This window comes from Gordonia asplenii (assembly GCF_012933505.1).
GTDB classification, from domain to species: domain Bacteria; phylum Actinomycetota; class Actinomycetes; order Mycobacteriales; family Mycobacteriaceae; genus Gordonia; species Gordonia asplenii.
In genome coordinates this window covers 1-114,461 of record NZ_JABBNB010000008.1, presented here as the reverse complement: position 1 = coordinate 114,461, position 114,461 = coordinate 1, and the positions used below count along the sequence as shown (strand labels likewise).

Here is a 114,461-nt window from a genome sequence, read left to right as displayed (position 1 = left end):
CGAGTGGTGCTGACCGCATGGTGGGTCCGGGCGGCGAAATCGTGCAGTGGCGGTGCGACGTCGAATCGCGGGATCCGAGCGAACACGGCGTCGACCAGCAGTACCGCGATCACCGCGGACACGCACCCGGCGGCGCCGCCGACCAGCAATCGCCACGGCGCGACCGAGTGTTGGACCAGGGCGACCACCAACTCGAACGACAACAGGATCAGGAAGGAACCCGGCGGTGCCGACTGCACCACCTTCACGACGAACGCCGACATCCCGGCCAGCACACTCATCGTGATGACGAAAATGATGCTCGCCACCGCGTACCCGCGGTCGGCGCTCAAGACGCCGACCGCCAAGCCGAGCAGGGTGGTCAAGAACAAGACCGAGCCGTAGACGAGTACGGTGCGCAGCCGCGCCGTCGGGGTCGCCTCGCCGTAGACGACCGCGAACACCCCGATGAACGCGGCCGTGCCGGCACCGGCCAGTCCCAGCGTCGAGGCGACGATCAACGGCGCCGACGCCGCGACGATGGCTCGAGTCAGACGCGGGACGTCGTCGAGGGTGACAGCGTCCGACCAGCGGAAGTCGCCGGAGAATTCCTCATAGCGTCGGCGGATGAACGCGAGTCGAGACCTCACGTCGGGGCGTCGAAGGTGACCTTTACCCGAACGACACCGTCGTGGCCACGCTTGACGACGCCGGTTCCGGTGCGATCGATGCCGCCGATGGTCACGGTGATGGGCGCCGGCCCCGGGTCGAAGTTGCGCCACCAGTTCTTGCGTTCGGACATCATCACACCGATGACCAGCGTGTCGTCGCCCTTGGCGAGGTAGTTGACCGGCGTGCTGAACGTCTTGCCGGACCGCCTGCCGGTGTAGGTGATGATCGCCATCGACCTCGACAGTTGGCCACCGACGACCGGCGCGTGCAACAGAGGAGTGACGACCTTGTTCGCTGCCCGCAGTACACGCTGAAAGAGATTCACGCGGTTGAAGATACTACGGTTCGCCGGTTCGGTTACTGGGTGTGCGCTGTGGGTCGAACGGGAGAACCGGTCGTCGAAGCGGAATCGGCCGGTCTGCGACATGCGATAGTCGATCGATCCGCAACACCGAGCGATTGGACTCCAAGCATGCACACTCCGTCGCCACTCGTCCGAACCCGACGTCGGGTGACGGTCGCAGCGATCGGTCTGGCAATGGCGATGGTGGCGGTCGGCTGCTCGAATCTGGAGGGTCAGCCGACGTCGTCGCGATCCGTGGTCACTGTCACCACCACGGCTTCTGGCTCCGACGCCGACGCGCACGGATTCGTCGTGTTCGGCGGCGGCGCGAGGTGTTTGGGAACAGACGATGCCATGGTGTACATGCGCACGTCGAAGTCCGCTCTGGTGGTGTGTCAAAGTGAAACCAACCGGCTGTACTACCGCGGCTACCGGATATCCGATGGCGCCACTATCGACCTCTACGAAGTCGAGCGCGATGCCGCTGGATACGTCGCAGTCAACTCCGCGGACAACGCCCGCTACGTCATCGGCTCCCGCGGATTTCAGTTGACCCAGAACGGTTCGGTGATCGCCGACGAGTCGGCCGTCGAGGTGGGTCCGCCGATGAATACGTCCATCGTGCTCGGATCGGCGGATGCGATGGGGTCGACGTCGCGTGGTTACGGCTCGACACAACCAGACGCGATCACGATGGGGTCGTGCGCAAACGCGATCTCACGGATCGTGTGGCACAACTGGGGAGCTCCCGAGTCGTACGGCAGTGGCCTGGGCTGCGTCCAGGTCGGCGAGATGCCACGATATTCCCTGGTCGCATCGAACGTCGGCCCCTGCCACGGAGTACTCGCCTACCGGGCACTCGCGATCGCCGGCGATGTCGCGCGGAACATCTGCGACGACTGACCGGTTGTCGGGCGGCACAGGCGGTCCGTTGCAGCTGCCGGGACTTCGCAATCGCGGCGATGGTTGTCGAGCGCGTTGCGCGGCGTCTGGTGTAGCAGGGCTGCGGGGTGTCGTCCTGCGTAACGATTCGTTGTCACGGGTGGGGTTGGTGGGATTCGGGTCGCGGAATTGGATGCGTCAGTACGTGACGAGTTCCCAGCTATGCGGTTGCGCTCGGCTGGGCGGTCCACCGCTGTGGCGTCGCCGGCAGATTCGACTCCTGGGCTCAGATCCGACACCCCGGGAGTGTCGGATCTGGTCCGCCGAGTCGGATCTACGTCTTCAGCTGCGCGTCGTCGAAAACCGTGGGTCGGGCAACCCGACTCGACCCACCGCCCGCTTTGCCGGTCCGGCCATTTCGGAACCGACGCCGTCGAGCAGGTGAGCCCGACGCGAAACGGTTTACGTGACCGAAATCCTGTTCCCCAGTTGGGTTTTCGGCTCGCCGGCCCCTCGTTACACCGAAGCTCGTTCCTCGCTTCGGCACTCGGGGAGCGGGAGGATGAGTTTCGCCCACGGTCACACGTGCCTCGCTTCGGCACTCGGGGAGCGGGAGGATGAGTTTCGCCCACGGTCACACGTGCCTCGCTTCGGCACTCGGGGAGCGGGAGGGTTGCGTCCCGAAAACCTTTTCCCCAGTTGAGCTTTCGGGTCACCGGCCCCTCTACTTCTCGGCGAGCGGGAAGGCTCACCAGCGGGGCGACCGTGCATGCCCGACCCCTACTCCTCGATCGTCATCTCCGGCGGCGACACTCGCAGGCCGCGGGTCAGAACGAGCAGGTAGACGATGCCGATGGACAGCCAGATGGAACCCAGCGTCAATGCCGCGCTGCCCAGTTTGGTGAGCAGGTACACGTCGACCACCGCGCCGATCGCCGGCAGCACTACGTAGCGCACCGGATTGAGCCGCTCATCGCGGTGCCGCATGAAGTAGCCGATCACCGACACGTTGACCAGCGTGAATGCGACGAACGCCCCGAAGTTGATGAACGACGTCGACGTCGCGACATCGAGGAAGAGTGCTCCGAAACCGATCACACCGCACAGCACGATGTTGAACACCGGTGTCATGAACCGGGCCGACAGTCGCCCGAAGAAGCCCTTGGGCAGCACGCCGTCGCGGCCCATCGCGTACAGCAGCCGCGACACACTCGCCTGCGCAGCGAGTCCGGACGCGAACTGCCCGACGATCAGTCCCGCGATGAACAGCGCCGCGAACAGTGATCCGCCGATCGTCTTGGCGGTGTCGGCGGCCAGCGAGTCGGAGTTCTCGAACGACGACCCCGGCTGCACGAGCGTCAACGCGTAGGCCACCACCACGAATACGCCGCCGCCGATCAGCGAGACCAGCATGATCGCACGCGGGATGTTGCGTTTGGGGTCTTTGGTGTCCTCGGTCAGGGTGCTCACGGCGTCGAATCCGAGGAACGAATAAGCGGCAATCGCTGCGCCCGAGGCGATCGCGGAGAATCCGCCGGTCCCGACGAACGGGTTCATCGACGCCAACGACGATCCACCGTGGTGCGACACCATGAACGTCACCGAGAACACGACGAACAGCGTCAGCACCAGGAACTGCATGGCCATCAGCACGAAGTTGGCCTTGTCGGCGACCTTGAGCCCGATGATGTTGAGCGCCGTGGTGACCACGATGAACGCGACGATCCACACCCAGGTCGGCACCGCCGGGAACTGATGGGTCAGATAGGCGGCGCCGATCAGCCAGATCACCAGCGGGAGGAACAGGTAGTCGAGCAGAATCGTCCAGCCGACGAGGAAGCCGAGCCGTGAGTCGAGAGCCTTGCGAACATAGGTGTACGACGACCCCGCCACCGGAAAGTGCACCGACATCTTCGCGTAGCTGGCCGCGGTGAACAGCATCGCGACCGTGGCCAGCAGGTATGCGCCCGCGCTGGCCCCGCTCGACGCTTCGGCGATCACGCCGAAGATGCCGAGCACGATGATCGGCGTCATGTAGGCGAGTCCGAACAGCTGACCCCGCCAAGCCCGAGAGTGGCTTTGAGATGCTCCGACGTCCCCTGATGATGGGCCTGGCCGGCCTGGGTCTGTTCGCTCATCACTCTTCCCGCGCTGTCGTCGCCGGGGTTGTCGCCGGGCTCGCCGGGTGCCAGTTGTCTTCGCTCATCGAGCCGCCGTAGGCGGGCAGGTCGATCGGATCGTCGTCGGGTCGCAGTTGCTCCCACATCCGGTTGAGCCCGGCGGTTCCGTTGGCGCGGACGTCGGCGACGCGGTCGAAGTCGAGGGTGAGGTACGTGGTCTCGGGTTCGGCATGTGCGACCTGCGCCAGCACCTCCCCCTCGGGTCCCGCGTAGATGCTCTGCCCGCGTCCGAGCGGCCCGGCGGCATTGACACTGAGGTAGTAGACCTGGTTGATGATGGCGTTGGCACGGGCCAGCACGAGTTCCTGCTCACGGTCGGGCGTGGTGGTCTTGACGACGTTCAGCACCGCCTCCGCTCCCATCCACGCGATCTGCCTCGTCGTCTCGGGGAACCAACTGTCGTAGCAGATGTTGACGCCCATCCGCCCGACGTCTGGGACGTCGAAGGTGACGAAACTCGAGCCCGACGCCCAGGGCTCGTGCGGGCGCCACGGAAACACCTTGCGATACGACGCCACCATCTCGCCCGTCGGGTCGAAGACGACGGCCGTGTTGAAGATGCGGTCACCGTCGCGTTCGGTGACCGATCCGGGGACCAGCCAGACGTCGTGCTCGGCGGCAACCGAGCCGAGCGCCCGAACCAACGGACCGTCGAGCGGCTCGGCGATCGCCTCGAGATAGGCGGTGGGATCGGCGGCGGCGTCGACGCCGCCGTGCAGATGGATTTCCGGGAAGACGATCATCTGCGTGTCGGGACGCGCGGTCATGATCGCTCCGACGTCGGCGGCCAGTTCGGCCACCGGGTCGTCGCCCGACGCCGGGCGGGCCTGTACCAATGCGATGCGCCATTGCCTGCTCATGATCGTCACAGTAGATCAATACTGATCATTTTGAACAGTTTTCCGCCGATAAGCTACATCGGTGACCGTCGACCGATTGTCGTCGCCGCTGCTCTCCGGAGCGCGTCGGCTCAGCGCACTCGATACCGTGCGCGTCCGCATCGCGATGGCCGTCGATCTCGGACTGCTCAAACCCGACGAGCGGCTGCCCGACACCAAGTCCGTCGCCGCCGCCCTCGACGTCAGCGAGATCACCGTGCGCCGCGGGCTGGTCTCGCTCACCGACGACGGTGTGCTCACTCGACGCCGCGGCCGCGACGGCGGAACGTACGTGGCGTCGCAGCCGATCCGCGGCGCGGTCGCCGAGATCTCGACGTACGCCGACGCCGCCGACGAGGTGCATCAGCTGATCGATCGTCGACTCGTCATCGAGACCGGGATCGTCGCATTGGCGGCGCGGACGCCGGCCGAAGTCGACCTGCACGTCGTTGAGCGGCTCGTCGACCGGATGGATACCGCCTCGACGTGGGCCGATTTCCATCTCGCCGACGAGGAGTTTCACCTCGCGGTGGCGCGGACCACCGGTATCGCGGGCGCCGTCGATCAGCTGCGGCCCGTTCTTCACGACCTGTACCGGTTCTACCTGCCGTATCCACTCGAATACCTGCGCGGATCGAATCGGGAACACCGATCATTGGTGAACGCGCTGCGCGACCGCGATGCAGCCGCCGCGGTACGTGTGACCCACGACCACGTGCACTGCCTGCACGAAACGATGTTCGTCGGACTGCAGGCACAGTAGAGATCCCAACCGACCGAGATCCCATCCCAACGGCCGGGAACCCAACCGACCGAGAACCCAAAACGACAAGGAGACATTCGATGCAGGCACTGATTCAACACGGTTTCGGCGATCCGGCGACGGTCCTGGGCGTCGAAGAGGTCGCGACGCCGGAGCCCGCCCCCGGCAAAGTGCGCATCCGGACCGTCCTGGCGCCCATTCACAACCACGATCTGTGGACGGTCCGCGGCGAATACGGCTTCAAGCCCGGCCTGCCCGCGGGCGCCGGAACCGAAGCGGTCGGCGTGGTCGACGCCGTGGGCGACGGCGTCGGCACGGTGTCGGTGGGACAGCGCGTCGTCACGCGCGCGGCCTTCGGTACCTGGGCCGAGTACTTCACCTCCCCCGCTAAAGCACTCATCCCCGTACCCGACGACATCGACGACGAGACCGCGGCCCAACTCGTCGCGATGCCCTACAGCGCGGTGTCGCTGCTCGACTACCTCGGCGTCGGCGACGGTGACGCAATCGTGCAGAACACCGCCAACGGAGCCGTCGGTACCATCCTGGCTCAGCTGGCGCCGTCGCGCGGCATCACCGTCGTCGGCCTGGTGCGCCGCCAAGAGTCAGTGGATCAGCTTGCCGCACAAGGTATTTCAAATATCGTCGCGACCGACTCGGACGGGTGGCGGGCGCAGGCACGCGAACTTGGGGGCGAGCGTGGCTTCCGCGCGGCCATCGACTCGATCGGCGGCGAGGCCAGCGGCGACATCGCCACCCTGCTCGCCGACGACGGCACCCTCGTGGTGTTCGGTGCGATGGGGTCGCCGAACATGATCCTGCCGTCGGGACCGCTGATCTTCCGCCAGCTCACCGTGAAGGGCTTCTGGGCCAAGAAGGTCGGCGAGCAGATGGCGCCGGAGAAGTCGGCCGAACTGATGGGCGAGGTGTTCACCGCGGCGATCGACGGCTCGCTGAAGCTGCCCGTCGACTCGGTGCACTCGTTCGCCGACTTCGCCGCCGCGGCTGCGGCGAGCGCGCGTCCGGGCCGAGTGGGCAAGGTGCTGCTGAAGCCCTGACCAGCCCTAATGGTGTGTCGCCGTTACTAGTGCGGGTGTATGGTCGGCTGAGCTGGTTGATCCCGGATCAGAGGAACCCGTACCAATCCAATTAAGAGTTGTATGACGGTTGTGCTCCTCTGCCGGTTGAGCGAGCGGAGCGAGTCTAAACCCCATCCGCCGGGCAATGGCGAAACCCGCAGCGTCACAGTGGTTTCGACTCGGCTTCGCCTCGCTCAACCAACAGGATGCGGCGAAACAGGGTGCGCGCAAAATATCAATACCATTAGCCGCGACGATCCAGTAGTAGGCCGTCGCCGCCGAAACCTGTGACGCCGCAACCCAGGTGGCCGATTGCACTGCCCCGTCACCGACGCCCGGGGAACATGCACTCCGCCGCTCCTGAACACGCAGTCCCCGATCACAGCGACTACTCATCGAGCCCGGCAGGCCGGAAAAACAGGAAAACTGCTGGTCAGCAAGGGCAAGATGCCCTCGGCGACCCACTATTCGGACGATTTTCTCCGAGCCGACGCACACCACGCCAACCAACCACCCCGGCCGCCGCTGAACAGGGCAGTTTCCACTCAACCCCGACCGCACATCAGCCCGGCGACGCCCACCACAGTTTCAACACCTCTGATTCGCATCAGCGAACGGATCCGGCCGGACGGCATGAGACCCGACGACACCGTCGACCCCACCAGTCACAACGAACCGCCGCGGCCGGAGCCGCCGACATCGCACGTTCTGGAGGCGACACCGCCACCAGTAGGGTGTCGCACTTAAAGAGTTGTATGACCGTTGCGTCCCCCTGCCGGTTGAGCGAGCGGAGCGCGTCGAACCCCACCGGCCGGACAAATGACGAAACCCGCAACGCCACAATGGTTTCGACTCGGCTTCGCCTCGCTCAACCACTAGGATGCGGCGACGCAGGATGCGCGCAAGATATCGATACCATTAGCCGCGACACACCATATCCTGATAGTCGCGAACTGAACGGCCTTGGCCCTAATCCGCGATCGGGACGTGCCGATCCAGGAAGTCCACCTGGTCGGCGACGGCGCGCTCGAAGGCGTCGCCGAGGTAGATCTCGAAATGCCCTTCGACATAGGTACAGATCTCGCCGTGCGGCGCTCGGTGGGCGTACTTGAGCGTCGGCCCGGCCGGTGCGACAGAGTCGGTCTGGCAGACCGCGAACAGGATCGGGACGTCGATCTCGCCGGTTCGACGTCCCGGCCGGTAGCGCAGGATGTCGAAGACGACGCGCGCGGCGACCTGATTCACGAACTCGACGCCGGGCGGGACCAGGGCTAGGTAGCCGGGCTCGGCGTCGGACGCGGTCATCAGCGCGGTGGAGTGCGCCGGTCCGGCCGTGGTGATCATATGCGGCGGACGACCGAACATCGTCCCGACGACGTCGCGCAGCCCGGCCAGCGTCACCTTCAGCGACGTGACGGGGTTGAGCACCAGCGTCGACTCGACACCGTCGGTGAACGGGCACTGCGCGATGGCGGCCACCAGTCCAGCCGGGCGTGACGCCGCGGTGATGATGGCGTTGCCGCCGCCGAACGACGTTCCCCAGGCGACGACCCGATCGGCGTCGACCTCGGGCAGCGTCCGCGCGAAGGCGATCGCGGCGAGCCAGTCCGCACGTTGTTTTCGTGACGAAAGCAGTTGGCGCGGTTGCCCTTCCGAATCGCCGAAGTGCCGATAGTCGAAGACCAGGCAGGCATAGCCGGCCTCGGTGAAGCGCTCGGCGTAGTCGGGCAGCCGCATCGCACGAACCGCACCGAGCCCATGGGCCATCACGATCACCGGCGGCCGCGCGGTACCCGGCGTCGGGGGCAGATACAGTGTCGCTGCGCACTTGTCGCCGTCGACGGCAAACGAAACCTCACGCTGATTCGCGGGTGTGGGCACGCAACGACTCCTTTTACGTTTGCCGGGAAACCCCCTCCCCCTTCACCATAACGCGTGGCCGGGGGCTTGCCACAAGGCCCCGACCATGGTGCAGACTCGACTGCTGCGGGCCGGCGAACGACCGACCGGCGAAGTGAGGAAACATGGCAGAAGTGATCGTCGTCGGCGCCGGCCCGACCGGATTGATGCTGGCCGGCGAACTGCGATTACGCGGCGTCGAGGTGGTGATCGTCGAACGCGACGACGAGCCGACGCCGTTCGTCCGGGCGCTCGGCATTCACGTGCGCAGCATCGAGATCATGGACATGCGGGGGCTGCTCGACGAGTTCCTGGCGCAGGGCACGAAGTATCCGCTGCACGGGTTCTTCGCCGGAATCGCCAAGCCGACGCCGGACACACTCGATACGACGCACGGCTATGTGCTTGGCATCCCGCAACCGAGAATCGACCGGATTCTCGCCGACCACGCCGTCGCGGCCGGCGCCGAGCTACGACGTGGCGTGCGGGTCGTCGGCGTCGACTCGGGTGCGCAGCGGGTGACCGCCGAATTGTCCGACGGCACAACACTTTCCGCGCAGTATCTGATCGGGTGCGACGGCGGGCGCAGTACCGTCCGCAAACTGCTCGACGTCGGGTTCCCCGGCGAGGCCTCGACGTCGGACACGTTGATCGCCGAGATCGAGGTGACGATGCCCGACGCCGAGCTGACCGCTCGGGTCGCGGAGATCCGCGCGACGCAGAAGCGGTTCGGGATCGGGCCGTCGGGGACGGGCGCGTACCGGCTGGTGGTACCGGCCGCCGACGTCGTCGACGAACGGTCGGCGCCGACGCTCGACGAGATCAAGGAGCGCCTGATCGCGGTGGCGGGCACCGACTTCGGGGTGCATTCGCCGCGGTGGACGTCGCGGTTCGGCGATGCGACCCGGCTGGCGGACAGCTATCGGCAGGGTCGGATCCTTCTCGCCGGCGATGCCGCGCACATCCACCCGCCGATGGGCGGGCAGGGCCTCAATCTCGGTGTTCAGGACGCGTTCAACCTCGGCTGGAAGGTCGCCGCAGCCGTGCACGGGTGGGCGCCCGACGATCTGCTCGACACCTACCAGGCCGAGCGGCGGCCGGTCGCCGCCGCTGTCCTCGACAACACCCGCGCCCAGGCGGAGTTGATGTCCACCGAGCCGGGACCGCAGGCCTTGCGACGCCTGATCAGCGACCTCATGGACTTCGACGAGGTCACCCGATTCCTCATCGAGAAGATCACCGGGATCTCGGTGCGGTACGACTTCGGCTCCGACGACGACCTGGTTGGCCGTCGGCTGCGCGACGTCGAGGTGGCCGGCCGGCGACTGTTCGAGCGGTTGCGCAGCGGGCAGGGGCTGCTGCTCGACGCCGGGCGGTTGTCGATCGACGGATGGGACGACCGCGTCGACGCCGTCGTGACACCGGCTTCGGGCACGGCGATGCTGGTGCGGCCCGACGGGCACGTCGCCTGGGTCGGCGACGATCAGCCGGGGCTGCGGGCCGCGCTGCGACGGTGGTTCGGAGCGCCACGGGTTATGGCACAGGTACCATAACCCGTATGGCATTGAAGAAGACAACGGTGATGGTCGACGAGAAGGACCTGGAACTGGTCAAGGCCGCAGCCCGGCGCGAAGGGCGACCTGAATCGGAAATATTCAGAGAAGCATTTCATCTCGTCGCTCTCCGCTCACGCCGCTGGGACACCGACCTCGACATCCCGGTGATCGATCTGGGCAGACCGCTGTCCGCGCAAGACATCCACGAAACGGTGGCTGAGCGCGTCAACACCCGCGCCGCCGACGAATGATTCTGATTGGCGATACCTCCGGCCTGATCGCCGCGCTCAATGTGGCGGAGCCGGATCACCTCGGCGCTCGGACCGCGTTGCAGTCCGCGTCACTCACCGTCATCTCGCCCCTGGTGCTCCTCGAGCTCGAACACGTGGTTACCCGAAACTCGAGTCGCCGAGTCGCCGAGTCCATCAATGACTGGCTGCTAGCTCAGGAAGAAACCGATCGCTTCACCATCCCAAGAGTGTCAGCAAACTTGTTGCGAACCGCGCGCCGCGTTCAGCGTGCCTATGCCGCGCTCGAACCGGACCTCACCGACGCGATCAACGTCGCGCTAGCCGAATCCTTTGCGACAGTCGACATCCTCACACTGGATCGGCGAGACTTCCGCGCGATCACACCGCTGGCTCATGGTGCCGCGTTTCGGCTACGACCCGACGACGCGTGAGTCTCCTACTCCGGATTCCACACCGACGTTGGGCCGGACTGGCCCATCCGGTTGCGCCCCAGTCCCTGCAGGAAGTGCGGTCCCTCGATGTCGAGTTCCCGTTCGAACTGCTGTTGCCAGCCGCAATACGGTGTATAGGCGAGCGATTCGTTGGCGAAGCGCGGATCGTCGGAGACTTCGGTGATGCAGAAGTCGGGGATGACGAGGTCGGTGACCGGTCCACTGCGCTCCACCTCGGCGATGACCAGCGGTGCGTCGGAACCGAGGAATTCGTCGATCACCCAGCCGTCGTCGCCGAGCCAGAGCGAATAGCGCCGCTTGGCGACGACATGGTCGCTGCGCCGGATGATCTGACCGGCCACCAGCAGGTCGATCTCGCGTTCCGCCTCGTAGCGGGTGCCGCCCGCCGCCGGCCCCTTCGCGCCCATGGTCGCGAGGTCGGCCGCGTCGCCGATACCGTCGATCAGCGCAGCCGGATCGAGTTCGGCGGGACTCAGGGCCGCGTCGGAGAGCGCGGCCGCCGGCGCTTGGACGCGCACCCGCACGGCATAGCCGTCGGCGGCGAACACATAGGCCTGGACGATCAGCGCGGGCGTCGGATCCTGAACGGCCGACGCCGGGACACCCGCGAGCACGAATTTGCGTTCGAACTCGAAGTCACCCCACTCGGGCTCGTCATCTAGCATCTGTCAAAAGTACCCAAGTGTCGACGCGGTGGCGGACAGGTCGGACGCAACACGCCGAAGATCGCCAAATCCCGCACGGAGATCACCTTGTCTGCCAGGTACCGTTCACGCACCGGGCTAGGTCTTCGCCGTGGGCGAGACGAACGTCGCCAGCGAGTCCGCACGGCCCGCCGACGGTGACCCGGCCGCCGCTGAGACTGCCGCTGATCCACGTCTGAGCCTGCATGTCGCAGGTCAACGCACCGTACGTCGGCGAGGTCACCGTTCCTGGACTGGTGCAGGCATCCCCGGGATTGGGAGTGCTCGCCTGAGCAGTCGGAGCGAGCAGCGAGCTCGCCAGCGCGACACCCGCCATGACGATGACCTTCTTCAGCATCACCACATCGTCGCAGCCCATTCGTGCCGGCGCCGCGCATCTCGGCAGGTTACTCCGATCGGAGGATACGGCCGAGCCGTCACGCCACCGCCGCGCCGTCGCCGCCGGACCGTTTGACCCGGTACATCGCGGCGTCGGCGCACGCGTGCATCTGCTCGAGGTCGAGCGGCCCGGCGTCGACCGGCGAGTAGGCGACCCCGACGCTGGCGGTGACCGACGGGGACGAGCACATCGCGATGAGTCTGCTGACACGATGGCCGACGTCGGCGGCGTCCGCGGTAGCGGGCAGGTGATACAGGGCCGCGAATTCGTCGCCGCCGAAGCGTCCCACCGGCGCCCCCGGCTGCACCGCCGCGAGACTGTCGACGGTCCGGCGCAGTGCCTGGTCACCGACCAGATGACCTGCTTCGTCGTTGAGCTTCTTGAACCCGTCGAGATCGACGATGATCAGTGCGACGACGCCGGTCGGCGGCAGACTCGCCAGGAACTGCTGCGCCGATGCCTCCCATCCGCGACGGTTGACGGCGCCGGTGAGGGCGTCACGCGTCGAGCCGACCGTGGCGCTGCGCAAACCCCGCAGCGTCAACTCCACCGCGAACTGCACGATTGCCGGCGAGACTACGGTGACGAAGAAGACCGGCACGCTGTACACGGCGACCACCAGGAGCGGCTCGGCGTCGAGCGCGACCGTCCACCACACCACGACACCCAGCCACCCCGTGCAGAAGACGCATTGCGCAAGCAACACGCGCCAGCCGAGGATGCCGCCGGTGAACAGGCCGACGACGGTGAGCACCGCGATCACGCCGAATCGCGCCAGCGGAAACGGAACCACCGGCATGATGACGACGTCGGCGGCGTCGCCCATCACGACGAACAGGTATGCCCAGCGCAGGGTCGGCCACCCGTAGCGGATCCAGATGGCTCCCCACACGACGCAACCGATTGCGACCACCCCGACCAGGACGGCCTCGCGCCACACACCGATCCGCGGATACAACAACAGCACCGGTGCCCCGAGACCGATGAGAATGCACACCCAGCCGACGACGCGACTGATCACTCGCAGCGCGCGCGGCTCGATGATCGAGATCTGATGCAGAAAGAACCGATATCGAGTCGTCTCGACGCCGGGAGAGCGCAACGCACGCCAAAAGCGGGTGGCTGCGCGCAGACTCTCGTCGGTCACGGAGCCAACTGTAGTAAGTCCGCCGGCTGGAACGGGGAGGTGCTCCGAGGGTCGGATCAGCCGTGCACGCTGTCTACCTGATCCGGCACGATCGAGCCATCAGCACGGCGCAGCGGCAACTGGGCGCCGTTGGACGCGGTGTAGCCCGACGTCGAACACGGATACCGGGTCGTCTGTTGCTTCTCCGGGTCGATGAACATCGGATTGATCACCCAGTTGCCGTCCCGATTGTCGTAGGCGCGGCACATCAACTCCGTCTTGTTGCGATTGATGACCAGGTGTCCCTTGGTGGCGTCGGAGACGAAGGTGACGTCGGTGGTCGAGTCGCCCGCGGCGAGGATCTGCCGGACGTCGGCCGGAGCCTGCCGCCACGCCGCCGGTCCGGTGATCCCGAAGATCGCTTGATTGGCCCAGCAGCGTTTGCCGTCGACGTAGGTGATCGCGTTCGACGCGCCGCCGCACGCCTGCGGCCGGGCGGTCAGCCGGCCGAGGAGCGTCTCGTAGCGGACTCCGACGGTGTGTGCGGCGTCGATACCCACCTCGGGCGCCCACACGGTGACGATCGGCTCCGGCGACGCCGAGACCACCCACGGCACGATGCCGTTGCCCTTGAGCACTGCGATGAGGTTCTTGATCTGCGGGTACACCCGGATGTAGCCGTCGACCCGGCGTGATCCGACGGTGTCCTGCGCACCGATCGGGGCGCGCAGGTTGTGCACCTTGGCCGCGGCGGCGAACCCCGTCAGCTCGGCGGCGGTGTGCCCGGCGGCGAGAGCACCGCTGAACTCGTAGTCGCCGAGTGTGCGTCGGGCGACATAGCCCGCGAATGCCTTTGCGCCGCTTGATGTCTCGTCGTCGAGGACGGCGAGGATCTCGTCGGCGCACGCCTTGTTCGACGACGTCGGCAGCGGCAGTCCGGGCGGCGTCGACGTTCCGCACGCCTTGCGCAGAGCGTTCGCTGCGGCTGTCGTCATGTATCGGTGAGCGGCCTTCCAGTCGGCGTTGGGCGGCTGCAGGACCTTGTCGTGGCGCAGCATCCAATAGTTGGTGCCGTATCCGATGTCGTTCTTGACCACCGTGTTGTCCCAGTCGAAGAGCGCGACCGGCGCGCGCTTGCCCTTCCAGGTACCCGCGCACGGGCTGTTGGCGTCGATGATCGCTTGCAGCCGTTCACGATTGGTGCCGTACCACGCCAGACCGGCGTCGAGCTTCGGGCAGACCCTGGGGGCGGCAGCGGCGTCGCCCGCACCCGACGTCGAGCCGGCCGCGACCCCCGACGCGGCCAAGGTGATCAGGACGGCGCCGACGAGCGCACGGCCCGGGCGACGCATTCGTACCACGGTGATTTGCTCGTACCACGCGAATTCCCGTGGTACGAGCCAATCACCGTGGTATGGCGCCTACTTCGGTGCGGTCACGGTATGCCCGTGGTGACCGGGATGCGTCTCGTCCCATTCGGCGTTCAGCTCGTCGGCCGACGACAGACCGGCCGGCAGGTTCACGGTCTCGCGCGGACCGGTGTAGATCTTCTTGACCCACAATTCCCAGATCGCCCACAGCACCAGCAGCGTTCCGCCGACGACGAGCGGGGTGTAGTTCACGTATTTCCAGGAGAATCCGTCGAGCCACGGGACACCACCGGTCGAACTCGGCATGAGCGCGATGACCGTGGTGATGCCGATCTCGACGACGGCGAACGGACACAGCCAGCGATAGTGACGGCCGATGCTCCAGGTGCCGACCGCGAAGTCGTCGCCCTTGCGCCAGCGCTGGAAGATCGGGATCGCGAAGGCGAGGTACAGCCCGACCACACCGATCGTCACGACCGCGTTGAACGCGACTGGAACGGGTGCGCCGTTGATGTCGACGCGCACCAGTGCGGGCAGCGTGAGCAGGATCGCCAGCACCGCGACCAGCAGGACGCTGTAGACGGGAACACCCTTGCGAGACAGTCGCGTCCAGAATCGCGCACCGGGAACAGCGCCGTCACGACTGAACGCGAACAGCATGCGGGTCGTCGAGGTCATACAGGCCAGTGCACAGAACAGCTGCCCCACCGTCGAGATGACCAGAACCAGGCCGAACCACGGCTGTCCGAGCGCCTGCTGCAGCACCGCGACCGAGCTGCCGCCGCTCTTGGTCACGCCCTCGGCGTCGGACACCGCGAACAGCATGGCCAACAACAGAACCCAGCCGGCGATGGCCGAGTACATGATCGCCCGCCAGATGCCCTTCGCAGCGGCGTCGGACGCGCCGACCGTCTCCTCGGACATGTGACACGACGCGTCGTAGCCGGTGATCGTGAATTGCGGCAGGATCATCGAGAGCGGAAGCACAATGAAGATGAAGCCCATTCCCGATGTGCTTCCACCGAAGAAGCCAGTGTTGTTGACGCGCTGGAGAAAGACGTCCGACACGGTGCCGTGATGGCCGGGCACAAGGACCAGGATCGCGATGATCGCTGCCACACCAGCGACGTGCCACCACACGGAGATGCTGTTCATGATCGACAGCAGGTGACTGGAGAAGATCGACACGACGGTGACCAGCGCCAGTAGGACGACGAAGATCACGAATACCCGGGTCAGCGAGTATCCGGCCGCCCAACTGTCGCTGTACGCGGAGATGGTCACGTCGACGAAGGTCGCCGCGCCGTAGGCGACGGCCGCGACTATCCCGAGCAGACCGAGGAAGTCGAGCCAGCCGGTGAAGTAGCTCGATCGGATCGACCCCAGCTTCGCCGACCAGTAGTACATCCCGCCCGACGTCGGCATGGCGGACACGAGCTCGCCCATGCAGAGCCCGACCGCGATGATCATCAGACTGACCACCGGCCAACCCCACGAGATCGCCATCGGCCCGCCGTTGTTCCAGCCGATGAAGAAGCTGATGAACGGGCCACTGAGAATGGAAATGACCGAGAACGAGATCGCGAAGTTCGAGAAACCGGAGAAGGATCGTTTGAGCTCGCTCTTATAGCCGAGTTGCGCGAGTTTCGCGTCGTCGGACAGCGCGTCGTCGGTGGTGGACATGAGACTCCTTGAGAAGTGACGTCGGCTCAGCCGAAGAGCGGGGTCAGGTGCTCGTTGAGGAAACGTCCCTGCGGATCGAGGCTGCGACGCAGCTTCCGGAAGTCGTCGGCCCGGGGATAGAGCCGCGTGACGTCCTCGCCGGACAGGAAGTGCATCTTGCCCCAGTGCGGACGCGAGCCGTACGAGCGCAGAATCTCGTCGACGGCGCGCAGGTAGTCCCAGTAGTCCAGGCCCGGCTCCCCCGACACCGACACGGTGACACTGTCCTGTTCGTAGAACGGGCTCATCCAGCCACTGTCACCGGCCGTGAAACGGTACTCGATGGGATAGCGGGCTTCGGGGAAGTCGTTGAGCATCAAGTCGCGGACCGCTCGCACGGCATCTTTGCCGTGGGCCACCGGAACCGCGTATTCGAGTTCGTGGAAGTTGGGCACGTAGGTGATCGGGTAGACGTCGGAGCTGTAGGCGACCTTCTCGAATTCGGTCTCGAACGGTTCCTCGTCGGTGATGTCCATGACCTTCATCTCGCAGACGTCGGTGGTGGCGCCGGTGCTCGACGTCGCGGCGGTGTCGGGCAGGCAGTACAGGTCGCGACTCGCCTCGGTGGGACACCAGAAGAAGCCGAAGTGCCGGTGTTGCTCGGCGAGTTCGTCGTGGCGGTCCATCGCCGACTCGAAGTCTTCGCGCCAGATCTTCTCGTGCAGGTTGTAGGCGTCCATCACAGCCAGGGTGAGCTCGGAGATCACCCCCAGGGTGCCCAGCGAGACGCGCGAGGCTTCCAGCAGGTCGGGGTCGGAGCCGTCGACGGTGAGCACGCCACCGTCGGTCTGTACGAGTCTCATGCCGGTGATCGACGACGCCAGGTTGCCCAGTCGCGCGCCGGTGCCATGGGTTCCGGTGGTGAGCGCGCCCGCGACGGCCTGGGAATCGATGTCGCCCTGGTTGACCATCGACAGACCGTTGCGTTTGAGTACGGCGACCAGTTCGTTGATGGTGGTGCCCGCACCGACGGTCACCCGGCGTCGGTCATGGTCGATGTCGCGGACGCCGCGCAGCTGCGACAGCGTCAGATGCAGACCGTTGGTCAGCGCGACCGGGGTGAACGAATGGCCCGATCCGGCGACGCGGACGTCGAGGCCGCGCGCGGTGGCATCGGCGACGAGTGAGCTCAGTTCGTCGTCGCTGGTAGGGGCGCCGGTCTCCTGCCGGACGCAGGACTGATTGCCCACCCAGTTGCGCCAGTGCGTACGGTCTGCATGAAAGTCGTTGATTTCCATGATGATTCGCCTTCGGTCAGATCGCGGTGTAGCCGTTGTCGACGAACAGGTGGGCACCGTTGACGAAGCTCGCGTCGTCGCTGAGCAAGAACAGCGCCGACGCCGCCACCTCCTCCGGTTCACACATCCGCCCCTGGCCGGCCGCGATAGCGGCCTCGGACACGTCGACGCCGTGCCGGCTGAGCAGGCTCAGTTCGCGGCGCCCGTGGTCGGTGGCGATGAAGCCGGGACAGACCGCGTTGGAGCGGATGTTGCGGTCGCGGAATTCGACGGCGACGGCCCGCGCGAACATGTGGCAGGCGCCTTTGCTGGTGCAGTAGAGGACTTCCATCGGCGTGCCGACGACTCCGGAGATCGATGACGTGGCGACGATGCTTCCGCCGCCCGCCGCGATCATTCCGGGCAGCACCGCCCGGGTCGTCAGGAACATGCCGCGCACATTGACCGCCATGATGCGGTCCCATTCTTCGACGGAGGTCTCCAGGAAGGGAGCCGCCGCGAGGATGCCCGCATGGTTCATCAGGGCGGTGATCGGACCGAACGCCGCCTCGACGGCACCGACCGCGGCATTGACCTGTTCCTCCGACGAAACGTCAGCGGGGACGAACACCGCGTGGTAGCCGTCGGCGCGCAGCTCTTCGGCGACCGCCGCACCGTTGCTCGCCGGGACGTCGAGGATGCCGACCCTGGCTCCTTCCCTGGCGAACAGGCGGCTGGCCGCCAATCCACAGCCCCCTGCACCGCCGGTCACCAATGCCGTTCGTCCGTCGAGTCTGCCCGCCACCGCAATCTCCTCTACCGTGTTGTCGCACCGCCGATCGCCGATCGACCAGGTGTGATGCGCAACACTAGGCTGACGGGCGCACCGCGGTCCATATACCCAAAGGCATAACTTCGGCAGGAGGCACACGTGATCGAATCGGAACTCGACGGAGTCTCCCGAATCGTGTCCGCCGTGGGCACGTGCGAATTCGGTGCTTCCGTCGACGAATTCCTCCGGCACTACGTCGAGTTCGACATGACGTGCATATTCGCCTTTCACCCGTCGTCGACGCCGCTGCTGATTCACGACGGATACAGCGCGAGCGTGTCCCGTAACGCGTTGAGTTCCTATCTCAAGGGCGGATATCTGCTCGACCCGTTCTACGTCGCCTGCACCAGCGACGTCGGCGACGGTCTCTGGCGGATGGCCGACGTCGCGCCCGACGAATTCTTCGTGTCCGATTTCGCGGCGTCGCACGAAGTGCATCCGTGCATCTCCGACGAGTCCGGCACGCTGATCGAAGAGATCGGATACGTCGTGACACTCGCCGACGGTTGGCGCGCAACATATTCGCTGATGCGCAACCGGTGCGGCGAGCAATTCTCCGACGACCAGTTCGCGGGGTTGACCGCGCTCGCGCCGCTGCTCAGTGCCGCGATTCGACGCCACGTCGAGCTCGTATCGGCGACGTCGTCGGAGCGGCGCCCGGGTGAGATCGAGTCGGTGTTGCAGCGGGCCTTCTGCGACCGACTGACCGCCGCACAATTCCGCGTGGTGAATTTGATTCTGCGCGGACACAGCAGTCAGTCGGTCGCGAAAGAATTGCACATCACCGAAGGCACCGCGAAATTACATCGGCACAACGCATATCAGCGGCTCGGTGTCACGAGCCAAGCGGAATTGTTTCGGATGTTCATCGACTATTTGGAAGTCTGACGGTCGCAAGTCTGACGGCGCCCGCACACTCCTTGCCCACAGAGCCTTGTCTCGGATCTCAGACGATCGCACCCGTGTGGTGGGCTTCACACGGCGATCCGGTGAACCTGAGAAAGCGCCGGTCAGACCTGGACCGGGCCGAGAAAGGAGTCGACATGGTCGCCTTAGGACAACAACTGCTTCGAAAGAAGCCAATAATCCTGCAACGAAGGCACCACGAGGGAGAAGAGCTCCCTCGAAGGTTGGGGACGTTTCAGCTGATGATGTTCGGCGTCGGGGCGACCGTCGGCACGGGTATCTTCTTCGTGCTCAACGAGGCGATCCCGGTGGCCGGACCAGCCGTGATCCTCTCGTTCATCCTGGCGGCATTCACCGCGGGGCTCTCCGCGCTGTGTTACTCGGAGTTGGCCGCCGCCATCCCCGTCAGCGGTTCGAGCTACTCCTACACCTACCATTCCCTCGGCGAAGGCGTCGCTGTGATCGTCGGCGGCTGCGTCGTGCTCGAATACGGCATCGCAACCTCCGCGGTCGCGGTCGGCTGGAGCGGCTACTTCAACGAACTACTGCACAACGTCTTCGGTTTCCAGCTTCCGACCGCACTGTCGATCTCGGCGATTCCCGGCTCCGACGGCGCCGCCACCGGGGGCGTCATCAACCTGCCCGCAGTCGTGCTCGTGCTGCTGTGCATGTTGTTGCTGATCCGCGGCGCCTCGGAATCCGCGACCGTCAACGCCATCATGGTGTGCGTCAAGCTCAGTGTCCTGCTGCTGTTCGTGATCATCGGTTTCACCGCCTTCAACGCCGACCACTTCTCACACTTCTTCGCGATGGGCGCGACGGGCGTCAGCACGGCGGCGGGAACGATCTTCTTCTCATTCATCGGCCTCGACGCCGTGTCGACAGCGAGTGAAGAGGCGAAGAACCCCCAGAAGTCCATCCCCCGTGCCATCATCGGCGCCCTCCTGATCGTCACCGCGATCTACATTCTGGTCGCACTCGCCGGTCTGTCCGCGAAACCCGTCTCCTGGTTCTCCTCCCCCGGCGCCGGTGAGGCCGGACTGGCGAAGATCCTCGAGGAGGTCACCGGAACATCGATCTGGGCGACCGTCCTCGCTGCCGGCGCGGTCATCTCGGTGTTCTCCGTGACGCTGGTCATCCTGTACGGCCAGACTCGTATTCTGTTCTCGGTCGCACGCGACGGGCTCATCCCGCACCGCTTCTTGAGCGTCAACCCGAAGACTCTGACGCCGGTCTTCAACACCGTCGTCGTATCGGTCATCGTGGCGATCATCGCCGGTATCGTTCCCGCCGACTACCTGTGGGACAGCGTTTCCTTCGGCACGCTGGTCGCTTTCGCGATGGTCGCGATCTCGGTGATCGTGCTGCGGCGCCGGATGCCCAACCTCGAACGACCGTTCAAGGTTCCGGGGTATCCGGTGGTCCCGATCCTCACCGTCGTCGCATGCATCTACGTGCTGTTCAGCCTGAAGCCGGTCACCTGGGCGATCTGCGGGGTCTGGCTGGCGCTCGTCTTCGCCGGCTATCTGGTGTACGGCCGCAAGCACGCCACACTGAACACCTACACCTCGGATGAGGAGATCGCCGAACCGATCCGCGAGTTGGAGGATCAGTGACCTATCTGGTCGGCTACGGTCCGGGAAACATGGACCGTGGCGCGGTTGACCTGGCGTGTCAGCTCGCCCGCTCCGAACCCCAACCGGTGCAGGTGGTGTCGGTCGTCCCGCAGGGCTGGGCGACCCCGGCCGCCAGCGGCACCGACCGTGAGTACGAAGCCTGGGCAGCGGAGGAGGGCGAGGCCGCCGCGGCCCAAGCGCGCGCCGATCTCGCCACGCATTCGATGGTCGACTCGTCGGCGACGTGGGTGAGCGGTCGTTCGGTGCCACAGGTGCTGATGGACGAGGCAGCGCGGCGAGACGCCTGGATGCTCGTCGTCGGTTCCAGCGACGAGGCCGCGTTCGGCCGGATCCGGCTCAGTTCCAAAACCGATCGTCTGGTGCACTCGTCGGCGATCCCGGTGGCGGTTGCGCCGCGTGGATACCGCACGGCTGCTCCGGTGCGCAGGATCACCGTCGGATTCCGCGACGACGATACGAGCTGGTCGCTGCTCGACCGCGTCGCCGAGATCTGCACGCGCACCTCGGCACAACTGCGGCTCGTCACGTTCCTGGTGACGCCTCCGCGCCGCTCGGTGACCACCGGGGTCAGTCGGGCCGAGACCCAGGTGGTCAAAGTCTGGGCCGATCGCGCCGCCGCCGCACTGGGTCAGGCCCAGGAGCATCTGCGGCAGTCCGGTTTCACCGACGACCGGATGCGGTGTCAGCTGGCCGAAGGGAGCGACTGGAATGTCGCGGTCAAACGCCTGGACTGGTCCGACGGCGACATCCTGGTGGTCGGATCGTCGTCGACTCACCCCGTCGCACGAGTGTTTCTGGGGTCGAGCGCGGCCAAGATCCTGCGCAACGCCCCCATCCCCACCGTGATCATCCCCAGGGGCGCCATCCCCGCGTGAGACGGTCCCGTCGGGGATGACGCAAGCCCGGTCCCGCAGCGCGCGGGACCGGGCTTGCGTCTTGCTTGCGTCCCGGCCAGTTCCGGCTGGTCAGTTCCGGCTGGTCAAACCGCCCAACATCAGGTCGACCAGTTGCTCGGCGATATCGGCGTCGAGAGCCCGACGTCGGGCGAGGATCCGGAAATGCAGCGTCGCGATCATCGCCTCGTAGGCGAGCAGCGCGTCGTCGGCGTCGAGCAGCTCTCCGCGCTCGACCGCCCGCGTGAAGATCCGCTCGGCACGCGCGAATCGGTCACCCCAGAAGGCGTCGCGCAGTTCTTGGGAGGTGTCGTCCTCCGCGGTCGCAGCCAGCACTGCCAGCGCGTATCCCGCGGGGGTACGCAGAAAGTCGGCGACGGCGGCGACGGTCGCGACGAGGTCGCCGCGCAACGACCCGGTGTCAGGCGTCGTCAGGCGCTCGGCGGACAGGGTGAGCAACACCTCGCGCAACAGTGCTTCCTTGGTGCCCCATTTGCGATACACGGTCGCCGCGTTCACGCCGGCGTGAGCGGCGATCTGCCCCACCGTCAGATCGGCCGGTGCCACCTCGCCCAGGAGTGCGGTGGTCGCGTCGATGACCGCCTGAGTCGTTCGGGCGGTGCGGCCGCCGGGGCGGCCTTTCGGGGTGGGTTCGGTCACACGACCCATTCTAAATGCGAGTGACTGTTGCATTAAGGTCGGGTCTGGTGCACTATCAATCGCATGAACTACTCAGAGCAACCCGCATGGCGGGCCATCCAGAACCATCTCCCGTCCGACTACCGCCTCACGCCCGATACCGAGCCCGCCGAGGAGTGGTGGGACCACCTGGGCCACCGCATCCACCTCGACACCTATCGCAACCCCGACGCCGCCGTGAAGGTCATCCTGTTCCACGGCGTCGGCACCAACGGCCGGCAGATGTCGACGATCCTGGGCCACCCCCTCGCCGAGCGCGGCTACGAGACCATCGCCGTCGACATGCCCGGCTACGGCGTGACCGACGTCGCGCCCGGTGCGCTGGTCACCTACGACGACTGGGTGCAGATCGGCTCGGATCTCATCGACGTCGAACTCGCCCGCGACGACCGACCGATCTACCTCTACGGACTGTCCGCGGGCGGCATGGAGACCTACCACGTCGCGTCGGTGAACAAGAAGGTCAAGGGCATCGTCGGGATGACGTTCCTGGATCAGCAGTCCGCCGTCGTGCGCCGCGACACCGCATTCGACCCGGTCAGCGGAACCGTCGGGGCCGTCGCTATGAAAGCTCTGGCAAAGACTCCCGCCCGCAGCATCAGGGTCCCGATGAAGTCGGTCAGCAAGATGCGCACGCTGGTCAACGACCGCGCGGCCAAGAAGGCCTGCTACGACGACGCCACCTCCGCGGGCAACCTCGTCTCGATCGCGTTCCTCGACTCCTACCTCAACTATCGACCGGTCACCGCGCCCGAAGACTTCGACGTCTGCCCGGTCCTGCTCACTCAGCCGGCCGAAGACAAGTGGTCGCCGCTGCGGTTGGCGAAGCCCTTCCTCGACCGCATCACGCGCGTCCCGGTACGCACGGTCCTGCTGGAGAACGCCGGCCACTACCCGCTCGAACAGCCGGGCCTCGATCAGATGGTCGACGCCGTGGATCTGTTCTGCGCACAGAACGGGAGATAGGTACGAAGTCAGCACGCTTCGCTGCCATGGGGGTGGTAGGCGCACGTCAGTGCGCATTGCGAGACTTGCGGGGCGCCCGCAACAGTGCGCCGAAGGCGGTGACGACGATGGGAATCACCACCGCGATCAGGGCGGCGCTGAGACCGTTCATGAATGCGGTTCGAACGGTGGACGTCAGCTCTGCACCGGGCGGGCCCATCCGGGCGGCGACCTCTAGGCCCGCTGCCGCGGAATCGCGGACGGCCTTCGACGCATCTGCCGGGAGCCGGGACAGATCGGGTAGTGACGCCGCATAACGGCTGGAGAAGACGGCGCCCATCAGCGCGATGCCGATCGCCGAGCCCACCTCACGTGTCGTGTCGTTGACCGCTGATGCGATGCCCTGTTGGTCGGACGACAGAGATCCGACAATGGCGGAGGTGCCGGTCGAGCTGGTGATGCCGATACCGATGCCTGCGACGATCAAGCCGACGAGGAAGGGCGGATATCCGGAGTCGGCGTGCAGAGTGGCCACCCAGGCCAAGCCGGCCGCGAGAAGGAGCAGGCCGAGGAACATCGTGACGTTCAAGCCGAGTCGGCTGACGATCGCCGGCGTGGACACGGAGACGGGAAGTACCGCGAGCGCAACCGGGACGAGTGCGATGGCACTGTGCAGCGGGCTGTACTCGAGGATGAGCTGGAGGTACTGCAGCCCCACGAAGAAGAAGCCGAACACAGCCATGAACTGCACGATGACGCTGATGGAGCCGGCACGGAAGCCGGGGAGACCGAACAGTCGTGGGTCGAGGAGGGGCTCGTTGGTACGCAGCCCGTAGGCGGCGTAGGCGGCCAACGACACGACGCAGACGACGAAACTCACGACGACCACGGGTTGGGTCCAGCCTCGGTCGCTGCCTTCGATGATCGCGTAGACCAGTGTGCCGATCCCGACGACGGTGAGAGCGGTGCCGAGGACGTCAACCCGGGGCGGGTGCCGGTCTCTGGTGTTCGGGCTGCACAGTGCCGCCGCCAGCAGTGCGAGGCAGGCGACCGCGGCGCTGGTGTAGAAGATGGACCGCCAGCTCCATGTCTCGAGGAGGGCTCCTGCCGCGATCAGGCCGATGATGGCGCCGGCTGCGGCGAATCCCGACCAGATGGCCACGCCTCGCGCGCGACGGTCGACCGGGAACGTCGCCGTGATCGTCGACAGTGTTCCCGGCATGATCATCGCGGCTCCGAGCCCCATGACGACGCGGGAGGCGATCAAGGCCGACGTGGTGTCGGACATTGCGGCCGCGGTCGCCCCGGCAGCGAAGACCACCGTGCCCGCGATGAGAACTGTTCGTCGACCGATGCGGTCTCCCAGTGCGCCCATCGGCAGTACGAAGGCTGCGAGGGCCACTGTATAACCGTCTGCGATCCAGGTGAGGGCGCTGTTGGATGCGCTGAGCGCGACGGCTAGGTCGGGTAGCGCGAGGTTGACGGCCGACACCGAGGCGACGACCAGAACCAGAGCCAGGCACATGGCGGAGAGGACGCGGCGTTGTTCGCCGGGTGTCGTGGGGCTGTCGGGGGCCGGTTGGTCGGTCATGATCGGGCTCCTGTCGGCTCGGGCAACGGTCAGGCGCCGGCGGCCAGTCGGGTGACGCCCCGCATGACGGTCCGTGTGACGGCGCCCCGAATGCGGTTGGGCAGGGAGGGAGTGGCAATCGCGGTTGCAGTGCCGAGCCGTGGGAACAGGGCGAGGGCGTTCTCGCGTTCGATCCGGCGCCCGAGATCGGCATCGTGTGCGGTATAGGTGTCCAGCCCGGCCGCGAAGTACTGCACCGCCGCTTCCGGCGCGAAGGGCCAGTCGCTGCCGAACAGGACGTGTCCGGGATCGGCGAAGGCGAGCAGACTCGGCAATGCGGCAGAGCTCGCGGAGAGCGCGGTGTCGAAGTAGAAGCTGGAGAAGTCGTCGAGGACGTCGAGGGGGCTGCGGCCCGACTCTCCGGCGATCGCCACGGCCATCCGGTGCGAGGCGTAGGGAACGAATCCGCCGGCGTGGCTGAGAATGAACCGGATGTTCGGGTAGCGGCGCCGAATACCATTGCTGACGAGGAGATATGCGGCGCGAGTGGTGTCGAGGAGGAAGTCGGCCGCGAACGGTGGGATACCTGTGACGGCGGGTGCGGGCAGGTCGGCGGGGTGGATGAACACCGTCGCGCGGCGCTCGTCGAGGACGCTGAACAGTTGTTCCTGACCGGCCTCGCCCAGGTAGGTGCCACGCGCGTTGGCGAGCAGGACGACACCGTCGGCGTGCAGCTCGTCGAGGGCGCGGCGCGCTTCGCTCGCAGCGGCGTCGACGTCGGGCATCGGCAAAGTCGCGAAGAAGCCGAATCGGTCCGGGTGCGCGGCGATCAGGGACGCGGTCTCGTCGTTGAGGTCACGCGCCAGCCTCGACGCCTCGCCGGGATCGGCGAGGAAGCCGGTGCCCGGGGTCGAGACCGACAGGATCGCGGTGGCGATGCCGGCGCGATCCATCACCTCGAGGGAGCCTTCCGGGGACCAGTCGGGCAGCTCGCGCCCGCCCGCTGCGGCGATGCCGTGGGCGGCGAGGCGTTCGCGGTAGGCGGACGGGATCAGGTGGTGGTGTACGTCGATACGGTGCATGACGGTCTCCGGTGAGTTCGGGTCGGACGATGGACGGTGCGGCGCTGCGCATCAGGAGTGGAAGGGCTCGGTGCCGAGCACCAGCCGTAGGCCCGGAATTCCGGAGTGCTGCTGGGCGTAGCGCAACTCGCGGCTGAGGTCGCTGAGCGTGTTTCGGGGCGGCACGGACAGGCTGAGCGTGGAGAGCGTGCCCAGCGCGCGGCCCTGCGCATCGACGTAACCGGCGCCGCTGTCGCCCGGGACGCCGGGCCGGACAGCGGTGACCGTATGAGCCCAGCCGCCGGTTCCCGGGTCGGCGGTCGCTTGAACGAGGCCGATGTGCGGCGACAGCGCGTTCCTACCGCCCCGCAGCGAGGAATCGCCGTACCCGTAGGCCCGATCGCCTGCGCTCACCCGATCGACGTCGAGGTCTACGGGACCGCCCCAATGCGGAAGCGATGGGTTCACGGCGCCGACGACGTTCTTCGGGAGTCGGATCAGGGCGAAGTCGTTGTGGGCGCAGGCGTTGGGGTCCTTCTCCCCCGCTGCTTGCATCGCCGCCCAGCTGTCGTAGGCCAGGGTGCCCGTGGCCTCGGTAGTGCCCCGCGTGCGCAGCGAGCCGCCCGTGCGCAGGTCGACGGGAGTTCCGATGGGGACCGTCGTGGCGGTGCAGCCGTTCGGGAGCTTCTCGGTGCCGACGTGACCGCAGTGTGCGGCCTGGCCGAAGTACACCTCGCCCCGGGCGTCGGTGAAGACGAAGTTGGTGGTGCATTGACTGTCGCCGGTGTACGCCTGCACTCCGGGGTGCAACTGCGCCTGCGCGGCGGGGGCCCACGACACTCCGGAGTCGGCGGCCGCGACGATACTCGGTGCCGCGGTGGTTCGGAGTGCCGTGGTGGTCGAAGGGGGCGTCGCCGACGGCGATGGCGCGGTGCCGGTCGTGCTCGTGGCGCATCCGCCGGTGGCGATCAGCGCCGCGGCGGCCATGACGGCGGCGAGGCCACGAGCCACGCTGCGCCGACGCGCGGGTGCGATCATGTGGTGAACGTCGTTGCGCTGCAAGGGTTCTCCTTGTCGTCTCACCCGATGATCGGGCGCCGGTTGCGGGTCTGGCGGTCGAGCTCGGTCTGCATGGCCGCACGGATCCGTTCCGCGTAGTTCTCAGCGGTCTCGTCGGGCTCGGGCCGCATGGCGGCCAGAAAAGTGGTGCGGAGTTTGGTGGGCAGTGGCACGTACGGGAGCAGCCCGACGGCTCCGATGTTGATCCCCCACGGAATGGAGACGGTGATCGGCAGGCGGTTCAGACGGAACCGCTCACGGGCGCCGGTCGCCTCGGCGAGCGCGGCACCGTCGGCGAAGACGACGACGGATTCCCCACCGCCGCTCGTCACCACCGGCACGACCGGGACTCCGGCATCGATCGCGAGGCGGGCGAAGCCGGCGCGGCCCGCGAACAGCACCGTGTTGCGATCCTTCCAAGCCTTGAAGGCGTCGATGTCTCCACCCGGGAAGACGAGAACGTGCTTACCGTCGGCGAGGGCTTCGTCGGCGGTCGCGCGGCTGGCGGGTCGGGCACCGAACGGTTCGATGAGCCGCCCGACGCCGAGCTGCCACGCCACCTGGTGGGTCAGGGCGATCACGGGCCGCTCGTCGCCGCTGGCGCGGTGCGCGATCCCGAACGCGACGACGTTGAGGTCGAAGACCCCGCCGAAACCGTGATTCGCCACGAAGAGGACCGGCTCGTCGGGGATCGGGGCCGCGACGGTCGTCTCGTGCCGGTTGTACATCGCGACGGCCATCTCGAGGGCGCGTGCGATCCGATCGCTCCAGTCCGTCATCGCCCGATCGCCGCCTTCAGCCGTGGCAGTTGCCTGAGGGGGTTGTGCCGCTCGATCTCGTGGCGCTGATCGGCTGTGAAGGTCTCGCTCAGGCCCGGCGCGGGGTCGTGGTCGCCGTGCTGGTCGAGGACCAGGGCGGAGAAGGGCCAGTCGCTGCCGAAGACGATGTGGTCGCGGCTGGTGGCCGCCAACACGCTGTTCATCGCGGTGGGTGCCGCGCTCAGCGCAGTGTCGTAGTACATGCCGGCCACCTGGGACTGGACGTCGAGCAGGGAGATCTTCGGCAGACCGAGATGACCGAGCGAGGTCTGCGAGGCCACACCGATGCGGTGGGTGAGGAACGGGAGGGTGCCGCCGGCGTGGGAGAGCTGGAACCGGATCTTCGGGTACCGGTTCATCACGTCGGTCATCATCATCATGATGGCTGCGCGGGTGGTGTCGAAGGTGAACTCGGCGAGGAAGTCCGGTACCGGGAGCTTGGGCTTGGCATTGTCCGGGATGGCGGCGGGGTGCACGAAGACGTAGGCGGAGCGCCGGTTGAGCTCTATCATCAGCGGCTCGTACCGCGGGTCGCCCAGGTAGACGCCGCCGTAGGCGCTGAGCAGGGTCACGCCGTCGAGATGCAGCACGTCGAGCGCGTAGGTGAGCTCCGCGATGGACGCGACGACGTTGGGCATCGGCAGTACCGCGAAGCTGCCGAACCGTGTGGGATGACGCTTGATGAGGTTCGCGGCGTAGGTGTTGCAGTACCGCGCCAGGTCCGCTGCCTCCTTGCCCGCGAGGAAGGAGACACCGGGGTCGGACACGGCGAGAACGCGCGCGGAGATGCCGTAATAGTCCTGGAAGCTGAGATCCGCTTCGGGTGACCAGGTGGGGGTCGGGTAACCGCCGATGGTGAAATGCCCGTGCTGGAGCAGTGCCGACCGGTACTCCGGCGGGAGGAAGTGCGCGTGCAGGTCGATCCGGTACTGCCCCTTGGGCGCGGCGTACTGTTTCGCGGGCGCGGCGTTCGCGGTAGTCGTGCCGAGGGTGGCGGCGCCGAGAGTCGCGGCGCCGGCCGCGGTGGCAGCACCGGCGAGGAGGGTACGGCGGTTGATCATCGCGTCAGTCCGTTCTTGAGCGGGGAGGTCGGTGGGAGGGTCGTGGCGACGGCGAGCGGGGCGGCGCCGATCAGCGGGGGTGGTCATCGGGGATCCGGCGCGAAGTCGACGACTGCGGTGCCGATCGTTTCGTCACCCAGCACGATCCGGGCTTCGACGTGGTCGCCGGGACGGACCGCGACCATGGGACCGAGCGCTCCGGAGAGGATGACGTGTCCCGCGCGCAGGGGCTCGCCGAGGTCGCGCGCCGTCTCCGCGAGCCAGAGCACCGCGTTGAGCGGACCGCCCAGACAATCCGTCCCGTAGCCGGTGGACGTGGTCGCGCCGTTGACGGACATGGTCATCGTCACCGACGACGGATTGACTCCGGCGGGTAGGCGGTCGCCGAGAACGTACAGGCCGGCGCTGGCGTTGTCGGCGACGGTGTCGGCGTAGCTGATGTCCCACTGGGAGACTCGGCTGTCGACCACCTCGATGGCAGCGTGGCTGGAGGCTACGGCTCGGCGGACGGTCTCGACTGAGAGGTCTCCGACCAAGTCTTCGCCCAGCACGAAGGCGACCTCCGCCTCGACCTTCGGCTGCAGCACCGCCGTCTGCGGGATCGGCGTGCCGGTGTAGTCCATGTCGGCGAAGAGCACCCCGAAGTCGGGGCGGTCGACGCCGAGCTGCTGCTGGACGACCGGGTTGGTGAGGCCTATCTTGCGTCCGACGACGACTCCGCCGCGGTCGATGCGGTCCTGGGTGAGCAACTGCTGCACCGCGTACGCGGCCGTGACATCGGTGGAACCGATGAGGTCACGGACCGGCGGGCACGGGCTGCGGAAGTCGGTCGCGGTCAGCAGTCGACGCGCAGCCCTGGTGATGGTGTCGACGCTCATGCGGGCCTTCCGGCCTCGGTGGGGGTGGTGGCATCGGTGCGAGTGACGGTGCGGCTGTCGTCACCGGAGGGCGCGACCCGCCGTTGCAGCTGGCGCGTGAGTTCGGCGGCGTCGCGGCTCGCGCCGAAGACGTACTTGTCGGGCCGCAACACCAGGACGGTGCCGGGGCGATGCCCGGCGCGACACAGCCACGCGGTCAGCCGTCCTTCGGTGTCCTCGAGGTCGAGCAGCCCGGCATTGCGCCGACCGTCGCCGATGCGGCCCTGCGGCCGACCGCCGGCACGGTAAACGGTTGCGAAGCTCGCACCGAGGCGCTCCCACGTCGCGGTGTCCGCGCCGAGTGCCTCCCGCGGGTCGGTCTCGAATCCGATGACGGCCCAACCGATCCCGAGGGCGTCGTCGAGCCGGACGCGCTGCCCGTCGTAGCGGCGGACCACGGGCTGCGGCGGCAGCGTGCCCTCGATGCCTCGGATGCGGGCGCGGTCGAGGCCGAGATACTCACCGCGGCGGAATCGTGGTTTGGGCTTCATGCCGGCGCGGCGCACCCAGCCGCCGAGAGCGGGCACGTGCAGCGCCGTGCGGAGCGCGATGTCGCGCGTCTGTGCGAGGCCGGAGTTCTGTACGGAGACGAGCGACTTGTTGAACACGGACAGGTCGATCATCGACTTAGCGTGGTGGCGTCGCTCGGACTCGTAGCTGTCGAGGATCGCGGGGTCCGCCCCATGCTGCAGGACGGCGTGCAGCTTCCACGACAGGTTGTCGGCGTCACGGACTCCGGCGTTCATCCCCTGGCCGATGAACTGCGGAGTCATGTGCGCGGCGTCGCCGGCGAGCAGGATCCGGCCCTCGCGCCAGCGATCGGCGATGACGGCGTTGAAGGTGTAGACGAGACGCCGCTCGACGTTCACCTCGTCGACGTCGACGTAGCGCCCGATCAGGCGGGACACCGTCTCGTCGGACTCGAACTCGTCCTTCTCGTCGTCGTCGGACAGGTTGAACTCGAACCGGTGGTGTCGGCCCGGTTGTGGGCAGCTCACCGTCGGCATGTCGGGGTCGCAGACGAAGTCGAAGTACGGCAGGTGGCGGAACGGGTCGGTGCCCTCCTTGGCGGACAGGTCCACGACCAGCCATCGCTCGGGGAAGCTCTTACCGCTCATGTCGATCCCGAGGCGGGTGCGGATGATGCTGCGGCCACCGTCGGCGCCGACGAGATAGGACGCGCGGACCGTCTCGCGCGTGGACTCGTCGACAGCGTTGTCCTGCTTGCCGTACTGGCTGCCCGTGGCGGCGGCGTGAACGACGGTCACCCCGTCGGCGTCCTGGTGGAAGTCGACGACCTCGCGTCCGCGCCGCACCTCGACGTTCGGATAACGGGTGAGCGTGTCGGCGAGCTTCGTCTCGAGGTAGGGCTGGTAGAAGAAGTTGGTCACCGGCCACCACAGCGGACGCTGCGGCTGGCGGAACTGGACGAGGACCTCGCCGTCGGCGGTGACCCATTGGACGGCGGAGTCGACGTTCATGTCCTCGTGAATGTCGTCGGCGACGCCGGCGGTCTGGAAGACGCGCAGCGCCTCGTCGTCGGTGTAGACGGCGCGGGCATTGCCGTAGAACTGAGGTTCGCGCTCGAGGACGAGCACGGACAGACCCCGTCGACCGAGGAGATGCGCGAGGGTCAGGCCGGTGGGCCCGAGGCCCACGACGGCGACGTCGTAGTCGTTCATTGGTGGATTCCGATCGGTGTGCTGAGGGCGGGGACCGTCGTCTCGGGACGACGCAGGTTTCGGATGGCTTCTCGGACCTGGGCGAGGTTGTCGGTCATGTGAACCGTGTCGTGGCCCCAGATGCTGATGCCCTGGTAGGTGGTGGGCTGCCAGGCGGCCTCGAGCTCCGGGGTGACGACGATCGGGTTCCAGCCGACCTCGAGTTCGAAGCCCGACGGCGTGACGCAATAGAAGGAGAGCTCGCGGTCGTTGGTGTGCTGCCCGACCGTCCACGCCACCCGGAAGCCGAGATCACGAACGCGCTGGTACGCGGCGAGCATGTCGTCGAGGTCGGCGACCTGGATGTTGACGTGCTGTGCCCTGGTGCGGATGGGATCGACCGGCAGATACTGCAGGCCGGCTACCGCGATGGAGTGGTGGCGTTCATTGACCCGGAGGAAACGGATCTTGAGCGTGAGGCCGTTGATGTTCTCGTCGATGAAGTCCGAGAGCCGAGAATCGAACACGGTGCCGTAGTAGCGATGGATGCTCGCGGGGTTGCGCGAGGTGATCGCGACGTGCCCCATGCCGGCGGCGCCGGTCACGTAGCCGGAGGTGAGCATGCGCAGCGGCTTCGCGGTGGATCGTGCGGTGGTGAAGACCTCCTGGGCGATGCCCTTCGGGCCGGGAAAGCGCCACAGTCGTTCGACGCCGCGCAGGGCGGCCTCCTCCGACGTGCCCTCGACGACCGGGACGCCGCGATCGCTGACGCGCCGCAGAATCTCGTCGAAGGTCTCATGGTCGTCGACGTGCCAGCCGATCGCCATCAGATCCTCGGACGGTCCGCGCCGGATGAGGAAGCGGCACTCGTGATCGTCGAGCCGGAAGCGAAGCGTCTGATCGTCGAGCTCATCGACGTGCAGCCCGATGGCGTCGGCGCCGAACCTGTGCCACTCCTGCATCTTCTGGGACTCGACGACGAGGTAACCGAGGTGGACGGCGCCGAAGACGGCTTCGTCCGTGCCGGCATCGGGTGCGGCGGTGATCATTGCGCGCCGCCGAGGAAAGTGCTGGCGAGGTCGTTGAAGAGATCCGCACGTTCCCACTGCACCCAGTGGCCGGTGCGCGCCGCGACGTAGAGGTCGCAGTTCGGCATCGTCTTGGCGAGTGTCGGGCCGCCCGCGGGACGGTTGACCTGGTCGTCGGCGCCCCAGATCACCAGGGTCGGGGCTTGGACGCTCGCCAGGCGGCGGTCGCGGGTGAGGTCCATGCGCAGCACCGTGCGCAGTGCGGTGGGGCCCGACGGCCGACGCAGCGGCGGGTTGGCGACGACGTCGGGCTGGATGCTCGCCTGATAGCGGAGCTCGATGAGCTCGTCGTCGATGGCCGAGGCGTCGTAGACGAGGTATTCCCGGATGAATTCGCTGAGCTTCTGCTTGGTGGGGCCGTCTCCGCCGTAGTAGCCGAGCAGGGAGTTGAGGCCCTTCGTCGGCAACGCGCGGGTGGTGCCGATCCCGCCGGGGCCCATGAGGATCAGCTTGCCGACCCGGTCGGGCCGGTCCATCGCGAGCCGCAGAGCCGCGGCACCGCCGTAGGAGTTGCCGACGAGGTGCGCCCGCTCGACGTCGAGCTCATCGAGTAGACCGCGGACGAACATCGCGAGGTCGCCGAACGGGTCGCTCTGGTCGATGTCTTTGCTCGACCGTCCGTAGCCGGGCATGTCGGGAACGATCACGCGGAACTTCGTTGCGAGGGCATCGATATTGCGCGAGTAGTTGGATGCGCCCGTCGCGCCCGGGCCGCCGCCGTGCAGCAGGACGACGGGGGCTCCCTCGCCTGCCTCGGTGACGAAGATCTGGCGGCGCCCGACCTCGACGGTGTGCTCGGTACGCGGTGGGGCAGTGTTCGCGGTCATCCTTGGGCCTCTCGCTCGAAATATTTTCTGACAACATCATCAGAAAATAACCCGGCGATGTCAAGGGGTTTCTGATAGATTTATTCAAGAACTTCACGGAGGGAGGCCGCCGCCAATGACTACCGAGACCGCCGACGCCCCCGCGCGTCGCCCCGACCCACGTCGGGCCAGGACCCGCAACGCCCTGGTCGGAGCGGCCCGGCGACTTCTGGCGGACGGCAAGTCAGCGGTGAGCGTGCAGGAGATCACCGACGAGGCCGGCGTCGGATTCGGCAGCTTCTACAACCACTTCGACACGAAGGAGGAGCTGTTCGCCGAGGCGGTGGCCAGCGTGCTCGACGATTGGGGCGCATTGCGCGACGAGGTCGTCCGCGGCATCGAGGACCCGGCCGAGGTCTTCGCCGTCAGCTTCCGCATGGTCGGACGGATGCAGCGCCACCTGCCCGAACTCGTGCGCGTGACGCTGCATCGAGGAATGTCTGTGCTGCTCACCGACCGTGGCCTGCGCCCCCGAGCCCTCGCCGACCTCCGCCGCGGGATCGACGCCGGGCGATTCACCGTCCCCGACGTCGAGATGGCGCTGATGATGTCGGGCGGAGCTCTCCTCGGCCTGGTCCAGCTACTCGACGCGTATCCGGAACTCGACGACGCCGAGGTCTCCGACGACTACGCGCGACACGTTCTGCTCATGCTCGGCGTCGAGCAACAGGATGCAGATCGTATCGTCGCGCTACCGCTTCCAACGATCTCGCTGCCGTTCTGATCCGCGAGCGGCCACCGCGCGCTTGGCCGCCTCGCCAAGATGCTCCGCGGCGTCGAAGAACTCGATCGCGTTGGACAACCGGCCCGCGGTGACCACGGAGTCACAGTCCGCTAAACCGCCCATCAGGATCTTCTCGCCGAGCGCAGCTGCGCGTTGAACCAGGCCCGCGTGCCCGCGACAGTCAGCCCCTGCTTCGACACGTCATCGAGCAGGGGCTCCCCAACAGCGGCCGCGGCGCGAAACTCCTCATACGCGTACTCGACGATGCGTCCGTCGTTGCCGGTCCACGCGGCGATCAGTCGTGCGAGTTCGGTCAACCGTTGCTCCCAGACATCGTCGTCGGACTCAGTCCCGCGCACGAGGATCACGTCGATGTCGCTGCCGAGCGTCATTCGCCCGATCGCTGATCTCCTTGGCGGGATTCTCCGCCAGCCGAAGTTACCAAGAGCCCCGCCGGAGTGGATCGACACGATGCCCTGAGCATCGCCGAACTCAACGGACAGGCGTAACTCTCCCGGACTGCCCGATTCCCTCGCAGGAGCCTGTGGCCAGCAGTGGGAGCGCGACGGTGCCGACGACGAACAGACCGAGCAGCACGAGGCCGACGATCCGGGTGACGCGACGGTGTGCGGTGAGCAGCGCACCCGCTGCCAGGGCCACGATCGTGCCGACGACCGCCCACAGGAATCCGAAGCCGTTCGTCGTGATGCGTTCGGGTACGCCGTAGGCCATGCCGCAAACCCGTCGTCCGACCGCGTGGGCGGCCTGCCACGAGACGAGGGCTCCGACGAGGCCGATCACCGGCATCGTCACGAGGACAACTTCCCGCGGAATCCGGCGGACCCGGTCTCCAATCATGTGGACAGACTACGAGGAGCGAGGGTCAGCGGCGTTAAGCGGTGTCCAGCCGGCCCAACTCCTCCGAATAGATCTCGTCCTCCGGTGTTGCCCTGCGGACGCTCCTCCAGCAGGTTCTTGACCATGCACCGCTCGCTGGCCTCCATCAGGTGGGGGCCTGCGCCTGACGGAAGGGTGTCCGTCGCCTCCTCTCGTTCACGAACCTGATCGACACGAAGAGTCCGATGGTGACCACCGCCAGAAGCCCGCTGCCGAGGAAGAGTAGACCTCGCAGATGGTTTGCCGACTCTTGCTGACCGAGCGTGTACTCCCCTCGCCGGGTAGGTCCATTCGCCGCACCATCTACTACCAGGTTTTCGACAGACCTGCCGGTGTGCCAGCACAGATCGTTTTCGGACATCGCGTCGAATCCACACTGCGCCGGGCTCGTGATCAGGCTCGACCCCATCCAGATCGCGAAGATCCCCAGCCCGAAGCAAACGGGCAGGGCGATCAGCACCCTCGCCGAGATAGCGGTCCCGGCGGATCCGGTCCTTGATCGATGTCGGCTCACACGAGAACGATAGAGCGAGAAGCGACCACGGAATCGGCGGGGCCTCAGGCCGCCTGATCGTGAAGCATCACTGCGTGCGTCTCGATCTGTCCGACCCGTCGGCGGCGAGAATCGCGTCGAGACGGCTAGCATTCTGTGGTGAATCGCCGAGCGATCCTTGTCGTGGCCCCTGTCCGTGTCGTACGGCCTGCTGCGGCTTGCACGGGTAGGCGCTCGACATTCCTTTCATGACTACTGCCTCACCGAACGACCGCCCATTGGCGATAGCGTTGGTCGTCGTGCAATGCCCGCTCGTGTTCCTCGGCTACGGTCTCGCGCAGCTTTCGAAACTCGACGACAGTCATTGCAGCTTCCGTCCCGGAGACGGCTACGCCGACTGCGGCGACCCATCATGGCCAGACAGAGCGGCAACGGCCGGCGCGATCGGCGGCGGCGCTCTCCTTGTTCTCACCGCGGTGTCGATCGGCTGGGCCATCGCTCGCGGTCGACGAAGCCTGCCGATCGCAATCTGGTTCCTTGCCGTCCAGGCGCTGCTTCTCTGCGTGACGGTCTGGATGGCTGCTCAGTTTGGACCCGCCTGAACCACGCGTTATGCGGCGCGGCGGCCAGGTGGTCGAGCGAGGGGTGCAGTTGCTCGTCGAATATCCGCGAGGAGTGTCGGCTGCAGCTCCCGAGGCACCGCACCGCGAGCAGATTGAACGCGCTCGCCGACGCTGCTGCCACCCTCTCGGCGATCACCTCGGGTACGGAGAAGCGGGAGGCACGATGACCCATAGCTGGGTCATCGTCGTAGGTCACCGCGCGGCGATTAGATCCCGAACGGGTCACTCTGGGTCATCGGAGTCTCGGCAGAATCCACCCCAGACACCACAAAAGCCACCCGTCACCGGGTGGCTCTCAAAGTGGCCAGGGCCGGGATCGAACCGGCGACTCAGCTTTCAATCCTGCATTCTAGACATATCTCACATCATCTCAATTAGACTGTCCGGCAATGTGTTTCGCACTTGCCCTTGACCTCGTACCGTCCGTATACGTCTCGCTGATTCTCGGGTATTTCCGTTGAGTAAGCGATTGCACCGAGCTATTCTGAGCGGTTCCGAACTCGCAGAGAAAGGGAAGCGTCATGCGCAGCGAGCACCACACGACTGCCGACGAGTTCGACTTGGCGTCGAGCTGGCGTCGGCTGCTCGTATCGTTCGAGCGGGCTGGCACCGCGAAAAGGATCAAGGTGCGCTCACATCGTCATGACCGGCGCATCGCTAAGACGAACGCCGTACGCGACTGGCGTGACGAGTACTGAACCCGCGTGAAGGACTGCTCTCACCAGCCCGCAAAGCTCGACCGAGCTAAGTTCAAGGAGGATGGGGGATGGCTCTTGATGCGTTCGATACTGCGGTGGAGGTCGCGCAGCTCGCGCTACGACGGCAACGCGTGTACCGGCGCGGGTGGATCGGCGACGACGGAACGGTGATCGTGTCCCTGAACACGCCTCTCGCCGACGACGCCGAAGTTTTTTGCGGTCACGGGGTGTCGTACGCGGTCGTCTCACTCAACGGCGACGTCGTCACCCGGCCGATCCACGTGCTGTTCGATCAGATCGCGGGCATGACTGAGGTCGACCGAATCGACGAACCGATGCCGGCCGAGCTGATTCCGCCACGGCTTGATCGGATCCGGACTCGACTCACCCGCACCGTGAGGAGGGCAATCGGATGATGCCCCCTCGGGCGGCACTAAGCCGAATACGCCAGGTGCGAACATTGCGCCGATGCTGGGCTCCACGCTGGCGCTGGGCAATCTGCGATGGCTGACGATAGATGGCCGACTACTGTCTGTCACCGAGGATGATGTCGAGACTGAACAATCAATTCGCCATGTCGAACATGATTGGGATCTTGAACTGTGCCCTGGCGGAGGTGCCGTCCGGCTGACTGACATGACTCGGCCTTACTGGGAAGACGCGGCCCGCCGGGCCGGATACGACCTTGACGATCTACTGAACGCTCGCCGAGATTAGCCGTCGTGCAGTTCGGTCATCGCATTGGCTCCAGGTGGTCGTCGGTGTTGAGTCGGAACCGCTGGTGTGGCGAGTAGCCGTCGCTGCGGAGTCGGTCACCGGCTATCTCGGGCAGCTCCCACAGCCACGCCTGCACGACGTCGCCCGCGGCCAAGAGCGGGTGCACAGCCCCGGTCAAGTGCCTGGTGTATCGCGGAGGTGATTGCCAGCGCCTCGTCGTTGATCCAGGCCTCACGTATCCACGTGCCCGCCGGTCGACGATCCGCACGCCTCACGACGCACTCCAACGAGCCTGCGCGGCCCTCTGATGCTGCCACGACACAGCCGCCGGAGCCGCCCGGCCGCAACAACGCCGATCAGCTCGGCCACGCGTGGCCGTCGATGACTCAGGATGTGTACATGAAGCGGAACGTGATCCACAAGGAGGTGGCGAACGTGATGGACCGAGCGGTCCGTATATCCGCTGAATAAACGTCGGATTGTCACTCCGGTTCGGGTGGAAACACCCTTTGAAGTGGCCAGGGCCGGGATCGAACCGGCGACCTTCCGCTTTTCAGGCGGACGCTCGTACCAACTGAGCTACCTGGCCGCAGCACCGACCAACAAGGGCCGAAACCTAAAATCACCGGCTATTGCCGGTGATTTCAGCGACCTTGACGGGACTTGAACCCGCGACCTCCGCCGTGACAGGGCGGCGCGCTAACCAACTGCGCCACAAGGCCTTGCTGCGTGCCGAACCGCTCGTTTGCGATCCGACCTGCGTACCCCCTACGGGATTCGAACCCGCGCTACCGCCTTGAAAGGGCGGCGTCCTAGGCCGCTAGACGAAGGGGGCCGGTGTTCTCCGTTTGGGAGCTGAATCAGCTTATGACACGAGTATGCGAAAAAACAAATCAGCTGGTCAGCAGCGGTTTTCGGCCATTTCAGCCGACATTGCAACCGAGCGTCGGACGGCCGTCCAGACGCGCCGTGATGAAGCGATCGGCGTCGGCTTCGAACAGCGGAAATGCGCCGCCGTGACTCTGGCCGGCGTAGCGCGTGAAGTGCACGCGGGCCCCCTGTCGGCAGTATTGGGCGGCAAGATTGCGGACGTCGGCGGTGATCATCACGCCGTCACCGATCTGCCCGTTGATCTGCCCGACGCCGAGGAACATCGGGATCCGCGGCAGCCCCAGCGTCCCCATCACGTTGTCGGCGATCAGGTCGCGAACAACCGCCACCTGCAGCAGGCTGGTGTAGGGCGCCTTGACCATCTGCGCGTCCGTGAGGCCCGGGTACTTCGATGCGAACGACGCAATGCACTTGTTACGCACCTGCGCGATCAACGACATTCCCTTCGGCGACAGGAACTTGGAAACGTCGAGGTTGTAGGTCCGGCGATAGGCTTCGACGACGGCGGGAATCACGCCCGCCCAGCTCTGACTACCGCTCACATAGCTCAGGTTGTGCGCCAGATTGACCGGCAGGCCGCCGCCGGCCGCACCTTTGATCGCCAGCTCCGGCGCGTACGTCGGGGCGAACTCGGCAGCGAACTGCGTCGGCACCGACCCACCCGAATATCCGAGGAGCGCAACCGGTGTCGACGCCGGCAGACGCAGGAATGTCTCGGCCGCACGAATGCCGTCGAGCGCCAGCTTTCCCTCCTGCCGGGCGATGGTCCACTGCTCGTGCAGCCCTTCGTAATCCGGCACGACGACGGTGTAGCCGCGTGCGACGTAACTGCCGATGAGCGACTGCTCGACCCGGCTGATCGGCGTCGGCTGGTAGCCCTGCAAAGTGTAAGAAGGATCACATCCGGAGCCGAGAGCGTCGTAGGCCATGTGGTAGGAGATGATCTTCGTCGGGCGGTTGCCGCGCGGCCGCAGCACCGTGGTGACACCCGCGATGGGCTGGCCCAGGTTGCCGACGCTGCGGTACATCAGCTGCGTCGAGTCCACCGGCACGGTCAGTCCCGCGGCGACGAACCGCGATGGCCGCTGCTTCAGGATCTGACCTGCACTCTTATTGCTCAGATTGCCGCTGTAGGTGTAGAAAGGGTCGCTCGACGGCGGTGCTGCCTGCGCGGCCGGTGCGGCGACCACACCCCCGATCACCAACGCGCATGTGAGAAATATCACCGAAACTACTCGACGCACCATCAAACCCTTACCTCCACTGCGAACCATTGCTCCTCAACAGTGACCGACGACTCGCCGGCCCGCTCATCGAATAGCGAATCCCATCGCCACGCGGACCGCAAACCGCCCGGTTTGCAGACCCAGCGCCGCACCGATCCGCCGGTCTCGACGACAATCGGCGCTGGAAGGTTCCCCGTTCACGTTCGGGGTCGGGCATTTCGGCGGATTTCTGGATCAACCGGGAACATCTCAGACGCTTCGATGGAGGAAGAAGCCGTCTACGACCTGCGCTTCAACGTCACGCGATAGGTGTAGTACTCGGGCAGGAAATGACTGACCGCCAGCTCCACGGCGACGCCGCGCGAGTCGGAGTACATGCGGTCCACCCGCAGCACCGGCTGCCCGACGTCGCAGTTCAGTTGCGCGGCAACCTCGTTCGACGCCGCGGTCGCCGTGATCGATTGCGCGCACTCTTCGATGGGGTGCACCAGGTGCGGTTCGAGCAGCCCGATCATGGTGTACGAGCTGACCGCCCCCGTCGCGACTTCGGGGGCGTCGAGCACCAGCCGGGCGATCTCCTCGGGCCACGACACCGTCGTCACGACGAACGGCACACCGTCGTGGAATCGCTGAAATACGATGCGGTACACCACATCTGTGGCCAGCCGCAGTCGGCCGGCGGCGTCTAGGTCGACCCGTCGGGCAGGCGCCGACAGGACCCGCATGTCGGTGTCCGACGACAGATTCATCAGATCTTCGATCGATCCGAGCTGGCGCAGGTAACGGCCGCCGTTCTCGGTGGCGAACGTCCCGCGCCCGGCGACGCGGTAGACTACGCCGTCGGCGACGAGCTCCTGAAACGCGCGCCGCACCGTCTGCCGGCTCAGCCCGTACCGCTGCGACAGTTCCGCCTCGGTCGGCAGTCGCGCGCCGTCGCGGTATTCGCCGTCGGCGATCCGCGCACGCAACTCAGCGGCCAGCGCCTTGTACGCGGGCTCCGCACCGTCGAGCATCTTCATCGCAGGCGATGGTGTCGCGTCGACGACGGCTCAGATGCCGCCGCGCGAGACCAGCTGCGCCGCGATCACGTTGCGCTGAATCTCGTTGGTGCCCTCGCCGACGATCATCAGCGGAGCGTCGCGGAAGTACCGTTCGACGTCGTATTCGGTCGAGTATCCGTAGCCGCCGTGGATGCGCACCGCGTTGAGTGCGACCTCCATCGCCACCTCCGACGCGTACAGCTTGGCCATGCCCGCTTCCATGTCGCAGCGCTCGCCGCTGTCGTACCGCTCCGCGGCGTGCCAGGTGAGCTGGCGGGCCGCGGTCAGCTTGGTGGCCATCTCGGCGAGGTAGTTGCCGATCGACTGATGCTTCCAGATCGGCTGCCCGAAGGACTCCCGCTGCTGAGCGTATTCCAGCGAATCCTCAAGTGCCGCAGTCGCGACGCCGAGCGCGCGGCACGCCACCTGGATGCGGCCGGTCTCCAGTCCCTTCATCATCTGACCGAACCCCTTACCCGCCTCGCCGCCGAGAATCGACGACGCCGGGACGCGATAGCCGTCGAAGGACAGTTCACACGTTTCGACGCCCTTGTAGCCCAACTTCGGCAGGTCACGAGACACGGTCAAGCCGGGTCCGTGTTCGGCGAGCACGATCGAGATGCCCTTGTGACGCGGCGTCGCACTCGGGTCGGTCTTGCACAGCAGCGCGATCAGACCGGAGCGGCGGGCATTGGAGATCCACGTCTTGGATCCGTTGATCACCAGGTCGTCGCCGTCGGCGCGGGCGACGGTCGCCATCGCCTGCAGGTCCGATCCGCCGCCCGGCTCGGTCAGTGCCATCGTCGCGCGCATCTCGCCGGTCGCCAGACGAGGCAGGTAGCGCTGCTTCTGCTCCTCGGTTCCGAAGAGCGTCAACAACTTTGCGACGACGGTGTGCCCACCCATCGCACCGGCCAGGCTCATCCAGCCACGCGCCAGCTCCTGAGTGACCTGCGCATAGCACGGCATCGACACCGGTGCGCCGCCGTATTCCTCCGGCACCGCGAGTCCGTAGATGCCGATCTGCTTCATCTGCTCGATCCATGCCTCCGGGTACTCGTTCGCGTGTTCGACTTCCTGCACCGTCGGCTTGACGTCGCGGTCGATGAAGGCGCGCACCGTTTCGACGAGAAACGACTCTTCGGCATTGAGCTTGGTCATGAATCCACCTGCACGTCGGAGGCCCGGATCGGGCCGCACTGATTTGTACGGCCATTTTGCGCAAATGTTGCGGCTGCGTCAAGCCCCCTTCCACAGATACCAGCGCGTCTGCTAGAACTGAGTACGTAAATGGCCGCACATTTGACAGATAGATCGATCCGGGAGAAATCACCGTGCACACACTCCGACGACGCGCCGTTCTGGTCGCACCGGCTTCCGACGACCGCAAGGCCCGCAAGGCGCTGGCATCGGCCGCCGACGAGGTGGTCCTCGACCTCGAGGACGCCGTCACCCCGGCGAACAAGGCCTCCGCGCGCGCCGCGGCGGCCGAACTCGTCGCCGAGTTCGGCGCCACCCGCGCCGTCTCGATCCGCGTCAACGGTTTCGATTCCGACTGGGCCGTCGACGACCTACAGGCTTGCGCCGCAATGGGTTCGGCGTTGTCGTCGGCCATCCTTCCGAAGGCCGAGTCCGCCGACCAACTCCGTGAGGCCGACCGGCTGCTCGGCAACACCGCGGCCCGCCTGCAGATCTTGGTGGAGACGCCGATCGGCATCCGCGACATCGGCTCGATCTGCACCGCGACCGACCGGCTCGACGCCGTGATCATCGGCTACGCCGACCTCGGCGCGACTCTCGGCCGCGGACCGGGCGCACCGCAGTCGGTGTGGCACGCGATTCAGGACTCGGTCCTCGTCGCCGCGCGCGCGGCCGGTGTGTCGGTGATCGACGGCCCACACCTCACCATCGCCGACGACGACGGATTCCGTGCCGCCAAGACGTGGGTCCGCGACCTCGGCTTCGACGGCACCTGGGTCATCCACCCGGCACAGATCGACACGGCCACAGCCATTTTCACTCCCGACGACGCCGCGATCGTCGACGCCCGGGCAGTATTGAAAGCACTCGACGACGCCGCGCAAGCGGGTGCGGGAGCCGCCAAACTCGACGGCCGCATGCTCGACGAGGCGCTCGCCGTCTCCGCACGCCGCATCCTCGCGAAGGCGGGCGAACTGTGAGCGGTGGGGTCGCGGTCGGCGGCCCGTACTTCGACGAGCTGAGTCACGGACAGCGATTCGACGACGCGCCGTCGGTGACGTTGACGTCCGGGCTCGCCGCCACGCACCAGGCGATTCTCGGCGACCGGATGCGTCTGCCGCTCGACGCCCACCTGTCGCGGCGGATCACCGGATCCGACGCCGCCGTAGCCCATCCCGGCCTGGTCACCGACCTCGCCATCGGACAGTCGACGCTGGCCACCCACCACGTCAAGGCCAATCTCTTCTACCGCGGACTGAGCTTCCGCAATTACCCGCATCTCGGCGACACGTTGTCGACCGTCACCGAAGTCGTTGGACTGCGGGAGAATTCGTCCAAGCCCGGGCGCGCCCCCACCGGACTCGCCGCGCTACACATGGTGACCACCGACCAGGACGGCACCGTCGTGCTCGACTTCTATCGCTGCGCGATGCTGCCGTTGTCGCCGGAGCCGGATGCGGCGCGCACGGTGCACGCCGACGATCTGTCGGCGATCGGGCCGGCCGGGCCGACCACTCCGGTCGTCCCCGACTGGGACCTGCCAGGTCTCCGCAGTACCGTTGGCGGACAACACTTCTCGCCCGACCTCGCCGGCCACGTCTACACCTCCAGCGGCGACGTCGTATCCAGCGCACCGGAATTGGCGCGCTTGACGCTGAATATCGCTGCGACACACCATGATGCGCGAGTCGGCACCGCCGGACGGCTGGTGTACGGCGGTCATACGATCGGCATCGCACTGTCGCAGGCGACCCGCGCGCTGCCGAATCTCGCAACCGTCGTGGGGTGGGATTCGTGCGATCACACCGGTCCGGTGCACGAGGGTGACACGTTGACCAGTGAGCTGACCGTTGAGCAGGCGACCCCACTGGAGACCGGCGGACTGCTGCAGCTGCGTTCGGTCGTCTACGCGGTCGACGCCGACGCCCCCGCCCGCGAAGTCCTCGACTGGAGATTCTGGGCACTGCTGGCATAGCGAAGACACCAGCCACCAGCAGGTTGAATTCCACCCCGCCGGTTGAGCCGAGCTCGACGAGCGCCAGCTCGACGAGCCCCACCCGCCGGTTGAGCCGAGCTCGACGAGCGCCAGCTCGTCGAGCTCGAGTCGAAACCCCGCGACACGACCCCGCAACTGGCCCGATGCGTTTGGCCGCATGGCAGCGTGTCTTGCGAGGTTTCGACACGGACTTCGCTAGCGCTTCGTCCGGCTCAACCAGCTCTCAAAACCTCGCAAACGCTTCGTCCGGCTCAACCACCTGGGCCGATTTCTACAACTGAATGCGCCGACCACCCACCCCATCGACATCCGAGGATCCGCCATGACCACCACCCGCCCGCTCGACGGCATCCGCATCGTCGAGATCTCCAGCTTCGTCGCGTCGCCGCTGTGCGGGTTGACGCTCGCCCAGCTCGGCGCCGAAGTGATCCGCGTCGATCCGATCGGCGGCGCGTCCGACGTCAAGCGGTGGCCGCTCACCGACGGCGATAACGGTGCGCCGGTGGGCAATTCGATCTACTGGACCGGACTGAACAAGGGCAAGAAGTCGGTGACCGCAGACCTGCGCTCCCCCGACGGCCAGGCGCTCGTGCAGCGGCTGATCACCGAGTCCGGCCCGGGCGGCGGCATTCTGGTCACCAACTCCGGTGGCCGCGACTGGATGAGCCACGAGACGCTCGCCGCGCTGCGCGCCGACGTCGTCACCCTCGAACTGCTCGGCGGCAGCGACGGCTCGCCGGCCGTCGACTACACCGTCAACGCCGGCCTGGGCTTCCCGTTCATCACCGGTCCGGTGGACCACGACGGTGTCGTCAACCACGTCCTGCCCGCCTGGGATGTGGTGTGCGGATTGTATGCGGCACTTGCCATTACGGCCGCCGTGCGCAAGCGGGACCAAACCGGTGCGGGCAGCCAGATCCGCCTGCCGTTGGAAGACACCGCGCTGTCGATCGCCAGTACCCTCGGCTATCTCACTGAGCCGCAAGTCAATTCGCAGGGACGCCCGGCTACCGGCAACGACGTCTACGGCACCTACGGTTCGGACTTCGCCACCGCCGACGGCGGACGATTCATGATCGTCGCGTTGACGCGCAGGCACTTCCGCGATCTGGTCGAGGTCACCGGCACCACCGATGTCGTCGCCGCGCTGGAATCCGCACTGGGAGCGGACTTCTCATCGGAGACCGACCGCTTCACCCACCGCAAGGTTCTCAACGCGCTGTTCGCCGGCTGGTTCGCCGAGCACAGCACCGCCGACGTCGAAGCGGCGTTGGCCGGCACGTCGACGCTCGCGCAGCGGTATCGCTCATTCGACGAGCTCGTCGCCGAGGGGACCCTGGCCACGCACCCGTTGTTCGCCGAACTCCACCAGCCCGGCATCGGAACCTATCGCGCCGCGGGTCTGCCCGCGGCGTTCGACGGCGAGACGTACTTCACCGGGCCCGCGGTGGAGCTGGGGTCGTCGGAGTTGGGGTGACCGGAGTCTCCCCGGCCGACCGTTAGCCGGTTCTTCGCTATCCCAGAGCAGAGGCGAGCCGCCCCGAAATAATCTGCTCGGCTTTGGCGACCACCCGATGAATGAGATCCGCGCATCGCGGAATATCGTCGATCAGCCCCTGGGCGGTGCTGGCATGCCAGATCCCCGCCTCCAGATCTCCAGTCTCGAAAACCGTGCGGTCGTGGGCGCCGGCGACTAATTGGCGCACATCGTCGAACTGGCCACCACCGGGAGGTGTACCGCTGGATTTGCGCCCGCGGTCTCGACAACCGTCACACCACTCTCGACTATGACGTCACGATAGCGTTCGCAGGCGGGGGATTTATAGCCGGCAGAATCGTGAGATTGACTCCGAAGTTCTTGTCGGTGAGATCTCGGGTTCGCTGGATCTCGACCGCGAGATCTTCCGGAGTCGGTTGCGTCAGCGCGGTAATAATGCCGAGCCCGCCGGCCTCCGAGACCGCTGCCGCCAGCTCCGCTCGGCCGACCCATCCCCAACGAAGCGATGACGAAGCCAACGCCGATCATCGCGCTGTTGCTCAGATAGAATTCCCGCACCTCGGAAATCGGCGCACCGGGACTGATCGGCATTGGCAGGATTCTCGCTATCAGCCACCCGACCAGGGTCAGACAACGGCAGCGGGACCGCCCAACGAGCAGGCGGTGAGTACACGGGAGTTCACGGATCTACTTCCTGTCAGTTCGCGCCGACACCCGACATTAGATTTTCGATGGCCACTGAAGTCGAGGCCGCACTGAAGAAGGTCTGCGCTCGATTCCCGCAGACCTTCAAGAAATTGAAGAATTCAGAACAGTCTTCGCAGCACTTTGGTCGCGAAGTCGCCATAGGGTGGGTATACGAGGCGTAGGTCGGGCCGGGTGGTCTTGGTGAGTACCGCCTTGCGATGGCTGAACGTCTCGAAGCCCCATCGGCCGTGATAGGCACCCATTCCGCTTGGCCCCACCCCGCCGAACGGCAAGGTCGGAACGAGGCAGTGCATCGCGACGTGATTGATCACGGCCCCACCGGCGGGCACGGACCTGACCAACCCGCGAGCCACACTCAGCGATCCTGCAAAGACATAGAAGGCCAACGGCTTCGGCCGACGGTTGATGAAGTCGACAGCTGTGTCAGCATTGTCGATACCGATGATCGGAAGGAGGGGCCCGAAGATCTCGTCTTGCATGACGGCGTCAGTCGGTGCCGGATCCACCACGATAGTCGGTTCAATCGAGATCGACGCGTCGTCGTGCCGTCCGCCCAGGACCACGGTCCCCGTCGTCTGTTCGAGGTAATCGACCAGCCTGCGGTACTGTCGTTCGTTCACGATCTTCTGCATGTCCGCTTCGCCGGAGCGCATGCGGACGACGGCATCTCGCAGGTGCGAGGCCAACTGATCTTTCACGCTGTGTTCGACCAGCACATAGTCGGGGGCGATACAGTCTGGCCGGAGTTCATCAACTTCACCCAGGCGATACGCCGCGCCGCCACTTCGAGATCGGCGTCGGCCAGGACTACCACCGGACTCTTCCCACCCAGTTCCAGCGTCACCGGCGTGAGGGTCTTGGCCGCGCCGGCCATGATCTTCTGCCCGATTTCAGTGCCACCGGTGAACAGGGCGTGGTCGAACCCCGCGGCCAACAGTTCCTGTGTCACCGCGCCGTCGCCTTCGACGACTTTGACCGCATCGGAGTCGAGGTATCGAGGAATCAGTCTGGCGATCAGCTCCGAAGTCGCCGGGGCCAGTTCGGACGGCTTGATCACGGCTGTGTTGCCAGCCGCCAATGCGGCCACCAGCGGCGAAAGTGTAAGGAAGACAGGGTAATTCCACGGTCCGATCAATACAGTCCCCAACGGCTCGTACTCGACGCGTGCCGAGCCAGGCTGCTGGACGAGTGGCAACCATTGCCGCCGGGGCCGAGTCCAGCGTTTGAGACTTCGGTGTGCGAGGTCTATCTCACCTTTGGTGCCGACGATCTCGCCGAACCACGCGTCGTGCGCACTGCGGCCGAGATCTGCGCCGATCGCGCACGCGATGGCGTCCTCTTGCTCATCAAGCATCCGGGCGAGCGCTGTCAATTGCCCCGATCGCCATTGGAGGCTCCGGGTGCGACCGGAGGAGAACACCCGTCGCAGCCCGTCGACTACCACATCAATACCGACCGACGTGACGCCGTCCAGTTCTTGAGCCACCATCAGAACTCCGGAACCGGAACACTGCCCGAGAGCACCGCACCCGACACTCCGCCGTCGACGTTGATCGCCTCACCGTTCACCCAACGTGCCGCGTCGGAGGCCAGGAAAGCAACGACTTCCGCGATGTCCCCGGCGGTGGCGTGCCGCCCGAGGAGTCCGGCCAGCCCATCGATGGTGTCCGCCCCCATCGTCTCGCGGAAGTCCTCGAGAATCGGCGTGTCCACCGGGCCGGGGAGCACGGCGTTGATCCGCAAACCGAGCTCATTGAAGACCAGGCCCATCGCGTGTACGAACACCGTTGTGCATTCCTTGGAGAAGTTGTAGGTGTTGCCCTCCTGCGGATGATCTGCAAACCACTGCGCGCCTTCCTCGAAGGTGTCGGTGGCGAGGAATTCCCGGATCTGCGGAAGGCGTTGCGGCCAACCGAATCCCGCGGTCGAGGACACAATGACAACCGAGCCGCCCGTATTCAGTCTCTCCAGAAACGCCTCAGCAAGGGTCCGCGCCGCGAGCGTATTGACAGCAAAGACGGTGCTGCTCGGCGCGGTTCCCGGCACACCGGCCACGTTGAGTAGCCCGTCGTAGCCACCGCCAAGTGTGTCGAGAGCCGTGGCGATGCTCGCCGGGTCTGCCAAGTCCACCTCGATATGCCGGGTGACCGGCGCGGTTGGCGTGTTGCGATCAAGGCTGTGCACCTCGGCACCGGCCTTGAGTAGCAGTTCGGCCACTGCCTGGCCGATGCCCGACGCGGCGCCGGTCACGACGTATCGCTTGCCGTTGAAGTCATTCATAGTGGTCTGATTCCTTGGTTAGAGGCTGTAGGGCATGGACTTGACGGCGCGAACGAAGTTGCCGGTCAGATACTCGGGCTCACCCAGCGACAGTGTCGGAACCCGATGCAGCAGTTGATCAAACAGCTCGCGTAACTGCATTTTCGCGACGAAGTTGCCCATGCAGAAATGAGGGCCACCGCCACCGAAGCCAACATGCGGATTGGGCGATCGGGTGATGTCGAAGCGGTCGGGCGCCTCGAATACCCGCTCGTCGCGATTGGCCGACGAGTAGATGATCGCGACCCAATCACCTTCTCGGATGAGTTCCCCACCGAGTTCGATATCCTTCGTCGCGGTCCGACGGAACGTCATCACCGGACTGGCGAATCTGACGATCTCCTCGATCGCAGTGCCGATATGCTCGTCAAAGTCGCTCAGCAACACGGCCCGCTGGTCTGGAAAATCCTGAAAGGCTTTGCTGGCCAACGTGATCGAGTTCCTGGTGGTGTCGTTGCCGGCCACCGACAGCAGCACGAAGAACGCTGCGATATCTTCGTCGGTCAATCGCTCGCCGTCGACTTCGGCCTGCACCAGATTGGTCATCAGATCGTTCTTGGGGTGTGAACGGCGCTCCTCCGCGAATTCGAAGCCCATCTCCAGGAGCGCCACAAGTGACTCGTTGAGGACCTCTCCCGGTTCCCGACCGGCAGCGACATCTTCGTCGGCCCATGACACCATTCCGTCGGCGTGATGCGCCGCTCGTTCCCGGGCATCGAGATTCTCCAGGCCGAGCATTTCGTAGACCGTCCACATCGGCAGCCTCTTCGACACCGCGGAAACGAAATCACCTTCGGGCGCAGCGATCAGATCGTCGACGATGACTGTCGCCTGATTTCGGATCTGGTCGTGGATCTTCGCGATCTGCTTCGGGGTGAACGCAGCACTCACCAGACGACGAAGCTTCGCATGGCGCGGATCGTCCATCCCCAGGAATGAACCCGCGGCCGTCAGGATATCTTCGGGGACTTCTTCGAACTGAAACCCCTGTCCCGAACAGAAGATCGCCGGGTTCTGGCTGACGTAGCGGACCAGTTCGTGGCTGGTGACCACCCAGACCCCATTGTTCTCCGGTGGCATCAGGGAGCCCTCCAAGGGACGATGCCAACTGACCGGACGCTCGCGGCGCAGGATTCGGAAGGTCTGGTCGCGCTCCTCGGCGGTCGACGCCCAGAAGTCAACCGACGAAATGGACAGCGGGTCGTACTGGCGCCGGGTCGCGGTTGTTGTCATGCTCATGCTCCGACCGTCGAATATTTCCTGACGAGTTCACGTTTGACGAGTTTCCCGGTCGGCGTACGTGGCAGCGACTCGACGAAATCGACCGAACGCGGCGCCTTGTAGTGCGCCACTCGGCCACGGACGTACGAAATCAGTTGCGCGGCAAGCTCATCGTCACCGGTGATACCCTCCTTGAGTTGCACCACCGCCTTGACCTGCTGTCCCATCTCCGGATCAGGGACGCCGATGACTGCTACGTCGAAGATCTGCGGATGGAGCGTAAGGACGTTCTCTACTTCCTGCGGGTAGATGTTGACTCCACCGGAGATGATCGTGAACGACTTCCGGTCGGTGAGGAAGAGATAGCCGTCGTCATCAAGGAAACCCAGGTCGCCCACGGTCGTCCACGTTCCGTGCGTGGGATGCTGGGCTTCGCGCGTCCTTTCCGGATCCTTGTGATACTCGAAAGGAAGTGTCTCCCTTTCGAAATAGATCAGACCAACCTGTCCGGCTGGAAGTTCGACGCCATTGTCGTCGCAAATGTGCGCGATTCCCAGTCCGCGTTTTCCCACTGATCCGCGCTTCTTCTCCCACTCCGAGGAAGAGATCAGGTAGATGCCGTGCTGTTCGGTAGCCCCGTAGTATTCGACCAGGATCGGTCCCCACCAATCGATCATCGCCTGCTTCACTTCGGGCGGACACGGCGCGGCGGCATGCACGGCGATGCGCAGTGACGAGGTGTCGTACTTGGTGCGGACAGCTTCATCGAGCTGCAGCATGCGCACGAACATCGTCGGCACCATTTGCGTCACCTTGACGTTGTATTTCTCGATAGCCGCAAGCGCGCCTTCGGCGTCGAACTTCTCCATCATCACCACGGTGCCGCCCAGCGCATGCACTGCTCCGGACCACTTGAGGGGCGCAGTGTGGTAGATCGGCGCAGGCGAGAGGTACACGTCCGATTCGCCGACGGCGAAAGCCGACGACACTATTCCGGTGATCGGATCACCCGGTTGGTCAACCTCGATCGGCAGGAGCATCGGGCGAATTCCCTTGGGCCGACCGGTGGTACCCGACGAGTACAACATGTCGGAGCCGCGCGGCTGCGCGGTCAGGCGCGGGCCTGCCTCGGCGAGCAGTTGAGAGTATGGCGCGTAGCCCTCCACGTCGGCGCCGAACGCATAGCGATGCCGCACGTGCGGGAGCAGCGGCACGACACTCTCGGCGAGATCACGCACGCCCGCCGAGACGAAGAGCACCGAGGCATCACTGTCGTCGATGATGTACGCCACTTCGTCCGGCGCCAGGTGCCGGTTGATCGCGGTGACGTAGAGTCCGCTTCGCAGTGCGGCCCAATAGATTTCGAAGCACTCGAGGGCATTGTCGGTCAGCATCGCTACCACGTCACCGCGTCGCAGCCCGAGCCCGTGCAGGGCCGCAGCCAAATCGGCCGAGTGCCCGTCGAGCTGACCGTAGGTGATGCAGCGCCCTGATTCGGCGGTGATCACCGCCGGGCGATCGGGTGCCTTCGCGGCATGAACTCCTGGGTACATGATCTCCAGTTCCCCTCTTAGGTGGTGTGGCGGCGACGGCCGTAGTCAGGCGAGCAGGTCGTCGCGGCCGTCGGCCTTGAGCGCCTCGATGTAAGCGGGATACAACTTCTTGCCCAGCGGGGCGAGCTTAAGCAGGCTCGCGACATTTCCGTCGACTTTGATTCGGCTCTTTGCCATCGCCAGTGGAAGGTTGACCTTGCCCTGCCAGTACGCGTTGCCCGTGTCAGCGCTCATCGACATCTGCGCCGAGACCTCTTCGGTTCCATCCGAGGAGGTGACTGTGCCCTTGCGCGCGTCGATCACCAACGCGGCATCCGGCTCCGTGTAGACGGTCTTGAGCACGATCCCCGTGTTGCGCAGCTTGTCGCCGATCTCCGGGTCGGCGAACGCCGACTCGAAGATGCCGCCCAGGTACTTCCGAACTTCGTCCGCATCCTTGAATCCCATGGTCATCCTTCCAAATGTGACAGTTACACCAGTTCACTCCAGCTCTGGCGACGCGTCGGTGAGGCTGTCCGGCAAACATAAGTTTTCTTATGCAACCTGGTCGGAGCCTACCGTCAGGCATCCGGCTTGTCGAGAGATTTTTAAATATTGATTCGAAACTCTCGTCAAGAGGTATCGTGACCTGCAAGTTCTCGCCAGGCCCCCACCAGTGCCGCATGACATTCCCGCCGACGACACGACTCCCTGGGCGTATCTCGAGTTATGCTGACTCCCGTCAGGAGGCCGATATGCCAGTCCGACCCGATAGGTCGACAACCGCATACTTCGCTGCCGCCTACACAATCCTGGCTGAAGACGGATACGCGGGCCTCAAGCTGGCGCAACTATGCGAGCGTGTCGGCGTGACCACCGGCGGCTTCTATCACAACTTCAAGAACTGGCGAGATTTCACCACCAGATTCCTCGAGCACTGGCATACCGACCGCACCACTCGACTCATTGCACTTGTATCGCAGGAATCCGATCCTCTCGCGCGACTGCAGCTTCTCCTGAACACCGCATCCAACCTTCCGCACAGCGCAGAATCGGCGATCCGCGTATGGAGCACAACCGACCGCGAAGTCGCCGTAATGCAACGCAGCGTCGACCTCGAGCGTCTGCAGATCGTCATCGAAACCTTCCGAGAGTTGTCTCTGCCCGAGGACGCGGCGCGCCGACGCGCCGTTTCAGCCCTATACCTGCTAATCGGACACGAACAAGCCGGCGGCGTCGCAGACATCGAAGCTTTGCGATGGGCGCTAAATGCCCTCATCACCTCGGCACTGGCACCTGACGAGCGACCCTGACTGGTTTCGACGTCGGGTTGATTCGATGCATGCACCGACCACCGTCACCGCAGTCCTTCGCCGCCCTTCCGCTCGGGAACGGGTGCGACGCGCGCATTTAACGTTCTATTAGAATCTGTAGCCATGCCTCCACGTAAGCGCCAGTCCGCCGCCATCGAGGGCGGCGCCGCAGCAGCCTCCAAGTCGGAGCGAACGCGTGCCCGGATCCTGGATGCCGCCGCAACGGTGCTCAGTCGCAAGGGTTATGCCGGCATGCGCCTGACCGACGTCGCCGAAGCCGCGGAGCTTCAGGCGCCCGCGATCTACTACTATTTCAACTCCCGCGAAGACCTCATCGAAGAGGTCATGTGGGCGGGGATCGCCGACATGCGACAGCACGTCAACGCGATCATCACCGAGCTTCCCGACGGCACGGATCCGCTCGAACGCATCCTCGTTGCCGTCGAGGCACACTTACGCCACGAGTTGGAGATCTCCGCGTACACGACCGCGTCGATCCGAAACGCCGGTCAGATTCCGGAACACATTCGCAAACGCCAGATCGCCGAGGAGAAGAAGTACGGCAAGATCTGGCAGGGCCTGGTGCGCGCCGCGTACGACGAAGGGGCGATCCGGCAGGACCTTGACCTCTATATCGCGCAGATGCTCGTGCTCGGGTCGTTGAACTGGGCTGCAGAGTGGTGGAGTCCTCGCCGCGGAAGTGTCGAGAAGGTGGTCCAGAACGCCCAGGGGTTCGTACGCAGTGCGCTGCAGCCGGAATGAGATGCCAGCGATCCGCGACGGCGGGTGCCGACGCGGATCTCGAAATCTAACAGCGTCGATAGATCCCGGTCTGCTTGGTCAGGCCGATCAGATCGTAGACCGCATTCAGATGACAGGCGCGATCGCCCCGAAATGAGAAGACCTCTAGGCCGGCGAACGCGAATGGTTTTCCAGTGCCGGGCACTCCCGGAGGATCAAGGACTCCAGTGAAATGCCCGGTACCGCGCCAGCTGAATGCCGCAGTGCGTGTCTCATCGCTGAACATCGGCGGCGCTGTCACTTCCCAGATTAGATCTGGGTAGGCACGGAGAACATATCTCAAGTAGTCGCTCATGGCTTGTTGCCCTCGGACCTCCCAGTTGGTATGCCTTGTAGTCGGGCTGTCCAGAACGAAATCCTCGGTCACAATATTCTTCACCCCCTCGAAGTCGTGGGTATTCCATGCATCGATCCACTTACGATACCAAGCAACAGCAAACTCCCGATCTAAGACACCGACGTCCACAGAAGGCGAATTCGTCATATCATCCCTTTCATAATTTTCATTCCCTAGCGAGATCAATTGATCCTGCGGTCTAACTCCGACCAGTACTGCTCCCGAAGTTCGCCTTTACGAACCTTTCCGGTTGCCGTGCGCGGTAGATCCATAACCACGTCGACACTCGTCGGACACTTGAAAGAAGCTAGCTGCGAGCGTGTATAAGCGATTAACTCGGCCGGATCGACGATATACCCGGAACGCGCAACCACTACCGCCTTCACCGTCTCACCCCATTTCGCTGACGGCACGCCGATTACCGCGGCTTCGGCGACTGGAGCATAGCCGGCAAGCACCTTTTCGATCTCCACGGGATAGACATTCTCACCTCCACTGATAATTACGTCCTTCGCGCGATCGAGCAAGAAGATATACCCATCCTCTATCCGTCCTATATCACCGGTCCTCAGCCACGAATCACGAGTCAGCACGCTGCGCGTTTCTTCAGGTTTTCCGAAATAGCCGACAAGAGTCTGACTCGAACGAATCCAGATCTCGCCCGGCTGTCCGTCCGGGACCACCGCTTCGGTCACCGGGTCAACAACGCGCACCTGCACCCATGGATACGGACGGCCAGCGGACAGTAGCAATCGCCGACGAGGGCCGTGCGGATCATGATCGACCGGGTCCAGTTGGGCAAACGCCCCCGTCGCCTCGGTCAGACCATAAATTTGCGCGAATTCGCAGTCAATGAGTTTCATTGCGTCACCTACCACCGCTGGCGCAATCGGTGCTCCCGAGTAGGTGATTCGACGCAAATAAGTGAGCTCGCTAAGGCGCTCTCCGAACGCCAATAGGGCCGTTATCATCGCCGGTACGAAGAAGGCCGTCGTCACCCGCTCACGAACACCAATATCGATCAGACTTTCGGGATCAAAGTCAGCCACCAACACCGTCGTCACGTCGGAAGCGACACCCGCAATAGCCCACGCAAGGCCTCCCATGTGAAATAGCGGCAGACAAGCGAGGCTGACGTCGTCGTGCCGAAATCCCCACATCGGCGCAATTTCTGTCGTCAGTGTCACAATGTTCCGGCCGTTATCGAACATTGCCCCCTTGGGCTCGCCAGTCGTCCCCGAAGTGTAAAGCTGAAAGGCAATGTCCACCGATTCTGAACGCATCGGAAGGCTCGACCGCACGGGCTCGACCACGGACCCCCACAGTGAATCTGAAAACTGCACCGGCACCCGCTCCGCTCGCCGTCGATTCCATAGATCGACAGTGCCCGAAAACTCCCGGTCGACTACCACCAGGCACGGATCCACGTCGTCCAACAGAGATTCGATCTCGGCAGCGGCCAGTCGCCAGTTCACCGGAACGTAGACCAGCCGAGCGATGCTGGAACCGAACAGGGCGACAAAGCAGGCCGGGCTGTTCTTACCGAGGAACACCATTCTGCGCTGCGCGACGATCGGCAACTCGTCGAGCGAGGTCACGAAGGCACGCACGTGCGCTGCGATCTCACCCCAGGTCAGCGCGCTCGAGCCGAACCGGAGCGCAACCTTGTCCGAGCTGTGCGCAATCCGTTCGTTCAGCAGGGAAGTCAACGACTCTGCCATGGTCATCTCCATAATCTATCGACCGTCCGATTTTGTCTTTCTATCACAGATTAGAAATTGCAACAAGCTCTCCGCTCTCGTCCGAACGCATCGGCTCGACTATCCTGCCTGCGTGGCAGAACCGCAGCAGATCACAAAGGCAATGCGCACCCGAGAGCGCATCATCGACTCGGCGGCCCGCGAGTTCGCGTGGCGAGGCTACGACGGAACGAGCCTGCGGCACGTCGCGGCCGGCGCCGGCCTGAAGTTAGGGAGTTTGTACTTCCACTTCGCGACCAAAGATGAGTTGCTCGCCGAAGTGTTGCGCGGCGCCGTAGAGCTGGCCACAGCGCGAATCGACGAGGCGGTAGCCGAACTCGGGCCCACACCGAGTGGCAGCGACGTTCTGTCAGCGGCGATCGGAGCACATTTGCACGTGCTCCACGAGTCCTACGATATCGGAGCCGCTGTTGTGCGCGTTATCGATCAGCCCGCCGCCGACGCCTCAGGTGTGCTCGACCAGTCCAGGCGATACTTCGACACCTGGCGCCACCTGGTCGCAGTGTCACGAGGCAATGCCAACCCGACCGACGGAGATCGCCTGACGGCGATTCTCCTGCTCGGCGCCATGAACGCGACCCTAGGTCGCCGGCAGCCAGATACGAGCAACCTTGAATCGATCATCGCCGCAGTCAGGCACCACTTCGCCTTGAGTTGACGACATAGGCCAGCCGAAGCGCAGCATGCCCCAGCATCGCTCAGCACACTGGACTGTAGAGCGATGGAGCCCCGCCGCGAAACGCCGACCCGGAGGTCCATGTCTGCAGGCCGCACCGAACGCCGGAGCACAACGCACTTAGATTTTTGAACTGATAATAGATTATAATCTGAATAGGCCAGCGCCGCAGCACGCGACGGCGTGAATTGAGATCCCCCGGACCGGCGCCAGCCCGATGTCGGGCAGCGAAGCCCGGGCGGCCCAACTGGCAAATCGCCCATTGGCCAATGGCCCCACACGGAGAGATTCCCGATGACTGAACCCACCACTCCCGCGCCACGTCCTGGCGAACCAGGTTTTCTCCAGCACTACACCACCGCATGGTCCTCTGGCGACGAGCCGCTCTTGCGCACCGCCTTCGCCAAGACCGGCATCTACATCGACACCGGGATGGGCCACACGTACACCGGAGTGTCGGATGTGGCCCGATTCTTCCGACACATGCTCCGATTCTCCAGTGACACGCACGTCGACTTCACATCTATCGTGGTCGACGGGAACGACTTCACGGCGGAATGGATTTGGTCCGGAACCGCCGACGGCCCGCTCTCACTCGGCAAGGCTCTGCACCCGGCCACCGGCCGCCGGTACGCCGTGCCCGGCGTGGCGGTGTGTCGATCGGACGACGCCGGCCTCGTGGCCTATCACCGCGACTACTACGATGTCCGCGATCTCATCAACCAGATCGGAGTGGAGATCTGACGTGGCGCGCGGCTCCCACCTCACGCAGCCGATCGCCCGCGCCGCTGGCCTGAAACCTGACGGAATCGCGACTATTGACCACGACCGGCAGCTCCTCACGCAGAGTTCTCGACGCGGTGCGCGCGGTCGCGGGCGGGCTGCGCGAACTCGGTGTTCGCCCCGGAGACCGGATCTCCGCGCTCGCGATGAACTCCGATCGCTTCTTGTTGCACTATCAGGCGGCGTGGTGGCTGGGCGCCATTCCAGCACCATTCAATACTCGCTGGTCGATCAGCGAGATGATCTACTCGCTGCGCGACGTCGGAGCAACGGTGCTACTCGTCGACAGCGCCTACAGTGATCGGGTCGACGCGATCACGGCCGCATGCCCTGACGTCCGGCACGTGATCACATTGGACGACGCCGACCTCACGAACGGCATCCGCGTCGGTGATCTGGTCGCCCACGGGATCCCGATCGACGATGCAGGCCACAGCGGGCAGGATCGAGACTGCATACTGTTCACCGGCGGGACGACCGGTTTCCCGAAGGGTGCGTTACTCAGCCACGACAACGTAGTGACCGGCGGCGTGGGGATGCGCGCCATGGGCTGCGACACCTCCCAGCGGCTTCTGCATGCCGCCCCGCTGTTTCACATGGGTGGCGTCCAGATGGCGTCCGGCCATTGGTTCGGCAACGGAACGCACGTCCTCGTGCCCGGTTTCGTCCCGTCGACAGTCGCCGACACCATCGAGCGGCGGTGAAGGAGCCGGCCCCAGCCGTCACTTGACAGCACTTTCCCGCGCAGACGGCGGTTCTCGCGCACTCGCGTCAGCGTCGGCGACAGCCCCCTGTTGACGTTGCGCAACGCCGCTATGAGACCGCAGCGACTTTCGCCGTGCGCGCCCGGGCGAATTCCAGCGCCTCTTCCCAGGACTTGCCCCTGCTAATCATCACGCGATATTTCATGATCACCGACTGCCCGTTCACTGTGAGCGCACCGATCAAGCGGTCACCGCGGCGATACAGGGCAACCCAACGCCCGCCAACGTCGGGATCTCCATCGACCACGACCACCTCGTCGGCGTCCGGCGAGCCGACGAACTGGATCCGCACGTCGTACCAGTCCGACCAGAAGTACGGCACCGTTCCATACGGTTTCGCGTTCTTCGGGTCCAGCGCGTTTCTTGCCGCCGCTGCGCCCTGTTCTGCGGCCGCGGTCCAGTTCTCCATTCGTTGCCGCTCCCCGAAAACCGGATTGAGCCAGTTCGCGACGTCGCCCGCGGCGTAGACACCGGGCACACCGGTCCATAGCGTCTCGTCGCAGACGACGCCGTTGTCCACAGAAATCCCGCTGCCCACAAGCCATTCGGTTGCCGGCACTACTCCAATGCCGACGACGACCAAGTCGGCGTCTACGACCGAACCGTCGCTGAGAACGACGCGTTCCACTCGTCCATCGCCTTCTAAACTCGACACACCAGTTCCACATCGCAGGGTGGTCCCGTTGCGCTCGTGCAGTGACGCGATGGCCTGTCCCATTGCTTCCCCGGTGGCGCGGACCAGCGGAGTCGGCAGGGCTTCGAGGACAGTCACCTCGACACCTCGCTTCTTCGCGCCCGACGCCACCTCCGATCCGATGAAGCCGGCGCCGATGACGACGGTCCGAGCCCCGCCGATCAATGCTTCACGGACCGCGATCGCATCGTCGAGTGTGCGCAATGCGTGCACGCCGTCGAGCCCTTCGGTACCCGGGATCACGCGCGGCGTCGAGCCGGTGGCGATGATGAGCACGTCGTAGGGCACCTCGCGCTCGCCCACCCGGACGACCCGAGCGTCGGTATCCAATCCCGTTGCGGGATAGCCGAGTACGAGATCGACACCCAGCTCATCGCGGAGAGTGTCTTCGGCCCGGAAGAAGGGAATGTCGACGAGTTCGGTGCCGGGCTCGAGGAACGCTTTCGACAGCGGCGGCCGGTCGTAGGGCAGATGGTCTTCGGCGCCGATCAGAGTGATGGCGCCGGCATAGCCCGCCTTGCGGGCGGCCTCGATCGCGCGGAGTCCGGCGAGGGAAGCTCCGACGACGACGAAATTCTCGATGGACATAGTTGTGCCTTTCGTAGCGATGGGTCCTGCTTACCGAACAGCGAGACGGCCACGCGGCAACGCACCCTTCTCGCTCACCGAGTAGCGAAACGAGCCACAAGGTGACGCGCCTCCCGCTCACCGAGTAGCGAAACGAGCTTGCGAGTTTCGCGTATCGAGGTGCGGTGATATCAAATGCCAACTCAGTCAACGCATTTCGACGGCAACCGAACTGTCGTCACGCCGCCGAGATCGCCTCGCCGCACCTCGATACGCCCTACTCGCAAGCTCGTAGCGCTACTCGGCGAGCAGGGGTAACGACCGCCAGCGGGGCTGCGACGGCAAGCGGGGCTCCCGACCGCGAGCCCCTCCCGCTCGCCGAGTAGCGACGCGAGCCCGCGAGCGTCGCGTATCGAGGTGCAGCGAGACGAAATACCAACCCAGCCACGACCCTCCGACCGCGTGCGACGGCTGGCGGGGCCGTCCTCTGCGCGCTATTCCCTGACGATCCTCAGTGCCTCGGTCGGGCACCCCGCGATGGCCTCCTCAACCGATTGCAGTTCGTCGTCGGTGATGTCGTCTCTGAGTAGCACCAACTTGCCGTCATCGTTCACCTCGAAGAAGTCCGGGGCCAGCGACTCACAGATGCCCAGTCCAGTGCACTTGGCGAAGTCGACCGTTACTTTCATGGCTGCACCTTTCCTTGTGCACGTTGGGATCTCGGGGCGCCGATCATGCCGTGACCGGTGTGAACTCGAGGGCGATCTCGTCGACCACCAGGGCGGCCGTTTCCGCACACGCGGTGGTGCCGCCGTTCGCGTACTCCTTGACGGCGTCGCCGACATTCCACAGTCCGGTGACCTCGGTGGTGTGCGGCAAGTCGAAACCGGCGACGGCCCGCTGCGGAGGCCAGCCATCACGTGTGATCGTCGTCGACAGAATGCGTGACCTGCGATCGAATCCATCGATGGTGTCGCGAAGGTCCGCCATCAGCAGCTCGGTTTCGGCAGCCTCGTCGAAGTCGCCGATCGCCGGTTCAGGCACCGCGGTGCCGGTGTAGAGATGCCACCCGTCGGGTGCCATCTCCGGGCAGACGTCGGTGTAGTTGGCGATGTAGGCCAGGCGACGTGTCTTCGCGAAGCTCAGCATGCCGGGCGCATCGATCAGCGGCTCCTGGCTGGCGAAGTTGACGGTGATCATCGCGCATGGGCGGTTTCGCTGCTCGACCAGCGAAACATACTCAGCGGGAAACGATTCCCGCCCGGCGAGGTCGAGGGTGGAATACGGCCCGACGTTGCTCACCACGACCGGCGCGGTCACGGTCGTGGTTTCGCCTGCGTGATCGACGGTGATGCCGGTGACCGCACCGTCGACGACGTTGATCGCACTGACCTGGGCGGTCAGCCAGAGGTCGCCGCCGTTCACTGCGAAGGCGTCGGCGAGCGAGTTCCACAGCCCGACGGTGCCGTCGGGGTGGAAGCCGAAACGCTTGAACGCGCTCTTGCGGGTGAAGTAGGTGAGGAACACCCGTGCTGGCAATTCATCGGAACTCACCGCGAACACGGAGGCACACATGTTCCGGAAGATCCCGTGCACGCCTTCGTTCTTGGTGTACTTGCGTACCCAATCAGCGGTGGAAAGCTCGTCCTCGGGCAGTCCGGAATCGCTGCGCGCCGCGCCGATTCCCTTAACCAGCTTCGCACCCTGCCGAGTCAGCTTGCCCAGCAGCAGCCCCCATCCACCGCCGGTGACGTCGACATCCTTGCCCGCGATGCGGTACAGGATCGGCGGACTGGGCTCGCGGATCTCGAACTTCGCGCCGACCTCCGCGCAGGTCTGTTCGGTGATACCGCCGACCTCGATGACGATTGCACCGTCGTTGACCTTGAAGCCGTCGATCTCGGTGGTCGACGCCCGGCCACCCACCTTGTCCAGGCGTTCGACGACGAGCGTGCGGTAGCCGCGGCGGGCCAGTCTGGCAGCGGTGAACAGACCGCCCGCACCGGCGCCGACGACAATGGCGTCGTAGTCGTAAGTCGTTGTCATAGTTTCCTCCGGGGTTGCTGCCGGGCCGGGCTAGTAGGACCGTGGCAGATCGAGTGATGTCTGGGCGACGAAGTTCAGCACCATCTCGCGGCTCACCGGTGCGGTGCGCATCAATCGCGTGACGAACCACAGTTCGGACAGGCCGTATTCGAGGGAGAGTCCGTTGCCGCCATGGGTTTGAATGGCTTGGTCGAGTGCTTTCAACGCCGCTTCAGAGGCGGCGAACTTCGCGATGTTGGCGGCTTCGCCGACTCCCGGCGAATCTTGGTCGGCCAGCCGCGCCGAGTGCGCCGTCGCCAGTCGAGACAATTCGACGTTGATATGCGATTCGGCAAGCGGATGCGAAACTCCCTGGTGTGCACCGATCGGCGACGACCAGACCTTCCGATTGCGGGCATAGTCACTAGCCTTCTCGATGGCGTAACGCCCGACGCCGCCACAGATCGCGCCGACCAGTATGCGTTCGGGGTTCAACCCCGCGAACACTTGGCGAAGACCTTTACCCGCCTGCCCGACAAGCGATTCCGGCCCGACTCGGACTTCGTCGAGAAATACCGTGAACTGCTTGTCCGGCGAGACGATCGCGGTGTCGATCAGCTGGATCGACAACCCTGGTGTGTCAGTGGGGACCACGAAGATCGACAGCGCCTTATGATCTGAGGTCGACAGGTCGTCATCGCGCGCGATCAGCAGGACGGCGTCGGCCTGATCGATCGCCGAGATGTAGTACTTCTGGCCGGAGATCACCCAGCCGTCCCCGTCGCGGCGCGCCGTCGTCTTCAGGTTGTGGCTGTTGGAGCCGGCGTCGGGCTCGGTAAGTCCGAACGCCATCTTCATGGAGCCGTCGGCGAGTGCGGGCAGCCATGCCTGCTTCATCTCGTGACTGCCGTGCGCGGCCAGGATGCTGCCGCAGATCGCCGGCGAGATCACCCAGATCAGCATCGGCATTCCGTGCGCCGACAGTTCTTCGACGACGACGACCGCTTCGGCCATGCCTCCGCCACCGCCCCCGTACTCCTCGGGAAGATGCACACCGAGCAGTCCTGCTTCGCCCAGATCGTTCCACAGTTCGTCGATGTGCCCGCCGGTGCGGCCACGCTCGAGAAAGTATTGGGGTCCATACTGTTTGGCGATGGCGGCGACACTTTCGCGGATCGCGCGATGGTCGTCTGAGTCGTGAATGAGACCGGGCACTGCTCTACCTGCCTTCGAATTCTGGTCGTTGCTTGTCAAGGAATGCGGCGATCGCCTGCTGCGCGTCGCGGGTGCTGCCGGTGAATTCGACGCCTTCGGACTCGGCACGGAGCTGGTCGGACAGCGAGTTGTGCCAGGTCTCCCGGAGCAGGCGGCGTTGGCGGCCAAAGGCTTTCGTCGGTCCGGCGGCAAGTCGATGCGCCTTGGCGAGCGCGTGGGTCCGCAGTTCCGCGGCCGGGACGACCTCACTGATCAGCCCCCACTCCAACGCCTGCGCGGCATCGATCCGCAGGTTCTCCAGGTACATCCGCCGCGCTCGCGCCTCACCGACCAACCGCGGCAGGTGCCAGGTCCCGCCACCGTCCCCGGAGAGGCCGATGCCGCTGAACGCAGTGGAGAACACGGTTCCCTCGGCAGCGACCGTGATGTCGGCGGCGTAGACGAATCCCAGTCCACCGCCGGCCGCCGAACCGTGCGCGGCGGTCACGATCGGCGCATCGATCCGCTCCAGAATCCGGAACGCCTCGTGGAAAGGGTCGGTCATTCGCGCGGCGAGCGCACCGAAGGCGCCCGGCTGCGCTGACGTGAAGTACTCGATGTCGCCGCCGACGGTCAGCGCCGGGCCGTTGCCCGCGATGAGCACCGCACGGACCGCCGGGTCGGCGGCGATCGCGCGGGCCACCGTCAGCGTCTCCTCGCCCATCCGCAGGTCGATGGCGTTGCGGTGGTCCGGTCGGTTGAGGATCACCTGCGCGACGTTGTCGCGAACCGAATAATCGATGGTCTGCAGATCGGTGACCGCAGGCCCGGACGACGCCGGCACGTTCAGGCGGTCGGCGCCCGCGAGTGCGGCGTGCCACGGTTCGGTGTCGGTGAGCTGGATCAGCTTCGCGATCCTGCCGTCGGCGAAGGTCAGGACGTGAATGAACCGCGCGTCGACGCTGCGCCCGGTGGCGCGGCAGACGCCGCGATAGACGCCGGCAACCTGTAGTCGATCGCCCGGGAGTGCATCAAATGATTCCGGTTGCGCCGCGACCCGAAAGGTCTTGCCCAATCGCCACCAGAATTCCCGGATCATCGACTCTGCGCCGCGGTAAGTACCGCCGAGACCCAGCGGCAGGCCCGTGGTGGTCTCGCCGACGAAGTCGGCGGTCAGCAACCGGGTGACCGCTTCGGCGTCACCCGCAGCGAGTACGCGATAGAGTTCGTCGGCGACTTTCGCCGCGGGAGAAAGTGTCTCGATCATTTTTTTAATTTAACCTCAAATCAAAAATAAGGCAACGGGATACTGCTGGTGAGTGTGCGACGGCGTAGGTCAGCTCGTCGAGTTCGGCTCGCGGCCAACGATGGACACGAACGACACGCACGCGCCCGGCCGTCCGCCGAGGTTGTGGGTAAGCGCGGTACGCGGATCGGCCAACTGCCGCTCCCCCGCCTCACCGCGCAGCTGCAACCACGCCTCGTAGAGCATCCGCAGCCCGCTCGCGCCCACCGGATGGCCGAAGGACTTCAGGCCACCGTCGATGTTGACCGGCAGGCGACCGTCGGCATCGAAGTCGCCTGCCAGCGATTCCTTGACCGCTTGTCCGCGATCGCAGAAGCCGAGGTCTTCCATCAGCACCAGTTCGGTCGGCGTGAAACAGTCATGGACCTCTGCGAACGAGAGACCGCGTGGATCATTTATTCCCGCCTGCGCGTACGCGTCTCGCGCGGACCGGACCACCTCCGGGAAGGTGGTGAAATCGTAGGCCGGGTCCATCGATCCCCGCGCCGGCCCCGCGGCCAGCGCCAGAGCCTTCACGAAGATCGGGCGGTCAGTGTAGTCGTACGCGTCCTCGGCACGCACGATCAGCGCAGCGGCCGCGCCGTCCGACACTCCCGAGCAATCGAAGACACCGAGTCTGCCTGCGACCTTCGGCGCCCCCGAAATCTTCGCTTTGGAGACTTCGGATCGGAACTGCGCCTTGGGATTACGCGCACCGTTGACATGGTTCTTCCAGGCCACATGCGTCATCGCGTCGCGCATTTGCGCCGAGTCGACGCCGTACTTGGTGCAGTACGCGGGATCGAGCAGGGAGAATGCCGCCGGCGCCGTCATCGACAGTTCCGGTGCCGTGCCGTCGCCAGGTGGATCCGCCCGCAGCAGTCCGGAGAAGCCACTGTCCTTCAGCTTCTCCACACCGACCGCCATCACCCGATCGTAAGCACCCGACGCAACCGCGTAGCACGCGTTGCGAAACGCTTCCGATCCTGTCGCACAATAGTTCTCGACTCGCGTGACCGGCTTGTAATCGGTGCCCAGCGCCCGACTGAGGGTGAGTCCCGACTGGCCGGACCCAAGCGTGCCGAGCCAGTAGGCGTCGACGTCGGCTAAGGCGATGTTCGCCCCGGTGATGGCCTCACCCACGGCGTCGATCAGCATGTCGTCAGCCGACGAGCCCCATAGTTCACCGAATCGGGTGCATCCCATCGCTACAATCGCAACCTTGTCGGCAATGCCCGTACTGCTCATCACGCCTCCGATGATTCAGCGGTGGAAGGCAATTGGCGTGCCTTCCAGAAATAGTTGTGTACTCCGCCCGCGGTGAAGAGTCGGCGGAACGTCATTGTCACCGCTGATCCGACCTCAAGTTCGTCGGGTCGAGCGTCGGCGACCTCGAAGGCGGACCGGCCTGCTGCGGTCCCGCGTTCGCCGCCATCGCCGTCGAAGTCGACGACGACGTCGACCACCGGAGGCGACGGCGAGTAGGCCAGCCGGTCGATCGTGAAGGTCGCCACCCGCCCGCTGCGTCCGGCAACCGATTCGGGTGTCATCTCATCAACGGCGCCGCAGCCGCGGCATATTCGCATCGGTGGCAGATGCGTGAATCCGCAAACGGTGCAACGGCTCCCCTGCAGTGCGAACTTCCAACCGGAACCGCGGCCGGCCGGCGGTCCCGCGGGCCGTTCCGGTTCCGGGCGTCGGGGCGGCTCGAAATCGAGCAGTCCGCGCCACGACAGGTATGTGGGATAGGTGATTGCCTGACCGCCGACGATCTGCGTGGCGACAGACGTCGGCTGCCGGTGGGCGGGCAACGCGCCCGTCGTTCGCAGGAGCACCGCGTCGACACCGTCTGCGGCCGACACCAGCAGAACGGTCTCGTCGGCTCCCGCAACGTCGAGAACCGACGCGAGCGCAACGATCGGATCCGCTGCTCCACTGAAGCCCGCCGCCGATCCCGTGGTGGACAGCTGTCCCTTGACCAGCGTCGTGGCGCGCTTGGCGACCGCTGAGTTCGCACTCGTGACGATCACGTGGTCGGCTTGGTCGAGGCCGGCCGCATCGAGCGCGGCGTCGGCCACCTCGGTGATCAACGGCGCGTACCGCTCGTATCCGAAGCGTTCCTCCCACGAGGATGCGCTGAGCTCCGTCGGCTCGCGCCAGCGGTCCAGGAATTCCTCAGTACGGCTTTCGGACACCAGGACGTCTGCGAGTGATGGGCTGTCGGTCGTCGGGGAGCCGAGATAGAGGGCGGCGGCGGTGTCGGCGCCACCGCGCTCGTCGGCGGAACCGGGTCTGCCAGTTCGGATGTCGGCGGCGACGAGCAAGGTGGGACCGGCGTCCGCGGAGATCGCCGACATGGTCGAGCGTGCCGTGCCGATGCGATCATGTGCCGCGATTGTGCGGTCGAGCCCGAGTGCGGCGTGCACGATCGTCGCGTTGGTCTTGTCGAGATAGGGCGGCGAGCTGGTGGCGAGCACGACTTGGGCCAGTGCCGCGGTCGACAGTCCGTCGATGACGGAGCGAGCCGCGGCGACCGCCATCGTCACCGCGTCCTCGTCGAAGGACGCGACGATCCGGTTTGCATGCCCGGCGTCGCGCGGCGCCATCCGCCACGACGGAAAGTAGGTCCCGTAACCGAGGACGGCCACGGTCATGACGTCGCCCCACTGAACAGTGCCGCGATTCCTTGTCCCCCACCGATACACATGGTTTCCATTGCCAATCTTCCTCTTCTGCGGTCGAGTTCGTGCAACATCGTGGCCAGGATGCGGCCCCCGGTCGCGCCGATCGGATGGCCGAGCGAGATGCCCGATCCGTTGACGTTCAAGCGATTCGACAGTTCATCCATCGGGATTCCCCATTCATTGATCACGGCCAGCACCTGGACCGCAAAGGCCTCGTTGATCTCGATCAGGTCGAGGTCGTCGAAGTCGGTTCCGGTTCGCTCGAAGAGCTTTCGCACCGCGCCAACAGGTCCGATGCCCATAGTCGCGGGATCGCAGCCCGCCGCAGCCCACCCCTCGAACCAACCGATCGGAGTGAGATTCAGGCGGTCCAACTGATCTTCGGCGACGACGAGACATGCTGCGGCGGCGTCATTCTGTTGTGCGGCGTTGCCCGCGGTGACGGTTCCGTCGGGCATGATCGGGCGCAGTCCGGACAGCGCTGAGGCGGTGGTGTCGGGCCGGACCCCCTCATCATGGGAGAACTGCAGCGGCTCGCTGCGGCGTTGCGGGACCTCCACGTTGACGATCTCGTCATCGAACGATCCCGACCTCTGGGCGGCTGCGGCCCGTCGATGGCTCGACGCCGCGTAAACATCGGCTTCCTCGCGGGTGATGCCGTAGCGCTTCGCAAGATTCTCTGCGGTCTCGATCATTCCGCTGATCTCGCCGAATCGCCACGCCGGTTGCGACCGCGCCCGCCCCCGGTCGAGGCGGTCGTAGAGCACCTGGTTACCCGAGCGCGAGCCCCAGCGGGCGGTGGTGGTGTAGTGCTCGATATTGCTCATCGATTCGACGCCGCCCGCGATCACGACATCGGCTACGCCGGTCTGCACCATCATCGCAGCGGTGGCCACGGCCTGCAGACCGCCACCGCATCGTCGGTCTACCTGGAATCCGGGGACTTCGATCGGCAGTCCGGCATTCAGCGCGGCCCAGCGTCCGATGCACGGTGCCTCAGAGTTGGCATACGACTGAGCGATCACCACATCGTCGATCAGGGCCGGGTCGATGGATGTGCGTTCGACCAGGGCAGCAAGTACTTTCGCTGCAAGATCCTCGGCGGGCAGCGGTCGAAGCGTACCGCCGAAGGCACCGACCGCGGTACGGACCGGTTCAACGATTGCGACGCGTTTCAAAGTTTTCTCCTTTGTGGTTAGTCCCCCGGTCGCCGAGTAGCGTTGTGAGCTCGCGAACAACGCGTATCGAGGTGTGGCGATCCGAAATACCAAGCCAGCCATGATATTTGACCTGGTCACGTATCGACGAACACTCACCACACCTCGATACGACGAAACTCGCAAGCTCGTTTCGTCTACTCGGCGAGCGGGGGTGGCGACGAACAGCGGCAAACCAGGACTACTCGGCGCGCGGGGGTGGCGAACTATCCCTCCACCTATCGGCCGACGGGTCCAGTAATTCGGTCAGATGTCCGTCGTCGAGCCAGATGACGGTCTCCAGCTCGAGTGCGTCGAGGTACCGAACCCGCCCGGTGCGCAGGTCTTCCAACCTCAACCGCACCGAATTGCCTTGTGCGTCAACGTTCACCGATACTTCGGCGAACTCACTGCCGACGATCGGTCCGACTCCCGGGATGTCATACGGACCGCGATCGTTCATCTCGATTCCCACGACACTCCCCTAGATCAGGAAGGCCATCGTGGGAATCGGCTTGTCGTTGTCGACAAGCACGACCTTCTTGTAGACCAGCCGGATCTCACCGTCGACTCGACGCAGCCGGTAGGTGGTGCGGCCACCCCATAACTGGTTCTCGCGCATCCGCGACTCGTAGGCCAGAAAGTTCGCGCCGACTTCGAGATCGACTCCGCCGGCGGCATTCTCGCGACCGCCGAGCAGCTCGATGTTCCCGATGATGTGCCGCAGATCCGACGGCGGCGACTGCGCGTAGCGCTTGCCGGTCTTCACCTGCTTCATCCGGGTGGCGATGCGGCTGCGGTTGTCGTAGATGATCGCGACGTTGCGGCGCGGATCCACGTCGGCGCCGCCGGACGGCACCCAGTAGAGGGCGTCGTCGGTCCACAGCGCCTCCCACCCGTCGTAATCGTTCTCGTCGGCCAGCCGCGCTTCCCTGTACAGGAACTGGGTGACCTCGAAGTAGTCCCACCCGTCAGGGAGCGACGTCAACTGCGAATTCGCCTGTGTGCCAGGCTCTGTCGTGGTCATGTCACGCCTCCATCAGCGAGCGGTAGTGCTTCCAGAAGCCGCGCATCGCGGTCTCGTCGGTCGCTGCACCGACGGTGAAACCGTTCTCATCGACCCTTTCGCGGATCAGTCCGCGCCGAACGTCGAGCCATTCGGGGTCGAGCATCGATACTCCACGCTGATTGCGCTCGTACATTTCGGTGTCGTCGGCGAGCAACATTCCGGCCGGCCCGACCGATCCGATCGACTGCGAGATCATTCGGCGGTTGAGCTCTTCGCCGCCGCGCAGTTGTACCGCGGTCGAGTACTGGACGCATTCGCCGACGGCGACCGGCTGAATGTTGAACACCTGGATCTCGGCGATGAACAGGTTGGGGAAGATCATCACGTGCGGGGCGCCCTCGATCATCCGCCGCTGCGCATCGTCGCCGTACGCCTTCTCCATCGCCGCCACGTATGCGGGCACCCGGTCCGGTGTAGTACCGAACCACCGCATCGGTTCGGCGAAGTTGCGGAATTCCGGGCGCAGGTCGTTCTCGCTGTGACCGTTGCCGAGTGCACGGGTGACCGCGGTGGAGGCGTCGCTGTAGAGCGCGCCGATCGGCGATCCTGTGACTCCGAAGATCGAGCCGTGCACGAATTGCGGATGGTAGCCGTCGGTCTCGTTCTCCGCCAAGAACTTCCAATTGGCTCGGGTCTTGTGTCCCAGCCAACCGGCGTCCAACGCGACCTCGCCGCGCGGCGACAGGCCGACCAATCGATCGATCTCCCCCGCGGCCGCCCCGAGGTGATCTTCGAGCGACGGACCGTCGTTCGCCATCGACCCGAACACGAAACCCTGGTAGCTCGCCACGCGCGGCACCCTACCCATGCCGAGCTCGAGCTTCCCCTTGCCGCCGTACCCCTTGTTGTACGGATAGCCGAGCAGTTCACCCGTGTTGCGGTAGGTCCACCCGTGATAGGGGCAACGGAACGAGCTCGAGTTGCCCTGCGCGTCGTCGCACACCTGCAGCCCCCGGTGGGCACACCGGTTGATGAGCAGATGAACCTCGCCCTCACGATCGCGCGTCATGATGACGTCCTGCGTGGCGAGCTTCTTGCGGACGTAGTCGTTGGGCTCGGGGACTTCACTCTCGTGCCCGACGAAAACCCATGTGGTGAACCAGATCTTCTTCAGTTCTTCGGCGAAGACGGCCGGGTTCGTATACAGGGAGCCATGAACCTGATCGGGCCGGATCAGCTCCGACACCAGGCTGGGCGCCTGCGCGCCGGAGGACATGACGGAGGTCATGACGTCTCCTCTCTTTCGATTTCGGTGGGTTTCGACACCATCTCGACCAGCCGGAATTTCTGGATCTTGCCGGTGGGTGTCGTCGGAAGCTGTTGTGGATCAAGGAATTCAACGCGCTTGGGAACCTTGAACCGGGCGAGGTTCGCCTTGCAGTGCTCGATGATCTGCGCCGCAGAGATCTGCGCACCGGGTGAGCGGACGACGACGAGCGCACCGATCTCACCCCACCGGTCATCGACGACGCCGATGGCGAACACCTGACTCACCTCGTCCAATCTGGCGACGATGTCCTCGACTTCCTTGGGCATCACCAGTTCTCCACCGGACTTGTAGAGTTCCTTGCTCCGGCCGGTCACTTCGAGGTAGCCGTCCGGCCGGACTCGCCCGAGGTCGCCAGAGCGAAGGATGCGTTCGTCGTTCAGCGCCGCAGCGGTTTCCGCGGGTTTGTCCCAGTAGCCGAGCATCGTCGTCGGCCCGTAGGACACGAGTTCGCCGGTCTCCCCGGGCGGCAGCGGTTCGCCGGTGATCGGGTCGATCGTGGCGTAGACACAGAGGTCATCGGTACCCGGCTGGCCCGCAGCGCCGGCCGCCTTCGGGCGTCCGACCGTCGTCGAACTGAGGATCAGATCGTCTTCGGGCCGGGTGAGCGTCATCGCTCCACCGCACTCGGTCATCCCGTAGCCGGTGACGATCTCACTCACGCCGAACAGCTCTTCGACCTTCTCCCACAACCAAATCGGTGCAGGCGCGGACCCGCAGAGGATCGCGCTGAGAGAGCTGACGTCGTACTGATCGCGGGTCGGGCATTCCACCATGGCGACGGCCATCGTCGGAACACACAGAATGTCGTCGGCGCGGTGGCGTTCGATGCCACCCAGATAGCCCTCTGCACTGAACGAGGTCTGCAGGATCACCGCCCCGCCCACCATCATCGCCGACAGGATTCCTTCGACGTAGCCGAACATGTGATAGCAAGGCAGTGAGAACAGGATTCGGCGTCCGTCGTCGTATGCGCGGGTCAAGGCCGAGCCGTACCCGGTGCGCAGCACTGCGTCGTGAGTGACGATGACACCCTTGGGCGATCCGGTGCTGCCCGAGGTGTAGAGCATGTCGCCGACGTCGTCGGGTGAATGCGGCGCGCCGTCGGACGCACCCGCGTGTTGCTGTCCGAGGGTGGACAGATCCGAATATGTTGTGGCGCCTTCGCGTTCGCGACCGTCGGTCGACAGGACGACGACTTTGCGCAGCTGCCCGAGGTCCGGCGTGCTCTCCCACCCCGGTGCCAGCGTGTCGAGCATCTGGAGATAGTCGAGGCCGCCGAAGCCGGTCATAGTCAGCAGGACCGAGCAGCCCGACTGCTCGAGCACGTAGCCGAGCTCTTCGGTCCGGTAGAGGAAGTTGAACGGAATGCCGATCGCCCCGGTGCGGGCGATGGCGAATTTGAACGGTACGAACTCGGGGTAATTCGCCATCAGCATGCCGACCCGGTCCCCCGGCTGCACGCCGAGGGCGACCAAGGCATCGGCGATCACCCGTGACTGTTCGGCGACGTCGCGGTACGACAGAGTGACCTCGTCGGTGATGACCAGCGGCCGCGAATCGTACTGTGCCGCTGACTCGTCGAGCCATTCGTCGAGGGTGCGCGGGGTCCACTGGGCGAACCGGTCCCGAAGTCGTTGCCTACGTTGCTCGATGGTATTCATTGCGCTGCTCCGGTGATCTCGCGCAACTGCGCTGTGTCGATCTGGTCGCGGACCGCGAACTTGCGGATCTTCCCGGTCGGTGTCACCGGCAACGCGTCGGCGACGAACCAGCGGCTCGGCACTTTGAAAGGTGAGATCCGTTGTCGTGCATGCGCGGTGAGTTCCTCGACGAGACCGTCGGAGTCGCCGGTGAGAACGATGACCGCCGCGACGACCTCGCCCCACTTCTCGTCCGGGAGCCCGACGACGGTCACCGCCGCGATCCGCGGATGGTCCGCGAGGGCGTTCTCGACGGCGACCGGGGCGATGTTCTCGCCGCCGCGGATGATCATCTCCTTGAGCCGACCGGTGACGCTGAGGTAGCCGCGCGCATCCATCGTGCCGAGGTCGCCCATGTGCACGAATCCGTCGGCGTCGACGGTGGCTGCGGTCGCCGCCGGATCGTGGAGGTACTCGATGAACTGCTGATAGCCGCGCGCGCAGATCTCACCGGGCTCGCCGATCGGCATCACCTTCCCGGTCACCGGGTCGACGATCTTGCAATCGACCTGCGCCAGTGGATGTCCGACGGTGTGCAATTGATCGGCGCGGCTGTCGTTCGGGCGGGTCGCCGAGAGCACCGGCGCGAGTTCAGTCTGCCCGAACAGATTGATCACGCTGGCACCGAAAGTCTGCTCAGCGCTTTCAATCATGCTCGCCGGGACATCTGCGGCCCCGCCCATCACAACGTCGAGCGACGGTGCGGGGTCGGCCGACGCCGCCTGAACGGCAAGCAACGCACCGAGTACCGCCGGGACGTAGAACAGGATCTTCGCCTTCTCCGCACGCATCACCTCCAAGACCGGCGCGGGGGCGAACTGCTCGATCAGCACCGCGGTGCCGCCGAGCCACAGCGGCCCCAGGGTGCCGATGACACATGCGGCGGTGTGAAACATGGGCAGCGGGTTGACGCACACCGCACCGGGCTCGGCGCCTACTGCTTCCATCGTCAGCTTGGCAACGTTGACCAATGAACGGTGGCGCAGCACAACCCCTTTGGGGTTTCCAGTCGTTCCCGACGTGTACTGCAGCATGACCGGCGCGCCGGCATCGACCGGCGCGGCGGCGACGACGGCCGGGTCAGCGTCCGCCGGCAGCCAGCGGTCGGTGTCGGACAGGCTGACGGTGGTGAGGCCAGCGTGGGTCGCGGCGAGTTCCGCGACGACGGCGGCGAGGTCGTAGTCGCGGCTGCGGTCGGCGTGCAGAAGTACCGAAGCGCCCGAATGCTCGATCGCATAGGTGAGTTCGTCAAGGGTCAGAACGGGATTGAGGGCTACGAGCGTCACACCGGCCAGCGCGGCACCATACTCGATGATCGGCCATTCGACGACGTTCGGCGCCCACAGCGCGACGAACTCACCGGGTTGTGCCAGTCGGGCGATGCCGGTGGCCGCGCGAGTTGCCTCGGTGTACAGCTCGGCATAGGTCAGACGCGCGGTGTCGCCGGTGCCGTGGCGGTTTCCGATCAGGGCGACACGGTTCGGGCACTCACGTGCGCGTCGCGCCAGCAGGCCACCGACGGTGACCTCGTCGAGGGCGGTGGACGTGTCTGCGGGGAGAAAGGACTCGGTGAGCGGGGGCTGAGTGACTGGTGAGGCTGTCATGTGCTGATCCTCGGGCTAGGGCTGTTGACTGGAGTGAGCGTGTTAGAGCGTCGATGATCCGAACCGCGGACGGCGCTTGGCCTTGAAGGCTGCGACACCTTCGGCGAAGTCATCGCTGTCGAACAGTGAAACCTGGTGCGCCACTTCTAGATCGAGGACCTCAGCTGCGGTCCCTCGCGGCTGCGCCAGCATCGACTTGATGACGCCGAAGGCCTGCGCGGGGCCGTCGGCGAGAATCGCGGCGTCGCGCAATGCCTCGGCGAGCGCTTGCCCCTCGCCGACGACGCTGTCGACCAGGCCGATTCGCTGCGCCTCGACCATGTCTACGACCCGCGGCATCAGTAGCAGTTGCTTGGCCCGAGCCGGCCCGACCCGTGCGGGCAGCGAAGCGAAGATGCCCATGTCGCCGGCCAGGCCGACGCCGGTGAACGCCATCGACATCCGGGTCTGCTCTCCCGCGACGACCCGATCACACGCGAGCGCCAGCGACGCGCCGGCTCCGTATGCGGCTCCTTCGACGGCCGCAACCACTGGCTTGCCGGTGGCCCAGATAGCGCGGATGACGCGTTGCGCGGCTTCGGCGCGGGGCCTCGCCTTCTCCGGCGCGGTGCGGGCCATGGTGGAGACGTCGCCGCCGGCGCAGAAGACGGTGCCGGCACCGGTCAGTACGATCGCGCGGATCCGCCGGTCGGCGGCTGCGGCCTCGAGGAGTTCGGCCAGCTCGATGCGCAGCGGGATGTCGATCGCGTTGCGGCGGTGCGGACGGTTGAGGGTGATCAACCGGACCGGCCCGTGGTCGTCGACGACGACGGGTGGCGTGGACTCTTCCGCACTCATGCTCCGACGAACTTCCCGACTCGGCGTTCGAGAACCGCGGCCAGCCCTTCGCGGGAATCCGCAGTCCCGGACAACGCCGATACCACCCTGGCCTCCTCACCCAGCCGCGCCTCGATCGATGATCCCACTCCGTCCCAGACCAGCCGCTTCGTCGCCGAAACCGCCAGTGGCGGAAGGCTCGCCACCGTCTGCGCCAACTCCTCGAGGCGGGTGGCCAGAAGGTCGTCGTCGACGACTTCGGTGATGAGGCCGATGTCGTGGGCGTCGACGGCGGTGAGCGTCGGGTTGGTGAGCAGGATCTCCAGCGCTTTGCGCAGCCCGACGAGTTGCGCCAGCGCGACGGTGGCACCGCCGTCGGGGGCCATGCCGACGCGGACCGCGCCGGAGAAGAACCTCGCCGACCGCCCGGCCACGACGAGATCAGAGGCACAGACGAGGCCGAGTCCGCCGCCGCCGGCAGCGAAGCCCTGCACCCCGGTGATAACCGGGGACTTCAACCGCAGCAACGACGCCGTGGCGATCTGCAGCCATGCCGTCGCCTCACGAAGATAGTCCGGCAGCGCTTCACCTTTCGAAGCGAACGTCTTGACATCCCCGCCCGCGCAGAAGTTCTTCCCTGCGCCGGTGAGAACCACCACCCGGACATCGGGTGCGCCGTGGCACCGCAGGATCGCCTCGTTGAGCTCTTTGAGCAGGTCGACGTCGAGGCCGTTCGCGGCCTCGGGCCGATTCAGCCGGATCCGGCCGATGCCGTCGGCGATGTCGCACAGGACGGGAGATTGTTCGGTCATCGTGTCACCTCTGAGAGAAGGTCGTGACGCCAGCCGCACCAGCGGCGCCGCTGATGTGGTCGACGACGGCATCGAGCTCGAGATCGAGCCCGGCGTCAAGATCCGAGGAAAGTCCTTGGTAGACGAGAGATTTGATTCCGGTGACGGCGTCGCGTCGGCGCCCGGCCAGCGTCTGCAGGAACTCCTCGACCTTGCCGTCGAACTCCTGCGGCGACCAACTCGCATAGGCGAGCCCGAGTCGCTCAGCGTCGACGCCGGACAGTCGGTCACCGGACAGCAGCAGGCCGAGTGCCTGCTGTCGGCCGACCAGGCGCGCGAGGCGTTGGGTGCTGCCTCCGCCGGGCACCTGCCCGAAGCGGATGTGGTTGTCGGCGATGCGCGCGTCGTCGGCGACGAGGGTGATATCGGCGGCCTGCATCAGTTCGAATCCACCCGCCATCGCGACGCCTTCCACCACTGCGACCACCGGCACCGGGCAGCGCGCGATCGCGCGGCAGGCCTGCGCGAAATTGACGAACAACGGGCGCAGGCCGTTGGGGCCGTCGGCGCGGAGCCGTTCGACCTCAGCGAAATCTCCTCCGGCGCAGAAGTTTCCACCCGCGCCTCGGATGTCGATGACGGTGACGTCGGCGCGTGCGGCACAGTCGTCGATTGCTTCGTGCAGGGCTCGTCCGAGTTCGACGGTGATCGCGTTCATCTGCTCCGGGCGGTTGAGCGTGATAGTGGCGCACCCGGCTTCGACGTGGCTGAGTACCTCGCTCACATGCCTCGCCCCCCACCGACTTCGATGACCGCACCGGTCACGTAGCTCGACAAATCCGAGGCGAGAAAGGTCACGACTCCGGCAACTTCTTCCGGTTCGCCGGCGCGACGCATCGGGATGGTCGATTCGGTCGCCGCGAACGCCTCCGCACTCATCGCCGCGGTCATCGGGGTCTTGATCAGCCCGGGTTGCACGGCGTTGACCCGAACCCCATGGCGGGCAAGCTCTTTGGCAGCGGCTTTGGTGAGACCGACGATCCCTGCCTTCGCCGCGCTGTAGTTGGTCTGGCCGGGATTGCCGATCTTGCCCGACATCGACGAGATGTTGACGATCGAGCCGCCGGATCCCCGCATCACCGCCGACGCCTCTCGGACGCCGAGCCAGCTGCCGCGCAGGTGAACGCCGACGACGAGGTCGAAGTCGGCGGAGGTCATCTTGCGCAGGGACGCATCTCGGGTGACTCCCGCGTTGTTGACCCAGATGTCGAAGCCGTCCCATTGTCGAGCGATCGACGTCGCCGCGTCGTGCACGGCGGCCTCTGACGTGACATCGCAACCGATTCCGACGGCCTCACCGTCGATGCCGGCGGCCGCCCGCATGGCACGGTCGGCGTCGAGGTCGGCGAGGGCCACCCGAGCGCCGTGCCGCGCGAGTTCGGCTGCGATCGCCAGCCCGATCCCTTGACCGGCGCCGGTGACGACGGCACGGCGGCCGGAGAGCAGCGGGGTCATCAGGCCACGTACCGGACGATTGATTCGACGACGGCGGCCGGTTTGTCCGAGCCGTCGACCTCGATCGTCGTCGACAGGGTGCCCTGGACGGCCCCGCCCAGACGGGTCACCTCAACGATCTGCGCCGTCGCCCGCACCTTGGCTCCGGCCAGAACCGGCGACACGAAACGCACCTTGCCCAGGCCGTAGTTGACGGCCATGGTGATGCCCTCCACGGTGTAGAGCTCGTGCCACAGCACCGGCAGCAGCGACAGCGTCAGAAACCCGTGGGCGATGGTTCCGCCGAAAGGCCCGTTCGCCGCGGCGTCGGGATCGACATGGATCCATTGATGATCACCGGTCGCGTCGGCGAAGGTGTTGATCCGCGCCTGGTCCACCTCTACCCAGTCGGTGGTTCCCAGGGGCTCACCCGCCGCGTTCGCGAAATCCTCGATTCCGGCGAAGGTCCTCATTCATCACTCCCAGCACTAGACTACTTTCTGAATCGAAGCTAGATTAAATTAAATTCGAAGTCAACGGGCGGAGAAGGCAGGACCATGAACCTCGAACTGGATAACGCACGGGTGCTGATCACCGGCGGAGCGTCGAACATCGGGCGCGGCATCGTACACGCCTTTGCCGCGGAGCGAGCGCGAATCCTGTTGTGCGACATCGATGAAGAGCAAGCCAAGCGAACCGAACGCGAGGCGCTCGAACGCGGGGCCGCCGAGGTCGTCGTCGTCGCCCGCGACCTCACCGACGACGGCGCAGGCGCCGAGGTGGTCGACGTTGCGGTCAAGGCGTGGGGCGGTGTCGACGTGCTGGTGAACAACGCCGGATGGAGCATCGGCGAGTTCCTGGCCAAGGATCACGATCGGGCGCGTTGGCGCAAGCTCGTGGACATCAACCTGTTCGCGACCATCGAGATGACCCAGGCCGCGGTCGCGGCCATGCGGGCCGACGACTCGACCGGCGGCGCGATCGTCTTCGTCGCGAGCGAGGCGGCATTCGGGCAGATCCGGCAGGGGGTGTATGGCGCCACCAAGGCTGCTGCGGTAGCACTGGCTCGCACCACCGCACGCGAGCACGGCAGGCACGGCATCCGGTCCAATATCGTCTGCCCCGGACTGGTGATCCCGGAAAGCCCCGACGCGGTGGGCGAACAGAGTCTCTGGGCCGGCGGCGACGACGCGGTGTTCAACGACAAGCAGATCGACTACCTACTCAAAGACACTCCGCTGCAACGGCTGACGCTCGCCTCCGACGTTGCCGACGCGGTGCTGTGGCTGAGTTCCGACGTCGCCGCGCGGCAGGTCACCGGCCAGCTGATCTCGGTCAGCGGCGGGTACACGATGCCATGAGCGCGACCACCACGCGCACTCCGGGCAAGGGCCGCACGGAAGGTGCACGACGCCCCCGGGACACCCGTGAGCGACTGCTGCGCAGCGCCGCAACCGTGTTGGCCGCCAACGGGTACGGACAGACGCGACTCGACGACATCGCCGACCTCGCCGGAGTTCGAAGCCCCGCCGTGTACTACCACTTCGAGTCGCGAGACGACCTGGTCGCGGCAACCCTACGCGTCGGCCAGCAACGTGTCCGCGACCACGTCGCCGCCGCCATCGAGGCCGCCGCGCCGGACGGCTGGCCGGCGCAGTTGCGGGCCGCGGTCACCGCTCACTTGCAGATTCAGCTCGAGTTGTCCGACTTCGCGAAGGCGGTCAGCCGCAATGCGGGCCACGTCCCCGAGCCGATCCGGAGCCAGATGCACTCCGAGAGCGACACGTATCACGACATGTGGCGCGCACTGCTGATTCAGGGGCGGGACTCGGGTCACATCGATGGCGGTCTTGACCTGTCCTTGGCACGCATGCTGGTGATCGGCGCACTCAACTGGGCCGCCGAGTGGTGGACACCGGGGCAGCCGATCGAGGACCTCGTGCGCACCGCCTGCTCGATCATCGACGCCGGGCTGCGCGGATCGCCGCCCCAACACTGATATTTTTGATTCTATGTTAAATTCTAGCCATCCCAGATCGAAAGGAACACCCATGCCTGAGGCATATATCGTCGACGCCGTGCGCACCGCGGTCGGCAAGCGAGGCGGCGGCTTCGCGGAGTCACACCCCGCGGACATGGCCGCACATGTCATCAAGACTGTCGTCGGACGCAACCACTTCGACACCGCCGAGATCGACGACGTCATCCTGGGCTGTCTGGACAACATCGGCGCCCAGGCCGGCGACATCGCCCGGACCGCCGCCCTGGCCGCCGGGCTGCCGGAGAACGTGCCCGGCGTGACGATCGACCGGCAATGCGGATCGTCCCAGCAGGCCGTACATTTCGCCGCGCAGGCGGTGATGAGCGGAACGTCGGATCTGATCGTCGCCGGCGGCGTACAGAAGATGAGCCAGTTCCCCATCCTGTCGGCATTCGGCGCGGGTGAGCCCTTCGGATCCACCAACCCCTGGACCGGTTCGAAGGGGTGGCATGCACGCTACGGCGACGAGGAAATCTCCCAGTTCCGCGGCGCGGAAATGATTGCCGCCCAATGGAAGCTGTCCCGCGAAGACAATGAGAAGTTCGCCTACGACAGCCACCAACGCGCATTGCGGGCCATCGCCGAGGGCCGCTTCGAACGGGAGATCAGCGAGTTCGAGGGTGTGTCGGTCGACGAGGGTCCCCGCGCGGACACCACGTTGGAGAAGATGGCCGGTCTCAAGACCCTCACCGCCGACGGAGTTCTGACCGCCGGGGTGGCCAGCCAGATCTCCGACGGCGCCGCCGCTCTGTTGGTCGCGTCCGAAGCAGCGGTCAGCCGGTACGGTTTCACACCCCGGGCGCGAGTGCACCACATCTCGGTGCGCGGCGCCGATCCGGTCATGATGCTGGCGGCACCCATCCCGGCGACACAACACGCACTGAAGCGCGCCGGCATGACCATCGACGATATCGATGCCGTGGAGATCAACGAAGCCTTTGCCCCCGTTGTCCTTTCGTGGCTTGCCGAAATCGGCGCCGACCCGGCAAAGGTCAACATCAACGGTGGCGCGATCGCCCTCGGCCATCCGATCGGCGCGACCGGCGCCCGACTGATGACATCCCTGCTGCACGAGTTGGAGCGCACCGGCGGCCGCTATGGTCTGCAAACGATGTGCGAGGGCGGCGGGCAGGCCAACGTCACGATCATCGAGCGACTGTGACCCGATGGAACGCAACCTGTATGACGCCGACCACGAGCTCTATCGGGAGTCGGTGCGCGAGTTCCTGGACAGGGAGGTGGCTCCATTCGCCGACCAGTGGGACGACGATAAGTGGATCGATCGATCGGTGTTCGCGCGTGCCGCGAAAACGGGGTTGTACGCCCTGCAGATCCCTGAACAGTACGGCGGCTCAGGCGAATCCGATTATCGCTATCGGATGGTGGTGTGCGAGGAGATCGCTCGAATCAACGCGCTGTCGTTCGGATTGACGCTGAGCCTGCAGGACGACCTGGTGCTGCATTATCTGCTCGATCTCACCAACGACTCGCAGAAGCAGCGTTGGCTGCCTGGCTTCGCGGCGGGCGAGATCATCGGCGCGCTGGCGATGACCGAACCCGGTGCGGGTAGCGATCTACGGGGCATCCGCACTAGCGCAACCCGCGACGGCGATCACTGGATTCTCAACGGGCAGAAGACGTTCATCTCCAGCGGCATCATGGCCGATGTGCTGGTGGTGGCCGCGCGCACCGACCCGGTGGGCGGTTCGCGGGGATTTTCTCTGTTCGTCGTCGAGCGAGACACTCCGGGATTCGAGCGCGGCCGCAAGCTCGACAAGATCGGACTGCCCGCCCAAGACACCGCAGAATTGTTCTTCGCCGATGCGCGGGTCCCGGCGTCGAATCTGCTCGGCGAAGAGGGTCGCGGTTTGGGGTACCTGATGAGTCATCTGCCGCGCGAACGGCTTGGGTTGTCTGCCAAGGCGATCGCGACCACACGCGCGATATTCGATCTCACCGTCGACTATTGCAAGGACCGGCCGATGTTCGGGCAGCGATTGGTGGACTTTCAAACGACACGCTTTGAGCTCGCCGAATTGGAGACCGAGATCGATGTCGCCGAAGCATATGTGGACCGCAGTGTGCTCGCCTACAACGCGGGTACTCTCACCGCCGTCGACGCCGCAAAAGGCAAGTGGTACATAAGCGAACTGCAGAAACGGGTCATCGACCGCTGCCTGCAGTTGCACGGCGGATACGGGTACATGCGCGAGTACGCGGTCGGCAAGGCGTACATCGACACCCGGATCCAGACGATCTACGGCGGCACCACCGAGGTGATGAAAGAGATCATCGGCCGGGAAATCGCGCGCGAGAAATGACTGAAGTTTCTACTCGTACCGCCGTCGATCTCCGATCCGACCCGGCGTCGCGGTCGATGGTGGTGCGACGTCGGCTCCATGTCGTGGGTGCCTCGCGAAGCGCAGACCGGCGGTTCGCGAAGCACCCACGATCGGCCGGATTCATCGAACACCGTCGAGGTGATATTCGGTTGCCCAATTCCCACCCGCGCCACCACGACTGGCCCGAGTACCTCGACGCCGTTACCGGCCAACCATGCTGCGACAGGTGGCAGGATCGCCGGTCGTCACTGACGCGATCACCCCAGCGGATTCTTTCCCGGCACGGCTACCGACATATCGGTGATCTCCGACCACTTCTGTGCCACTTCCTGCGGCGTGGGCGGCTGCGCAAACTGGACTCCCGCGTTGGCGAATTGCTGCACACGCTGTACCTGCCCGCCGCCGACGACGAACACGTTGGCGGTATCGGTGCACTCCTCGGAGACCAGGTGTGTGATGACCGGCGCCACGAACGCGGGCGGCAGTTTCGCCAAGAATTCTGCGGGCGCGATGTCTTCGGTCATGCGAGTCGCGGCCAGCGGCGCAACGGCGTTAGCGGTGATACCGCTCTTCGCACCTTCGATCGCGAGGGTGTTCATCAGGCCCACCAGACCCAGTTTTGCCGCACCATAGTTGGCCTGGCCGAAGTTGCCGTACAGTCCCGACGTCGAGGTCACAAACACGATCCGACCGAACTTCTGCTCGCGGAAGTGTGACCAGGCCGCCCGTGCCATGTTGTATCCGCCGTAGAGGTGCACCTGGACAACGGCGTCCCACTGCTCGTCGGACATCTTGGCGAACGAGGCGTCACGGAGAATGCCCGCGTTGCTGACGACTCCGTGCACTGCACCGAAGGTTGCCACCGCGGCCTGCACCATCGCGGCAGCGCCTTGAGGAGTGGCCACCGAATCGTAGTTGGCGACGGCCTCGCCGCCTGTCTCCTTGATCTCGGCGACGACACCATCGGCCATCGCCGAGCCCGCGCCGGAACCATCGCGTGCCCCACCGAGGTCATTGACCACAACCTTGGCACCGTGTGACGCCAACGACAGAGCGTACTCGCGGCCGAGCCCTCCCCCTGCTCCGGTTACGATCACGACTCGATCCACTACACCCGTCACGACTGCCCCTTCCATTCGGTACGATTCGAATCAAATATAGATTAATTTAAATTGGAAAGGCAAGGCCCCGTTGTGACAACAGCTTCGCAGCAGTACAGCCAGCTCCTCGCCGATGACGTCCGACACATCCCTCTCCCGCTACCCCTCCCAGACCTCCGCGAGATCAATTGTTTCGCAATCATCGGGCCGTCCGGAATCACTCTGATCGACCCGGGATGGAATGACGAGCCGAGCGAGCACGCGATCCGACGCGCCCTATCGGAATTGGACGCCACCCCGGCCGACGTCGAGCAGATTTTCGTGACTCATTCACATTGGGATCACTACACCCGCGCGCTGGAATGGCAACAACGGCACGGCATTCCGGTGTATCTCGGTCGCGAGGAGCATCACACGATCGACGCGTTCGACATGTCTCACGGTCCGTATCCACATCAAGCCGCCCTTCTACGGCGATGCGGCGCAACAGAACTCGCCGACGCCGTCGACCGCCTGGAACTGGAAGACTTCGAGACCGAGCAGCCATTCGGCCCTCCCGACCAGTGGATCGCCGATCGCCAGGAATTTGCTTGCGGCGCTTACCGTTTGCGGTCGCATTGGACGCCCGGACACACGCGCGGACACACGGTGTACGAGCTAGTCGACACCCCGCTGCTGTTCACCGGCGATCACCTTCTCCCACGGATCACCCCCTCGCTGGGGTTCGAGCACATCCCGGAAGACTCGCCGCTGACATCGTATCTGGCTTCGCTGCGCAAGTTCGTCGACGCTGCGGATGGCCTCATGCTGCCCGCACACGGGTCGACATCGTTCGCGACGCAGCCGCGCGCTGCGGAATTGTTGGAGCATCACCGTCTACGTCTTTCGGAGATACGCGATCTGGTGGCCGCCGGCCACACGACTGCGTTCGCCGTCGCCGAGCAGATGCGTTGGACCCGCCATGCACGCACCATCAGCGACCTCGCCCCCCTGCACGCGATGACTGCAGTCCTGGAAGTCCGGTCACATCTGCAGCATCTGGTACGCGAAGGAGAACTCTCGGTCGTCGAGGACGAGGTGCAGCGCTACCAGGCCTGACGACACGGCCTCGGCGGCATTTGATGATCTTGTCAAGTCCGCCATCGCCGACGTCGCGCCCGCCCGCGATCGTGGCAAGTACCTGACATGATGGGCGCGGTATTGGCTGCGTCCTCAGTTGCCGGTCCGATGCTGGGCGATTGGCTCACTGAAAGGCCCGGCCGGCGCTGGGCGTTCAGGACCATCGCGCCCGCCGCGCGTCGGCGCAGCCCCGATGGGCGTCGGCTTGGTGCCGCTGTCCACGCTTGAGATCGATAGCGCCACATCGACCATTGAGCGCCTACCGCAAGGTGGGCCGGTAGCTCCGGAGTCAAACCACAGCGGTAGTCACAGCGCAAATCCTTCGTGTGCGACCCACCAGAACATGGCCCTGGGCGGATGACGTCCCGCGGAGCGATCACAATCCGACTCGTCAAACGTGACGGGAAGATCCGACCCACAGGCGATCTCACAACCGATACAGCGTCTGCCAGATGATGTCGGTCAGCGCGTCCACGTTTCGCTGGACCATGCGGGGCTTGGCCACCCGCACCTGCTGGTAAAGCCCCCGTTCGACCATCCACACGATCCACCCGGCGGTCGGTTCGGGGTCAACGTCGGGTCGGACAAAGCCGGCCGCCTGCCCGCGCTCGATGTGTTTGGCCAGTTCGGCATGGCCGGCAGCGAACATGCTGTGGAATTCCTCGCGGACAACCGGATCCGACGTCGACGCCTCTGCCAACGCGGCCAATAGTCGCTGCCGCTTTCGATACGTCTTGATGATCTGCTCCACAGCGGCGCGCAGTTTGTCGTGACTCACTCCGTCTTCCAGACCCATCCACAGGCGCGCCGCGTCGACCACATCGCCGACGACGCCTTCGCCGAGCGCGCGCAACAGATGCCCCAGATCGTCGAAGTGCGCATAAAACGTCGACCGAGCAATGCCGGCTCGTGAAATCACTTGCTCGACGCTCAGGTCCGCAAACGGGACACCTTCCACCAGCAGCGCCTCTGCGGCCTCGGTGGCCCGACGAATTGTGGCAGCTCGTTGGCGCTCCCGTCCGGGCGTGCGGGCCGGTTCTCGCTGTCGCGTTGGCATCGCGCCATCCTATCGCTCGCGCTGGGGCCGCCCCACGCACACACCGTCGGCGCCGCGGGAGCGCGCTGGCGTAAAACTCGAACACGATGTACGTTATCAGGAAGCCGAACATCTTGTTCGAATAATTTCGGGAGAATCATCATGGATGCGATGTCGGCGCAGTACACCGCCATCAGCGTCACCGGCACCGGTGCGCGGCGACACGTCGAACTCAACCGCCCCGATCGCCACAACGCACAGAACCTGACGATGTTGCCCGACCTCGGTGCAACCTGGAACCTACCGCGACTCGTCGGGCATCAGCGTGCTCTCGACCTCATCCTGACCGGGCGTCCAATCACCGGCGCCGAAGCCTCCGCACTGGGCGTGGCGCTGCAGTCGGTCGCCGCCGACGCGCTCGACGACGCCGTGGTGACTTACGCCGAACGGATCGGCGGACTCTCCCGGGTAGCCGTCGCGTCCGTCAAGGCCTCCGTCGACGCCACCGACGAGAACACCAGCCTGAAATCTCAGGAGCCGGGCAGGCAGCTGCATTCGTCAGTACGGCAGCCGAAACCAATTGCAGGAGAACACATTATGACCGCACAGCTCACAGGTACCGCGGGGGCCAGCACCATCCATGGCCCAGAACATGCCCAGTTCCGAGACACCGTCAGCACATTCATCGAACGCAACGTGGTGCCGCACTTCGAGCGATGGGAAGCCACGAAGGTCGTCGACCGCGAGTTCTTCGCACAGGCGGGTGAAGCCGGCCTTCTGCTCTTCGCCACACCCGAGGAGTTCGGCGGCGCGGGCATCGACGACTTCCGATTCAATGCGATCGTCAACGATGAGTTCTCCAGGGCCGGGCTGGGATCGGCCGGCCTTGGACTCGCGCTGCAGAACGACGTCGTCGGACCCTACCTACTCGGTCTGACCAACGACGAGCAGAAGGCACGCTGGCTGCCCGGCCTCACCTCGGGCGAACTCATCGGCGCCATCGCCATGACCGAACCCGGCACCGGCAGCGACTTGTCTGGCATCGCGACCGGCGCGGTGCGCGACGGCGACGAGTACGTCATCAACGGCGCAAAGACGTTCATCTCGAACGGACAGAACTGCGACCTGGTCATCGTCGCCGCACGCACCTCCGACGATCGACACAAGGGGCTGACCTTGATCGTCGTCGAAACGGGGACAACGGGATTCGAGAAGGGACGCAACCTCGACAAGCTCGGTTTGCACGGCCAAGACACCAGCGAACTGAGTTTCACCGACGTGCGAGTGCCCGTCGCCAATCGCCTCGGCACCGAAGGCGAAGGCTTTCTCCAATTGATGCGCAACCTCCCCCAGGAGCGGTTGTCACTCGCCGTCTCAGCCGTCGGGGCCGCGGAGGGAACTCTGGCGCGGACCATGGACTACGTCAAGGAACGCAAGGCATTTGGCCAGCCGATCGGGTCGTTCCAGAACAGCCGATTCGTGCTCGCCGAATTGGAGACAGAGATCAGCATCGCACGCGTGTTCGTGGATCACTGCGTGGATCTACTTGTGCGCAAAGAGCTTTCCTCGGTTCAGGCCGCAAAGGCAAAGTGGTGGACCACCGAACTGCAGCTACGCACCGCAGACCGCTGCCTGCAGTTGCACGGCGGATACGGCTACATGCGCGAGTATCCGGTGAGCAGGGCTTTCGTGGACGCCCGTATCCAAACGATCTACGGTGGCACCACCGAGATCATGAAGGAAATCATCGGCCGATCGATGGGATTGTGACCGCGACACCGATGCTCGACGCTCCCCCGATCAGATCGCGGGGTACCTCGGGTTAGCTGTCACGCGGCGGCACGACGGATCCGTCGAGGTGGTTTGCCAGCGGTGGACTCTGACCAGTGACATGAGCGTTCGTCTGCACGCCTGCACTCTCTTCGACGATGCCGTGCAGATCGAATCTTCCACCGGCTCAGTCACATTGGGCTTCAGTGAGCCTACTCGCAACCCGTGGGAAATCTTCCACGGAGCAGTTCTCGGGCATCTGGCGCTATCTGCTGCGGCGCACGCTGGCGTGTCCACGCCGAAGCACCTGACGATCCGCTACTTGCGCCCGGTGACCGCCGACGGCGCGGTCCCTACTGCGATCACGTCCACGGCAATCGGCACCGACGTCGGCCTCGCAACTGTGGAACTACGCCAACTCCGCCGACGCACTTGCTTGCCAAGCCTACGCGAGCGGCACGAGGTAGCGTACGGACCTACCGACTCGAATTCCTCACCGCTCCAACATGTTTCGCATCATCAAATTCGACCTGATAGGACACATTCGACTCCAAACGAAGTCGCATCTGTCCTGCCAGGTCGAACTTGTTCGCGGGAGGCGCCTACAGCGCGGCCCGCTCGGTGGCCCGACTGCGGCCCGACTTCAGCTTCTCCAGACCGCTGGCGATCCGCTCGGCGAACAGACCACGCTGCACCAGGTCGTGGGTGACGCGCAGCTCATAGGCGGTGGCGCCCACGTGATCCATATTCTGCGCGCGCAATGCGACCTCCTTGAGAACGGTGCTGAGCTCAGCCCCATTCTCGGCGATCTGCTTCGCGAGCCGCAGCGCGTTCTCCCGCAGGGCGCCTACCTCGACGAGTTCGTCGACCAAGCCGACCCGCAGACCCTCCTCGGCCGAGATCGGGTCGCCGGTGAACAACATCCGCCGCGCACGTTGCGTGTTCATCTTGCCCAGCATGCCGTGGTAGAAGCCATTCATCGCGTACTTGACCTGCGTCGAACCGAAGGATGCAGTCTTGGTGGCGATGGTGATGTCACACATGTTGGCCACGTCCATGCCATAGCCGGGCGCGACGCCAGCGACCGCAGCAACTGTCGGCTTGCGGTAGTCGTAGATGGCGACCATGAGTTGCAATGCCAGATCGGTGAACTTGGTGCGATCGGAATCTTTGGTGTCCTGCAGGACGTCCAGCGCCCAACCCGCACAGAAGTAGTCCTCATTTCCGATGATCAACACCGCCGCAACCTCATCGTCGTAGGCCCAGGCGTCGAGCGCCGCGATGATTTCTCGGTGCAGTTCCCACCCCAGCGCGTTCCGCTTTTCCGGATGATTCAGCTGCATGATGCCGACGCCGTCTTCGACAGAGGCGAGGAGGTACTTGAAAGTCGCCATGCGAATTCCTTTGGTAGTCAACGATTGTGTCCGCCCGAGCGCGGCAGTGCTCGACCATCGTCGGGCATGCAACAAAGAATACATCGCGTACGAATTTATTGCCAGAACTTTCCGAACATGATGTAGTGTTTGTTGCACCTGACACACCGATGGTTGGAGAGACCATGCCGCTTACCGCCAGCCGCGCCCAGACCTACGTCGAGCAGGGCCTGTGGACAGACGAACGCATCGGCGACCTAGTCACCAATCAGGCAGCCAAGTACCCCGACCGCGAACTCTTCTCCTTCGGCGGCCAACGACTCACCTACGGTCAATTCGCTGCCTGGACCGAGTCGGTCGCGGCGACCATGGTCGCCGCGGGCGTCGGTCAGGGCGATCGCATCTTGGTGCAGCTACCCAATTGCCTTGAGGCACTGGTACTTCAGGTTGCGGCATTTCGCATCGGCGCGGTGAACGTACCCGTGGTCCCCATCTACCGTGAACACGAAACCGCACAGATCATCGCCGACAGCCGCCCCTCGGTGGTCGCTGCCGCGGCGACGCTCGGGTCGCGCACCCCGACGGCCGAGATCGATGGGGCGCTGGCCGAGCACAACCACACCCCTCGATTGAAGTTCGCCATCGACGGCAACCACGACGGCTGGGCCACAGTCCCCGGCGTCGACGCGCCCCCTCCGACGAATGTCCCTCTGCCCGAACCACTTGCCGCCGATCAGCCAGCGCTCATTCTCTATACGTCGGGAACCACCTCGGCTCCTAAGGGGGCACTGCTGAGCTCGCGGGCACTGATCGCACACCTGCGCAACTTCGCCGATGTCGGCGAACTCGATGAGTCGACGGTGCTGGCTGCAGCCACCCCCCTGTCACATCTCGGCGGCTTCATCGCCGGCGTTATCTTCCCGGCCTACCTCGGTGCCCGCTCGGTGATCATGCCCGGGTGGAATGCCGATGCGGCCGTCGAAGTCATCGAGCGCGAGGGCGTTACGCTGATGATGGGCGCCACTCTGTTCCTACAGGATCTGGTCGACCGGTATCAGCGCGGCGCCGGCCCCACCCATCGACTCACCGACTACATGGCGGCTGGCGCCACCATCCCGCCCTCGCTCATCCATGACGCTCAGGCCGTCGGCATTCAGGCCACCCGGTGCTACGGAATGACCGAGACCGCCGGAATCTGCACTGCGGCAAGACGATCCGACCTCATCGAGCAACGTGCGGAGTGGGATGGTCGCATTCTCGACGGCATGGAAATCGAGTCCGTCGACGATCTGCGCCAGCGTCTGCCCGCTGGCCAGATCGGCGAACTACGCATCCGCGGCCCACAGCTGTTCGACGGCTACACCGACAAGGTGGTGACCGCCGCGCAGATCGACAGCGACGGTTGGTTCTATCCCGGCGACGTCGGACAGGTCATCGACGGATGGGTCCGCATGACCGGTCGATCCAAGGACATCGTCAATCGCGGCGGTGAGAAGTTCTCCACTCAAGACATCGAATCCGCGCTGCTCTCGCACCCCGACATCGCTCAAGCCGCGGTCACCGCGGTGCCCGACGACAGGTTCGGCGAAGCGGTCGGCGCCTGGATCAGCCTGCACGACGGAATCGAGTGGGACGGTGCGCAGAAGTTCCTTGCTCACCTGGACGCGATGAAACTCGCCCGCGCGAAGCTTCCGGTGCAGTGGCATGTGGTGGCGTCAATTCCGACCACGGCGTCGGGCAAGATCCAGAAGTTCCGGTTGGTCGATCTCAACGACCTGGCTACCGAACTCGCCGCGCGTCTGGACAACTGATCCATGAACTCCCCTGTGGCACCGACTGATCCGGACGGCTCGACCTTCGACCGCGACTTCGCGTCGGCAATTGCTCGACCGGTCGATCCGATCGGTCCGACTGGAAAACCAGACGCCGTCTTTGGCGTCCGATTGCTCGGGGCGAGCGAGAACCATACGGCAGCGGACTGCGTAAAGCCTTCTGGCAGCGGCAATCCCGGGTGGCTGATGACACTCGTCGATCTGTTGCTCGCGCGGGGAGCACTTCGGCCAGGATCACCGCACAGTTGCGTGACCCTGCGGATGGATCTCAACGTCAACGCGGCCGCGTTCGCCACCGCAACCCACATTCGCGGACTCACCCGGCATAGTTTCGCCGACGACAACCTCACCATGGGCACCTGCGAGCTGCGCGGTGACGATGGCGTGTTGCTCGCAACCGGCATGGGGATGTTCGTCTCTATCGACGCCGCGCTGCCAATGCCTTTCATACCTACTGAACCCCATACGGATTCGACGTCGTTGACCGAGTTGCTTGAGTTTGTCCCCGATATGACGCGGACCACCGTGACATGGCCGATCAGGGAGTGGACGGCAAATCCCTCCGGTGTGGTGCACGGCGGCGTGCAGGCGGCAGCGTTGTTCGCCGCCATCGAGAATCTTGCCGTCGTCGACACCGGCGCACCCGTCGCCTTCGGCAACTGCAGTGTCGAGTACCTTCGCCCGTTGCCCGCCGACGACACGGAACTCACCGTCGGCGTCACGGCCACTCGGCGCGGTAGGCAGTTCGCCACCTACGACGCCCAGCTCTACGCCGCCGACGGTCGAGTCGGAACGAAAGCCACTGCGACCCTTCGCCTCCCGGTCACCTGACGCTCCGTCCATTCCCTTGCAAGACAGGAAACTCTGCCATGTATCCAGGAATCACCGCCCAACAGCACCCCAACAAGATCGCCGTCGTCATCGCCGATTCGGGCCGGTTGATCACCTACCGCGAGCTCGACGACTCATCGGCGGCACTGGCTCGCGCCTTCCGCAACGCCGGCCTGGGCCGGGGCGACTCGGTTGCCCTACTCACCACCAATACCCTTGAGGCACTGGTTGTTTACTGGGCCACCCGCCGCGTCGGCCTCTACGTCACCGCCGTCAATCGGCACCTGCGCTCCGAGGAGATCGCCTATATCGTCGACGACAGTGAGGCGCGCGCCTTCATTGTGGCCGCGGACCTCGCGGACCTGGCTGCAACGGCCAGTGAGCGTTCGAAGAATCTGGAACTGCGCCTCGCGTTCGGCGGCCAGGTCGACGGGTTTGGCTCCTACGAAGAAGCCATCACCACCGAAGGCGATGCACTGACCGACCAGCCGTGCGGCGCGATGATGCTGTATTCGTCTGGGACCACCGGATTTCCGAAGGGCATCAAACCACCGCTGCCCGACCGGCAGGTCGACGAACCCGGCGAGCCGCTTTACGTCCTCCTCGACAAGTTCTTCAACTTGAGCAGCGACGACGTGTATTTGACCACCGCCCCGATCTATCATGCAGCCCCACTCGGGTGGTCCGCCGGACTCCTCGCCATTGGTGCCACGGTCGTCATCGCACCCGGCTTCGACGCCGAGCAAGCACTCGGCTTCATTGAGAAGTACCGGATCACTGCCACCCAAATGGTGCCCACGATGTTCGTGCGGCTGCTCAAACTCCCTGAGCCCGTGCGCAAGCGATTCGACATCTCCAGTCTGCGGGTCCTCGTCCATGCTGCTGCACCGTGTCCGATCGACGTCAAGCGGGCGATGATCGACTGGGTGGGCCCCATCCTGTTCGAGTACTACAGCGCCACCGAAGCGAACGGTTTCACGTTCATCAGCACGCCGGAATGGCTGGAGCGGCCCGGCTCGGTCGGCAGAAGCGTGATGGGCGTCGCCCACATCTGCGACGACGCCGGCACCGAGTTGCCCGCACGCGACGTCGGCACCATCTACTTCGAGCGCGACGTCCTGCCGTTCGAGTATCACCGAGCGCCGGAAAAGACTGCGGCAGCACAACATCCTGCTCACCCCACCTGGACCGCGGTCGGTGATGTGGGCTACCTCGATGAGGACGGCTATCTCTTCCTCACTGACCGCAAGACCTTCATGATCATCTCCGGCGGAGTGAACATCTACCCGCAGGAGATCGAAGACGCTCTCGCGCTGCACCCGAAAGTGTTCGACGTCGCCGTCATCGGGGTGCCCGACGAGGAGATGGGTGAACAGGTGAAGGCCGTTGTGGTGGTTGAACCCGGCACCGTAGCCGACACCGCTACCGCCGATGAGTTGATCGCCTATGCACGGGATCGAGTGGCGCACTACAAGGCCCCCAAGAACGTTGACTTCGTCGAAGAGTTACCTCGTACCCCGACCGGAAAGCTCCAGAAGAACCGTTTGCGATCCCAATACTGGCCGTAAACCGTTGCGGCCCAATCCTGTCTACTACCAACCTCGCTTCATCGAAAGGACCCGACACCATGTCGAACACCTATACCGAAATCACCACCGCCATCGCCGACGGCGTCGGCACGATTACCTTCAGTCGCTACGAGCGGCGCAATGCGCTGAGCCTGGAGTTGTTCGCCGACCTGAGCGATTGCCTCGACGACTGGGCGACCAACGACGATGTCGCGTGCGTCGTCATCACCGGTGGTGAGGAAATCTTCTGTGCCGGTTTGGATTTGAAGCTGCAGTCGATGTTCACCAACCAGGAGCGTCGCGATGCCTACTCCAACGCGTGTCTGCGCGCCTATGGAGCGATCCTCGACTACCCCAAGCCCACGATCGCCGCGGTCGGCGGCCCCGCGTTGGGTGGCGGCTGCGACATCGCGGTGTTCTGTGACATCCGGATCGGCGCCGACAACGCGATCATGGGATTCCCCCAGATCAAGATGGGCCTGACCCCCTACTTCTCACCGCTCTGGAAGATTGTCGGCCTAAGCCAGGCCAAGCTGCTCACGTTCTCCGGCGACAAGATCGACGCCGCTGAGGCAGCGCGTATCGGGCTGCTCGATCGTCTCGTTCCGGCGGGCACCGTCGTTGAGGCCGCGACCACGCTCGCTCGTTCCATCGCCGAAACCACCACGGCGTCGGCGATCAACAACAAGGAAATGGCCCGCCGCTCGCCGGCGATGGATCCGATCAGCGCTCTTACCTACGAGACTCTGGCCTACCGCGAGGTGATCTGGCACTCCGACGTGGTTGACCGTATTGGCGCCGCCTACAAGCGAATCAGCAAGTAGCCCACCATGGAATTCCTTGACGACTTCTCTACCCGATGGCTCCAGGCGTGGAACTCACACTCCACCGAGCAGGTCTTGAACCTGCTGCACCCCGATATCACCTGGGATGACCGGGTATTCTGGCCCGATGTTATCCACGGCATCGACGGCATGCCCGCCTATGTCGACAAGATCTGGGAAGCGATGCCCGATGTCGCGTTCGACGAGATCGAACGGTTCTCGTCGGCCGACCACAGCCGGGGCATCGTGTTGTTCCGTCAGTACGGGCACGGCCCAGCCAAGCTGAATCCGGAAGCGGCTTACGATTCGCACGGCTGTGACATATTTCTGGCCTTCGCCGACGCCAAACTGCTCAATTACAAAGCGGCGTACGACATTTCCGACATGCTGATTCAGCTCGGCGCGCTACCTGAGCGCGGAAACAAGCTCGGCGGCGCGTACCTGATGTCGTTGCGCGGTCGCTCATGACTGGGGCCGCGCCTGGACCGCTGGCGGGCTCGGCCGTGGTCGTCACCGGTTCCACGCGCGGCCTCGGTCGGGCCTTCGTCCAGGCTCTCGCCGCGGCGGGCGCGGCCGTTGTCGTCAATGGCACGAGCCAAGAATCTACCGACCTCGTCGTCGCCGAGATTCGACAAACCGGTGCCACCGCAACGGGTTTCGCCGGCTCCGTCGCCGATCACGGCTTCTGCCGAGAACTCATCGAAGGATGCGTGAGCACGTTCGGGCGGGTCGATATGCTGGTGAACAACGCTGGGATCACTCGCGATCGTTCCTTCGCCAAGATGACCGCAGCCGAGTTCGACGAGGTTGTCGCAGTGCATCTGCGCGGCACCTTCTCGTGCAGTTCGGCTGCGGCACAAGCAATGCGAACAGCAGGTACCGGTGGGCGAATCCTCAACATCACCTCCGGTTCCGGCCTGTTCGGGATGTTCGGCCAGGCCAACTATGCCGCGGCGAAGGCCGGCATCGTCGGGTTGACCCGGGTGATGGACGCGGAGCTGCACCGGCACGGCATCGCCGTGAACTGCCTTGCACCGGTCGCTGCCACCGACATGACTGGGATCTTCGACGCCGACGGCGGTGTAACACACTCGCAGCAGTTCCCGTCACCGGAATCGGTGGCGCCCGTCGTGGTCCATCTCGCGCGGGCGTCGATCGACGTCCACGGCCAGTGCCTGTCGTTCGACGGAACCGATCTGTCGGTGTGGTCCCATCCGCGGGCGACGGCGACGTGGTCACGTGAAAGCGGTTGGCAGCAAGTAGATTTCGACAACCTTCCGATCGTCGAGGCGCTGCAGTTCCCTAACCCCGACCGATGGGGTTCGGGAGCAGGAAAAGGCTGAACACCGCTACGGCTGGCTCCTTAGCGACATCAGATATGCCGCACCGAGTCGGTTGCCCCGTGGCGGAATGAGGCCGAGTTGACGACACATCTCGACGATCTCGTAGCCCGCCTGGTAGTGACTCAACTTGCCATCACTGAAGGCGCGAAGTACATCGCACCCTTCGAATGCGAAGCGCTTACCCGTAGCCAGATGGGCTGGGGCACTTCCTGTTTGACACCACAACACGACTGCTCCGGTGCCGTCTGGTTTGAAGTAACGATCGAGCTCCTCGACGTCGTAGTCGGGCGTCGTGCTCCACACGACGTCGAGGTAGCAGGTGAGTTCTTCGTGGCCGTGAACAACTTTCGGCCAGAACACGGTGTCATCCCATACGATGTCCGGAGTGGTCAGGTTGACCACCGCTTGGGTGTCGCGCGCCTTCAGCGCACGGAACCATTCATCGCAGAAGGCCTCGAGGTCGACCGGCAAGGCGCCCCGTCGCGATTGTGCCATTTGTTTCCGTCCGATCATCTAGTTGCAGTGGCGGTATCGCACCGACTGCCCAACAAGCGATTTCGCGATGGAATCGCGGAGGATCTGATTCGTGCCCGCAGCGATCTCGTACAGCTTGGACTCGCGCCAATAGCGTTCCATCCCGTACTCCGTCATGTAGGAATAGCCGCCGAGAATCTGCATCCCACCGTTGGCGCACGACGTTCCTGCTTCCGAGCCGGCGATCTTGGCAACGGCCGATTCGTGGCCACACGGCGCTCCACTCTGCAATTTGTCGGCGGCACGCTCGATCAGCAGTCGAGCCGAGTCGACGCTGATCACCATGTCAGCAAGGAGGTGCGCGATCGCCTGGTGCTCGACGATGGCCTTGCCGAACTGCTTGCGCTCACACGCATACGCACGCGCTTTGTCCAATGCGCCTTGTGCGATACCCAATCCCATTGCCCCAGTGCACACCCGCTCACTGTCCAGCGCGGCAAAGAGAATATCGAGTGCGCCGCCCACGTCACCGACGATCTCCGTTCGCGGCACGCGCACATCGGTGTAGAACACCTCACACGTGTGTGCCGCCTGCCCGGCCATCTTGTCCAACGGCCGCACCTCGATCCCGTCGGCGTCGGCAGGGACTAGGACGAACGTCAGCGCGCCACGAAACCGCGCCTGTGCCGATGTCCGGACCAAGGTCAGAATCCGGCCAGCAGTGTCTGCACCGGTAGTGAACACCTTCTGCCCGTTGATCACCACGCTGTCGGAGTCCAGTGCACCGGTCGTACGCAACGCACCAAGATCGGACCCTGCCTCGGGTTCGGTGAGTGCTACCGACACCCGCAGATCACCTGCCGCGATCTGCGGGAGAATCCGCGCCCGCAGATCGGCACTGCCATACCGCGCCACCGCGCGACCGGCCACGGACACCGTTGTGAGGTACACCCACGCGAGAGCTCCACTGACACGCGCGAGCTCTTCGACGACAACGCACAGCGCTCGATAGTCGGGCCCCACCCCGCCGTAGCGTTCGTCGAACGTCAGGCCGGTGACCCCTAGGGCAGCGAGTCCACCGAGCACCTCGTCTGGGAAGCGCTCGGCACGGTCCCACCGGGCGACATCGGCGTCGGAGGCGATCCGACTCAGATAGCCGCGCAATGCATTTCGCAAGTCGCGGAGTTCAACATCGTCAGCCAAGCGACCCCGCCTCCCGGTCTGCCCGCAACACGTGCTTGAGGATTTTTCCGACGGCGTTGCGGGGCAGTTCCTCGACGCGCTCGAAGCTACGAGGGCATTTGTAGCCAGCAATCCGCTGGCGGCACCATTCATCAAGCGCGCCATCGTCGATCGCGCTGGTTTCAACGATCAGAGCATGAACCCGCTGCCCCCACCGTTCATCGGCAAGCCCGATCACTGCGGCGTCGGCGACGTCGGGATGCGCTAAAAGCGCCGCCTCCACTTCACGGCAAAAGACGTTCTCGCCGCCGGTGATGATCATGTCTTTAACGCGGTCACTGACGAACAGATAGCCCTCGTCGTCGACGTATCCGGCGTCGCCGGTGAGCAGGTAACCGTCGACCAGCGCCGCCGCTGTCGCATCGGGATTGCCCCGATAACTATGCATCAGTCCCGGTCCGGAAATTGCGATCTCCCCGACTTCGCCGACCGCTGCGGGTTGTCCATCGGGTCGTCGAATCATCAACTCGTAGAACGGCAACGGCTGCCCCGCTGCTCGGAGCCGACTCTCGTCACCCAATGTGTGATCGGCGGGGCCAAGCAACGTTGCGATGCCCGCTTCGGTCATCCCGTAGAACTGGGCCATCTCGCACTCGAAGGTGGACAAGGCTTGGTCCAACACCACCGGAGCGATCGGCGAAGCGCCGTAGTACACGGTCCGCAATGACCCCAGATCACCGTCGTAGGACCCCCGTGCCTCCACAAGCGCGGAGATGATGGTCGGCACCATGATCGCCCGGGTCACCTTCTCCATGCTGATCGTCCATAGTGTGTCGGCCGGGTCGAAATCACGGACGATGACAACCGGGCAGGCGCTGATCGTGTAGGCGAAGGAGACCAGCGAGGCGAGATGAAACAGCGGCAGGGTTTGCAGAAAGACATCGTCGACGTCGATATCGAGACCCGTTGTCAGACTGGCGATTCGGCCAAACAACGTGGCGTTGGTGATCTGCGCGCCCTTGGGCGCACCGGTGGTGCCACTGGTGTAGGCGATCTGCGCGATGGCGTCGCCGTCGAGATGCACCCGAGACAGGGGCCGAGTCCGCGACAAGCGTTCTTCATAGGAACCGTCGACCCCAAGTTGGAAGTGGATACGGACAGATATGCCGGCGCCGAGCTTCTCGAATCCCGGACCTGTGATGAGAACTGCTGGCGCACAATCGGATACGATCGCCACCACCTCTGCGGGGGCCAACCGGAAGTTCACCGCAACCAGCGACGCACCAGCCCGTTGGCAGGCGACCTGGATCTCTAGGAACTCCAGTTCATTCTTGGCGATGAGCATGACGCGGTCGCCGCGCGTGACACCGACCTCAATCAGCGTCTGGGCTAGTCGGCTCGCACGATCATCGACGTCGGCAAACGTCAACGTGGTGCCGTCGAGCGTGACGCAGGCACGCGCCAGCGCCTGCGTGACGCCACGAGACAGGAGGTCTGGCACGAACATGACTCAGAGCTTTCCGGACAGTGCGCGGCTTCGGTTGGCGCGCAGCTCACCCAGCCCTTCCTGTACACGTTGGCGGGCATTCACATCGGCACAGACGTCACGATAGGCTGCGGTCTCGTAGTCGCATGCCGACAACGGATCCATGTTGGGCGCTCGAAGTGCGACCTCCTTCAGTCGCAGTTGCGTCTCAAGTCCCAACACGGCCATTCGGCGCGCCAGCGCGGTGGCCTCGGCAATCACCGTTCCGGTCTCAACAACCTTGTCCGCCAATCCGATTCGCCAGGCCTCGTCAGCATCGACGTGGTCGCCGGTGAAGAACATCAGTTTTGCGCGGTTGACGCCAACCAGGCGCCAGAGCGGTGAGAAGTGCGAATGAATACCGTACTTGGGTTGCGGCATACCGATTTTCACGTTCTGCGCGACCACTCGGAAGTCACAGTGCGTGAGCACATCGCAGCCACCGGCAAACGCCGGACCCGCGACAGCCGCAATCGTCGGCTTCGGGTAGTCCGCCAGTGTGCGATAGAGGATGTGGTAACGCCCCATCTCGTGGTAGTACCGCTGCGGCTCGTGGTCCAAGAACTGCTGCAAATCCATTCCGGCAGAAAAGAATTCCTCGGTACCAGCGATCACCACGACGACCACCTGCGCATCTTCGCGCCACGCCTTGAGCACCTCTGCCATCTCCGCGCAGACGTCCGTCGAGAGCGCGTTGCGCTTGTCGTGGCGATCCATATGCAAGGTGCCGACACCGTCGGCGACCTCGGTGCGTACGTAGTTCCAGTCAGACATCGAGACCTCCAGGCAGTTAATATAGTAGACGCTATATTTATCGGTGCACGTACTATGACACCTCGACACGATGAACGCAATAGGCAAGGGAAGGCCCACCGAGAATGGCTGAAAACCAGCCCCGTCGAGGGCGGCCTCGCAAGTCGCTTGAACCCGACGGTCGCGACCGGTTGCTCCTCGCCGCCCGCAGCGAGTTCTCCCGAGCCGGATTCAGCGCCGCCAACGTCAACGACATCGCCCGCGCCGCCGAGGTCAATCCCCCGACGCTGTACCACCACTTCACTAACAAAGATGGGCTGTTCATCGCGACAGCCGCACAGGCGTACACCGCCGTTCTGGGTGAACTGAGCCGCGCAGTCGACGAGGCATCCGACGGATACGAAGAAGCGATCGACGCGGTGTTGACCGCGTCGATCGCTCTGGTGACAACCGAACCGTCACTGGCTCGAATGTTCTTGGTTATTCAGTATGAAGTGCCGCGGCACCCCACGCTCGAACAGGCACTACTTCCCCAATTGCGCGAATTCCGCGGATTCTTCGATCGGTTGGCGCAGCGCGCGCCGGGGGGAGCCGCGAGTCCGTTCACCGGCCGCGCACTGGTCGCGTTGCTCAACGGGCTCAACACCGAAGCACTGTTGATGGCGTCGCCTGAACGCGACTACCCGAGTCTCGTCCAGGCGACCAAGGCACTCATCGGGATCGATTGACGCATCGCGTCGCGCGACGCGCCCGTAGATCTTGCACGACTCTTCACCGACGGCGCCCTAACACGTTCGAATCTGGGCCCCGATCTGCCTCGGAGTGGGTGAGTCTGGTCGATCCGGTTTGCCCGCCCTCTTCTACGCATGGGAACAGAGTCGTTTCGCGTACGGCGTCTGGGTCGGACCGACACCGACCCCCCACTGTGACCTCCGTCTCACACTGAGACGCTCAGTACGCCTCCTGAGCCATTGAATGGCTCGTACCACGTCAGCCAGAGCCGGCACCCGGCCGGCTTTCCGACACAGGAGGCGCATTTTGAGCAGGCAAAGCCTTACCAAGGCCCATGCAAAGATCACAGAATTGTCGTGGGAACCGACCTTCGCCACCCCGGCGACCAGGTTCGGCACCGATTACACCTTCGAGAAGGCCCCCAAGAAGGACCCTCTCAAGCAGATCATGCGGTCCTACTTCCCGATGGAGGAAGAAAAGGACAATCGCGTCTACGGCGCGATGGACGGCGCCATTCGCGGCAACATGTTCCGTCAGGTACAGGAGCGGTGGCTGGAGTGGCAGAAGCTGTTCCTCTCGATCATTCCGTTCCCGGAGATCTCGGCGGCCCGCGCGATGCCGATGGCGATCGACGCCGTGCCGAATCCGGAGATTCACAACGGTCTCGCGGTGCAGATGATCGACGAGGTTCGTCACTCGACGATCCAGATGAACCTCAAGAAGCTGTACATGAACAACTACATCGATCCGGCCGGCTTCGACATCACCGAGAAGGCGTTCGCGAACAACTATGCGGGCACCATCGGCAGGCAGTTCGGCGAGGGATTCATCACTGGCGACGCCATCACCGCGGCCAACATCTACCTCACCGTCGTCGCCGAAACCGCTTTCACCAACACGCTTTTCGTCGCTATGCCCGACGAGGCGGCAGCCAACGGCGACTACCTGCTGCCCACGGTGTTCCACTCGGTGCAGTCCGACGAGTCGCGGCACATCTCCAACGGCTATTCCATCCTGTTGATGGCACTGGCCGACGAGCGCAATCGCCCACTGCTGGAACGGGATCTGCGCTACGCGTGGTGGAACAACCACTGCGTCGTCGACGCCGCTATCGGCACCTTCATCGAGTACGGCACCAAAGACCGCCGCAAGGACCGGGAGAGCTACGCCGAGATGTGGCGCCGCTGGATCTACGACGACTACTACCGCAGTTACCTTCTCCCCCTGGAGAAGTACGGTCTGACCATCCCCCACGATCTCGTCGAAGAATCGTGGAAGCGCATCGTCGACAAGCACTACGTGCACGAGGTGGCTCGCTTCTTCGCCACCGGCTGGCCGGTCAACTACTGGCGGATCGACGCCATGACCGACACCGACTTCGAGTGGTTCGAGCACAAATATCCCGGTTGGTACAACAAGTTCGGTAAGTGGTGGGAGAACTACAACCGTCTCGCCTACCCGGGCCGCAACAAGCCGATCGCATTCGAGGAGGTCGGCTACCAGTACCCGCACCGCTGCTGGACGTGCATGGTGCCGTGCCTGATCCGCGAGGACATGGTCGAAGACAAGGTCGACGGCCAGTGGCGCACCTACTGCTCGGAGACCTGCCGCTGGACCGACACCACCGCCTTCCGCGGCGAGTACGAGGGCCGCGAAACCCCGAATATGGGACGGCTCACCGGATTCCGCGAATGGGAGACGCTGCACCACAACACCGACCTCGCCGACGTGATCAGCAACCTCGGATATGTGCGTGACGACGGCGAGACGTTGATCGGCCAGCCGCATCTGCATCTCGACGACCCGAAGAAGCTGTGGAAGCTCTCAGATCTGCGTGGCATCACCTTCCAGAGCCCGAACATCCTGCTCAACGAGATGTCCGACGCCGAGCGCGAGAAGCATCTCGCCGACTACAAAGCCGACACGATGGCCGCGGAGTACTACGCCAACGCGTAGCGTGCCGCCAGCCGGATGGTCGAGTGCCGCTTGCCTTTTCGCAAGCGCACTCGACCACCGGTCCCCTTCGACTACAGGAGAGAAACCGTGGCCGACACCCACCGCGTCACCTTCGTCCCGGTCGACATCGAGATGGAGGTGACCGAGGACGAAACGATCCTCGACGCCGCCTTCCGCCAGGGCATCCACCTCATGCACGGCTGCCGGGAAGGCCGCTGCTCGGCGTGCAAGTCGATGGTCCTCGACGGCGACGTACAGATGGACGACTACTCGACCTTCGCCTGCAACGAGGCCGAGACTAACGAGGGCTACGTATTGCTGTGCCGCACTTACGCTTACGACGATTGCGAGATCGAGCTCCTCAACTTCGACGAGGACGAGCTCCTCGGCGGCGCGCCCATCCAGGACGTCCGCACCACGATCACCGCGATCGAACCGATGACCGCCGACATCGTCTCGGTCAAACTCGACCTGACCGAACCGACCGAATTCGAGTTCAAGGCCGGCCAGTTCTGCGACATTCACATCCCCGGGCACGACGACACCACACGGTCGTTCTCCCTGGCGACCACCCCGTCGAACCCCAAACAACTCGAGTTCCTCATCAAGAAGTACTCGGGCGGGCTCTTCGCCGGAATGCTCGACAGCACACTGCAACCGGGGCAGCCGCTGTCCCTGACCGGCCCCTACGGGTCATTCACGATCAAGGACGGGCACGTGCTGCCGATCGTGTTGATCGGCGGCGGCGCGGGGATGGCTCCGGTGTTGTCGCTGCTTCGGCACGCCAGCGAGACCGGGCTCAATCGACCGATGCGGTTCTACTACGGGGCACGCACCGCCGCTGACCTGTTCTACCTCGACGAGATCGCCGCGCTCGGCGCCTCGATCGCCGAATTCTCTTTCACCGCATGCCTTTCGGAGTCGACGGACGACCTTCCGCCGGGTGTCTCGGTGGAGCACGGCATGGTCACCGACATCGTCGAGCGTAACGAGCCGAACCTAGCCCGAACGGAGGTCTATCTCTGCGGTCCGCCACCGATGGTCGACGCGGCGCTCGCGCTCACCGACGCCGCATCGGTGCCCAAGGATCAGGTGTTCTACGACAAATTCACCAGCCCGGCATTCGACTAGCACCGACTCGCCGAGCATCTCCCCCGCCCGCACCGCCGTGTAGGACCCTCACGCGCGGGCGCGGCCGTAACGACAGGAACGAAAGGTATGTCCGCACCAGCAGTACAGCGCAGCTTTCCAAGCATCGAATTCACCGATGCGGAAGCCGGCGCACTGGAATTCCCCAGCTCGAAGAGCAGGAAATACAGCTATTACGAACCGGCCAAGAAGCGTTCGACGATGTACGAAGACGTCACCGTCGACGTGCAGCCCGATCCGGCACGACATCTCACGCAGGGCTGGATCTACGGCTTCGGCGACGGTCCCGGCGGCTATCCGCAGGAGTGGACCACGGCGAAGTCGAGTAATTGGCACGCCTTCCTCGACCCCAACGAGGAATGGGATCAGACCATCTACCGCAACAACTCCGCGGTGGTCCACCAGGTGGAGCTGTGCCTGAGCAACGCCAAGCGCGCCCACGCCTACGACTCGTGGAATCGCCCGTGGCTCAAGTTCATCGAGCGCAACCTCGGCGCGTGGATGCACGCCGAGAACGGTATGGCGCTGCACGTGTTCACCTCGATCCAGCGGTCCGGGCCGACCAATATGATCAACACCGCCGTCGCGGTGAACGCCGCCCACAAGATGCGCTTCGCCCAGGATCTCGCCCTGTTCAACCTCGACCTCTCCGACGAGGAAGCCGACTTCGACGGCGCCGCGCACAAGGAGGTCTGGCAGAGCGCGCCGGAGTGGCAGCCCACCCGGGAAGCGGTGGAGCGGCTGACCTCGATCGGCGACTGGTGCCAGCTGCTCTTCGCCACCAACATCGTGTTCGAGCAACTCGTCGGGTCGCTGTTCCGGACCGACCTCGTCATGCAGGTCGCCGCCCGCAACGGCGACTACATCACCCCGACCATCGTCGGCACCGGTGAACACGACTACGACCGCGACCTGTCCTACACCCGAAACCTGTTCCGGATGCTGTCACGCGACGAGGAGTTCGGCGCCGCGAACAAGGCGCTGTTCGCCGACTGGATGGCCGAGTGGGTGCCGCGTTGCCTGAGCGCGGCCCAAGCGCTGCAACCGATCTGGTCGCAACCCGCCGACAAGACGGTCACCTTCGCGACCAGCCTCGACGCCGCGAAAGCCCGCTTCGCCGAGGTCCTGAAGTCCATCGAGGTCGACGTCCCAGAGGAGTTGAACAAGTGAATATGCAATTCGGCTCGGCTACCGAGTTCTCCAACATGTGCGGTGTCACGCTGATGAACACGCCCATCGGACGCGTCGTCGCCGACGTCATGGGCGCCAAAAGCGGTGTCGCACTGACCGAATACCCGTCGATGATCCGCGTCGACGGCACCAACCGCCTCGACTTCGACTACGAGGAACTCACCGACGCCCTCGGCCAGGACTTCGACGGATCGATCTTCGAGGAGATCAGCTCCACCCACTACGGCCGCATGGTGCACCTCGACGACCGCACCATGCTCTTCGCCAGCCCCGAGGACGCGGCCGAGTTCATCGGCTTCGATCTCACCGCGACGTCGTAGCCCACCCGCTTCCGCCGGGAACCGTACTGCCTTGCGGTTCCCGGCGGACTCCACCACCTGAGCACCGACCGACAACCGATCAGCCCCGAAAAACACAGTCTTACAGCCCCTTTCACCTGGTTCGAGTAGATAGCGAAGCAACGAAATGTATGAGAAGAACGGCGAGAAGTACTTCATAGTCGATTCCCACGTGCACCTGTGGGACGGCCGCGAATCCAACCTGCGCAACATTCACGGCAAGCAGTTCATCGACTGCTTCTACGACTACCACCGCAACCTGTCGCCGGAGTCCGAGGTCTGGGACTACGACGAGTACACCTATTACGGCGGGCAGCGCCTGATGAAGGATCTGTTCGACGACGGCTACGTCGACCACGCCATCTTCCAGCCGACCATCCTGCGCGACTTCTATGTCAACGGCTTCTCGCAGTACCGCGAGATCGAGGATCTCATCGCCGCCAATCCCGGCAAGCTGACCCACAACTACGCTTATGATCCCCGCGACGGCGAGGACGGCCTGGCCAAGCTGCGCGACGATCACGCCCGGCACGGCTTCACCGGCGTGAAGCTGTATACCGCTGAGTGGCATGGGGATTCGCGCGGCTACACCCTCGACGATCCGTGGTCACGGCGTTACCTCGACGCCTGCGCCGACCTCGGGGTCACCAACGTCCACGTGCACAAGGGCCCGACGATCCGCCCGCTCGACCGCGACGCCTTCGACGTCGCCGACATCGACAAGGTGGCCACCGACTACCTCGACCTGAACTTCATCGTCGAGCACGTCGGACTGCCGCGGCTGGAGGACTTCTGCTGGATCGCCACCCAGGAGTCGAACGTGTACGGCGGCCTCGCCGTCGCCATTCCGTTCATCCACACGCGCCCAAGGTATTTCGCGCAGATCATCGGTGAACTCATGTACTGGATCGGCGAGGACAAGATTCTCTTCTCCTCCGACTACGCGCTGTGGACACCGCGCTGGCTGATCGAGAAGTTCGTCGACTTCCAGATCCCCGAAGACATGACCGAGTACGCGCCGCTGACCACCGATCAGAAGCGAAAGATACTGGGCCTCAACGCCGCAACGCTGTACCCGCACATCGAGGTGCCCGCCGGACTGCGGGTCGCCGAGTCGGTGGCGGCGGGCGTCTGAGGGGGCATGCCATGACCGCACTCGATGAACGCCCGGCGTCGTCGATCACCTCGGCCGCCGAACGTCTTGTGGCACAAGTACTCGCCGCGTTGGACACGGTGATCGACCCCGAGCTCGACGAGCCGATCACCGACCTGAAGTTCGTGCGCTCGATCGCGATCGACGAGCACGGCGTCGAAGTGCACCTGCGGCTGCCGACGTCGTTCTGTTCACCGAATTTCGCGTATTTGATGGCGGCGGACGCACTCGACGCGCTGGAAGCCATCGATGCAATCGGCGAGGTACGGGTGATGCTCGACGATCATCACGACAGCGACAAGATCAACGCGGGCCTCGCCGCGCATGCCGGCTATCGTGGGACGTTCGGCGTCGAAGCCCTCGACAGTCTCGACGAGCTGCGAATGATGTTCGTACGCAAGGCGCATACCGCCGCGATGGAGCGGTCCCTGACATCGTTGATCGGCGCCGGCGGCGCCACCCCGGACACCGTCGGGCAGGTGTTGCTGCGGGATCTGCCGTCGGGTCGGGCGAAGGTGGCGCTGCTTCGACGCCGGGTTGCGCTGGGACTGTCGGCGTGCCCCAACAGCCGGGTCCTGGTCGACGAGCACGGCAAAGCGCTGCCCGACGACCAGGTTCCGATGCGGCTTCGATTCGCACGGTCGGTCCGCATCTCGATCGAAGGCAATTCGCATTTCTGCCGTGGCCTGTTGGCGACCCGCTATGCGGGCGACGCCGACTGCGACGGCACCGCGGGACCACTCATCACCAATTCGCGACGCTGATCATCCACGCGCGCAACGGCTTTAGGAGAGCGCAATGAAAGCAGTACAGGTCGTCGGCTACCACCAGGACATGGTGCTCGCCGACATCCCCCAGCCCCTGGTCACCGGCCCGCTCGATGTGATCGTGCGCATCGGCGGCGCCGGCGTGTGCCGTACCGACCTGCATGTGCTGGAAGGTCAATGGGCGGCGAAAAGCAATGTGGCACTTCCCTATACGATCGGCCACGAGAACGCCGGCTGGGTGCACGAAGTCGGTTCCGCGGTCACGAACGTGGCCGTCGGCGACAAGGTGATCCTGCACCCCCTGATCACCTGCGGGCTGTGCCGTGCTTGCCGCGCGGGCGACGACGTGCACTGCGAGAACAGTCAGTTTCCCGGTATCGACACCGACGGCGGCTACGCCGAATACCTCAAGACCACCGCGCGCAGCGTCGTCAAGCTCGACGACTCGCTGGAACCGGCCGACGTCGCCGCCCTCGCCGACGCCGGGCTGACCGCCTACCACGCCGCCGCCAAGGTGGCCCGGGTTACCCGGCCCGGTGATGTGTGCGTCATCATCGGTGCGGGAGGCTTGGGGCACATCGGAATTCAGGTTCTCAGCGCCATCTCCGGTGTCACGATCGTGGTCGTCGACCGCAATCCCGACGCCGTGGCGCTGGCCGTCGAGGTCGGTGCGCACCACGGGATCGTCGCTGACGGCACGCAGGTCGCGCAGATCTTGGAACTGACCGGCGGCCACGGAGCCGAGGCCGTCCTCGACTTCGTCGGCGAAGGCGGTGCGACTGCCGAAGGCATCGCAATGCTGCGGCGGGCGGGCAACTACTTCGTCGTCGGCTACGGCGAGAACATCGACGTCCCCACGATCGACGTGATCTCCACCGAGATCAATTTCATCGGCAACCTCGTCGGGTCCTACAACGACCTCAACGAGCTGATGACCCTGGCAGCGCAGGGGAAAGTCACGCTGCACACCACGAAATACCCCCTCGACGACTTCGCCAAGGCATTGGCCGATCTCGACGCCGGACGAGTCCGGGGACGAGCGATCCTCATCCCCTGATCCGTCGGGCCCGCAAACTCCACCCTCATCCGTCTAGAAAGGCCACAGTCATGGCAAAAGAATTGCGCTACAACGCCGAAGCCCGGTTGCGTCTGGAGCGGGGTGTCAACGCTCTCGCCGACGCCGTCAAGGTCACGCTCGGCCCGAAGGGACGAAACGCGGTGCTGGAGAAGCTGACCGGACCGCCGACGATCACCAACGACGGCGTGACCATCGCCCGCGAGATCCAGTTGCGTGATCCGTTCGCCAACATGGGCGCCCAGTTGGTGAAGGAAGTCGCCATGAAGACCAACGGCGTCGTCGGCGACGGCACCACCACCGCAACGGTTCTCGCGCAAGCCATGGTGCGTGAGGGTCTGCGGGCGGTGGAGCAGGGCGCCAACCCGATGCGCGTGCGGCGCGGCATCGAGCGGGCCGTGACCACCGTCCTCGAATCGCTGAAAGAACAAGCGGCACAAGTCAATGGGCGTGGCGACCTTATCCGCATCGCGTCCCTGGCGGCCAGCGACGACGACGTCATCGGAACGGTGATCGCCGACGCCGTCGAGCACGCCGGCGCCACCGGCGTGATCACCACCGAGGAGAGCGACACCCTCGGCCTGAGCGTCGACGTCGTCGACGGCATCGAATTCGACCACGGCTACATCTCCGGATACATGGTCACCGACCCCGAGCGGATGGAGGCTGTTCTGGACGATCCCGTTGTGCTGCTTACCAATAAGAAGATCACCTCGGTACAGGACATCATGCCCGCCGTGGAGTCGGCCAAGCGCGCCGACCGACCGCTGCTGGTCCTCGCCGAGGATGTCGACGGCCCCGCGTTGCAGTTCCTCGTCGGCGGCAACATGCATCACCACTTCCAATCCGTCGTCGTGCGCGCACCCGGCTTCGGTCATCGTCGGGTCGCCGAACTCGAAGACCTCGCCGTCGCACTCGGCGGGCATGTCATCGCCAAGGACACCGGCGTCGAGTTGTCCGAGGTCACCCTCGATCACCTTGGAAAGTGTTCTCGCGTAACGGTTACCGAGAACGACACCACCATCGTCGGGGCGTCGGGCCGCCCAGAGCTGATCGACGCCCGCGTCGCGCAGCTGCAGGCGCAGTACGACCGGGCCCGCATCGACGCCGACCGGGACAGTCTCGAACTGCGGATCGCCCGGCTCACCGGACGGGTCGCGGTCATCCGCGTCGGCGGTGTCACCAGCGTCGAACTCAAGGAACGCATGCTGCGCGTCGAGGACGCCCTCGCGGCGACGCGGGCCGCCGTCGAGGGCGGCATCCTCGCCGGCGGCGGAACCGCTCTGGCACAAGCACATCGGGCGCTGGCAGCGCTCGACGGGCTCGACGGTGACGAAGGTGTCGGTGTCACCGTGGTGCGCCGATCGCTCGACGAACCGCTGCGCTGGATCGCGGAGAACGCGGGCTTCGAGGGCGCCGCCGTCATCGAGGTGGTGTCCGGGCTTCCGAACGGTCACGGCTTCAACGCCCTCACCGGCGGCTACGCCGACATGTTCGACGAGGGCATCATCGACCCCTGCAAGGTCACCCGCGCGGCACTGGAGAGCGCGGCGTCGATCGCCGCACTGCTGATCACCACCGAGACCGCGATCGTCGAGGAAGTGCTCACCCACCCCGGCGCCATCGAGGCACCCGGCTTCGGCGACCTCGCCGAAGGCATGGTTCGGCCGTCGAACATCTACTGATTCACCCCGCCGCGGACGACCGACGCCCATGGCTCGGTCGTCCGCCCCATTCTCTTCAAGGAGCCCGATGATCTTCATCGTCGTGAAATTCAACGTCGGCGACGACCACCTCGACACCTGGCTGACGCGCACCGCCGCGTTCACCGAAGCGACCAGGGCCGAACCCGGAAACCTCTGGTTCGATTGGTTCCAGAGCGTCGAGGACCCGAACGAGTTCGCCCTCGTGGAAGCATTCGCCGACGCCGAGGCCGGCGCCGCGCACGTGTCGGCGAAGCATTTCGCCGAGGGCCTCGCCGCGATGCGCCCGGCGTTGACGCAGACGCCCCGGATCATCAGTCGCGAGATCGACGGCGACGGCTGGTCGGCGATGGGCGAGCTGGAGATCGGTTGAGTTGACCGCACTCGACACCCCCTCCTGTCTGAGCCGGCCGACGGCGCCACGCACCGAGTTGGTCATCGACGGTCTGCGCGCCGGGCTAGGGGCCGCCGTCGTCGACGACCCCGACATCGTCGCCGCCTACCGGCGCGACCAGTCGCAGCTGACCCCGTGCGGCAATCCACTGGTACTCGTGCGGGCACGCTCGGTCGACGATGTGATCGCGACGATGAAAACCGCTCATGCACAACGCATTCCCGTTGTGACACGCGGTGCGGGGACCGGCTTGTCCGGCGGTGCCAATGCACTCGACGGGTGCATCGTATTGAGCACCGAGCGGCTGAACCGCATCGTGCACATCGACGTCGACGCGCGACTGGTTGATCCTGGACTCACCGACGGCAGGCCCCCTTCCGCCGGTTGAGCCGCGAGGAGCGTTAGGAGGGTGCTGATTGATGCGGCGTGGCGGCACCCTCCCCGCTGGTTGAGCCGGGCCCGACGAGCGAAGCGAGACGCGCCCGTGTCGAAACCCAGCGAGACGAATTACATACTGTCGCAAAGTGTTTGGATGCGTCGGCGTCGCCGTATTGCGAGGTTTCGACACGGGACTCCGCTAGCTGTAAGACCCGGCTCAACCAGCGGGAAGGGACGATTCGGCGTTAATCAGCACCCACTTAGCGCGCCGTGCTATCGGTGGATCCAGGTTGATCCACACCGGTGCCCGGACGCGTCGACGCCTCCGGAGCCCTGCTGCTCATCCAGTACGACGGGGCCGATTCGCCCGCGCAATCGCTGGTCTGTCGATCGCTGTGTGCCCACACCGCCAGCGAGGTGTTCGCGACGTCGGACGCCGCCGACGGCGAGGCGCTCATGCAGGCCCGACGGATGGCGCTGCCGGCCCTGGAACGCTGCGGTGACACCCTGCTCGACGACCTCGCCGTCCCGATCACGCAACTGCCGCGGATGTTGCGCGACATCGACGCCATCGCAGTTCGCTACGGGGTCCGAATCGCGACGTTCGGCCACCTCGGGGATGGCAATCTGCACCCGACGATCATTTTCGACGCCGCCGACGCCGCGTCGCGCGAGCTAGCCCGGCAGGCATTCGACGCGATGGTGGGGCGCTGTATCGCGCTCGGCGGCAGTCTCACCGGCGAGCACGGGGTGGGTTGCCTCAAGAGCGAGCATCTGCCGTCGATGGTCTGCGCCGCCGAGCTCGACGTGATGCGGCGGATCAAGGCGGCGTTCGATCCGCACAATATTCTCAATCCCGGTCGTGGACTGTGATATTTCGCGTTGACCTGCGGCGTCTCAAGATGAGACATGTGTCACGCGCATCGGTCGTAGGGTTGATGAAGAGCGGTCGCCAGCCCCGACCCACTGCCCGAAATGAGTGCGCCTATGAGCCAGCCCGACTTGAGCACCGTCCGTGAACGATTTCTGTGCGACCACGAATTGATCGGCGACGTCCGCGAATCGATCTCGCTGTCGTGGCGTCGATCCAAAGCCCTCGACATCGCCGTCGAGCGCTACGAGCTGCCGTTCGTCCGTGAGCCCGACCTCGACTCCCCGCTGGTCGAGGCCGCCCGCCCGATCATGCGGCGGCTGGCCGACGGTCTGGCCGACGATCCGATCAGCGTGATCCTCACCTCCGACGACGGCGTGGTGCTCAGCCGGGCCACCGCGACCAACACACTCACCAACGACCTCGACCAGGTCAACCTCGCACCCGGATTCAGCTACTCCGAGGAATACGTCGGTACCAACGGCATCGGTACGACACTCGAGACGCGCAAGCCGACGCTCGTCGTCGGCGCGGAACACTATCGGCAGTCACTGGTGAATCTGGCCTGCGCCGGAGTCCCGATCTTCAACCCGGTCACCGGAACGTTGGCGGGCGCACTCGATCTCACCGGCTGGGTGGAGCAGGGCGGCGGTCTGATGATGACGCTGGCGATGTCGGCGGCCAAGCAGATCGAAGACCGGCTCGTCGAACTGAGCGGCGTCAACCACGCCGCGCTGCTCAACGCATATCTGGCGTCGTGCCGCCGACATCCGGGCCGGATGATTCTCGCCATCGGCGACGACATCGTCATGACGAACGAGCTGATGCGGCGATCGATCGACTCGATCGACCAGGCGGCACTGCTCGAGCACGCCGCCGATTCACTGCGCGGGGCGTCGCGATCGCTACCCGGGGCGTCGCAGTCGATCGTCGAGGTGATGCCGAGCGGACGCACCATGCGTCTGAGTCGCTTGGAGGGCAATCACCTCGATCATCCGATGGCACTGTTCTCGGTACACGTCGTCGACGACGGAAGTGCCGGCGTGAGCGCGCCCGCGTTGGAGTCGGGCGCGCTCCCCGGACTGGCGGGGCGCAGTTCGTCGTGGCGACTCGCGTGCGCCGAGCTGCGTCGGTCACTGCAGTCCGGCGAGTGGGTGGCGGCCGCAGGCGAGAACGGGTCGGGCCGCTGCGCCGCACTCAAAGCCGCTGCGGAACAACGTCGTTCGGGATATGTGCGAACCTTCGGGCCGATGGACCTGCAGGGTGAGGCCGGGTTGAGCGAGTTGGAGGCCGAACTCGACCGGGACGGGTTCAGCGTGATCGTGCGGGAGATCGACGCGCTGACGCCCGCCACGTTGGAGGCGTTGTCGGTGCTGTTGAGCGATCACATCGACGACGGCTGGGTGGGGGTGACCGTGTCGAACAACAGCGTCGACACCACCATCGATGCGATGATTCTGCCGTTGTTCGCGCGGACGGTCACCATTCCGGCGCTGCGGTTCCGCATCGAAGACCTCGCCGAAATCGTCCCGCTCATGTTGCGCCAGTTGACCAGAAGCGATGATCTGCACTTGTCGGCCGCTGCCATGCGGCAACTGTCCAAGTACGGGTGGCCGGGTAATGTCGGGCAGCTGCGTCGAGTACTCACGTCGTTGGTCCAGCGCCAGCGCTCCGGCGTCGTCGAGGTCGAAGGCCTGCCAGCGGTGTGCAGAACCTTTGGGCGACATACGCTTTCGCAGATCGAGGCATTGGAACGCGACGCGATCGTGCGCGTGCTGACCGAGAACGACTTCAACAAGAAAGCCGCCGCAGATGCCCTCGGCATCTCGCGCGCGACCATCTACCGCAAGATCAAGCAGTTCGGCATCGTGACCTGATCTCACATTGACAGGCAAGCATCTACTTGCCTATTCTCTGTTTCGTGTCCGATGTCTACCGAGCCATCTCCGACGCCACGCGCCGGCAGATCTTGGACGAGTTGGTCGCACAGAACGACCTGACCCTGTTCGACATCTGCACCCGACTGGTCACCAGGCACTCGAATAGCGCTACCAGACAAGCGATTTCGCAGCATCTGACGGTCCTCGAAGAGGCCGGGCTCGTACATTCGCGCCGCGTCGGACGGACCAAGGTGCACACCGTCGACACCACACCCCTGAAGGCCATCGCTACGCGGTGGCCCACCGAATGATCGGAGCAGAACCATGCAGCCACGCATCTACGTCACCAGCGTCTTCGTCGACGACCAAGCGAAAGCCCTGGCCTTCTACACCGAGAAATTGGGGTTCATCGTCAAGCGAGACATCCCCCTCGGGGCGGCGCGTTGGCTGACCGTCGTGAGCCCGGACGCGCCCGACGGCGTCGAACTACTGCTGGAACCCAACGGGCATCCGGCGGCGACGGCATATCAGAACGCCCTGGTGGAGGACGGCATTCCATGCACATCGTTCATGGTCGACGACGTCACGGCGATCTACCCCGAATTGATCGAGAACGGCGTCCGCGTCCTCGGCGAACCAGCCAACATGGGCCCCACCACAGCCATCACCCTCGACGACACCTGCGGAAACCTTATTCAGATCGTGAGTATGAATGAGTGAGGGTGGGAGGGCGATGATCACGTCGCTCATGCCTCAAGTCGGCGGTTGCCGCGCACAAGTGGTCCGAACGTACTAATTCGCCCAATCGAGGCACGGCATTCCGACACGAGCGCTATAACCGACGATGTGAGTGAGGCGAACGCGACACCTGCGTCATGATGGTTCAACCGCGGACATTGACCCAGGGCGCAAACATCGAGATCGCTCCCGCACAAACAATTGTTCGATTGAGTTGCGGAGGGGCGTCGACGGCGGTCGACGGCCAGGCGCTACTTGTCGCAGCCAACGACCGCGTCCGATCCGATTCCGATTTCGTTTTCTACAACGCTCCGCGACATCCCTCGGGGAGCGTTGGTATCGGCGTGATAGGAACGGACGCTCTTGTCGAGATCAATTGTCATCACGTCGAGCAGGAAATCGACCGCATCGTTCTCTGCCTGTCCTCTGATTCGGCTGTTGCGAATGGCGCGCTATTTCAAGCGTCTGTTGAACAGAATGGCGTGGTCGTCGCCAAATTCGAGGATTCCTGGCCGGCAACGATCACCGCATTGATGGTCGGCGAGGTCTACCGCCGAGGTACTTCCTGGAAGTTCCGCGCGGTGGGGCAGGGTTGGGAATCCGGCCTGGCGGGACTCGCGACCAGTTTCGGCGTCACAATCGACGACGCACCGGAACCGGCGCGAGGAAGTGCCGTCCCCACGGCATCGGGGCCCGTGCCGGCCACAATGACACAACCGACGTCGACGAGCGCGTTCGAGGCCGGTTGGTATGTCGACAACAACGACCCACGGATCTTGCGCTGGTGGGATGCATTTCGATGGACCGAACACACTCGCGCAATCCCCGATGGGCCTGGTCTCTGCAGCCGATGCGGCCAGCATCTTCGCTCGCGTCGCTTCGCGAGCGGGACGCATCCGTGCCGCTACTGCGAAGGGCAGATCGCTCAGTTCCTCGCTGGTTGGCGGCTTCGGGTCATGGACGTACTCACCAGCGACGGCCCGCGTGGTCAGCGCTGGGAAGATCTGTGGCTTGAGTTGAGATTCGAACGTATTCCAGACAGCGTGGGCCAAGATGCGGCACGAAGCGCCGCGCTCGGACATCTCGAGCAAGTCGTGGCATTCGCGTTTGCGGACGGAGAAATCGAAGAAACCGAATTGACTGACTTCGAAGCTACGGTTCACGATCTCAATCTCACCGCTAGTCCGCAGCTGTCCAGCTTGATCGACCGGATGCACCGCGGACGCGAAATGACAAAGGTGAGAGCTGGCGAATTGCCGACAGCCCGCGAATCAGATATTCATTTGGACTCCGATGAATTGCTGTACCTTGCGGTGCCGGCTCAGCGCGTTAGGCACCTCCAAAGCGGTCCCCGCCGCGATTCCGGCCGGTTGCTCGTATCGAACAAGAAGGTTCGATTCGTCGGGCCGTCGGCGGGAACTGAGATGTCGTGGACAAAGATCGTTGGGGCCAGATCTGAATACTCCACCGTCGTCATACAAGCGACGACAGCACGAGGAGGCGGAATCTACGAGGTTCGCAACTCCGATTATGTCGCCGCGGTCGTGGAGGGCGCACTGCGACGCGCGAAGCGCCTTGTTCTCGACCCAGGCCGACGAGATACCCGAAGCATCCCTCAGCACGTCAAGAGTGAAGTGTGGCGGCGCGATGGCGGCAGATGCGCTCAGTGCGGCGATGACAGCTATCTCGAGTACGACCATGTGATCCCGCTGAGCCGCGGCGGTGCGACAAGCATCGGCAATCTTCAGATCCTTTGCCGACGGTGCAATCTGGCGAAGGGCGCTCAGATCTAGGGTGTGCTCCTTTGCGCCGAGCACTGACGGTCAGTGCGACGATTTGATAGTGCCCTCGGAATCGCCTACCGCCACAACTTGATTCACCGCATCGACGGCCTGAACCATCTTCGGCACGAAACGCTCCGCGCCGATCACGCAGCATGCGTGACCGCCTGCGACATCGAAGCGCTGCGCATTTGGAATTCCGTCCACCAGCAATTCTTGACGCTCCGGTTCGACCACCTTGTCATGGGTTGAGACGACCACCGACGTCGGGACGTCGATCTCCCCGATCCAGCTGCGCGAATCGAATTCGCCCAAGCCATCGCCGAATCGGGCCATCTCGGCCAGCGGCGTCGAGAAGAACTGGCGCATACCCCATATCGCGGTGTGGACGCCTGTGTCGTCGAGTTTGGCCGCTGACGGTTGCGGCAAGAGTCGCTCAGCGGCGGTTAGCAGCCGCCCACTGCGGTGCGCCGTTGCGCGATGCTCGGGCTTACTCGTCGAGAAGAACGGACCGGTAGAACACAGCACCAGGCCGCGGACTCGGTCGGGATGCTGGCGCCACGCCAACTGGGCGATGCCACCACCCATGGAAAATCCTGCAGCAGTGAATGTTTCGATACCGAGAACGTCGGCGAGTGCGACGACGTCGTCGGCGCAATCGGTCAGGTGGAAGTCATTCGAACGGATTCCGCGGCCGTGCCATCGCGCATCGAGAGTGATCACGCGATACCGCTCATTGAGCGCGGGAATGGTCGGGTACCAACACAACAGTCCGGTAGTCAGGACCGAATGCAGCAGAAACACCGCGGGGGCATCGCGCTGTCCGGTGTCGGTCACGAAGGTCGAACCGCGGCCTGCGAGCTCGACCATTGTTCCCGCGGGGACGGCGTCGGCCGGATACGGGCGCACGAGGTGACCGACAGCGCGCTTCGCTGAACCGAAGACCGCGGGGCGGAAAGGACTGAAACTCACTCGGACAACGGTACTCGCGCCGGCTGGGCAGAGTCTGAAATCACGTCCACACTAGCGAACAGTGGCACCGAGGCCGCGCGGACATGACACCACGCCCCGAACCGCCGCACGAACATGCCTCCTGCTCCCGCGCGATCGCACGAACATCCCCCGCTCCCCGAGTGCCGAAGTGAGCTTGCGAGCTTCGGCGCACCCCCGT

At 64.9% G+C, this 114,461-nt stretch carries 111 protein-coding genes, 3 tRNA genes and 4 pseudogenes (1 of these 118 running past the window's edge); 51 read left to right on the top strand and 67 right to left on the bottom strand.

Annotation, left to right across the window (positions count from 1 at the left end; all coding sequences use genetic code 11):
- Together HH308_RS09840 and HH308_RS09835 are read right to left on the bottom strand one after the other, a co-directional pair.
- Positions 1-629, bottom strand: partial view of an FUSC family protein gene (locus HH308_RS09840; RefSeq protein ID WP_170194017.1) — the 5' portion only. 517 nt of this gene lie to the left of the window's left edge; the window shows 629 of its 1,146 coding nt (coding positions 1-629); its start codon is at positions 627-629; its stop codon lies off the left edge, out of view.
- On the bottom strand, positions 626-976 hold the full coding sequence (locus tag HH308_RS09835) for a nitroreductase/quinone reductase family protein (protein ID WP_170194016.1): 351 nt from the start codon (positions 974-976) through the stop codon (positions 626-628). Before HH308_RS09835 ends, HH308_RS09840 begins: the two co-directional genes overlap by 4 nt.
- Positions 977-1,123: 147 nt before the next feature.
- On the opposite strand from HH308_RS09835, the gene HH308_RS09830 reads away from it, so the two are divergent.
- Complete coding sequence (locus HH308_RS09830; RefSeq protein ID WP_170194015.1) at positions 1,124-1,897, top strand: hypothetical protein; 774 nt, start codon at positions 1,124-1,126, stop codon at positions 1,895-1,897.
- 759 nt (positions 1,898-2,656) lie between these two features.
- Here the strand turns inward: HH308_RS09830 and HH308_RS09825 are convergent.
- Positions 2,657-3,910, bottom strand: coding sequence for an APC family permease (locus HH308_RS09825; RefSeq protein WP_170194014.1), 1,254 nt, complete (start codon positions 3,908-3,910; stop codon positions 2,657-2,659).
- 103 nt (positions 3,911-4,013) lie between these two features.
- Entirely contained in the window at positions 4,014-4,916 is a 903-nt protein-coding gene (locus HH308_RS09820; protein WP_170194013.1) for a carbon-nitrogen hydrolase family protein, read from the bottom strand.
- Positions 4,917-4,977: 61 nt separating this feature from the next.
- Here HH308_RS09820 and HH308_RS09815 point away from each other — a divergent pair, with 61 nt between their 5' ends.
- Positions 4,978-5,697 carry a FadR/GntR family transcriptional regulator gene (locus HH308_RS09815; RefSeq protein WP_170194012.1) on the top strand — a complete coding sequence of 240 codons (720 nt, stop codon included), beginning with the start codon at positions 4,978-4,980 and terminating at the stop codon, positions 5,695-5,697.
- 80 nt (positions 5,698-5,777) lie between these two features.
- Entirely contained in the window at positions 5,778-6,755 is a 978-nt protein-coding gene (locus HH308_RS09810) for a zinc-binding dehydrogenase (RefSeq protein WP_170194011.1), read from the top strand.
- A gap of 990 nt (positions 6,756-7,745) precedes the next feature.
- Here HH308_RS09810 and HH308_RS09805 read toward each other — a convergent pair.
- Positions 7,746-8,657, bottom strand: coding sequence for an alpha/beta hydrolase (locus HH308_RS09805; protein ID WP_170194010.1), 912 nt, complete (start codon positions 8,655-8,657; stop codon positions 7,746-7,748).
- 143 nt (positions 8,658-8,800) lie between these two features.
- Between HH308_RS09805 and HH308_RS09800 the strand changes: the two genes are divergently transcribed.
- Genes HH308_RS09800 through HH308_RS09790 form a run of 3 tightly spaced genes read left to right on the top strand, consistent with a single transcriptional unit; the run spans position 8,801 to position 10,913 of the window.
- Positions 8,801-10,228 (top strand): FAD-dependent monooxygenase, encoded by a 1,428-nt coding sequence (locus HH308_RS09800; protein ID WP_170194009.1) that lies wholly within the window; start codon positions 8,801-8,803, stop codon positions 10,226-10,228.
- Between the two features lie 5 nt (positions 10,229-10,233).
- Positions 10,234-10,482 (top strand): ribbon-helix-helix protein, CopG family, encoded by a 249-nt coding sequence (locus HH308_RS09795; RefSeq protein WP_170194008.1) that lies wholly within the window; start codon positions 10,234-10,236, stop codon positions 10,480-10,482.
- Entirely contained in the window at positions 10,479-10,913 is a 435-nt protein-coding gene (locus tag HH308_RS09790; RefSeq protein ID WP_170194007.1) for a PIN domain-containing protein, read from the top strand. Before HH308_RS09795 ends, HH308_RS09790 begins: the two co-directional genes overlap by 4 nt.
- Before the next feature lie 5 nt (positions 10,914-10,918).
- On the opposite strand, the gene HH308_RS09785 is transcribed toward HH308_RS09790, so the two are convergent.
- From HH308_RS09785 to HH308_RS30405, 7 genes are all read right to left on the bottom strand, one after another.
- Entirely contained in the window at positions 10,919-11,599 is a 681-nt protein-coding gene (locus tag HH308_RS09785; RefSeq protein ID WP_170194006.1) for a CYTH domain-containing protein, read from the bottom strand.
- A gap of 82 nt (positions 11,600-11,681) precedes the next feature.
- Complete coding sequence (locus tag HH308_RS09780; RefSeq protein ID WP_170194005.1) at positions 11,682-11,975, bottom strand: hypothetical protein; 294 nt, start codon at positions 11,973-11,975, stop codon at positions 11,682-11,684.
- A gap of 79 nt (positions 11,976-12,054) precedes the next feature.
- On the bottom strand, positions 12,055-13,164 hold the full coding sequence (locus tag HH308_RS09775; protein ID WP_170194004.1) for a GGDEF domain-containing protein: 1,110 nt from the start codon (positions 13,162-13,164) through the stop codon (positions 12,055-12,057).
- A 56-nt stretch (positions 13,165-13,220) separates the two neighbouring features.
- A complete protein-coding gene (locus tag HH308_RS09770; protein ID WP_246284470.1) occupies positions 13,221-14,495 on the bottom strand; it encodes an HAD family hydrolase in 1,275 nt (424 codons plus the stop codon).
- Positions 14,496-14,564: 69 nt separating this feature from the next.
- The gene (locus HH308_RS09765) at positions 14,565-16,196 is read right to left on the bottom strand and encodes an amino acid permease (protein ID WP_170194003.1); all 1,632 of its coding nucleotides are present in this window, start codon (positions 16,194-16,196) and stop codon (positions 14,565-14,567) included.
- Positions 16,197-16,222: 26 nt separating this feature from the next.
- The gene (locus HH308_RS09760; protein WP_170194002.1) at positions 16,223-17,473 is read right to left on the bottom strand and encodes a D-arabinono-1,4-lactone oxidase; all 1,251 of its coding nucleotides are present in this window, start codon (positions 17,471-17,473) and stop codon (positions 16,223-16,225) included.
- A gap of 16 nt (positions 17,474-17,489) precedes the next feature.
- A complete protein-coding gene (locus HH308_RS30405) occupies positions 17,490-18,257 on the bottom strand; it encodes an SDR family NAD(P)-dependent oxidoreductase (protein WP_170194001.1) in 768 nt (255 codons plus the stop codon).
- Between the two features lie 126 nt (positions 18,258-18,383).
- Between HH308_RS30405 and HH308_RS30400 the strand changes: the two genes are divergently transcribed.
- The 3 genes from HH308_RS30400 to HH308_RS09740 all read left to right on the top strand — a co-directional run bounded on the left by HH308_RS30400 (position 18,384) and on the right by HH308_RS09740 (position 21,702).
- A complete protein-coding gene (locus HH308_RS30400; RefSeq protein ID WP_211188363.1) occupies positions 18,384-19,172 on the top strand; it encodes a helix-turn-helix transcriptional regulator in 789 nt (262 codons plus the stop codon).
- A gap of 155 nt (positions 19,173-19,327) precedes the next feature.
- Complete coding sequence (locus tag HH308_RS09745; protein WP_170194000.1) at positions 19,328-20,806, top strand: APC family permease; 1,479 nt, start codon at positions 19,328-19,330, stop codon at positions 20,804-20,806.
- Complete coding sequence (locus HH308_RS09740) at positions 20,803-21,702, top strand: universal stress protein (RefSeq protein ID WP_170193999.1); 900 nt, start codon at positions 20,803-20,805, stop codon at positions 21,700-21,702. The genes HH308_RS09745 and HH308_RS09740 overlap by 4 nt, the downstream gene beginning before the upstream one ends.
- Before the next feature lie 90 nt (positions 21,703-21,792).
- On the opposite strand, the gene HH308_RS09735 is transcribed toward HH308_RS09740, so the two are convergent.
- On the bottom strand, positions 21,793-22,380 hold the full coding sequence (locus HH308_RS09735) for a TetR/AcrR family transcriptional regulator (RefSeq protein WP_170193998.1): 588 nt from the start codon (positions 22,378-22,380) through the stop codon (positions 21,793-21,795).
- 63 nt (positions 22,381-22,443) lie between these two features.
- On the opposite strand from HH308_RS09735, the gene HH308_RS09730 reads away from it, so the two are divergent.
- On the top strand, positions 22,444-23,385 hold the full coding sequence (locus HH308_RS09730; RefSeq protein ID WP_170193997.1) for an alpha/beta hydrolase: 942 nt from the start codon (positions 22,444-22,446) through the stop codon (positions 23,383-23,385).
- 46 nt (positions 23,386-23,431) lie between these two features.
- Here the strand turns inward: HH308_RS09730 and HH308_RS09725 are convergent, their stop codons facing one another.
- The 9 genes from HH308_RS09725 to HH308_RS09685 form a co-directional block, all read right to left on the bottom strand.
- Positions 23,432-24,955 (bottom strand): MFS transporter, encoded by a 1,524-nt coding sequence (locus HH308_RS09725; RefSeq protein WP_170193996.1) that lies wholly within the window; start codon positions 24,953-24,955, stop codon positions 23,432-23,434.
- Between the two features lie 29 nt (positions 24,956-24,984).
- A complete protein-coding gene (locus HH308_RS09720; protein WP_170193995.1) occupies positions 24,985-26,016 on the bottom strand; it encodes an amidohydrolase family protein in 1,032 nt (343 codons plus the stop codon).
- A 51-nt stretch (positions 26,017-26,067) separates the two neighbouring features.
- A complete protein-coding gene (locus HH308_RS09715) occupies positions 26,068-27,057 on the bottom strand; it encodes a hypothetical protein (RefSeq protein WP_246284462.1) in 990 nt (329 codons plus the stop codon).
- Positions 27,058-27,074: 17 nt separating this feature from the next.
- Positions 27,075-27,833, bottom strand: a complete 759-nt coding sequence (locus tag HH308_RS09710) for a lysophospholipid acyltransferase family protein (RefSeq protein WP_170193994.1) — start codon at positions 27,831-27,833, stop codon at positions 27,075-27,077.
- A complete protein-coding gene (locus HH308_RS09705; RefSeq protein ID WP_170193993.1) occupies positions 27,830-28,933 on the bottom strand; it encodes an amidohydrolase family protein in 1,104 nt (367 codons plus the stop codon). The genes HH308_RS09710 and HH308_RS09705 overlap by 4 nt, the downstream gene beginning before the upstream one ends.
- Before the next feature lie 83 nt (positions 28,934-29,016).
- Complete coding sequence (locus tag HH308_RS09700) at positions 29,017-29,811, bottom strand: 2-keto-4-pentenoate hydratase (RefSeq protein WP_170193992.1); 795 nt, start codon at positions 29,809-29,811, stop codon at positions 29,017-29,019.
- Complete coding sequence (gene mhpA / locus HH308_RS09695; RefSeq protein ID WP_170193991.1) at positions 29,808-31,532, bottom strand: bifunctional 3-(3-hydroxy-phenyl)propionate/3-hydroxycinnamic acid hydroxylase MhpA; 1,725 nt, start codon at positions 31,530-31,532, stop codon at positions 29,808-29,810. The genes HH308_RS09700 and mhpA overlap by 4 nt, the downstream gene beginning before the upstream one ends.
- Complete coding sequence (locus HH308_RS09690; protein WP_170193990.1) at positions 31,529-32,560, bottom strand: VOC family protein; 1,032 nt, start codon at positions 32,558-32,560, stop codon at positions 31,529-31,531. Before HH308_RS09690 ends, mhpA begins: the two co-directional genes overlap by 4 nt.
- On the bottom strand, positions 32,557-33,426 hold the full coding sequence (locus HH308_RS09685; RefSeq protein ID WP_170193989.1) for an alpha/beta fold hydrolase: 870 nt from the start codon (positions 33,424-33,426) through the stop codon (positions 32,557-32,559). The genes HH308_RS09690 and HH308_RS09685 overlap by 4 nt, the downstream gene beginning before the upstream one ends.
- A gap of 115 nt (positions 33,427-33,541) precedes the next feature.
- On the opposite strand from HH308_RS09685, the gene HH308_RS09680 reads away from it, so the two are divergent.
- On the top strand, positions 33,542-34,189 hold the full coding sequence (locus HH308_RS09680; protein WP_170193988.1) for a TetR/AcrR family transcriptional regulator: 648 nt from the start codon (positions 33,542-33,544) through the stop codon (positions 34,187-34,189).
- 122 nt (positions 34,190-34,311) lie between these two features.
- Here the strand turns inward: HH308_RS09680 and HH308_RS09675 are convergent.
- The 3 genes and pseudogenes from HH308_RS09675 to HH308_RS09665 form a co-directional block, all read right to left on the bottom strand.
- Positions 34,312-34,596, bottom strand: a pseudogene (locus HH308_RS09675) (nucleotidyltransferase domain-containing protein); the annotation flags it as partial.
- Between the two features lie 85 nt (positions 34,597-34,681).
- Entirely contained in the window at positions 34,682-35,047 is a 366-nt protein-coding gene (locus HH308_RS09670) for a hypothetical protein (RefSeq protein ID WP_170193987.1), read from the bottom strand.
- 145 nt (positions 35,048-35,192) lie between these two features.
- Positions 35,193-35,546: a hypothetical protein gene (locus HH308_RS09665; RefSeq protein ID WP_170193986.1), complete on the bottom strand. Its 354-nt coding sequence runs from the start codon at positions 35,544-35,546 to the stop codon at positions 35,193-35,195.
- 281 nt (positions 35,547-35,827) lie between these two features.
- On the opposite strand from HH308_RS09665, the gene HH308_RS09660 reads away from it, so the two are divergent.
- The 3 genes from HH308_RS09660 to HH308_RS09650 all read left to right on the top strand — a co-directional run bounded on the left by HH308_RS09660 (position 35,828) and on the right by HH308_RS09650 (position 37,316).
- Positions 35,828-36,181 carry a hypothetical protein gene (locus tag HH308_RS09660; RefSeq protein WP_170193985.1) on the top strand — a complete coding sequence of 118 codons (354 nt, stop codon included), beginning with the start codon at positions 35,828-35,830 and terminating at the stop codon, positions 36,179-36,181.
- A 542-nt stretch (positions 36,182-36,723) separates the two neighbouring features.
- Entirely contained in the window at positions 36,724-36,900 is a 177-nt protein-coding gene (locus HH308_RS09655) for a hypothetical protein (RefSeq protein ID WP_170193984.1), read from the top strand.
- A 68-nt stretch (positions 36,901-36,968) separates the two neighbouring features.
- Positions 36,969-37,316 carry a hypothetical protein gene (locus HH308_RS09650; protein ID WP_170193983.1) on the top strand — a complete coding sequence of 116 codons (348 nt, stop codon included), beginning with the start codon at positions 36,969-36,971 and terminating at the stop codon, positions 37,314-37,316.
- 317 nt (positions 37,317-37,633) lie between these two features.
- On the opposite strand, the gene HH308_RS09645 is transcribed toward HH308_RS09650, so the two are convergent.
- The 7 genes from HH308_RS09645 to HH308_RS09615 all read right to left on the bottom strand — a co-directional run bounded on the left by HH308_RS09645 (position 37,634) and on the right by HH308_RS09615 (position 41,935).
- Positions 37,634-37,795, bottom strand: a complete 162-nt coding sequence (locus tag HH308_RS09645) for a hypothetical protein (protein WP_170193982.1) — start codon at positions 37,793-37,795, stop codon at positions 37,634-37,636.
- Positions 37,796-38,132: 337 nt separating this feature from the next.
- Positions 38,133-38,206: transfer RNA gene (locus tag HH308_RS09640), tRNA-Phe, on the bottom strand.
- Between the two features lie 59 nt (positions 38,207-38,265).
- Positions 38,266-38,339, bottom strand: a tRNA-Asp gene (locus tag HH308_RS09635).
- Between the two features lie 40 nt (positions 38,340-38,379).
- Positions 38,380-38,452, bottom strand: a tRNA-Glu gene (locus HH308_RS09630).
- Positions 38,453-38,540: 88 nt separating this feature from the next.
- Entirely contained in the window at positions 38,541-39,755 is a 1,215-nt protein-coding gene (locus tag HH308_RS09625) for a lipase family protein (RefSeq protein ID WP_170194114.1), read from the bottom strand.
- A gap of 257 nt (positions 39,756-40,012) precedes the next feature.
- Positions 40,013-40,753, bottom strand: a complete 741-nt coding sequence (locus HH308_RS09620; protein WP_170193981.1) for a GntR family transcriptional regulator — start codon at positions 40,751-40,753, stop codon at positions 40,013-40,015.
- Between the two features lie 30 nt (positions 40,754-40,783).
- The gene (locus tag HH308_RS09615) at positions 40,784-41,935 is read right to left on the bottom strand and encodes an acyl-CoA dehydrogenase family protein (protein WP_170193980.1); all 1,152 of its coding nucleotides are present in this window, start codon (positions 41,933-41,935) and stop codon (positions 40,784-40,786) included.
- Positions 41,936-42,108: 173 nt separating this feature from the next.
- Between HH308_RS09615 and HH308_RS09610 the strand changes: the two genes are divergently transcribed.
- The 3 genes from HH308_RS09610 (at position 42,109) to HH308_RS09600 (ending at position 45,447) form a co-directional block, all read left to right on the top strand.
- On the top strand, positions 42,109-42,954 hold the full coding sequence (locus HH308_RS09610; RefSeq protein WP_170193979.1) for an HpcH/HpaI aldolase/citrate lyase family protein: 846 nt from the start codon (positions 42,109-42,111) through the stop codon (positions 42,952-42,954).
- Entirely contained in the window at positions 42,951-43,949 is a 999-nt protein-coding gene (locus tag HH308_RS09605) for a MaoC family dehydratase (protein ID WP_170193978.1), read from the top strand. Before HH308_RS09610 ends, HH308_RS09605 begins: the two co-directional genes overlap by 4 nt.
- 343 nt (positions 43,950-44,292) lie before the next feature.
- Positions 44,293-45,447 carry a CoA transferase gene (locus HH308_RS09600; RefSeq protein WP_170193977.1) on the top strand — a complete coding sequence of 385 codons (1,155 nt, stop codon included), beginning with the start codon at positions 44,293-44,295 and terminating at the stop codon, positions 45,445-45,447.
- 37 nt (positions 45,448-45,484) lie between these two features.
- Here the strand turns inward: HH308_RS09600 and HH308_RS30770 are convergent, their stop codons facing one another.
- From HH308_RS30770 to HH308_RS09570, 7 genes and pseudogenes are all read right to left on the bottom strand, one after another.
- Positions 45,485-45,676, bottom strand: coding sequence for a hypothetical protein (locus HH308_RS30770; protein WP_446684912.1), 192 nt, complete (start codon positions 45,674-45,676; stop codon positions 45,485-45,487).
- 17 nt (positions 45,677-45,693) lie between these two features.
- Positions 45,694-45,959: pseudogene (locus tag HH308_RS30765) on the bottom strand (nitronate monooxygenase); the annotation flags it as partial.
- Between the two features lie 315 nt (positions 45,960-46,274).
- A pseudogene (locus HH308_RS09590) lies at positions 46,275-47,665 on the bottom strand (aldehyde dehydrogenase family protein).
- The gene (locus HH308_RS09585; RefSeq protein ID WP_170193976.1) at positions 47,665-48,456 is read right to left on the bottom strand and encodes a coniferyl-alcohol dehydrogenase; all 792 of its coding nucleotides are present in this window, start codon (positions 48,454-48,456) and stop codon (positions 47,665-47,667) included. The pseudogene HH308_RS09590 and the gene HH308_RS09585 overlap by 1 nt, the downstream one beginning before the upstream one ends.
- A gap of 18 nt (positions 48,457-48,474) precedes the next feature.
- A complete protein-coding gene (locus HH308_RS09580; protein ID WP_170193975.1) occupies positions 48,475-49,734 on the bottom strand; it encodes a cytochrome P450 in 1,260 nt (419 codons plus the stop codon).
- The gene (locus tag HH308_RS09575) at positions 49,731-51,269 is read right to left on the bottom strand and encodes an acyl-CoA synthetase (RefSeq protein ID WP_170193974.1); all 1,539 of its coding nucleotides are present in this window, start codon (positions 51,267-51,269) and stop codon (positions 49,731-49,733) included. Before HH308_RS09575 ends, HH308_RS09580 begins: the two co-directional genes overlap by 4 nt.
- A 45-nt stretch (positions 51,270-51,314) precedes the next feature.
- Positions 51,315-51,716: an SCP2 sterol-binding domain-containing protein gene (locus HH308_RS09570; protein ID WP_170194113.1), complete on the bottom strand. Its 402-nt coding sequence runs from the start codon at positions 51,714-51,716 to the stop codon at positions 51,315-51,317.
- A gap of 89 nt (positions 51,717-51,805) precedes the next feature.
- On the opposite strand from HH308_RS09570, the gene HH308_RS09565 reads away from it, so the two are divergent.
- Together HH308_RS09565 and HH308_RS09560 are read left to right on the top strand one after the other, a co-directional pair.
- Positions 51,806-52,561, top strand: a complete 756-nt coding sequence (locus tag HH308_RS09565) for a TetR/AcrR family transcriptional regulator (protein WP_312870507.1) — start codon at positions 51,806-51,808, stop codon at positions 52,559-52,561.
- Positions 52,562-52,684: 123 nt separating this feature from the next.
- Positions 52,685-53,323, top strand: a complete 639-nt coding sequence (locus HH308_RS09560) for a TetR/AcrR family transcriptional regulator (protein WP_170193972.1) — start codon at positions 52,685-52,687, stop codon at positions 53,321-53,323.
- Between the two features lie 46 nt (positions 53,324-53,369).
- On the opposite strand, the gene HH308_RS09555 is transcribed toward HH308_RS09560, so the two are convergent.
- Together HH308_RS09555 and HH308_RS09550 are read right to left on the bottom strand one after the other, a co-directional pair.
- On the bottom strand, positions 53,370-53,846 hold the full coding sequence (locus HH308_RS09555; RefSeq protein WP_170193971.1) for an ester cyclase: 477 nt from the start codon (positions 53,844-53,846) through the stop codon (positions 53,370-53,372).
- Positions 53,847-53,881: 35 nt separating this feature from the next.
- Complete coding sequence (locus tag HH308_RS09550) at positions 53,882-55,426, bottom strand: class I adenylate-forming enzyme family protein (protein WP_170193970.1); 1,545 nt, start codon at positions 55,424-55,426, stop codon at positions 53,882-53,884.
- Between HH308_RS09550 and HH308_RS09545 the strand changes: the two genes are divergently transcribed.
- The 3 genes from HH308_RS09545 (at position 55,419) to HH308_RS09535 (ending at position 57,622) form a co-directional block, all read left to right on the top strand.
- Complete coding sequence (locus HH308_RS09545; RefSeq protein WP_170193969.1) at positions 55,419-56,117, top strand: TetR/AcrR family transcriptional regulator; 699 nt, start codon at positions 55,419-55,421, stop codon at positions 56,115-56,117. The genes HH308_RS09550 and HH308_RS09545 overlap by 8 nt on opposite strands.
- A 312-nt stretch (positions 56,118-56,429) precedes the next feature.
- Positions 56,430-56,879, top strand: coding sequence for a nuclear transport factor 2 family protein (locus tag HH308_RS09540; RefSeq protein WP_170193968.1), 450 nt, complete (start codon positions 56,430-56,432; stop codon positions 56,877-56,879).
- A 74-nt stretch (positions 56,880-56,953) separates the two neighbouring features.
- Positions 56,954-57,622 carry an AMP-binding protein gene (locus tag HH308_RS09535; protein ID WP_170193967.1) on the top strand — a complete coding sequence of 223 codons (669 nt, stop codon included), beginning with the start codon at positions 56,954-56,956 and terminating at the stop codon, positions 57,620-57,622.
- 109 nt (positions 57,623-57,731) lie between these two features.
- Here the strand turns inward: HH308_RS09535 and HH308_RS09530 are convergent, their stop codons facing one another.
- From HH308_RS09530 to HH308_RS09445, 18 genes are all read right to left on the bottom strand, one after another.
- Positions 57,732-58,964, bottom strand: a complete 1,233-nt coding sequence (locus HH308_RS09530) for an NAD(P)/FAD-dependent oxidoreductase (RefSeq protein WP_170193966.1) — start codon at positions 58,962-58,964, stop codon at positions 57,732-57,734.
- Positions 58,965-59,437: 473 nt separating this feature from the next.
- On the bottom strand, positions 59,438-59,632 hold the full coding sequence (locus tag HH308_RS09525; RefSeq protein WP_170193965.1) for a ferredoxin: 195 nt from the start codon (positions 59,630-59,632) through the stop codon (positions 59,438-59,440).
- Positions 59,633-59,675: 43 nt separating this feature from the next.
- Positions 59,676-60,989 carry a phytoene desaturase family protein gene (locus HH308_RS09520; protein WP_170193964.1) on the bottom strand — a complete coding sequence of 438 codons (1,314 nt, stop codon included), beginning with the start codon at positions 60,987-60,989 and terminating at the stop codon, positions 59,676-59,678.
- Positions 60,990-61,019: 30 nt separating this feature from the next.
- Positions 61,020-62,183 carry an acyl-CoA dehydrogenase family protein gene (locus HH308_RS09515; protein ID WP_170193963.1) on the bottom strand — a complete coding sequence of 388 codons (1,164 nt, stop codon included), beginning with the start codon at positions 62,181-62,183 and terminating at the stop codon, positions 61,020-61,022.
- Between the two features lie 4 nt (positions 62,184-62,187).
- On the bottom strand, positions 62,188-63,429 hold the full coding sequence (locus HH308_RS09510; protein ID WP_170193962.1) for an enoyl-CoA hydratase-related protein: 1,242 nt from the start codon (positions 63,427-63,429) through the stop codon (positions 62,188-62,190).
- Between the two features lie 69 nt (positions 63,430-63,498).
- Positions 63,499-64,695: an acetyl-CoA acetyltransferase gene (locus HH308_RS09505; protein WP_170193961.1), complete on the bottom strand. Its 1,197-nt coding sequence runs from the start codon at positions 64,693-64,695 to the stop codon at positions 63,499-63,501.
- On the bottom strand, positions 64,695-66,101 hold the full coding sequence (locus tag HH308_RS09500; protein WP_170193960.1) for a hydroxymethylglutaryl-CoA synthase: 1,407 nt from the start codon (positions 66,099-66,101) through the stop codon (positions 64,695-64,697). The genes HH308_RS09505 and HH308_RS09500 overlap by 1 nt, the downstream gene beginning before the upstream one ends.
- A complete protein-coding gene (locus HH308_RS09495) occupies positions 66,098-67,309 on the bottom strand; it encodes an acetyl-CoA C-acetyltransferase (RefSeq protein WP_170193959.1) in 1,212 nt (403 codons plus the stop codon). The genes HH308_RS09500 and HH308_RS09495 overlap by 4 nt, the downstream gene beginning before the upstream one ends.
- 220 nt (positions 67,310-67,529) lie before the next feature.
- On the bottom strand, positions 67,530-67,802 hold the full coding sequence (locus HH308_RS09490) for a hypothetical protein (protein WP_376767202.1): 273 nt from the start codon (positions 67,800-67,802) through the stop codon (positions 67,530-67,532).
- A gap of 9 nt (positions 67,803-67,811) precedes the next feature.
- Entirely contained in the window at positions 67,812-68,354 is a 543-nt protein-coding gene (locus HH308_RS09485) for an aromatic-ring-hydroxylating dioxygenase subunit beta (protein WP_170193958.1), read from the bottom strand.
- A gap of 1 nt (position 68,355) precedes the next feature.
- Entirely contained in the window at positions 68,356-69,624 is a 1,269-nt protein-coding gene (locus HH308_RS09480; protein WP_170193957.1) for an aromatic ring-hydroxylating oxygenase subunit alpha, read from the bottom strand.
- Positions 69,621-71,327, bottom strand: a complete 1,707-nt coding sequence (locus HH308_RS09475; RefSeq protein ID WP_170193956.1) for a class I adenylate-forming enzyme family protein — start codon at positions 71,325-71,327, stop codon at positions 69,621-69,623. Before HH308_RS09475 ends, HH308_RS09480 begins: the two co-directional genes overlap by 4 nt.
- On the bottom strand, positions 71,324-72,970 hold the full coding sequence (locus HH308_RS09470; RefSeq protein ID WP_170193955.1) for a class I adenylate-forming enzyme family protein: 1,647 nt from the start codon (positions 72,968-72,970) through the stop codon (positions 71,324-71,326). The genes HH308_RS09475 and HH308_RS09470 overlap by 4 nt, the downstream gene beginning before the upstream one ends.
- A 42-nt stretch (positions 72,971-73,012) precedes the next feature.
- The gene (locus tag HH308_RS09465) at positions 73,013-73,807 is read right to left on the bottom strand and encodes an enoyl-CoA hydratase/isomerase family protein (protein ID WP_170193954.1); all 795 of its coding nucleotides are present in this window, start codon (positions 73,805-73,807) and stop codon (positions 73,013-73,015) included.
- Positions 73,804-74,598 (bottom strand): enoyl-CoA hydratase/isomerase family protein, encoded by a 795-nt coding sequence (locus HH308_RS09460; protein WP_170193953.1) that lies wholly within the window; start codon positions 74,596-74,598, stop codon positions 73,804-73,806. Before HH308_RS09460 ends, HH308_RS09465 begins: the two co-directional genes overlap by 4 nt.
- Positions 74,599-74,602: 4 nt before the next feature.
- On the bottom strand, positions 74,603-75,361 hold the full coding sequence (locus tag HH308_RS09455) for an enoyl-CoA hydratase/isomerase family protein (RefSeq protein WP_170193952.1): 759 nt from the start codon (positions 75,359-75,361) through the stop codon (positions 74,603-74,605).
- Complete coding sequence (gene fabG, locus HH308_RS09450; protein WP_170194111.1) at positions 75,358-76,095, bottom strand: 3-oxoacyl-ACP reductase FabG; 738 nt, start codon at positions 76,093-76,095, stop codon at positions 75,358-75,360. The genes HH308_RS09455 and fabG overlap by 4 nt, the downstream gene beginning before the upstream one ends.
- Positions 76,092-76,544 carry a MaoC family dehydratase gene (locus HH308_RS09445; protein WP_170193951.1) on the bottom strand — a complete coding sequence of 151 codons (453 nt, stop codon included), beginning with the start codon at positions 76,542-76,544 and terminating at the stop codon, positions 76,092-76,094. Before HH308_RS09445 ends, fabG begins: the two co-directional genes overlap by 4 nt.
- 84 nt (positions 76,545-76,628) lie before the next feature.
- Between HH308_RS09445 and HH308_RS09440 the strand changes: the two genes are divergently transcribed.
- From HH308_RS09440 to HH308_RS09425, 4 genes are read left to right on the top strand one after another with little or no spacing between them, the layout of a single operon-like run.
- Entirely contained in the window at positions 76,629-77,432 is an 804-nt protein-coding gene (locus tag HH308_RS09440; protein WP_170193950.1) for an SDR family NAD(P)-dependent oxidoreductase, read from the top strand.
- The gene (locus tag HH308_RS09435; RefSeq protein WP_170193949.1) at positions 77,429-78,070 is read left to right on the top strand and encodes a TetR/AcrR family transcriptional regulator; all 642 of its coding nucleotides are present in this window, start codon (positions 77,429-77,431) and stop codon (positions 78,068-78,070) included. Before HH308_RS09440 ends, HH308_RS09435 begins: the two co-directional genes overlap by 4 nt.
- Positions 78,071-78,122: 52 nt before the next feature.
- Complete coding sequence (locus HH308_RS09430; RefSeq protein ID WP_170193948.1) at positions 78,123-79,274, top strand: acetyl-CoA C-acetyltransferase; 1,152 nt, start codon at positions 78,123-78,125, stop codon at positions 79,272-79,274.
- 4 nt (positions 79,275-79,278) lie between these two features.
- Positions 79,279-80,433, top strand: coding sequence for an acyl-CoA dehydrogenase family protein (locus HH308_RS09425; RefSeq protein WP_170193947.1), 1,155 nt, complete (start codon positions 79,279-79,281; stop codon positions 80,431-80,433).
- A gap of 278 nt (positions 80,434-80,711) precedes the next feature.
- On the opposite strand, the gene HH308_RS09420 is transcribed toward HH308_RS09425, so the two are convergent.
- Entirely contained in the window at positions 80,712-81,575 is an 864-nt protein-coding gene (locus tag HH308_RS09420) for an SDR family NAD(P)-dependent oxidoreductase (protein ID WP_170193946.1), read from the bottom strand.
- A 72-nt stretch (positions 81,576-81,647) separates the two neighbouring features.
- Here HH308_RS09420 and HH308_RS09415 point away from each other — a divergent pair, with 72 nt between their 5' ends.
- Positions 81,648-82,652, top strand: coding sequence for an MBL fold metallo-hydrolase (locus HH308_RS09415; protein ID WP_170193945.1), 1,005 nt, complete (start codon positions 81,648-81,650; stop codon positions 82,650-82,652).
- A gap of 448 nt (positions 82,653-83,100) precedes the next feature.
- On the opposite strand, the gene HH308_RS09410 is transcribed toward HH308_RS09415, so the two are convergent.
- The gene (locus HH308_RS09410) at positions 83,101-83,730 is read right to left on the bottom strand and encodes a TetR/AcrR family transcriptional regulator (RefSeq protein ID WP_170193944.1); all 630 of its coding nucleotides are present in this window, start codon (positions 83,728-83,730) and stop codon (positions 83,101-83,103) included.
- 141 nt (positions 83,731-83,871) lie between these two features.
- Here HH308_RS09410 and HH308_RS29735 point away from each other — a divergent pair.
- Positions 83,872-84,267, top strand: a pseudogene (locus HH308_RS29735) (enoyl-CoA hydratase/isomerase family protein); the annotation flags it as partial.
- A 39-nt stretch (positions 84,268-84,306) separates the two neighbouring features.
- Complete coding sequence (locus HH308_RS09405; protein WP_246284482.1) at positions 84,307-85,479, top strand: acyl-CoA dehydrogenase family protein; 1,173 nt, start codon at positions 84,307-84,309, stop codon at positions 85,477-85,479.
- A gap of 602 nt (positions 85,480-86,081) precedes the next feature.
- Here the strand turns inward: HH308_RS09405 and HH308_RS09400 are convergent.
- The gene (locus HH308_RS09400; protein ID WP_170193942.1) at positions 86,082-86,873 is read right to left on the bottom strand and encodes an enoyl-CoA hydratase/isomerase family protein; all 792 of its coding nucleotides are present in this window, start codon (positions 86,871-86,873) and stop codon (positions 86,082-86,084) included.
- 164 nt (positions 86,874-87,037) lie between these two features.
- On the opposite strand from HH308_RS09400, the gene HH308_RS09395 reads away from it, so the two are divergent.
- From HH308_RS09395 to HH308_RS09370, 6 genes are all read left to right on the top strand, one after another.
- Complete coding sequence (locus HH308_RS09395) at positions 87,038-88,663, top strand: class I adenylate-forming enzyme family protein (RefSeq protein ID WP_170193941.1); 1,626 nt, start codon at positions 87,038-87,040, stop codon at positions 88,661-88,663.
- A 207-nt stretch (positions 88,664-88,870) separates the two neighbouring features.
- Entirely contained in the window at positions 88,871-89,515 is a 645-nt protein-coding gene (locus HH308_RS09390) for a PaaI family thioesterase (protein ID WP_170193940.1), read from the top strand.
- 38 nt (positions 89,516-89,553) lie between these two features.
- On the top strand, positions 89,554-91,083 hold the full coding sequence (locus HH308_RS09385) for an acyl-CoA synthetase (RefSeq protein ID WP_170193939.1): 1,530 nt from the start codon (positions 89,554-89,556) through the stop codon (positions 91,081-91,083).
- Positions 91,084-91,142: 59 nt separating this feature from the next.
- Positions 91,143-91,907, top strand: coding sequence for an enoyl-CoA hydratase/isomerase family protein (locus tag HH308_RS09380; protein WP_170193938.1), 765 nt, complete (start codon positions 91,143-91,145; stop codon positions 91,905-91,907).
- Positions 91,908-91,913: 6 nt separating this feature from the next.
- Positions 91,914-92,375, top strand: coding sequence for a nuclear transport factor 2 family protein (locus HH308_RS09375; protein WP_170193937.1), 462 nt, complete (start codon positions 91,914-91,916; stop codon positions 92,373-92,375).
- Entirely contained in the window at positions 92,372-93,250 is an 879-nt protein-coding gene (locus tag HH308_RS09370; protein WP_170193936.1) for an SDR family NAD(P)-dependent oxidoreductase, read from the top strand. Before HH308_RS09375 ends, HH308_RS09370 begins: the two co-directional genes overlap by 4 nt.
- 6 nt (positions 93,251-93,256) lie before the next feature.
- Here the strand turns inward: HH308_RS09370 and HH308_RS09365 are convergent, their stop codons facing one another.
- The 4 genes from HH308_RS09365 to HH308_RS09350 are packed head-to-tail and all read right to left on the bottom strand — an operon-like array spanning position 93,257 to position 97,205.
- A complete protein-coding gene (locus HH308_RS09365) occupies positions 93,257-93,745 on the bottom strand; it encodes a nuclear transport factor 2 family protein (RefSeq protein WP_170193935.1) in 489 nt (162 codons plus the stop codon).
- A gap of 18 nt (positions 93,746-93,763) precedes the next feature.
- Complete coding sequence (locus tag HH308_RS09360; protein ID WP_170193934.1) at positions 93,764-94,927, bottom strand: acyl-CoA dehydrogenase family protein; 1,164 nt, start codon at positions 94,925-94,927, stop codon at positions 93,764-93,766.
- On the bottom strand, positions 94,920-96,413 hold the full coding sequence (locus tag HH308_RS09355; protein WP_170193933.1) for a class I adenylate-forming enzyme family protein: 1,494 nt from the start codon (positions 96,411-96,413) through the stop codon (positions 94,920-94,922). Before HH308_RS09355 ends, HH308_RS09360 begins: the two co-directional genes overlap by 8 nt.
- A 3-nt stretch (positions 96,414-96,416) precedes the next feature.
- Complete coding sequence (locus HH308_RS09350) at positions 96,417-97,205, bottom strand: enoyl-CoA hydratase/isomerase family protein (protein ID WP_211188359.1); 789 nt, start codon at positions 97,203-97,205, stop codon at positions 96,417-96,419.
- Positions 97,206-97,309: 104 nt separating this feature from the next.
- On the opposite strand from HH308_RS09350, the gene HH308_RS09345 reads away from it, so the two are divergent.
- The 16 genes from HH308_RS09345 to HH308_RS09270 all read left to right on the top strand — a co-directional run bounded on the left by HH308_RS09345 (position 97,310) and on the right by HH308_RS09270 (position 113,302).
- Positions 97,310-97,912 carry a TetR/AcrR family transcriptional regulator gene (locus HH308_RS09345; protein ID WP_170193931.1) on the top strand — a complete coding sequence of 201 codons (603 nt, stop codon included), beginning with the start codon at positions 97,310-97,312 and terminating at the stop codon, positions 97,910-97,912.
- Between the two features lie 310 nt (positions 97,913-98,222).
- On the top strand, positions 98,223-99,872 hold the full coding sequence (locus HH308_RS09340; protein ID WP_170193930.1) for an aromatic/alkene/methane monooxygenase hydroxylase/oxygenase subunit alpha: 1,650 nt from the start codon (positions 98,223-98,225) through the stop codon (positions 99,870-99,872).
- Positions 99,873-99,959: 87 nt separating this feature from the next.
- Positions 99,960-101,003: a 2Fe-2S iron-sulfur cluster-binding protein gene (locus HH308_RS09335; RefSeq protein WP_170193929.1), complete on the top strand. Its 1,044-nt coding sequence runs from the start codon at positions 99,960-99,962 to the stop codon at positions 101,001-101,003.
- Positions 101,004-101,090: 87 nt separating this feature from the next.
- Complete coding sequence (locus HH308_RS09330; RefSeq protein ID WP_170193928.1) at positions 101,091-102,191, top strand: aromatic/alkene monooxygenase hydroxylase subunit beta; 1,101 nt, start codon at positions 101,091-101,093, stop codon at positions 102,189-102,191.
- Positions 102,192-102,193: 2 nt separating this feature from the next.
- On the top strand, positions 102,194-102,532 hold the full coding sequence (gene mimD / locus HH308_RS09325; protein ID WP_211188369.1) for a propane 2-monooxygenase effector subunit MimD: 339 nt from the start codon (positions 102,194-102,196) through the stop codon (positions 102,530-102,532).
- Between the two features lie 145 nt (positions 102,533-102,677).
- Positions 102,678-103,685 carry an amidohydrolase family protein gene (locus HH308_RS09320; RefSeq protein WP_170193926.1) on the top strand — a complete coding sequence of 336 codons (1,008 nt, stop codon included), beginning with the start codon at positions 102,678-102,680 and terminating at the stop codon, positions 103,683-103,685.
- A gap of 11 nt (positions 103,686-103,696) precedes the next feature.
- Positions 103,697-104,467, top strand: a complete 771-nt coding sequence (locus tag HH308_RS09315) for an iron-sulfur cluster assembly protein (protein ID WP_170193925.1) — start codon at positions 103,697-103,699, stop codon at positions 104,465-104,467.
- A 34-nt stretch (positions 104,468-104,501) separates the two neighbouring features.
- Complete coding sequence (locus tag HH308_RS09310; RefSeq protein ID WP_170193924.1) at positions 104,502-105,527, top strand: NAD(P)-dependent alcohol dehydrogenase; 1,026 nt, start codon at positions 104,502-104,504, stop codon at positions 105,525-105,527.
- A 50-nt stretch (positions 105,528-105,577) separates the two neighbouring features.
- A complete protein-coding gene (gene groL / locus HH308_RS09305) occupies positions 105,578-107,230 on the top strand; it encodes a chaperonin GroEL (RefSeq protein WP_170193923.1) in 1,653 nt (550 codons plus the stop codon).
- A 67-nt stretch (positions 107,231-107,297) separates the two neighbouring features.
- The gene (locus HH308_RS09300; RefSeq protein WP_170193922.1) at positions 107,298-107,621 is read left to right on the top strand and encodes a putative quinol monooxygenase; all 324 of its coding nucleotides are present in this window, start codon (positions 107,298-107,300) and stop codon (positions 107,619-107,621) included.
- Between the two features lies 1 nt (position 107,622).
- The gene (locus tag HH308_RS09295; RefSeq protein ID WP_376767201.1) at positions 107,623-108,030 is read left to right on the top strand and encodes an FAD-binding oxidoreductase; all 408 of its coding nucleotides are present in this window, start codon (positions 107,623-107,625) and stop codon (positions 108,028-108,030) included.
- A 293-nt stretch (positions 108,031-108,323) separates the two neighbouring features.
- Entirely contained in the window at positions 108,324-108,893 is a 570-nt protein-coding gene (locus tag HH308_RS09290; RefSeq protein WP_170193921.1) for an FAD-binding oxidoreductase, read from the top strand.
- Between the two features lie 114 nt (positions 108,894-109,007).
- Positions 109,008-110,768 (top strand): sigma-54-dependent Fis family transcriptional regulator, encoded by a 1,761-nt coding sequence (locus HH308_RS09285; protein WP_170193920.1) that lies wholly within the window; start codon positions 109,008-109,010, stop codon positions 110,766-110,768.
- 44 nt (positions 110,769-110,812) lie between these two features.
- Positions 110,813-111,082, top strand: coding sequence for an ArsR/SmtB family transcription factor (locus HH308_RS09280; protein WP_170193919.1), 270 nt, complete (start codon positions 110,813-110,815; stop codon positions 111,080-111,082).
- Positions 111,083-111,095: 13 nt separating this feature from the next.
- Entirely contained in the window at positions 111,096-111,491 is a 396-nt protein-coding gene (locus HH308_RS09275) for a VOC family protein (RefSeq protein ID WP_170193918.1), read from the top strand.
- A 155-nt stretch (positions 111,492-111,646) separates the two neighbouring features.
- Positions 111,647-113,302 carry a TerD family protein gene (locus tag HH308_RS09270; RefSeq protein ID WP_246284455.1) on the top strand — a complete coding sequence of 552 codons (1,656 nt, stop codon included), beginning with the start codon at positions 111,647-111,649 and terminating at the stop codon, positions 113,300-113,302.
- Positions 113,303-113,332: 30 nt separating this feature from the next.
- Here the strand turns inward: HH308_RS09270 and HH308_RS09265 are convergent, their stop codons facing one another.
- A complete protein-coding gene (locus HH308_RS09265; protein WP_170194108.1) occupies positions 113,333-114,160 on the bottom strand; it encodes an alpha/beta fold hydrolase in 828 nt (275 codons plus the stop codon).
- Between the last annotated feature and the right edge of the window lie 301 nt (positions 114,161-114,461).

What these genes read in the sequence shown, in the direction of transcription:
- HH308_RS09600 (WP_170193977.1), top strand. Translation starts at nt 44,293, where the DNA reads ATGACCACCACCCGCCCGCTCGACGGCATCCGCATCGTCGAGATCTCC.
- HH308_RS09550 (WP_170193970.1), bottom strand. Translation starts at nt 55,426, where the DNA reads ATGACCATGGCAGAGTCGTTGACTTCCCTGCTGAACGAACGGATTGCG.
- HH308_RS09465 (WP_170193954.1), bottom strand. Translation starts at nt 73,807, where the DNA reads ATGAGTGCGGAAGAGTCCACGCCACCCGTCGTCGTCGACGACCACGGG.
- HH308_RS09365 (WP_170193935.1), bottom strand. Translation starts at nt 93,745, where the DNA reads ATGGCACAATCGCGACGGGGCGCCTTGCCGGTCGACCTCGAGGCCTTC.
- HH308_RS09480 (WP_170193957.1), bottom strand. Translation starts at nt 69,624, where the DNA reads ATGACCTCCGTCATGTCCTCCGGCGCGCAGGCGCCCAGCCTGGTGTCG.
- HH308_RS09375 (WP_170193937.1), top strand. Translation starts at nt 91,914, where the DNA reads ATGGAATTCCTTGACGACTTCTCTACCCGATGGCTCCAGGCGTGGAAC.
- HH308_RS09275 (WP_170193918.1), top strand. Translation starts at nt 111,096, where the DNA reads ATGCAGCCACGCATCTACGTCACCAGCGTCTTCGTCGACGACCAAGCG.
- HH308_RS09460 (WP_170193953.1), bottom strand. Translation starts at nt 74,598, where the DNA reads ATGACCGAACAATCTCCCGTCCTGTGCGACATCGCCGACGGCATCGGC.
- HH308_RS09710 (WP_170193994.1), bottom strand. Translation starts at nt 27,833, where the DNA reads ATGACGGACTGGAGCGATCGGATCGCACGCGCCCTCGAGATGGCCGTC.
- HH308_RS09615 (WP_170193980.1), bottom strand. Translation starts at nt 41,935, where the DNA reads ATGACCAAGCTCAATGCCGAAGAGTCGTTTCTCGTCGAAACGGTGCGC.
- HH308_RS09680 (WP_170193988.1), top strand. Translation starts at nt 33,542, where the DNA reads ATGACTACCGAGACCGCCGACGCCCCCGCGCGTCGCCCCGACCCACGT.
- HH308_RS09405 (WP_246284482.1), top strand. Translation starts at nt 84,307, where the DNA reads ATGACCGCACAGCTCACAGGTACCGCGGGGGCCAGCACCATCCATGGC.
- HH308_RS09725 (WP_170193996.1), bottom strand. Translation starts at nt 24,955, where the DNA reads ATGACCGACCAACCGGCCCCCGACAGCCCCACGACACCCGGCGAACAA.
- HH308_RS09690 (WP_170193990.1), bottom strand. Translation starts at nt 32,560, where the DNA reads ATGATCACCGCCGCACCCGATGCCGGCACGGACGAAGCCGTCTTCGGC.
- HH308_RS09580 (WP_170193975.1), bottom strand. Translation starts at nt 49,734, where the DNA reads ATGAGCATGACAACAACCGCGACCCGGCGCCAGTACGACCCGCTGTCC.
- HH308_RS09780 (WP_170194005.1), bottom strand. Translation starts at nt 11,975, where the DNA reads ATGCTGAAGAAGGTCATCGTCATGGCGGGTGTCGCGCTGGCGAGCTCG.
- HH308_RS09795 (WP_170194008.1), top strand. Translation starts at nt 10,234, where the DNA reads ATGGCATTGAAGAAGACAACGGTGATGGTCGACGAGAAGGACCTGGAA.
- HH308_RS09310 (WP_170193924.1), top strand. Translation starts at nt 104,502, where the DNA reads ATGAAAGCAGTACAGGTCGTCGGCTACCACCAGGACATGGTGCTCGCC.
- HH308_RS09760 (WP_170194002.1), bottom strand. Translation starts at nt 17,473, where the DNA reads ATGGAAATCAACGACTTTCATGCAGACCGTACGCACTGGCGCAACTGG.
- HH308_RS09770 (WP_246284470.1), bottom strand. Translation starts at nt 14,495, where the DNA reads ATGCGTCGCCCGGGCCGTGCGCTCGTCGGCGCCGTCCTGATCACCTTG.
- HH308_RS09300 (WP_170193922.1), top strand. Translation starts at nt 107,298, where the DNA reads ATGATCTTCATCGTCGTGAAATTCAACGTCGGCGACGACCACCTCGAC.
- HH308_RS09315 (WP_170193925.1), top strand. Translation starts at nt 103,697, where the DNA reads ATGACCGCACTCGATGAACGCCCGGCGTCGTCGATCACCTCGGCCGCC.
- HH308_RS09505 (WP_170193961.1), bottom strand. Translation starts at nt 64,695, where the DNA reads ATGAGCAGTACGGGCATTGCCGACAAGGTTGCGATTGTAGCGATGGGA.
- HH308_RS09345 (WP_170193931.1), top strand. Translation starts at nt 97,310, where the DNA reads ATGGCTGAAAACCAGCCCCGTCGAGGGCGGCCTCGCAAGTCGCTTGAA.
- mimD (WP_211188369.1), top strand. Translation starts at nt 102,194, where the DNA reads ATGCAATTCGGCTCGGCTACCGAGTTCTCCAACATGTGCGGTGTCACG.
- mhpA (WP_170193991.1), bottom strand. Translation starts at nt 31,532, where the DNA reads ATGAACGACTACGACGTCGCCGTCGTGGGCCTCGGGCCCACCGGCCTG.
- HH308_RS09825 (WP_170194014.1), bottom strand. Translation starts at nt 3,910, where the DNA reads ATGACGCCGATCATCGTGCTCGGCATCTTCGGCGTGATCGCCGAAGCG.
- HH308_RS09670 (WP_170193987.1), bottom strand. Translation starts at nt 35,047, where the DNA reads ATGATTGGAGACCGGGTCCGCCGGATTCCGCGGGAAGTTGTCCTCGTG.
- HH308_RS09475 (WP_170193956.1), bottom strand. Translation starts at nt 71,327, where the DNA reads ATGAATACCATCGAGCAACGTAGGCAACGACTTCGGGACCGGTTCGCC.
- HH308_RS09530 (WP_170193966.1), bottom strand. Translation starts at nt 58,964, where the DNA reads ATGTCCATCGAGAATTTCGTCGTCGTCGGAGCTTCCCTCGCCGGACTC.
- HH308_RS09720 (WP_170193995.1), bottom strand. Translation starts at nt 26,016, where the DNA reads ATGCACCGTATCGACGTACACCACCACCTGATCCCGTCCGCCTACCGC.
- HH308_RS09410 (WP_170193944.1), bottom strand. Translation starts at nt 83,730, where the DNA reads ATGCCAACGCGACAGCGAGAACCGGCCCGCACGCCCGGACGGGAGCGC.
- HH308_RS09745 (WP_170194000.1), top strand. Translation starts at nt 19,328, where the DNA reads ATGGTCGCCTTAGGACAACAACTGCTTCGAAAGAAGCCAATAATCCTG.
- HH308_RS09790 (WP_170194007.1), top strand. Translation starts at nt 10,479, where the DNA reads ATGATTCTGATTGGCGATACCTCCGGCCTGATCGCCGCGCTCAATGTG.
- HH308_RS09575 (WP_170193974.1), bottom strand. Translation starts at nt 51,269, where the DNA reads ATGTACCCAGGAGTTCATGCCGCGAAGGCACCCGATCGCCCGGCGGTG.
- HH308_RS09520 (WP_170193964.1), bottom strand. Translation starts at nt 60,989, where the DNA reads ATGACAACGACTTACGACTACGACGCCATTGTCGTCGGCGCCGGTGCG.
- HH308_RS09390 (WP_170193940.1), top strand. Translation starts at nt 88,871, where the DNA reads ATGACACTCGTCGATCTGTTGCTCGCGCGGGGAGCACTTCGGCCAGGA.
- HH308_RS09650 (WP_170193983.1), top strand. Translation starts at nt 36,969, where the DNA reads ATGGCTCTTGATGCGTTCGATACTGCGGTGGAGGTCGCGCAGCTCGCG.
- HH308_RS09470 (WP_170193955.1), bottom strand. Translation starts at nt 72,970, where the DNA reads ATGACAGCCTCACCAGTCACTCAGCCCCCGCTCACCGAGTCCTTTCTC.
- HH308_RS09270 (WP_246284455.1), top strand. Translation starts at nt 111,647, where the DNA reads ATGATGGTTCAACCGCGGACATTGACCCAGGGCGCAAACATCGAGATC.
- HH308_RS09265 (WP_170194108.1), bottom strand. Translation starts at nt 114,160, where the DNA reads ATGGTCGAGCTCGCAGGCCGCGGTTCGACCTTCGTGACCGACACCGGA.
- HH308_RS09800 (WP_170194009.1), top strand. Translation starts at nt 8,801, where the DNA reads ATGGCAGAAGTGATCGTCGTCGGCGCCGGCCCGACCGGATTGATGCTG.
- HH308_RS09510 (WP_170193962.1), bottom strand. Translation starts at nt 63,429, where the DNA reads ATGATCGAGACACTTTCTCCCGCGGCGAAAGTCGCCGACGAACTCTAT.
- HH308_RS09685 (WP_170193989.1), bottom strand. Translation starts at nt 33,426, where the DNA reads ATGACCGCGAACACTGCCCCACCGCGTACCGAGCACACCGTCGAGGTC.
- HH308_RS09350 (WP_211188359.1), bottom strand. Translation starts at nt 97,205, where the DNA reads ATGTCTGACTGGAACTACGTACGCACCGAGGTCGCCGACGGTGTCGGC.
- HH308_RS09585 (WP_170193976.1), bottom strand. Translation starts at nt 48,456, where the DNA reads ATGAATGACTTCAACGGCAAGCGATACGTCGTGACCGGCGCCGCGTCG.
- HH308_RS09355 (WP_170193933.1), bottom strand. Translation starts at nt 96,413, where the DNA reads ATGTTCGTGCCAGACCTCCTGTCTCGTGGCGTCACGCAGGCGCTGGCG.
- HH308_RS09555 (WP_170193971.1), bottom strand. Translation starts at nt 53,846, where the DNA reads ATGACGAATTCGCCTTCTGTGGACGTCGGTGTCTTAGATCGGGAGTTT.
- HH308_RS09830 (WP_170194015.1), top strand. Translation starts at nt 1,124, where the DNA reads ATGCACACTCCGTCGCCACTCGTCCGAACCCGACGTCGGGTGACGGTC.
- HH308_RS09435 (WP_170193949.1), top strand. Translation starts at nt 77,429, where the DNA reads ATGAGCGCGACCACCACGCGCACTCCGGGCAAGGGCCGCACGGAAGGT.
- HH308_RS09330 (WP_170193928.1), top strand. Translation starts at nt 101,091, where the DNA reads ATGTCCGCACCAGCAGTACAGCGCAGCTTTCCAAGCATCGAATTCACC.
- HH308_RS09660 (WP_170193985.1), top strand. Translation starts at nt 35,828, where the DNA reads ATGACTACTGCCTCACCGAACGACCGCCCATTGGCGATAGCGTTGGTC.
- HH308_RS09785 (WP_170194006.1), bottom strand. Translation starts at nt 11,599, where the DNA reads ATGCTAGATGACGAGCCCGAGTGGGGTGACTTCGAGTTCGAACGCAAA.
- HH308_RS09525 (WP_170193965.1), bottom strand. Translation starts at nt 59,632, where the DNA reads ATGAAAGTAACGGTCGACTTCGCCAAGTGCACTGGACTGGGCATCTGT.
- HH308_RS09500 (WP_170193960.1), bottom strand. Translation starts at nt 66,101, where the DNA reads ATGACCGTGGCCGTCCTCGGTTACGGGACCTACTTTCCGTCGTGGCGG.
- HH308_RS09445 (WP_170193951.1), bottom strand. Translation starts at nt 76,544, where the DNA reads ATGAGGACCTTCGCCGGAATCGAGGATTTCGCGAACGCGGCGGGTGAG.
- HH308_RS09570 (WP_170194113.1), bottom strand. Translation starts at nt 51,716, where the DNA reads ATGGGATTCAAGGATGCGGACGAAGTTCGGAAGTACCTGGGCGGCATC.
- HH308_RS09810 (WP_170194011.1), top strand. Translation starts at nt 5,778, where the DNA reads ATGCAGGCACTGATTCAACACGGTTTCGGCGATCCGGCGACGGTCCTG.
- HH308_RS09380 (WP_170193938.1), top strand. Translation starts at nt 91,143, where the DNA reads ATGTCGAACACCTATACCGAAATCACCACCGCCATCGCCGACGGCGTC.
- HH308_RS09625 (WP_170194114.1), bottom strand. Translation starts at nt 39,755, where the DNA reads ATGGTGCGTCGAGTAGTTTCGGTGATATTTCTCACATGCGCGTTGGTG.
- HH308_RS09395 (WP_170193941.1), top strand. Translation starts at nt 87,038, where the DNA reads ATGCCGCTTACCGCCAGCCGCGCCCAGACCTACGTCGAGCAGGGCCTG.
- HH308_RS09385 (WP_170193939.1), top strand. Translation starts at nt 89,554, where the DNA reads ATGTATCCAGGAATCACCGCCCAACAGCACCCCAACAAGATCGCCGTC.
- HH308_RS09730 (WP_170193997.1), top strand. Translation starts at nt 22,444, where the DNA reads ATGAACTACTCAGAGCAACCCGCATGGCGGGCCATCCAGAACCATCTC.
- HH308_RS09320 (WP_170193926.1), top strand. Translation starts at nt 102,678, where the DNA reads ATGTATGAGAAGAACGGCGAGAAGTACTTCATAGTCGATTCCCACGTG.
- HH308_RS09565 (WP_312870507.1), top strand. Translation starts at nt 51,806, where the DNA reads ATGCAACCTGGTCGGAGCCTACCGTCAGGCATCCGGCTTGTCGAGAGA.
- HH308_RS09705 (WP_170193993.1), bottom strand. Translation starts at nt 28,933, where the DNA reads ATGATCAACCGCCGTACCCTCCTCGCCGGTGCTGCCACCGCGGCCGGC.
- HH308_RS09440 (WP_170193950.1), top strand. Translation starts at nt 76,629, where the DNA reads ATGAACCTCGAACTGGATAACGCACGGGTGCTGATCACCGGCGGAGCG.
- HH308_RS09425 (WP_170193947.1), top strand. Translation starts at nt 79,279, where the DNA reads ATGGAACGCAACCTGTATGACGCCGACCACGAGCTCTATCGGGAGTCG.
- HH308_RS09700 (WP_170193992.1), bottom strand. Translation starts at nt 29,811, where the DNA reads ATGAGCGTCGACACCATCACCAGGGCTGCGCGTCGACTGCTGACCGCG.
- HH308_RS09820 (WP_170194013.1), bottom strand. Translation starts at nt 4,916, where the DNA reads ATGAGCAGGCAATGGCGCATCGCATTGGTACAGGCCCGCCCGGCGTCG.
- HH308_RS09765 (WP_170194003.1), bottom strand. Translation starts at nt 16,196, where the DNA reads ATGTCCACCACCGACGACGCGCTGTCCGACGACGCGAAACTCGCGCAA.
- HH308_RS09620 (WP_170193981.1), bottom strand. Translation starts at nt 40,753, where the DNA reads ATGAAGATGCTCGACGGTGCGGAGCCCGCGTACAAGGCGCTGGCCGCT.
- HH308_RS09545 (WP_170193969.1), top strand. Translation starts at nt 55,419, where the DNA reads ATGGTCATCTCCATAATCTATCGACCGTCCGATTTTGTCTTTCTATCA.
- HH308_RS09560 (WP_170193972.1), top strand. Translation starts at nt 52,685, where the DNA reads ATGCCTCCACGTAAGCGCCAGTCCGCCGCCATCGAGGGCGGCGCCGCA.
- HH308_RS09285 (WP_170193920.1), top strand. Translation starts at nt 109,008, where the DNA reads ATGAGCCAGCCCGACTTGAGCACCGTCCGTGAACGATTTCTGTGCGAC.
- HH308_RS09400 (WP_170193942.1), bottom strand. Translation starts at nt 86,873, where the DNA reads ATGGCGACTTTCAAGTACCTCCTCGCCTCTGTCGAAGACGGCGTCGGC.
- HH308_RS09370 (WP_170193936.1), top strand. Translation starts at nt 92,372, where the DNA reads ATGACTGGGGCCGCGCCTGGACCGCTGGCGGGCTCGGCCGTGGTCGTC.
- HH308_RS09485 (WP_170193958.1), bottom strand. Translation starts at nt 68,354, where the DNA reads ATGACCACGACAGAGCCTGGCACACAGGCGAATTCGCAGTTGACGTCG.
- HH308_RS09430 (WP_170193948.1), top strand. Translation starts at nt 78,123, where the DNA reads ATGCCTGAGGCATATATCGTCGACGCCGTGCGCACCGCGGTCGGCAAG.
- groL (WP_170193923.1), top strand. Translation starts at nt 105,578, where the DNA reads ATGGCAAAAGAATTGCGCTACAACGCCGAAGCCCGGTTGCGTCTGGAG.
- HH308_RS09540 (WP_170193968.1), top strand. Translation starts at nt 56,430, where the DNA reads ATGACTGAACCCACCACTCCCGCGCCACGTCCTGGCGAACCAGGTTTT.
- HH308_RS09655 (WP_170193984.1), top strand. Translation starts at nt 36,724, where the DNA reads ATGCGCAGCGAGCACCACACGACTGCCGACGAGTTCGACTTGGCGTCG.